Source organism: Thioalkalivibrio sp. ALE22 (assembly GCF_000381445.1).
GTDB lineage: Bacteria > Pseudomonadota > Gammaproteobacteria > Ectothiorhodospirales > Ectothiorhodospiraceae > Thioalkalivibrio.
Genome location: NZ_KB906501.1, coordinates 118,094 through 227,961, shown reverse-complemented (window position 1 = coordinate 227,961; position 109,868 = coordinate 118,094). Strand labels below are relative to the sequence as shown.

The 109,868-nt window shown below is 67.2% G+C and carries 114 protein-coding genes and 1 pseudogene (1 of these 115 cut by a window edge); 55 read left to right on the top strand and 60 right to left on the bottom strand.

Annotated features, from left to right (window positions below):
* Nucleotides 1-186: the beginning of a peptide-methionine (R)-S-oxide reductase MsrB gene (msrB, locus tag F793_RS0104425; protein ID WP_018865443.1), read on the bottom strand. 213 nt of this gene lie to the left of the window's left edge; the window shows 186 of its 399 coding nt (coding positions 1-186); it begins with the start codon at nucleotides 184-186; the stop codon falls past the left edge of the window.
* Between the two features lie 116 nt (nucleotides 187-302).
* Here msrB and F793_RS0104420 point away from each other — a divergent pair, with 116 nt between their 5' ends.
* From F793_RS0104420 to F793_RS0104410, 3 genes are all read left to right on the top strand, one after another.
* Nucleotides 303-1,385 carry an EAL domain-containing protein gene (locus F793_RS0104420; protein WP_018882540.1) on the top strand — a complete coding sequence of 361 codons (1,083 nt, stop codon included), beginning with the start codon at nucleotides 303-305 and terminating at the stop codon, nucleotides 1,383-1,385.
* Between the two features lie 63 nt (nucleotides 1,386-1,448).
* Nucleotides 1,449-2,846 carry a glycoside hydrolase 100 family protein gene (locus F793_RS0104415; protein WP_018876633.1) on the top strand — a complete coding sequence of 466 codons (1,398 nt, stop codon included), beginning with the start codon at nucleotides 1,449-1,451 and terminating at the stop codon, nucleotides 2,844-2,846.
* A complete protein-coding gene (locus F793_RS0104410) occupies nucleotides 2,843-5,026 on the top strand; it encodes an HAD-IIB family hydrolase (protein ID WP_018882541.1) in 2,184 nt (727 codons plus the stop codon). The genes F793_RS0104415 and F793_RS0104410 overlap by 4 nt, the downstream gene beginning before the upstream one ends.
* Nucleotides 5,027-5,269: 243 nt before the next feature.
* Here the strand turns inward: F793_RS0104410 and F793_RS0104405 are convergent, their stop codons facing one another.
* A complete protein-coding gene (locus tag F793_RS0104405; RefSeq protein WP_018865447.1) occupies nucleotides 5,270-6,031 on the bottom strand; it encodes a sulfite exporter TauE/SafE family protein in 762 nt (253 codons plus the stop codon).
* Between F793_RS0104405 and F793_RS0104400 the strand changes: the two genes are divergently transcribed.
* Nucleotides 6,024-6,686, top strand: a complete 663-nt coding sequence (locus F793_RS0104400) for a DUF4124 domain-containing protein (RefSeq protein ID WP_196799339.1) — start codon at nucleotides 6,024-6,026, stop codon at nucleotides 6,684-6,686. The genes F793_RS0104405 and F793_RS0104400 overlap by 8 nt on opposite strands.
* Nucleotides 6,687-6,710: 24 nt before the next feature.
* Here the strand turns inward: F793_RS0104400 and argB are convergent, their stop codons facing one another.
* Complete coding sequence (argB, locus tag F793_RS0104395) at nucleotides 6,711-7,589, bottom strand: acetylglutamate kinase (RefSeq protein WP_018865449.1); 879 nt, start codon at nucleotides 7,587-7,589, stop codon at nucleotides 6,711-6,713.
* Nucleotides 7,590-7,749: 160 nt separating this feature from the next.
* Between argB and hmpA the strand changes: the two genes are divergently transcribed.
* Nucleotides 7,750-8,928, top strand: coding sequence for an NO-inducible flavohemoprotein (gene hmpA, locus F793_RS0104390; protein WP_018882542.1), 1,179 nt, complete (start codon nucleotides 7,750-7,752; stop codon nucleotides 8,926-8,928).
* Nucleotides 8,929-8,935: 7 nt separating this feature from the next.
* On the opposite strand, the gene dut is transcribed toward hmpA, so the two are convergent.
* From dut to F793_RS0104375, 3 genes are read right to left on the bottom strand one after another with little or no spacing between them, the layout of a single operon-like run.
* A complete protein-coding gene (gene dut, locus F793_RS0104385; protein WP_018879687.1) occupies nucleotides 8,936-9,397 on the bottom strand; it encodes a dUTP diphosphatase in 462 nt (153 codons plus the stop codon).
* 28 nt (nucleotides 9,398-9,425) lie between these two features.
* Entirely contained in the window at nucleotides 9,426-10,634 is a 1,209-nt protein-coding gene (gene coaBC / locus F793_RS0104380; protein WP_018882543.1) for a bifunctional phosphopantothenoylcysteine decarboxylase/phosphopantothenate--cysteine ligase CoaBC, read from the bottom strand.
* Between the two features lie 18 nt (nucleotides 10,635-10,652).
* Nucleotides 10,653-11,249: a DUF502 domain-containing protein gene (locus tag F793_RS0104375; RefSeq protein WP_018865453.1), complete on the bottom strand. Its 597-nt coding sequence runs from the start codon at nucleotides 11,247-11,249 to the stop codon at nucleotides 10,653-10,655.
* A gap of 171 nt (nucleotides 11,250-11,420) precedes the next feature.
* Here F793_RS0104375 and F793_RS0104370 point away from each other — a divergent pair, with 171 nt between their 5' ends.
* On the top strand, nucleotides 11,421-12,374 hold the full coding sequence (locus tag F793_RS0104370) for an MBL fold metallo-hydrolase (RefSeq protein ID WP_018876629.1): 954 nt from the start codon (nucleotides 11,421-11,423) through the stop codon (nucleotides 12,372-12,374).
* A gap of 18 nt (nucleotides 12,375-12,392) precedes the next feature.
* On the opposite strand, the gene F793_RS0104365 is transcribed toward F793_RS0104370, so the two are convergent.
* On the bottom strand, nucleotides 12,393-13,385 hold the full coding sequence (locus tag F793_RS0104365; RefSeq protein WP_051074733.1) for a lipid A deacylase LpxR family protein: 993 nt from the start codon (nucleotides 13,383-13,385) through the stop codon (nucleotides 12,393-12,395).
* A gap of 55 nt (nucleotides 13,386-13,440) precedes the next feature.
* On the opposite strand from F793_RS0104365, the gene F793_RS0104360 reads away from it, so the two are divergent.
* The gene (locus tag F793_RS0104360; RefSeq protein ID WP_019592782.1) at nucleotides 13,441-15,162 is read left to right on the top strand and encodes a potassium/proton antiporter; all 1,722 of its coding nucleotides are present in this window, start codon (nucleotides 13,441-13,443) and stop codon (nucleotides 15,160-15,162) included.
* A 16-nt stretch (nucleotides 15,163-15,178) separates the two neighbouring features.
* On the opposite strand, the gene F793_RS0104355 is transcribed toward F793_RS0104360, so the two are convergent.
* On the bottom strand, nucleotides 15,179-17,230 hold the full coding sequence (locus tag F793_RS0104355; protein ID WP_018882546.1) for a UvrD-helicase domain-containing protein: 2,052 nt from the start codon (nucleotides 17,228-17,230) through the stop codon (nucleotides 15,179-15,181).
* Between the two features lie 143 nt (nucleotides 17,231-17,373).
* On the opposite strand from F793_RS0104355, the gene F793_RS0104350 reads away from it, so the two are divergent.
* Genes F793_RS0104350 through F793_RS0104340 form a run of 3 tightly spaced genes read left to right on the top strand, consistent with a single transcriptional unit; the run spans nucleotide 17,374 to nucleotide 18,856 of the window.
* The gene (locus F793_RS0104350) at nucleotides 17,374-17,700 is read left to right on the top strand and encodes a co-chaperone YbbN (protein ID WP_018882547.1); all 327 of its coding nucleotides are present in this window, start codon (nucleotides 17,374-17,376) and stop codon (nucleotides 17,698-17,700) included.
* Entirely contained in the window at nucleotides 17,697-18,275 is a 579-nt protein-coding gene (ampD, locus tag F793_RS0104345) for a 1,6-anhydro-N-acetylmuramyl-L-alanine amidase AmpD (protein WP_018882548.1), read from the top strand. The genes F793_RS0104350 and ampD overlap by 4 nt, the downstream gene beginning before the upstream one ends.
* Nucleotides 18,272-18,856, top strand: coding sequence for a histidine phosphatase family protein (locus F793_RS0104340; protein WP_018876623.1), 585 nt, complete (start codon nucleotides 18,272-18,274; stop codon nucleotides 18,854-18,856). The genes ampD and F793_RS0104340 overlap by 4 nt, the downstream gene beginning before the upstream one ends.
* A 9-nt stretch (nucleotides 18,857-18,865) precedes the next feature.
* Here the strand turns inward: F793_RS0104340 and F793_RS0104335 are convergent, their stop codons facing one another.
* A complete protein-coding gene (locus tag F793_RS0104335; protein ID WP_017942594.1) occupies nucleotides 18,866-19,183 on the bottom strand; it encodes a DUF2322 family protein in 318 nt (105 codons plus the stop codon).
* Between the two features lie 162 nt (nucleotides 19,184-19,345).
* On the opposite strand from F793_RS0104335, the gene F793_RS0104330 reads away from it, so the two are divergent.
* On the top strand, nucleotides 19,346-20,107 hold the full coding sequence (locus F793_RS0104330) for an inositol monophosphatase family protein (RefSeq protein ID WP_017942595.1): 762 nt from the start codon (nucleotides 19,346-19,348) through the stop codon (nucleotides 20,105-20,107).
* 254 nt (nucleotides 20,108-20,361) lie between these two features.
* Here the strand turns inward: F793_RS0104330 and F793_RS0104325 are convergent, their stop codons facing one another.
* The 17 genes from F793_RS0104325 to F793_RS0104245 form a co-directional block, all read right to left on the bottom strand.
* The gene (locus tag F793_RS0104325) at nucleotides 20,362-20,700 is read right to left on the bottom strand and encodes a helix-turn-helix domain-containing protein (protein ID WP_018158446.1); all 339 of its coding nucleotides are present in this window, start codon (nucleotides 20,698-20,700) and stop codon (nucleotides 20,362-20,364) included.
* Nucleotides 20,697-21,689 (bottom strand): tRNA dihydrouridine synthase DusB, encoded by a 993-nt coding sequence (gene dusB / locus F793_RS0104320; protein WP_018882549.1) that lies wholly within the window; start codon nucleotides 21,687-21,689, stop codon nucleotides 20,697-20,699. The genes F793_RS0104325 and dusB overlap by 4 nt, the downstream gene beginning before the upstream one ends.
* A 152-nt stretch (nucleotides 21,690-21,841) precedes the next feature.
* A complete protein-coding gene (locus tag F793_RS0104315) occupies nucleotides 21,842-22,651 on the bottom strand; it encodes a hypothetical protein (RefSeq protein WP_018882550.1) in 810 nt (269 codons plus the stop codon).
* 3 nt (nucleotides 22,652-22,654) lie between these two features.
* The gene (locus F793_RS0104310) at nucleotides 22,655-23,374 is read right to left on the bottom strand and encodes a DUF3426 domain-containing protein (RefSeq protein WP_018882551.1); all 720 of its coding nucleotides are present in this window, start codon (nucleotides 23,372-23,374) and stop codon (nucleotides 22,655-22,657) included.
* A 368-nt stretch (nucleotides 23,375-23,742) separates the two neighbouring features.
* Nucleotides 23,743-24,624: a 50S ribosomal protein L11 methyltransferase gene (gene prmA, locus F793_RS0104305; protein ID WP_018882552.1), complete on the bottom strand. Its 882-nt coding sequence runs from the start codon at nucleotides 24,622-24,624 to the stop codon at nucleotides 23,743-23,745.
* A gap of 31 nt (nucleotides 24,625-24,655) precedes the next feature.
* Nucleotides 24,656-26,002, bottom strand: a complete 1,347-nt coding sequence (accC, locus tag F793_RS0104300) for an acetyl-CoA carboxylase biotin carboxylase subunit (RefSeq protein ID WP_017942601.1) — start codon at nucleotides 26,000-26,002, stop codon at nucleotides 24,656-24,658.
* Nucleotides 26,003-26,033: 31 nt separating this feature from the next.
* Nucleotides 26,034-26,495, bottom strand: coding sequence for an acetyl-CoA carboxylase biotin carboxyl carrier protein (accB, locus tag F793_RS0104295; protein WP_018865465.1), 462 nt, complete (start codon nucleotides 26,493-26,495; stop codon nucleotides 26,034-26,036).
* A 9-nt stretch (nucleotides 26,496-26,504) separates the two neighbouring features.
* Nucleotides 26,505-26,945 carry a type II 3-dehydroquinate dehydratase gene (gene aroQ, locus F793_RS0104290; protein ID WP_018865466.1) on the bottom strand — a complete coding sequence of 147 codons (441 nt, stop codon included), beginning with the start codon at nucleotides 26,943-26,945 and terminating at the stop codon, nucleotides 26,505-26,507.
* 172 nt (nucleotides 26,946-27,117) lie between these two features.
* A complete protein-coding gene (locus F793_RS0104285) occupies nucleotides 27,118-27,780 on the bottom strand; it encodes an OmpA family protein (protein WP_018865467.1) in 663 nt (220 codons plus the stop codon).
* A gap of 104 nt (nucleotides 27,781-27,884) precedes the next feature.
* Nucleotides 27,885-28,733 (bottom strand): shikimate dehydrogenase, encoded by an 849-nt coding sequence (gene aroE / locus F793_RS0104280; protein ID WP_018882553.1) that lies wholly within the window; start codon nucleotides 28,731-28,733, stop codon nucleotides 27,885-27,887.
* Complete coding sequence (hemB, locus tag F793_RS0104275; RefSeq protein WP_018882554.1) at nucleotides 28,730-29,746, bottom strand: porphobilinogen synthase; 1,017 nt, start codon at nucleotides 29,744-29,746, stop codon at nucleotides 28,730-28,732. The genes aroE and hemB overlap by 4 nt, the downstream gene beginning before the upstream one ends.
* 22 nt (nucleotides 29,747-29,768) lie before the next feature.
* Nucleotides 29,769-30,698: an oxygen-dependent coproporphyrinogen oxidase gene (gene hemF / locus F793_RS0104270; protein ID WP_018882555.1), complete on the bottom strand. Its 930-nt coding sequence runs from the start codon at nucleotides 30,696-30,698 to the stop codon at nucleotides 29,769-29,771.
* A gap of 16 nt (nucleotides 30,699-30,714) precedes the next feature.
* Nucleotides 30,715-31,320 carry an L-threonylcarbamoyladenylate synthase gene (locus tag F793_RS0104265; RefSeq protein WP_018878615.1) on the bottom strand — a complete coding sequence of 202 codons (606 nt, stop codon included), beginning with the start codon at nucleotides 31,318-31,320 and terminating at the stop codon, nucleotides 30,715-30,717.
* A complete protein-coding gene (locus tag F793_RS0104260) occupies nucleotides 31,307-33,865 on the bottom strand; it encodes a DNA topoisomerase I (RefSeq protein WP_018882556.1) in 2,559 nt (852 codons plus the stop codon). The genes F793_RS0104265 and F793_RS0104260 overlap by 14 nt, the downstream gene beginning before the upstream one ends.
* A gap of 141 nt (nucleotides 33,866-34,006) precedes the next feature.
* Nucleotides 34,007-34,492 (bottom strand): DUF494 family protein, encoded by a 486-nt coding sequence (locus F793_RS0104255; protein ID WP_018882557.1) that lies wholly within the window; start codon nucleotides 34,490-34,492, stop codon nucleotides 34,007-34,009.
* A complete protein-coding gene (dprA, locus tag F793_RS0104250) occupies nucleotides 34,489-35,628 on the bottom strand; it encodes a DNA-processing protein DprA (protein ID WP_018882558.1) in 1,140 nt (379 codons plus the stop codon). The genes F793_RS0104255 and dprA overlap by 4 nt, the downstream gene beginning before the upstream one ends.
* Nucleotides 35,629-35,649: 21 nt before the next feature.
* Nucleotides 35,650-36,810: a LysM peptidoglycan-binding domain-containing protein gene (locus tag F793_RS0104245; protein ID WP_018882559.1), complete on the bottom strand. Its 1,161-nt coding sequence runs from the start codon at nucleotides 36,808-36,810 to the stop codon at nucleotides 35,650-35,652.
* A gap of 141 nt (nucleotides 36,811-36,951) precedes the next feature.
* Between F793_RS0104245 and def the strand changes: the two genes are divergently transcribed.
* The 13 genes from def to msrA all read left to right on the top strand — a co-directional run bounded on the left by def (nucleotide 36,952) and on the right by msrA (nucleotide 51,428).
* Nucleotides 36,952-37,485 (top strand): peptide deformylase, encoded by a 534-nt coding sequence (gene def, locus F793_RS0104240; RefSeq protein WP_018865476.1) that lies wholly within the window; start codon nucleotides 36,952-36,954, stop codon nucleotides 37,483-37,485.
* The gene (gene fmt, locus F793_RS0104235) at nucleotides 37,485-38,450 is read left to right on the top strand and encodes a methionyl-tRNA formyltransferase (protein ID WP_018882560.1); all 966 of its coding nucleotides are present in this window, start codon (nucleotides 37,485-37,487) and stop codon (nucleotides 38,448-38,450) included. Before def ends, fmt begins: the two co-directional genes overlap by 1 nt.
* Nucleotides 38,450-39,808, top strand: coding sequence for a 16S rRNA (cytosine(967)-C(5))-methyltransferase RsmB (rsmB, locus tag F793_RS0104230; protein WP_018882561.1), 1,359 nt, complete (start codon nucleotides 38,450-38,452; stop codon nucleotides 39,806-39,808). The genes fmt and rsmB overlap by 1 nt, the downstream gene beginning before the upstream one ends.
* Nucleotides 39,808-40,386, top strand: coding sequence for a DUF4390 domain-containing protein (locus tag F793_RS0104225; protein WP_018865479.1), 579 nt, complete (start codon nucleotides 39,808-39,810; stop codon nucleotides 40,384-40,386). Before rsmB ends, F793_RS0104225 begins: the two co-directional genes overlap by 1 nt.
* Nucleotides 40,387-40,573: 187 nt before the next feature.
* Nucleotides 40,574-42,778: an ATP-binding protein gene (locus F793_RS0104220; RefSeq protein WP_018879672.1), complete on the top strand. Its 2,205-nt coding sequence runs from the start codon at nucleotides 40,574-40,576 to the stop codon at nucleotides 42,776-42,778.
* Complete coding sequence (locus tag F793_RS0104215; RefSeq protein ID WP_018882562.1) at nucleotides 42,775-44,154, top strand: sigma-54 dependent transcriptional regulator; 1,380 nt, start codon at nucleotides 42,775-42,777, stop codon at nucleotides 44,152-44,154. Before F793_RS0104220 ends, F793_RS0104215 begins: the two co-directional genes overlap by 4 nt.
* 23 nt (nucleotides 44,155-44,177) lie before the next feature.
* A complete protein-coding gene (gene trkA, locus F793_RS0104210) occupies nucleotides 44,178-45,557 on the top strand; it encodes a Trk system potassium transporter TrkA (protein WP_018865482.1) in 1,380 nt (459 codons plus the stop codon).
* A 293-nt stretch (nucleotides 45,558-45,850) separates the two neighbouring features.
* Nucleotides 45,851-47,305, top strand: a complete 1,455-nt coding sequence (locus F793_RS0104205) for a TrkH family potassium uptake protein (RefSeq protein ID WP_018882563.1) — start codon at nucleotides 45,851-45,853, stop codon at nucleotides 47,303-47,305.
* A 40-nt stretch (nucleotides 47,306-47,345) separates the two neighbouring features.
* Nucleotides 47,346-47,705: a tetratricopeptide repeat protein gene (locus F793_RS0104200; RefSeq protein WP_018878606.1), complete on the top strand. Its 360-nt coding sequence runs from the start codon at nucleotides 47,346-47,348 to the stop codon at nucleotides 47,703-47,705.
* A complete protein-coding gene (locus F793_RS0104195) occupies nucleotides 47,702-48,679 on the top strand; it encodes a lysophospholipid acyltransferase family protein (RefSeq protein WP_018882564.1) in 978 nt (325 codons plus the stop codon). Before F793_RS0104200 ends, F793_RS0104195 begins: the two co-directional genes overlap by 4 nt.
* A 10-nt stretch (nucleotides 48,680-48,689) precedes the next feature.
* Nucleotides 48,690-49,511: a DNA-formamidopyrimidine glycosylase family protein gene (locus tag F793_RS0104190; protein WP_018882565.1), complete on the top strand. Its 822-nt coding sequence runs from the start codon at nucleotides 48,690-48,692 to the stop codon at nucleotides 49,509-49,511.
* A gap of 112 nt (nucleotides 49,512-49,623) precedes the next feature.
* A complete protein-coding gene (locus F793_RS0104185) occupies nucleotides 49,624-50,784 on the top strand; it encodes a PQQ-dependent sugar dehydrogenase (protein ID WP_018882566.1) in 1,161 nt (386 codons plus the stop codon).
* Nucleotides 50,785-50,795: 11 nt separating this feature from the next.
* Complete coding sequence (gene msrA, locus F793_RS0104180; RefSeq protein WP_018882567.1) at nucleotides 50,796-51,428, top strand: peptide-methionine (S)-S-oxide reductase MsrA; 633 nt, start codon at nucleotides 50,796-50,798, stop codon at nucleotides 51,426-51,428.
* A gap of 244 nt (nucleotides 51,429-51,672) precedes the next feature.
* Here msrA and F793_RS0104175 read toward each other — a convergent pair whose 3' ends face one another.
* Together F793_RS0104175 and F793_RS0104170 are read right to left on the bottom strand one after the other, a co-directional pair.
* Nucleotides 51,673-52,515, bottom strand: coding sequence for a gamma-glutamyl-gamma-aminobutyrate hydrolase family protein (locus tag F793_RS0104175; protein ID WP_018882568.1), 843 nt, complete (start codon nucleotides 52,513-52,515; stop codon nucleotides 51,673-51,675).
* Nucleotides 52,502-53,524 carry an amidoligase family protein gene (locus F793_RS0104170; RefSeq protein WP_018882569.1) on the bottom strand — a complete coding sequence of 341 codons (1,023 nt, stop codon included), beginning with the start codon at nucleotides 53,522-53,524 and terminating at the stop codon, nucleotides 52,502-52,504. Before F793_RS0104170 ends, F793_RS0104175 begins: the two co-directional genes overlap by 14 nt.
* A 73-nt stretch (nucleotides 53,525-53,597) precedes the next feature.
* Between F793_RS0104170 and folB the strand changes: the two genes are divergently transcribed.
* The 6 genes from folB to fetB all read left to right on the top strand — a co-directional run bounded on the left by folB (nucleotide 53,598) and on the right by fetB (nucleotide 58,531).
* The gene (folB, locus tag F793_RS0104165) at nucleotides 53,598-53,957 is read left to right on the top strand and encodes a dihydroneopterin aldolase (RefSeq protein WP_018865492.1); all 360 of its coding nucleotides are present in this window, start codon (nucleotides 53,598-53,600) and stop codon (nucleotides 53,955-53,957) included.
* 424 nt (nucleotides 53,958-54,381) lie between these two features.
* Nucleotides 54,382-55,095, top strand: coding sequence for a TorF family putative porin (locus F793_RS0104160; protein ID WP_026280805.1), 714 nt, complete (start codon nucleotides 54,382-54,384; stop codon nucleotides 55,093-55,095).
* Nucleotides 55,096-55,161: 66 nt separating this feature from the next.
* Entirely contained in the window at nucleotides 55,162-55,500 is a 339-nt protein-coding gene (locus F793_RS0104155; RefSeq protein ID WP_012981610.1) for a P-II family nitrogen regulator, read from the top strand.
* Nucleotides 55,501-55,535: 35 nt separating this feature from the next.
* A complete protein-coding gene (locus F793_RS0104150; RefSeq protein ID WP_019592781.1) occupies nucleotides 55,536-56,789 on the top strand; it encodes an ammonium transporter in 1,254 nt (417 codons plus the stop codon).
* Nucleotides 56,790-57,113: 324 nt separating this feature from the next.
* A complete protein-coding gene (locus tag F793_RS0104145; protein WP_018882571.1) occupies nucleotides 57,114-57,734 on the top strand; it encodes an ATP-binding cassette domain-containing protein in 621 nt (206 codons plus the stop codon).
* Nucleotides 57,725-58,531, top strand: coding sequence for an iron export ABC transporter permease subunit FetB (gene fetB / locus F793_RS0104140; RefSeq protein WP_018881471.1), 807 nt, complete (start codon nucleotides 57,725-57,727; stop codon nucleotides 58,529-58,531). The genes F793_RS0104145 and fetB overlap by 10 nt, the downstream gene beginning before the upstream one ends.
* 233 nt (nucleotides 58,532-58,764) lie before the next feature.
* Here fetB and speE read toward each other — a convergent pair whose 3' ends face one another.
* Nucleotides 58,765-59,616 (bottom strand): polyamine aminopropyltransferase, encoded by an 852-nt coding sequence (speE, locus tag F793_RS0104135; RefSeq protein ID WP_018882572.1) that lies wholly within the window; start codon nucleotides 59,614-59,616, stop codon nucleotides 58,765-58,767.
* Nucleotides 59,617-59,931: 315 nt separating this feature from the next.
* On the opposite strand from speE, the gene speA reads away from it, so the two are divergent.
* The 4 genes from speA (at nucleotide 59,932) to F793_RS0104115 (ending at nucleotide 62,938) form a co-directional block, all read left to right on the top strand.
* Entirely contained in the window at nucleotides 59,932-61,836 is a 1,905-nt protein-coding gene (speA, locus tag F793_RS0104130; RefSeq protein ID WP_018882573.1) for a biosynthetic arginine decarboxylase, read from the top strand.
* Nucleotides 61,837-61,840: 4 nt separating this feature from the next.
* Nucleotides 61,841-62,089, top strand: coding sequence for a YcgL domain-containing protein (locus tag F793_RS0104125; protein ID WP_018882574.1), 249 nt, complete (start codon nucleotides 61,841-61,843; stop codon nucleotides 62,087-62,089).
* Between the two features lie 301 nt (nucleotides 62,090-62,390).
* Entirely contained in the window at nucleotides 62,391-62,618 is a 228-nt protein-coding gene (locus F793_RS13325; RefSeq protein ID WP_231366537.1) for an AbrB/MazE/SpoVT family DNA-binding domain-containing protein, read from the top strand.
* On the top strand, nucleotides 62,612-62,938 hold the full coding sequence (locus F793_RS0104115) for a type II toxin-antitoxin system PemK/MazF family toxin (RefSeq protein ID WP_018865501.1): 327 nt from the start codon (nucleotides 62,612-62,614) through the stop codon (nucleotides 62,936-62,938). Before F793_RS13325 ends, F793_RS0104115 begins: the two co-directional genes overlap by 7 nt.
* Before the next feature lie 72 nt (nucleotides 62,939-63,010).
* On the opposite strand, the gene F793_RS0104110 is transcribed toward F793_RS0104115, so the two are convergent.
* A complete protein-coding gene (locus F793_RS0104110) occupies nucleotides 63,011-63,241 on the bottom strand; it encodes a hypothetical protein (protein WP_018865502.1) in 231 nt (76 codons plus the stop codon).
* A gap of 275 nt (nucleotides 63,242-63,516) precedes the next feature.
* On the opposite strand from F793_RS0104110, the gene typA reads away from it, so the two are divergent.
* From typA to F793_RS0104095, 3 genes are all read left to right on the top strand, one after another.
* Nucleotides 63,517-65,340 (top strand): translational GTPase TypA, encoded by a 1,824-nt coding sequence (typA, locus tag F793_RS0104105; protein WP_018876572.1) that lies wholly within the window; start codon nucleotides 63,517-63,519, stop codon nucleotides 65,338-65,340.
* 501 nt (nucleotides 65,341-65,841) lie between these two features.
* Entirely contained in the window at nucleotides 65,842-66,078 is a 237-nt protein-coding gene (locus F793_RS0104100) for a ribbon-helix-helix protein, CopG family (RefSeq protein WP_019592780.1), read from the top strand.
* Entirely contained in the window at nucleotides 66,075-66,506 is a 432-nt protein-coding gene (locus F793_RS0104095) for a putative toxin-antitoxin system toxin component, PIN family (RefSeq protein WP_018876570.1), read from the top strand. Before F793_RS0104100 ends, F793_RS0104095 begins: the two co-directional genes overlap by 4 nt.
* A 197-nt stretch (nucleotides 66,507-66,703) precedes the next feature.
* Here F793_RS0104095 and F793_RS0104090 read toward each other — a convergent pair whose 3' ends face one another.
* From F793_RS0104090 to F793_RS0104065, 7 genes and pseudogenes are all read right to left on the bottom strand, one after another.
* Nucleotides 66,704-67,015 carry a nucleotidyltransferase family protein gene (locus F793_RS0104090; protein WP_018882576.1) on the bottom strand — a complete coding sequence of 104 codons (312 nt, stop codon included), beginning with the start codon at nucleotides 67,013-67,015 and terminating at the stop codon, nucleotides 66,704-66,706.
* A gap of 204 nt (nucleotides 67,016-67,219) precedes the next feature.
* Nucleotides 67,220-67,606 (bottom strand): annotated as a pseudogene (locus tag F793_RS14130) (type II toxin-antitoxin system VapC family toxin).
* A 1-nt stretch (nucleotide 67,607) separates the two neighbouring features.
* On the bottom strand, nucleotides 67,608-67,838 hold the full coding sequence (locus tag F793_RS13575) for a type II toxin-antitoxin system Phd/YefM family antitoxin (RefSeq protein WP_081618698.1): 231 nt from the start codon (nucleotides 67,836-67,838) through the stop codon (nucleotides 67,608-67,610).
* A gap of 166 nt (nucleotides 67,839-68,004) precedes the next feature.
* On the bottom strand, nucleotides 68,005-69,663 hold the full coding sequence (locus F793_RS0104080; RefSeq protein WP_018882577.1) for a prepilin-type N-terminal cleavage/methylation domain-containing protein: 1,659 nt from the start codon (nucleotides 69,661-69,663) through the stop codon (nucleotides 68,005-68,007).
* 48 nt (nucleotides 69,664-69,711) lie between these two features.
* A complete protein-coding gene (locus F793_RS0104075; RefSeq protein ID WP_019592779.1) occupies nucleotides 69,712-70,965 on the bottom strand; it encodes a PilX N-terminal domain-containing pilus assembly protein in 1,254 nt (417 codons plus the stop codon).
* Between the two features lie 20 nt (nucleotides 70,966-70,985).
* Nucleotides 70,986-71,756, bottom strand: coding sequence for a PilW family protein (locus tag F793_RS0104070; RefSeq protein WP_018882579.1), 771 nt, complete (start codon nucleotides 71,754-71,756; stop codon nucleotides 70,986-70,988).
* Nucleotides 71,750-72,301 (bottom strand): GspH/FimT family pseudopilin, encoded by a 552-nt coding sequence (locus F793_RS0104065; RefSeq protein ID WP_018882580.1) that lies wholly within the window; start codon nucleotides 72,299-72,301, stop codon nucleotides 71,750-71,752. The genes F793_RS0104070 and F793_RS0104065 overlap by 7 nt, the downstream gene beginning before the upstream one ends.
* Before the next feature lie 190 nt (nucleotides 72,302-72,491).
* Here F793_RS0104065 and F793_RS0104060 point away from each other — a divergent pair, with 190 nt between their 5' ends.
* Nucleotides 72,492-72,905 carry a type IV pilin protein gene (locus F793_RS0104060; RefSeq protein ID WP_018882581.1) on the top strand — a complete coding sequence of 138 codons (414 nt, stop codon included), beginning with the start codon at nucleotides 72,492-72,494 and terminating at the stop codon, nucleotides 72,903-72,905.
* 45 nt (nucleotides 72,906-72,950) lie between these two features.
* On the opposite strand, the gene F793_RS0104055 is transcribed toward F793_RS0104060, so the two are convergent.
* Nucleotides 72,951-73,523: a GspH/FimT family pseudopilin gene (locus F793_RS0104055; protein WP_018882582.1), complete on the bottom strand. Its 573-nt coding sequence runs from the start codon at nucleotides 73,521-73,523 to the stop codon at nucleotides 72,951-72,953.
* A 253-nt stretch (nucleotides 73,524-73,776) separates the two neighbouring features.
* Between F793_RS0104055 and F793_RS0104050 the strand changes: the two genes are divergently transcribed.
* Nucleotides 73,777-74,643, top strand: a complete 867-nt coding sequence (locus F793_RS0104050) for an SUMF1/EgtB/PvdO family nonheme iron enzyme (protein ID WP_018882583.1) — start codon at nucleotides 73,777-73,779, stop codon at nucleotides 74,641-74,643.
* Nucleotides 74,644-74,797: 154 nt separating this feature from the next.
* On the opposite strand, the gene F793_RS0104045 is transcribed toward F793_RS0104050, so the two are convergent.
* The 6 genes from F793_RS0104045 to F793_RS0104020 form a co-directional block, all read right to left on the bottom strand.
* Nucleotides 74,798-75,190: a type II toxin-antitoxin system VapC family toxin gene (locus F793_RS0104045; protein WP_018882584.1), complete on the bottom strand. Its 393-nt coding sequence runs from the start codon at nucleotides 75,188-75,190 to the stop codon at nucleotides 74,798-74,800.
* Between the two features lie 274 nt (nucleotides 75,191-75,464).
* The gene (locus F793_RS0104040) at nucleotides 75,465-75,707 is read right to left on the bottom strand and encodes a type II toxin-antitoxin system Phd/YefM family antitoxin (protein ID WP_018882585.1); all 243 of its coding nucleotides are present in this window, start codon (nucleotides 75,705-75,707) and stop codon (nucleotides 75,465-75,467) included.
* A gap of 203 nt (nucleotides 75,708-75,910) precedes the next feature.
* Complete coding sequence (locus tag F793_RS0104035) at nucleotides 75,911-76,165, bottom strand: Txe/YoeB family addiction module toxin (RefSeq protein ID WP_018865520.1); 255 nt, start codon at nucleotides 76,163-76,165, stop codon at nucleotides 75,911-75,913.
* Entirely contained in the window at nucleotides 76,162-76,413 is a 252-nt protein-coding gene (locus F793_RS0104030; protein ID WP_018141477.1) for a type II toxin-antitoxin system Phd/YefM family antitoxin, read from the bottom strand. The genes F793_RS0104035 and F793_RS0104030 overlap by 4 nt, the downstream gene beginning before the upstream one ends.
* A gap of 233 nt (nucleotides 76,414-76,646) precedes the next feature.
* Entirely contained in the window at nucleotides 76,647-77,186 is a 540-nt protein-coding gene (locus F793_RS0104025) for a protein disulfide oxidoreductase (protein WP_018882587.1), read from the bottom strand.
* Nucleotides 77,183-77,614 (bottom strand): hypothetical protein, encoded by a 432-nt coding sequence (locus F793_RS0104020; protein WP_018865523.1) that lies wholly within the window; start codon nucleotides 77,612-77,614, stop codon nucleotides 77,183-77,185. Before F793_RS0104020 ends, F793_RS0104025 begins: the two co-directional genes overlap by 4 nt.
* Nucleotides 77,615-77,750: 136 nt before the next feature.
* On the opposite strand from F793_RS0104020, the gene nadA reads away from it, so the two are divergent.
* The 3 genes from nadA to F793_RS0104005 all read left to right on the top strand — a co-directional run bounded on the left by nadA (nucleotide 77,751) and on the right by F793_RS0104005 (nucleotide 79,545).
* A complete protein-coding gene (nadA, locus tag F793_RS0104015) occupies nucleotides 77,751-78,833 on the top strand; it encodes a quinolinate synthase NadA (protein ID WP_018876556.1) in 1,083 nt (360 codons plus the stop codon).
* A 154-nt stretch (nucleotides 78,834-78,987) separates the two neighbouring features.
* On the top strand, nucleotides 78,988-79,212 hold the full coding sequence (locus F793_RS0104010) for a DUF433 domain-containing protein (RefSeq protein WP_018876555.1): 225 nt from the start codon (nucleotides 78,988-78,990) through the stop codon (nucleotides 79,210-79,212).
* Nucleotides 79,213-79,545, top strand: a complete 333-nt coding sequence (locus tag F793_RS0104005) for a DUF5615 family PIN-like protein (RefSeq protein ID WP_018865526.1) — start codon at nucleotides 79,213-79,215, stop codon at nucleotides 79,543-79,545.
* Between the two features lie 58 nt (nucleotides 79,546-79,603).
* Here F793_RS0104005 and F793_RS0104000 read toward each other — a convergent pair whose 3' ends face one another.
* Complete coding sequence (locus F793_RS0104000) at nucleotides 79,604-79,810, bottom strand: hypothetical protein (RefSeq protein ID WP_018865527.1); 207 nt, start codon at nucleotides 79,808-79,810, stop codon at nucleotides 79,604-79,606.
* A gap of 356 nt (nucleotides 79,811-80,166) precedes the next feature.
* Here F793_RS0104000 and F793_RS0103995 point away from each other — a divergent pair, with 356 nt between their 5' ends.
* Nucleotides 80,167-80,520: a hypothetical protein gene (locus F793_RS0103995; protein WP_018876554.1), complete on the top strand. Its 354-nt coding sequence runs from the start codon at nucleotides 80,167-80,169 to the stop codon at nucleotides 80,518-80,520.
* A gap of 421 nt (nucleotides 80,521-80,941) precedes the next feature.
* Here the strand turns inward: F793_RS0103995 and F793_RS0103990 are convergent, their stop codons facing one another.
* Both F793_RS0103990 and F793_RS0103985 read right to left on the bottom strand, forming a co-directional pair.
* Complete coding sequence (locus tag F793_RS0103990) at nucleotides 80,942-81,472, bottom strand: hypothetical protein (RefSeq protein ID WP_018865529.1); 531 nt, start codon at nucleotides 81,470-81,472, stop codon at nucleotides 80,942-80,944.
* 167 nt (nucleotides 81,473-81,639) lie between these two features.
* A complete protein-coding gene (locus F793_RS0103985) occupies nucleotides 81,640-82,221 on the bottom strand; it encodes a thioredoxin family protein (RefSeq protein WP_018876553.1) in 582 nt (193 codons plus the stop codon).
* 114 nt (nucleotides 82,222-82,335) lie between these two features.
* Here F793_RS0103985 and F793_RS0103980 point away from each other — a divergent pair, with 114 nt between their 5' ends.
* Nucleotides 82,336-83,076, top strand: a complete 741-nt coding sequence (locus F793_RS0103980) for a ferredoxin--NADP reductase (RefSeq protein ID WP_018879644.1) — start codon at nucleotides 82,336-82,338, stop codon at nucleotides 83,074-83,076.
* A gap of 176 nt (nucleotides 83,077-83,252) precedes the next feature.
* On the opposite strand, the gene F793_RS0103975 is transcribed toward F793_RS0103980, so the two are convergent.
* Entirely contained in the window at nucleotides 83,253-84,023 is a 771-nt protein-coding gene (locus F793_RS0103975) for a S9 family peptidase (RefSeq protein ID WP_018882588.1), read from the bottom strand.
* Between the two features lie 133 nt (nucleotides 84,024-84,156).
* On the opposite strand from F793_RS0103975, the gene F793_RS0103970 reads away from it, so the two are divergent.
* Nucleotides 84,157-84,357 carry a YdcH family protein gene (locus F793_RS0103970; protein ID WP_017942660.1) on the top strand — a complete coding sequence of 67 codons (201 nt, stop codon included), beginning with the start codon at nucleotides 84,157-84,159 and terminating at the stop codon, nucleotides 84,355-84,357.
* A 311-nt stretch (nucleotides 84,358-84,668) separates the two neighbouring features.
* On the opposite strand, the gene F793_RS0103965 is transcribed toward F793_RS0103970, so the two are convergent.
* Nucleotides 84,669-85,964, bottom strand: a complete 1,296-nt coding sequence (locus F793_RS0103965) for an NAD(P)/FAD-dependent oxidoreductase (RefSeq protein WP_018876550.1) — start codon at nucleotides 85,962-85,964, stop codon at nucleotides 84,669-84,671.
* Between the two features lie 17 nt (nucleotides 85,965-85,981).
* The gene (locus F793_RS0103960) at nucleotides 85,982-86,293 is read right to left on the bottom strand and encodes a c-type cytochrome (RefSeq protein ID WP_018865534.1); all 312 of its coding nucleotides are present in this window, start codon (nucleotides 86,291-86,293) and stop codon (nucleotides 85,982-85,984) included.
* A gap of 225 nt (nucleotides 86,294-86,518) precedes the next feature.
* Between F793_RS0103960 and F793_RS0103955 the strand changes: the two genes are divergently transcribed.
* Complete coding sequence (locus F793_RS0103955; protein WP_081618700.1) at nucleotides 86,519-86,827, top strand: PilZ domain-containing protein; 309 nt, start codon at nucleotides 86,519-86,521, stop codon at nucleotides 86,825-86,827.
* 22 nt (nucleotides 86,828-86,849) lie between these two features.
* On the opposite strand, the gene F793_RS0103950 is transcribed toward F793_RS0103955, so the two are convergent.
* Nucleotides 86,850-87,242, bottom strand: coding sequence for a DUF3775 domain-containing protein (locus tag F793_RS0103950; RefSeq protein WP_018882590.1), 393 nt, complete (start codon nucleotides 87,240-87,242; stop codon nucleotides 86,850-86,852).
* 3 nt (nucleotides 87,243-87,245) lie between these two features.
* Nucleotides 87,246-87,557, bottom strand: coding sequence for a DUF2288 family protein (locus F793_RS0103945; RefSeq protein WP_018878102.1), 312 nt, complete (start codon nucleotides 87,555-87,557; stop codon nucleotides 87,246-87,248).
* A 95-nt stretch (nucleotides 87,558-87,652) separates the two neighbouring features.
* Here F793_RS0103945 and F793_RS0103940 point away from each other — a divergent pair, with 95 nt between their 5' ends.
* The 3 genes from F793_RS0103940 to F793_RS0103930 are packed head-to-tail and all read left to right on the top strand — an operon-like array spanning nucleotide 87,653 to nucleotide 90,055.
* Complete coding sequence (locus tag F793_RS0103940) at nucleotides 87,653-87,982, top strand: PepSY domain-containing protein (protein WP_026279137.1); 330 nt, start codon at nucleotides 87,653-87,655, stop codon at nucleotides 87,980-87,982.
* The gene (locus F793_RS0103935) at nucleotides 87,979-88,695 is read left to right on the top strand and encodes a response regulator transcription factor (RefSeq protein ID WP_018865539.1); all 717 of its coding nucleotides are present in this window, start codon (nucleotides 87,979-87,981) and stop codon (nucleotides 88,693-88,695) included. The genes F793_RS0103940 and F793_RS0103935 overlap by 4 nt, the downstream gene beginning before the upstream one ends.
* 25 nt (nucleotides 88,696-88,720) lie before the next feature.
* Complete coding sequence (locus F793_RS0103930) at nucleotides 88,721-90,055, top strand: HAMP domain-containing sensor histidine kinase (protein ID WP_018865540.1); 1,335 nt, start codon at nucleotides 88,721-88,723, stop codon at nucleotides 90,053-90,055.
* 45 nt (nucleotides 90,056-90,100) lie between these two features.
* Here F793_RS0103930 and F793_RS0103925 read toward each other — a convergent pair whose 3' ends face one another.
* From F793_RS0103925 to F793_RS0103890, 8 genes are all read right to left on the bottom strand, one after another.
* Nucleotides 90,101-91,357 (bottom strand): FAD-dependent oxidoreductase, encoded by a 1,257-nt coding sequence (locus F793_RS0103925; protein WP_018882591.1) that lies wholly within the window; start codon nucleotides 91,355-91,357, stop codon nucleotides 90,101-90,103.
* 25 nt (nucleotides 91,358-91,382) lie between these two features.
* Nucleotides 91,383-95,312: an ATP-dependent RNA helicase HrpA gene (gene hrpA, locus F793_RS0103920; protein WP_018882592.1), complete on the bottom strand. Its 3,930-nt coding sequence runs from the start codon at nucleotides 95,310-95,312 to the stop codon at nucleotides 91,383-91,385.
* Nucleotides 95,313-95,314: 2 nt separating this feature from the next.
* The gene (locus tag F793_RS0103915; RefSeq protein ID WP_018879639.1) at nucleotides 95,315-95,905 is read right to left on the bottom strand and encodes an SPOR domain-containing protein; all 591 of its coding nucleotides are present in this window, start codon (nucleotides 95,903-95,905) and stop codon (nucleotides 95,315-95,317) included.
* Nucleotides 95,906-95,908: 3 nt separating this feature from the next.
* Nucleotides 95,909-97,672 (bottom strand): arginine--tRNA ligase, encoded by a 1,764-nt coding sequence (gene argS, locus F793_RS0103910; protein WP_018882593.1) that lies wholly within the window; start codon nucleotides 97,670-97,672, stop codon nucleotides 95,909-95,911.
* Between the two features lie 87 nt (nucleotides 97,673-97,759).
* On the bottom strand, nucleotides 97,760-99,964 hold the full coding sequence (locus F793_RS0103905; protein WP_018882594.1) for a primosomal protein N': 2,205 nt from the start codon (nucleotides 99,962-99,964) through the stop codon (nucleotides 97,760-97,762).
* 480 nt (nucleotides 99,965-100,444) lie between these two features.
* Nucleotides 100,445-101,833, bottom strand: coding sequence for an NAD(P)(+) transhydrogenase (Re/Si-specific) subunit beta (locus F793_RS0103900; protein WP_018882595.1), 1,389 nt, complete (start codon nucleotides 101,831-101,833; stop codon nucleotides 100,445-100,447).
* A complete protein-coding gene (locus F793_RS0103895) occupies nucleotides 101,830-102,141 on the bottom strand; it encodes an NAD(P) transhydrogenase subunit alpha (RefSeq protein WP_017942675.1) in 312 nt (103 codons plus the stop codon). The genes F793_RS0103900 and F793_RS0103895 overlap by 4 nt, the downstream gene beginning before the upstream one ends.
* On the bottom strand, nucleotides 102,138-103,271 hold the full coding sequence (locus F793_RS0103890; RefSeq protein ID WP_038037147.1) for an NAD(P) transhydrogenase subunit alpha: 1,134 nt from the start codon (nucleotides 103,269-103,271) through the stop codon (nucleotides 102,138-102,140). Before F793_RS0103890 ends, F793_RS0103895 begins: the two co-directional genes overlap by 4 nt.
* A 378-nt stretch (nucleotides 103,272-103,649) precedes the next feature.
* On the opposite strand from F793_RS0103890, the gene F793_RS0103885 reads away from it, so the two are divergent.
* From F793_RS0103885 to F793_RS0103860, 6 genes are all read left to right on the top strand, one after another.
* Complete coding sequence (locus tag F793_RS0103885; RefSeq protein ID WP_018865548.1) at nucleotides 103,650-104,231, top strand: HNH endonuclease; 582 nt, start codon at nucleotides 103,650-103,652, stop codon at nucleotides 104,229-104,231.
* A 128-nt stretch (nucleotides 104,232-104,359) separates the two neighbouring features.
* Nucleotides 104,360-105,454, top strand: coding sequence for a ferrochelatase (gene hemH, locus F793_RS0103880; RefSeq protein ID WP_018882597.1), 1,095 nt, complete (start codon nucleotides 104,360-104,362; stop codon nucleotides 105,452-105,454).
* A 22-nt stretch (nucleotides 105,455-105,476) separates the two neighbouring features.
* Entirely contained in the window at nucleotides 105,477-106,244 is a 768-nt protein-coding gene (locus tag F793_RS0103875) for a molybdopterin-binding protein (protein ID WP_018882598.1), read from the top strand.
* 118 nt (nucleotides 106,245-106,362) lie between these two features.
* Nucleotides 106,363-107,082: a 2OG-Fe(II) oxygenase gene (locus F793_RS0103870; RefSeq protein ID WP_018882599.1), complete on the top strand. Its 720-nt coding sequence runs from the start codon at nucleotides 106,363-106,365 to the stop codon at nucleotides 107,080-107,082.
* Nucleotides 107,083-107,189: 107 nt separating this feature from the next.
* Nucleotides 107,190-109,325 (top strand): adenosylcobalamin-dependent ribonucleoside-diphosphate reductase, encoded by a 2,136-nt coding sequence (locus tag F793_RS0103865; protein ID WP_038037149.1) that lies wholly within the window; start codon nucleotides 107,190-107,192, stop codon nucleotides 109,323-109,325.
* A 19-nt stretch (nucleotides 109,326-109,344) separates the two neighbouring features.
* On the top strand, nucleotides 109,345-109,868 hold a 524-nt coding region (locus tag F793_RS0103860; protein WP_019592777.1), incomplete at its 3' end, for a hypothetical protein.

Here is a 109,868-nt window from a genome sequence, read left to right as displayed (position 1 = left end):
GAACTTGGCGTGCGAGTCGAACAAGGGAACACCGCAGGCGACGCAGTGGTAGGTGCCGTCGGCCTTGTGGTTGTTGTAGGCGCCGGTGAAGGGGCGCTCGGTACCGCCTTCGCGGGCGATGCGGTATTGTTCCGGCGTGAGGCGTTCGCGCAGTTCGGCGTCCGTCGGACGATCGGATTGACTCATGCAACCTCCGGGTCGATAGGATTGTCTGCCAACAGACGAGGGTCTGTGGTGATGGGACCCCGAGGAACACCCCGGGTTCTCGGCCCGGACCGAAGACAAGACCGCTGGAGGTGGTCGTGGGCTGTCCCGATTGCGAACGTATTGACCTGCTGCCGGCGGCCTCCGGCACCCTCTATCTGGCGCCGGTTCTGGCGCATACTCGCGCGGCCCTGCGTCAGCGCATGGTAGACGAACGGCTGCCCTGTGCCGAGCCGACCTCGGGGATTCTGGCCCTGCCGGTGAAGGGTGCCGGCGGGCTGGGCGAGATGCTGGTGCGCCTGGAGCGGGCCCTGAGCAGCTCGGAGCAGGCCGGTTGTCGCGCGACCTTCGTGCCCGAGGGCGAGGACTTCGGGCTCGGGCATCTGCAGGATACCCACCTGCTGTCCACGCTGATCGCCCGGCATAATGCCCGCGATCTCTCCGCGATCCTGGCCAACGATGCCCTGGACTTCCACTTCCAGCCCATCGTGCACGCGGCCGACCCAGCCGAGGTCTTCGCCTACGAGGCGCTGGTACGGGCCTCCACGCCGGGTGGCGACCCCATCCCGCCACCGGAGCTGTTCAAGACGGCGCGCAATGCCGAGTTGCTGTTCCATCTGGATCGCTCGGCGCGCATCAACGCGATTCGCCGGGCCAGCGAGCGCGGGATCGGCAGCCGGTTGTTCATCAACTTCAACCCGACCGCCATCTATGATCCGGCCTTCTGCCTGGAGACGACGGTGCGCGAGATCAACTCGCGCCCGGCCGGCCGTGCCGGGCCCAGTGGTTTCGTGTTCGAGGTGATCGAGAGCGATCAGGTCACGGACATCGAGCACCTGTCACGGATCGTGGAGCGCTACCGCCGGGCCGGATTCCAGGTGGCGCTCGATGATCTGGGGGCCGGCTACGCCTCGCTGAACATGCTTTCCCAGTTGCGCCCGGATTTCGTGAAGATCGACCGCGAACTGGTCAGCGGCATCGATGGCGATATCTACCAGCAGAAGATCCTCGACAAGATCGTGGAGCTGGCCCGCGACCTGGATATTCAGGTGGTGGCCGAGGGGATCGAGACCGCCGACGAATGGCGCTGGCTGAAGGATCGGGTCGACTATTGTCAGGGTTACCTGTTCGCCCGGCCGGCCGCCGAGCCGCCGATGCCGCGCCACCCCGAGTCCGCCTGAGCGCCGCGTGGAAGGGGTCCGTGACACGTGCACATCGGGCCCGCTTTCCATAGACTCGGGGTCATGAATCAGCTCCCCCCCGACGCCCGGAATCCGACGCTCGAATCCGCCTATCAGCTGCTGCGCGATGCCGAGGTGCGCTATCGCGGGCGCACGGTCGGCACCGTGGCGAGCCTGGACGAGCGGGCGCCGGCGGAGAACTATGCCGACTGCTTTATCCGCGACTTCGTGCCCTCGGGGCTGGTCTATCTGCTGAACGACGAGCCCGAGGTGGTGCGGGACTTCCTCGCGCTGATCCTGCAGATCCGCGATACGCAGGAGGAGATCGAGGGTCACCGCCGGCTGCCGCGAGTGATGCCGGCGAGTTTCCGGGTGTTCACCGACGAGAACGGCCGCGAGGCCCTGGCCGCGGACTTTGGCGACCGGGCGATCGGACGCGTCGCCCCGGTGGATTCCATGATGTGGTGGGTACTGCTGCTGCGCGCCTACCAGAACCGCACCGGCGACCACGAATTCATCAAGAGCGCGGATGTGCAGCGCGGCATCCGCCTGATCCTCAGCATCTGTCTGCAGGACCGTTTCGAGGTCTTCCCGACCCTGCTGGTGCCGGACGGCAGCTTCATGATCGACCGGCGCATGGGGGTGTTCGGCCACCCGCTGGAGATCCAGGCGCTGTTCTACGGGATGCTGAAGGCCTCACTGGCGATGCTGGAGCCCTGCGACCGGGATTCCGAACTCCTGTGCGAGCAGTCCGCGATCCGTACCCGGCAGCTGTCGGACTACATCCGCCACTACTACTGGCTGGATCTAGAGCGGTTGAACGATATCCACCGCTATCGCACCGAGCACTTCGGCCACGAGTCCGAGAACGCGTTGAATATCTACCCCGAGAGTATCCCCGACTGGCTGGTGGACTGGATCCCGTCGGAGAGCGGCTACCTGGTCGGTAACCTCGGGCCGGGAAGGATGGATTTCCGGTTCTTCAGCTTCGGAAACTTGCTGGCGGTGCTGTTCGGGCTGGCCGACGAGCACCAGTCGCGCTCGATTATGCAGACCTTCGAGCAGCGCTTCGAGGACCTGATCGGGACCATGCCGGTGAAGATCTGCTATCCGGCGATGGTTGGCGAGGAATGGCGTCTGCTGACCGGGTCCGACCCCAAGAATACTCCGTGGTCCTACCACAACGGCGGCAACTGGCCGGCGTTGCTGTGGGCGTTCACCGGGGCCGCCATGCGGGTCGGGCGGCCCGACCTGGCGCGCAGTGTGCACGCGGTCGCGGCCGAGCGCCTGCATCGCGACCACTGGCCGGAGTACTACGACGGGCGCCACGGCCGCCTGGTCGGGCGACGCGCCAACTATCGCCAGACCTGGTCGGCCACCGCCGTGCTGGTCTCCCAGGGCCTGATCGACAACCCCGAGACCCTGAGCCTGTTCGACAGCCCGGAACCCGAGGTGCCATGAAAAAGACCCAGAGCAAGTCTCGTGATGGCGAAGGCCTTTACCTCGTCCTGATCAGTGTCCACGGTCTGATCCGCGGGCAGGACCTGGAACTGGGGCGCGATGCCGACACCGGCGGGCAGACGCTCTACGTGGTCGAACTGGCGCGGGCCCTGGCGCGCCACCCGCAGGTGGGCCGGGTGGACCTGCTCACCCGCCGCGTGGTCGACAGCAAGGTAGCCGACGACTACGCCGAGCCCGAGGAGGATCTCGGCGACGGGGCCCGGATCGTGCGGCTGGACTGCGGCCCGCGGCGCTACCTGCGCAAGGAAAAGCTGTGGCCCTACCTCGACTGTTTCGCGGACAACGCCCTGGGGCATATCCGCGGCGTGGGCCTGCGCCCGGACGTGATCCACGGCCACTATGCCGATGCCGGACATGTCGCGGTGCAGCTGTCGAACCTGCTGGGCGCCCCCATGCTCCAGACCGGCCATTCGCTGGGGCGGGTCAAGCGCGAACGCCTGCGCGAGAGCGGGATGTCGGATGCCGACATCGAGGCCCGCTACAACATCTCCACCCGGATCCACGCCGAGGAAGAGGCCCTGGCGCATGCGCATCGGGTGATCGCCAGCACCCGCCAGGAGATCGGCGAACAGTACGCCGCCTACGACAACTACCAGCCGGAACGCATGGAAGTGATCCCGCCGGGTACCGACCTGGCGCGGTTTCATCCGCCGAAGCGCGGGGAGCGCAAGCCGGCTATCTGGCCGGAGATCCGCCGCTTCCTGCGCTACCCCGACCGGCCGCTGATCATGGCGCTGTCGCGCGCCGACGAGCGCAAGAACATCCGCGCCCTGGTCGAGGCATACGCCGGGAATGACTGGCTGCGCGAGAACGCCAACCTGCTGATCGTCGCCGGCAACCGTGACGACATCGCGGACCTGGACAAGGGCGCACGGGATGTCCTGACCGACCTGCTCCTGCGTATCGACCGCCATGACCTTTACGGCCAGGTGGCGTATCCCAAGCACCATGACTCCGAGGACGTGCCCGACCTCTACCGCCTGGTGGCCTCCAGCAAGGGGGTGTTCGTGAACCCGGCGCTGACCGAGCCCTTCGGCCTGACCCTGATCGAGGCGGCCGCCAGCGGCGCCCCGATCGTGGCCACCAACGACGGCGGGCCGGAGGAGATCATCTCGCGCTGCCACAACGGCCAGCTGATCGACCCGCTGGACCCGGAGGGGATCGCCGACGCCATCCAGGGCATCCTGGCCGACCGGCCGCGCTGGCAGCGCTATTCGCGCGCCGGGCTCAAGGGCGTGCGCCAGCACTATTCCTGGGACGGCCACGCCGAGAAATACGTGAAGCTGGTGAAATCGCTGACCCGCGAGGTGCGCCAGGCGCGCCATCACGAGCGCCGGGTCTCCAGTCACCTGGCGCAGATGGATCGCGCCGTGATCACCGACATCGACAACACCCTGCTGGGCGACGACAAGGCCACCCGCGCGTTTGTCGCCTGGCTCAAGCGTAACCGCAAGCGGGTCGCCTTCGGCGTGGCCACCGGGCGGCGCATCGACTCCGCCGCGGCGATCCTCGAGGAGCACGGCGTGCCGACGCCGGATGTCTGGATTACCTCGGTGGGGAGCGAGATCCATTACGGCGCCAAACAGACCGAGGATCGCGGCTGGGCGCGTCACATCAGCCATCGCTGGGAGCCGGACCGGCTGCGCGACTGCCTGCGCCAGGAGAAGAACCTGGTCCTGCAGCCGGATGCGGACCAGCGGGCATTCAAGGTCAGCTTCTTTGTCGAACCCCCCGGGAGTCTGGACGCGGAGACCGTGGAGACGCGGCTCTACCGCGAGGACCTGCACGCGCGGGTGATCTACTCCCACGATCGGTTCCTCGACCTGCTGCCGGTGCGGGCGTCGAAGGGACTGGCGGTGCGCTACCTGTCCGACAAGTGGGGCATTCCGCTGGAGCACGTGCTGGTCGCCGGCGATTCGGGAAACGACGAGGATATGCTGCGCGGCCGGCTGCTCGGCGTGGTGGTGGGCAATCACCAGCCCGAACTCGAGAGCCTGCGCGGCTTCCAGCGCATCTACTTCGCCGGGGCCACCCACGCCCGCGGCATCCTCGAGGGGATCGAACACTTCGATCTGCTCAACCGCTGCGAAATCCCCACCGCCACCGAGCCCGACGAATAGACCGGGTTTTTCACCACGAAGCACACGAAGGCAGGGGCTGCAGGTCAAAGGCCTTTCACAGGAAGACTGGAAGGTTGGAAGATAGAAACTGGTGAAAGCCATTTGGGTCGTCCTGGTGCTGCCCGTGGCCGCGTACTTGTCGTGGCTGTCGATCTGGGATCGAGGCACCCTCCTCAGCGCCCGCTTCCAGTCTTCCCTTCTTCCTGTCGGCTTTTTCTTGCGAGCCTTTGGCGCCGGACCCGGTCAGGGGACGGGGAGGAGCAGGGCGATGCCGGTGAGGACGGTGACGACTTCGAAGGCGCGCTTGACCAGGCGGTTGCCGTAGCGCTGGGCCGCCCAGGCGCCGAGGTAGCCGCCGACGAAGCTCCCCACCAGAAGGGCCGGCAGCCAGTCCCACTGCACGGTGCCCAGCGTCCCGAGCATCAACGCCCCGGCGCCGTTCCAGACGAGGCCCACCAGGACCATGGTGTAGGCCACCGCCTGGGTGTAGCTCATGCCGTACCAGCGCACCAGCCACAGGGTGACCATCAGTCCGGTGCCCGAGGCGAGGGAGCCGTTCAGCACGCCGATCAGGAACAGCCCGGCGGCCCCGATCAGGGCGTGGCCCCAGGAAAAGCCGATGGTGCGCACCGTCTGCCCCAGTTGCGGGCGGCGCCAGGAGTACCAGCCGAGGCCGATGGTCAGCAGGCCCAGGGCGATCTCGCCGGCCCGAGGCGGGATGCCGAGCACCAGCCAGGCACCGATTAGCACCCCAGGCAGACCGGCCAGCAGGATAATGCCTAGGCGCGCGGGCTCGAATGTGCTTTTCTTGAGGTGGCGCAGGCCGGCGCCGGCGCCCAGCGCCACCGAGGCGATCTTGTGGGTGGCCAGCGCCACGGGGTAGGGAAGCCCCAGAAAAATCAGGGCGGGCAGCTGCAGCAGGCCCGCCCCGCCACCCGCCAGGGCGGAGAAGCCGTTGGCGACGATGGCGATCAATGCGAGTCCGAGGTGTTCGAGAATGGTCATTTGGGGTGCGTGCAACCGGAAGCGGGAAGGCCTGTGGCAATCGTGGGTGGCCGCGGTGCTGCTGCTGGGGCTGGCGGTTCCGGTACAGGCCGACATCTACCGCTGGGTGGATGATGACGGGACCGTACACTACTCCAGCACTCCGCAGCCGGAGACCAGCCAGCGCGAGCGCCGGATTTACGACTCCGAGGGCCGCATGCGCGAGATCCTGCCGGCCCCGATGAGCGCCGAGGAACGAGCGCAGGCCGCCGCCGAGCGCGAGCAGGCGGAACGCGACCTGGAGGCGACCCAGCGCGCGCGCCAGGACCGTGCCGCGCGCGAGCAGCAGCTGCGCCGTGCCTATGCCTCGCTGGACGAGATCGAGGAGCTGCGCGAACGCCGCGAGCGCTCGATTGCCGGGAATATCCAGCGCAGCGAGGCGCAGGAAAAGACGCTGTTGCGCGAGCGCGAGCGTATCCGGCGGCAGCTGGACGGCGCGAACGAGGGTTCTCCGCTGGCCGACCGTTACCGCGCGGAACTGGAGGAGCTGGACGCCCGTATCGCCCGGGAGCGCCAGTACCGCCGAGGCCAGCGCGACCGGCTGTCCGCGATCCACGAACGCCTGGACCTGGATCGCCGCGACTTCCAGCAACTGGTCATGAACGGCCGCGAATAGCGGTCGCGGGCATTAATCGTTCTCCTAGCGGCTGATCAGCGTTCCCACACCCTGGTCGGTCAGCAGCTCCAGCAGGACCGCGTGTTCCACGCGGCCGTCGACGATATGCGTGGCGTTGACCCCGCTGCGCACGGCATCCAGCGCGCAGCGGATCTTCGGGATCATCCCGCCGTGGATGGTCCCGTCGCGGATCATCTCGTCCACCTGCGGGGCCGACAGCTTGGGCAGGAGTTCCCCGTTGCCGTCCAGCACGCCCGGGGTGTTGGTCAGCAGGAAGAGCTTTTCCGCATCCAGCACCACCGCGAGTTTTTCCGCCGCGGTGTCGGCATTGATGTTGTAGGCCTTGCCCTCGCGGTCGAAGCCAATCGGCGCGATCACCGGGATGAAATCGCTCTCGTCCAGGGTATGCACGATCGCCGGGTCCACGCCTTCGACCTCGCCCACATGGCCGAGGTCCACGGTCGGCTGGCCCTCGGCCGCGCCATAGTCGCGTAGCGGGGTGGCGCGGATCATCTGGCCGTCCTTGCCGGTGAGCCCCACCGCGCGCCCGCCGAAGCGGTTGATCAGCGAGACGATCTCCTGGTTCACGATCCCGCCGAGCACCATCTGCACCACGTCCATGGTCTCGCGGTCGGTCACCCGCAGGCCGTTGACGAACTCCGTCTCCTTGCCCAGACGCTTGAGCAGCTCGCCGATCTGCGGGCCCCCGCCGTGGACGACCACCGGGTTCACGCCGACCTGCTTGAGCAGCACGACGTCGCGCGCGAACGAGGCCTTCAGGTGGTCCTCGGTCATGGCGTTGCCGCCGTACTTGATCACGATGGTCTTGCCCGCGAAGCGCTGGATATAGGGCAGCGCCTCGATCAGGACATGGGCTACGGAATGGGCCGTTTGGGTATCCATGCTGGGTCCGGTTGTCGATCTTTGCAGCGCGGCAGTTTAGCACTGTGCCCAAGAACCGCGGAGGGCGCGCCTTAAAAGATCCGTACCATCAGTATGATTTGACCGGCCGCTAGTACGAGGGTATAAAGCTGCGCGTCATATATATCAACTGAGGCGACACATGCTATCCACCGAGCAAAAAGCGATCATTCAGCAGACCGTACCCATTCTGGAGGCCGGAGGTGAGGCCCTGACCGGGCACTTCTACCGGATCATGCTGCGCGACCACCCGGAGGTTCGGCCCCTGTTCAATCAGGCCCATCAGGCCAGTGGCGAACAGTCCCGTGCGCTGGCGAATGCCGTCTTGAACTATGCCCGCCACATCGATCAGCTGGAGTCGCTGGGCCCGCTGGTGGGGCAGATCGTCAACAAGCATGTATCGCTGCAGGTGCAGCCGGAGCACTATCCGATCGTTGGCGGCTGCCTGCTGCAGGCGATGCGCGAGGTGCTGGGCGAAGCGGTGGCGACCGATGCCGTGCTGGACGCCTGGGGGGCGGCGTACCAGCAGCTGGCGGATATCCTGATCGCCGCGGAGGAGCAGGCCAACGCCGCGAACGAACAGCAGCCCGGGGGCTGGCGTGGCGCGCGCCCGTTCCGGGTCCAGCGCAAGGTTCCGGAGAGCGAGGAGATCACCTCGTTCTATCTGCAGCCGGTCGACGGGCAACCGGTTCCGCCGCACCAGGCGGGACAGTATCTCGGCCTGCGTCTGATGATCGAGGGCGAGGAGCTCCGGCGGAACTACTCGCTGTCGGCCGCCGCGAATGGCGAGACCCTGCGCATCAGCGTCAAGCGCGAGCCGGGCGGTGTCGCCTCGACCTTCCTGCATGACCGGGTGGATGCGGGCGACCTCCTTGACGTGTTCCCGCCTGCCGGAGACTTCGTGCTGCGGCCCGCGGACCGGCCGGTGGCCTTCGTGACCGCGGGCGTGGGTATCACCCCGGCGGTCGCGATGACCGAGGCGGCGCTGGCACAGGGCCGCGAGGTCCACTTCGTGCACTGCGCGCGCCACGGCGGCGTGCACGCGTTTCGTGACTGGCTGAATGCTCAGGCCGAGCGCACCGCGAAGCTGACGCAGCGCTACTGCTACAGCGAGCCGCGCCCCAGCGATGCCCCGCACGCGGAGGGCTTTCTGAGCCGCGAGCAGCTCGCCGAGTGGCTGCCGGACAGCCGCGAGGTAGACGTGTATTTCCTTGGGCCCAGACCCTTCATGCAGCAGGTACGCGCCCATCTGCGCGGGATGGGTATTCCCGACGCGCAGGTGAACTACGAGTTCTTCGGCCCTGCCTCGGCCCTGGAGTAGCGCCTCCTCAGCCCCGGCCCGAGGAGCCGAAGCCGCCCGCGCCGCGGGCGGTCGCCTCGAAGTCCTCGACGACGCGGAACTTCGGTTGGGCGACCGGGACGATGACCAGCTGCGCCAGGCGTTCGCCGACCTCCAGGGTGTAGGCGTTCGCGCCCCGGTTCCAGCAGGAGACCATCAGCGGCCCCTGGTAGTCGGCGTCGATCAGGCCGACCAGGTTGCCCAGCACCAGGCCGTGCTTGTGGCCCAGCCCGGAGCGCGGGAGGATCATCCCGGCGTAGCCCGGGTCCTCGATATGGATCGCGAGGCCCGTCGGGATCAGTTCGGCGGCGCCCGGCTCCAGCGTCAGCGGGGCCTCGATCATCGCGCGCAGGTCAACGCCGGCCGAGCCGTCGGTGGCCGGGGCGGGCAGCGGGAAGTCCGCGCCCATGCGCGGGTCCAGGATCTTCAGGTCAATCTCGGGGGCGGGCATGCGGGGTCCTTGTCCGTTTCGCATTCGATCAGCGGTGTTCCAGGCGATCGACGATCAGGTCGATCAGCGCCCGGGCCAGCTGGGTCTTCGGCTGGCTGGGGAGTTGGCGCTCGCCGCCCTCCCAGAGACACAGCAGTTCGTTGTCGGGCGTGCCGAAGGCGCGGCCCTCGCCGACCCGGTTGGCGGCGATCAGGTCGAGCCCCTTGGCGCGGCGCTTGGCCTCCGCATGTTCGCGCAGGTGTTCGGTCTCGGCCGCGAAGCCGACCAGGAACGGGCGTCGGGGGAGCGAGGCCGCCTGTGTTGCCGCCTCGGCCAGGATGTCCCGGGTGCGCTCCAGCGCCAGGTGCATCACCGGATCGGATTTCTTGATCTTCTGTGCCTGCGGTTCGGCCGGGCGGTAGTCGGCCACGGCCGCAGCCGCGATCAGGATGTCGGCCTCGGGCAGGCGTTCCATCACCGCGGCGTGCATGGCGGCGGCCGTCTCCGTGGCGATGCCCGCGACGCCCGTGGGTACGGCCTCGGCTGTCGGGCCATGCACCAGAGTCACGTGTGCGCCCGCGTCGCGCGCCGCCGCGGCTAGGGCAAAGCCCATCCGCCCGGAGCTGCGGTTGCCGATAAAGCGCACGGGATCGATCGGCTCGAAGGTGGGACCGGCGGTGATCAGTACGTGGCGCCCGGCCAGCGGGGCGTGTGCCGGTTGCAGCAGCTCCCGCGCGATCGCGGCGGGCTCGCGCATGCGGCCCTCGCCCTGCTCGCCACAGGCCTGGTCGCCGCTGTCCGGCCCGATCAGGGCCACGCCACGCTCGATCAGGGTCGAGACGTTCGCCTGCGTGGCCGGGTGGGCCCACATCCGATGGTTCATCGCCGGTGCCAGCGCGACCGGCGCGGTGGTGGCCAGCAGCAGCGTACTCAGCAGCTCGTCCGCCAGGCCCTGGGCGTAGCGGGCGATCAGGCTGGCGCTGGCCGGGGCGACCACGATGCGGTCGGCCCAGCGCGCCAGGGCGATGTGGTCCATGCCGGATTCCGCCTCGGCGTCCAGCAGCTCGGTGCGTACCGGCGCGCCGGAGAGGGCCTGGAAGGTCAGCGGGGTTACGAAGGCGCGGGCGCCGGCCGTCATCACCACGCGCACCTCGCAGTCGGCGCGCTTCAGCTCGCGCACCAGCTCGCAGGCCTTGTAGGCGGCGATGCCGCCACTGACACCGACGAGGATCCTTGGCTTGGAATCGTGTTCCGTCATGCGGCGGATTCTACCCGTTCAGCTCTTTTCCTGGCGCGCGGAGACGCCGGCGGTCAGGGCATAGCGCATCGCGTCCTCCAGCGACAGCTCCAGCGGTTCGATGCGTTCGCGCGGGAGCATCAGGGTGTAGCCGCCGATCTGGTAACTCATGGGCATGTAGACCGCGACTGTGTCGGGGCCGCCGAGACTGTCCGGAAGACCCGCGAAATCCTCGCGGGTGACGAAGCCGACCAGCTTGAAGTCGGTGCCGGGCAGCTGCACCAGCACGGCCTGGCCGAATTGCTCGTGGATGTCGCCGGAGACCAGGCGCGTGACGTCGCGCACGGTCCCGTGGATGGTCTTGACCACCGGGATGCGCTGCATCAGCCCTTCCAGCCAGTCGAACAGCCAGCGGACCACGTAGGCCTGGAGCAGTACCCCCACGCCGAAGAGCAGGCCGATGCCGGCCAGGATCCCCATGCCCGGGAAGTACAGCAGATCGGGCAGGATGGCCTGCAACAGTCCTCCCAGCACCTCCTCGGCGGTGCTCCCCAGCCACCACAGCAAGGCCAGCGTGATGGCGGCCGGGAGGATGGCGGCCAGGCCGGTCAGGAAGGTTCGAGAGATTCGGCGCACAGCGGGCTCCGTGCAGGGGTATGCTCGGATGCTAACGCATTCGTGCTCGTGGCACGTCGACGACGGGAGCGGGGCGGGGGCGGCACTTTGGCACGTCCGCGCAGTCTATCGAGTGAGGCCGCCGGCACGTCGCCGGGTATGGGGAGTGACGAGATGCAGCGATGGAAGGGAATGAGCCTTTGGCCCCTGGTCCTGGCGATGATGGTGATGCCGCAGGTGGGGCTCGCCGGGTCCTCGGCCGCGGCTGCACCCGGGGACTACGCGATGACCCCGGAGGAGGTGGCGCCCGGGGTCTATGCGGTGATGACGCCGGCGCGGGATTTCCCCAGTCGCGAGAACCTGGGCTGGAACGCGAACATGGCGTTCGTGGTGACCGGTGACGGGGTGCTGGTGTTCGACACCGGCTCCTCCGAGACGATGGGTGTGGCCCTGCGCGAAGCGATCGCCGGGGTCACCGACGAGCCGGTGCGCTGGATCGTGAACAGCCACAGCCATGGCGACCACTGGCTGGGCAATGCGGCCTTTGCCGCGGAGGCGGAGATCATGGCCGGCTCGGCGGCGATTGCGCGCATGGAGGACGAAGGCGAGGGCTGGGTCGAGAACTTCCGCGAGATGACCGAAGGGGCGACTGGCGATACCACGCTGCGGTTGCCCGATACCGCAGTCGATGAGCGCATTACCCGCGACCTCGGCGGGACCGAGGTCGAGATCATCCCGTCCGGGGGCGCCCATTCGCCGGGTGATCTGAGTGTCTGGCTGCCACGGCAGCGCGTCCTGCTGGCCGGGGATGTGGTCTACAGTGATCGCGCGCCTTCTGTGTGGGATGGCGATGTCGCGCAGTGGATCGATCTTCTGGACGAGCTGATCGCACTGGAACCCGCCGTGGTCGTCCCCGGGCATGGCCGTCTCGAGGATGCCGCGACCCTGGAGCGGCTGCAGCGCTATCTGGTCACGCTGTGGGATGCCATTGAGGAAGGCGTGGAACAGGGACTGGCCGACTTCGAGACCGTGCCCCTGGTGCGCGAGCGGATGGGCGATCTGGTCGAGGCCTATCCGGGGTTCGAGGACAAGATCGACCGTTCGGTGGCGACCACCTACCCGGATGTCGAGGCGGCAGTGTTCTGAAACTGCCCGCGGGCGGCTTCAGAACTGCCAGGTGGCATGCAGCGAGCCGAATTCGGCCGCGCCCTTGGCCTGGCCGCTGAATTCGCGCGAACGCCACACGTGGGTGTAGCCGATCCGCACGCCGCCCACATGAAAGACCGCGCCGGCGGTGAGTTCGCCAACCAGCGGGTGCTTGTCCACCGAGGGGCCGTCGCGGAACAGCGGGCCGTCTAGGAACAGGTCGTAGGCCATCAGGCGGGTGTCGACCCCGGCGAAGAAATAGCCGCCAAGCCTGCCGGTCGGTTCGAAGGTATGCGACCCGGACAGGGCGGGGTTGATCCGTGTCGGGCCGTAGTCGCGCGGGAGGTTGCGCCCGGCCCGCATGATCGCCCCGGCGTTGGCGAAGGTGAACGGGCTGCCGACGGTTGCGCCCCAGTGCGGGGTCAAATCCCAGCCCCAGCCGCTCGCGGCATGCCGCGTGTAGCCCCTTAGCTGACGCTCGTAGCCCACCATCAGGGTTGGTTCGTTGCCAATCTGGTCGTCCCAGCCCCGGGGTTGCGGCGCGCTGGACCAGCTGTGGACCTCTTTCTGGGTGCGATCCGCCAGGGAGGCCGGCCCCACGGTGCCGAGGGTGACCTGCAGGCGGTCCAGGCGGTCGCCGTGCTCCTCGGCCAGGCTGAAGTTCAGGTACAGCCAGCCCGCGTAGGGGCGGTCGTCCGGGTCCGCGGGCGAGCGTTCGATGTCCTCCGGCGTGTACATGTTCTGGCCCAGGTGGATGGCGGATTTCAGCCTTCCACGCTCCTCGCGCTCCACAAAATAGGGCAGGAAGTCGGCCACGCTTCGCAGCCACGAGGGGACCTTTTCCCCGCTGCGGGTCCAGCCGATGCGCACGCCGTTAGTGTAGTAGCGGTCCTCGCCGGCAAACAGGTCGTTCTCGAACTCGAAGTGCAGGGCATCCACGCCGGTTTCCGCGCCGGCGGTCGGGCCTGCGGCCGCCAAGCCAAGGGCCGTCGCAGCCAGCAACGCCCGCATCCTGCGGTCGGGTGACCGTCCTCGAGGGGCAATGGCGTTCCGGTATGATTGGCGCATGGACCTCTCCAACCAGATCATCTTCCTGGCCGCGATCGTGTTGCTGGGGAGCATCCTGTCGAGCGTGATCACCTCGCGGCTGGGGGTGCCCCTGCTGCTGGTGTTCCTCGTGATCGGGATGCTGCTGGGCCCGGAAGGCCCGGGCGGTCTGGTCTTCGAGAATATCACCCTTGCGTATCTGGTCGGCTCGGCCGCCCTGGCGATCATCCTGTTCGACGGCGGGATGCGCACACCGGCCCGCAATTTCCGGATCGGGCTGAAGCCGGCGCTGGGGCTGGCCACCGTCGGAGTGCTCGTGACCTCCGGCCTGACCGGGCTGTTCGCCGTGTGGTGGCTGGGCCTGTCCTGGCTGGAGGGCCTGCTGCTGGGGGCGATCGTAGGCTCCACCGATGCCGCCGCCGTGTTCTCCCTGCTGCGCTCGCGCGGGCTGGAGCTGAAAAGCCGCGTCGGGGCCACGCTGGAGATCGAGTCCGGCTCCAACGATCCGATGGCGATCTTCCTGACCATCGTGCTGATCGAACTGCTGCTGATGCCCGATCAGCAGTTCGGTCTGGTGGTACTGGTCGAGTTCATCCAGCAGATGGGCCTGGGTGCGGTGCTGGGCGTCGGGGGCGGCCTGGCCCTGCTGGCCCTGATCAATCGGGTGCCCATGGCCGCCGGGCTTTATCCGCTGTTCGCGATGGCCGGGGCGCTGGCCATCTTCGGGCTTACCGGCCTGGTCGGCGGCTCCGGGTTCCTCGCGGTGTACCTCGCCGGCCTGCTGCTGGGTAACCGCCCGCTGGAGGCCTCGCAGAACATCAAGCGCTTCCACGACGGCATCGCCTCGCTGGCGCAGATCGGCATGTTCCTGATGCTGGGCATGCTGGTGACCCCCTCGGGCCTGCCGCCGGTGGCGCTGGACGCGGGGCTGGTGGCGGCCATGCTCATCTTGGTCGCGCGCCCGCTGGCGGTCTGGATCTGCCTGTATCCATTCCACTTTCCCTGGCGCGAGCAGGTCTTCATCGCCTGGGTCGGCCTGCGCGGGGCGGTGCCCATCATCCTCGCCCTGTTCCCGTTGCTGGCCGGGCTGGAACTGGCCGGCCACTTCTTCCATGTCGTCTTCTTCGTGGTGCTGATCTCGCTGCTGGTGCAGGGCTGGACCGTCGCGCCCTCGGCGCGCTGGCTGGGCCTGGAGCTGCCACCCACCACGGCGCGGGTGCAGCGTACCGAGCTGGATATCCCCGGCCAGCAGGAGATGGAACTGGTTGGTTATCGCCTGGCAGAGACCACGCCGGTGGTGCGCGAGGCGTGGTCGAACTTCCGCCTGCCGGGCACCGCGCGGGTGGTGGCTCACCTGCGTGACGGCAAGCTGCTGGAGACGCTCGAGTTGCTGGACCTGCACGCCGGCGACCACCTCTACATCATGGTCGCGCCGGCGGACCTGCCGGACCTCGACCGCCTGTTCGTGCCCAAGGACGAGGTGCCGGAGCGCCTCACCGAACGCAGCGTGTTCGGCGAGTTCGCGCTCAATGGCGATGCCCAGCTGGGCGCGGTGGGCATGGCCTACGGCGCACCGGTCCCGCCCGAGCGCCAGGGCGACACCCTCGAGGCCTATCTGCGCCGTGAACTCCAGGCCGAGCCGGTCGTCGGCGACGCCGTCGATCTCGGCCCGATGCGCCTGGTCATCCGCGAAATGGACGGCCCCCGCATCACCCGCGTTGGCCTGAAACTGCTGAAGTAAGCAGGGCCCGGGTGGGCTACTTCTCCAGCATGGCCTTGAGGCCGGCGAGGTGGGCGCGGGCGGTGAGTTGCTGGGTCTCGGGGTCCGGCGGCTTGGCGTCCGGCCAGTCGAGGTGTTCCTCGGGGAGTTCGTCGAGGAAGCGCGAGGGTTCGCAGTCGATGGTCTCGCCGTAACGGCTGCGTTGCTGGGCGTAGGTGATCAGCAGGGTCTGCTGGGCGCGGGTCAGGCCGACGTAGGCGAGCCGCCGTTCCTCCTCGATGGAGTCGTCCTCGACGCTGACCCGGTGCGGCAGCAGTTCTTCCTCGAAGCCGACCAGGCAGACATGCGGAAACTCCAGGCCCTTGGCGGTGTGCAGGGTCAGGAGCTGCACGGATTCGTTACTGTCCTGGGAATCGCGGTTGCGGTCGAGGATGTCCATCAGGCTGATGCGGTTGACGATGTCGGCCAGGTCCATGGTCCGCTCGTCGTCGGCCTCGTCGTCGCCGTATTCGGCGCTGGTGTTGCCGCCGCCCATGCGCCCGACCCAGTCGATGAACTCGCGCACGTTCTCCATGCGCCGGGTCGCGGCACGGGGGTTGGGGCTGTTCTCCAGTAGCCAGGACTCGTAGTCGATGTCCTCGATCAGGGCGCGCAGCAGGGTGTCCGGTGCCTCCTCGGCGCCACGGCGCTGGAAGCCGTCCACCCAGTCGGTGAAGCGCTCCAGCCGCGCCTGGGCGCGGGCATCCATGTACTCGGACAGACCGGCGCCGCGTGCGGCCTGCAGCAGCGAGGCCCCGCGCTGGTTGGCGTAGTGGCCGAGCTTTTCCAGGGTCGCCGGGCCGATCTCGCGGCGCGGCACGTTGACCACGCGCAGGAAGGCGGTGTTGTCGTCCGGGTTGGCGAGCAGGCGCAGGTAGGCGACCAGATCCTTGATCTCGGCCTTCTCGAAGAACGACTGCCCGCCGCTCAGGCGGTAGGGGATGCCCTGCTCGCGCAGGAGTTTCTCGAACAGCCTGGACTGGTGGTTGCTGCGGTAGAGGATGGCGAAGTCGCCCCAGGTCGCATTCAGGCGAAAGCGCCGGCGCATCAATTCGGAGACCACGCGCGCGGCCTCGGTGTCGGCATCGGAGCAGCCGATCACCTCGATCTTCTCGCCCTCGCCGAGCGCACTCCACAGGCGCTTCTCGAACACGTGCGGGTTGTTGCCGATCAGCGCGTTCGCGGTATGCAGGATGCGGTTGGTGGAGCGGTAGTTCTGCTCCAGCTTGATCACCTCCAGGCGCGGGAAGTCCTGCTGCAGGCGTGCGAGGTTCTCCGGGCGCGCGCCGCGCCAGGCGTAGATCGACTGATCGTCGTCGCCGACCACCGTCAGGCCGTCGCTGACGCCGATCAGCAGGCGCACCAGCTGGTACTGCGCGGAGTTGGTGTCCTGGTATTCGTCCACCAGCAGGTGGCGGATGCGGTCCTGCCAGCGGTTGCGCAGTTCCGGGTCGTCGCGCAGGCAGTCCACCGGGCGCTTGATCAGGTCGTCGAAGTCCACTGCGTTGTAGGCGCGCAGGGCGTCTTCGTAGCGCGGGTAGAGGTTGGCCGCGGCGATCGCCTCCGGGGCGTCGCTCATCTGGCTGGCCTCGTGCAGCGCCTCTTCCGGGGTCATCAGGTCGTTCTTCCAGCGGCTGATGTGGCCAATCAGGGCGTCGACCTCGGAGCCGGTATCGTCGCGGTAGGTAATCTCGCGCAGCAGTTGCCGGCAGTCACCGGGGTCGAGGATGGAGAAGCCGGGGCGCAGCCCCGCCGCCTGCAGCTCGCGACGCAGGAAGTTGAGCCCGAAGGTGTGGAAGGTGGAGACGTTCAGGCCCCGGGCCTGTTCGCGCGACAGCCGCCCCTGGACGCGTTCGCGCATCTCGCGCGCGGCCTTGTTGGTAAAGGTGATCGCCACGATCTGGCGTGCGGCGAGGCCGCGCCGCTCGATCAGGTGAGCGATCTTCTCGGTGATCACGCGGGTTTTGCCGGAACCCGCCCCGGCCAGGACCAGCAGGGGGCGGTCCGTGGTGGTCACGGCGGCCTGTTGTTGGGGATTCAGTTCGGACACCGGGGCGGTCGATTCCTTCGCAGCGGGGCGCGTAAACTAACCCACGATCCCCGATTCATAAAGACAGCAGCGGTGAGGGTAATCCATTGACCAACGGACCGCGTGCCGCGGCATCCGCCGCGGGCCGGGAGTCGCTCCCGATATTGACCCAGTTCGACTTTCATCAGCACCTGATGGATGTCCCGGGGCCGGCGGTCATCCTGTTCACGCGCCAGGGCTGCGGGGCCTGCAAGGTCATGGGGCGGGTCCTGGCGGAATGGCAGACGGCGGGGGATGCGCCGGCGCTGTTCGAGGTGGATGCCGAGACCGATACCGCCCTGGTACGGGAGTTCGAGGTCTTCCATCTGCCGGCACTGTTCGTGTTTCAGGCGGGGGCCTATCACGGTCGCCTGGAAGCCCCGCCGCGCCTGCCCCTGTTGCGCGAGGTGCTGGCGGCCGTACTGGCCCGACCGCCCGAGGAGGCGCCGTGAAATCCCTGCACGCCGAAACCGTCACGCCGGACCGGGACTGGTACCCGCCGGCGCAGCGCCTCGACAGCCCGAACCAGGATGAGCGTCCGCCCGGTCAGCAACCGGAACTGATCGTGGTGCATGCGATCAGCCTGCCGCCGGGCGAGTTCGGTGGAGGGCACGTCGCCGAGCTGTTCCAGAACCGGCTCGATCCGGATGCCCACCCCTACTTTGCCGAGGTCGGCGGCCTGCGCGTCTCCGCCCATGTGCTGATCGACCGCGAGGGCCAGGCGACCCAGTTCGTGCCGTTCTCCCGACGCGCCTGGCATGCCGGGGTGTCGCGGTGGCAGGGACGCGAGCGCTGCAACGACTTCTCCATCGGGATCGAACTGGAGGGGACCGACGAGGATCCCTTTACCCCGGCGCAGTACGCCGCGCTCGCGCGAATGATTGGCTGGGTCCGCACCCGCTGGCCGGGTATCGGGCCGGATGCGCTGGCCGGCCACAGCGATATCGCCCCGGGACGCAAGACGGATCCGGGCCCCCATTTCGACTGGGCGCGCCTGCGGCAGGAACTGCACGAGGTGAGCGCATGATTGTGGACCTGCTGCGTCACGGCGAGCCGGAGGGCGGCCAGCGTTACCGCGGCCATGGCTGCGACGACCCGCTGAGCGCGCGCGGCTGGAGCCAGATGGAGCGGGCGGTCCGGGGCGAGGAGGAGTGGCAGTATGTGGTCAGCTCGCCAATGCAGCGCTGCCGCGCGTTTGCCGAGCACTACGCCTCCACACAGGACCTTCCGTTGATCCTGGAGCCGCACCTGCGCGAGATCGGTTTTGGCGACTGGGAGGGGCGTACCCGGGTCGACCTGCAGCGGGATCGACCGGAGGAATACCGCGCGTTCTATGCCGACCCGGTGCACGCGCGCCCGGCCGGTGCGGAGCCGCTAACGGCCTTTCGCCGCCGGGTCGAGGCCGGTTTCGATGGGGCCTTGCGGCCGCTGCAGTCGGAACGGGTGCTGATGGTGGTGCATGCGGGGGTGATACGCGCGCTGGTCGGCTGGGTGCTGGGCGTGCCGGACGACCGCCTGTACCAGCTAGAGTGCGACTACGCCAGCCGCACCCGCCTGCATCGGCATCCGACCCGGGGCTGGCGACTGCTTTACGCCAACCGGGTCTAGGCCCGGTTGTTAGCCGGCCTGGCTCCCGCGCTTCGGGACGGCCTTCACCGACAGGTAGTAGTCGTTGTTGAGGACGTCGATCAGCCGGTCGATGTTCGGGTGCTTGCCCGGGTTGGCGCGGGCGTCATCGGCGTGGCTGCCGTACAGCAGCAGGCCGGAGTTGGCCGCCTTGGGGCCGATGCCGCCGTAATCCAGCGCCAGCTGGTAGTAGATCTGCAGCGACAGGCTCTGGCCGTCCACGTTCTCGATGGTCGCGGTGGGGTTGTAGTCCTCGCCAAACAACTCCAGGCGTTCGATATTGCTGACGTCGGGCAGCTTCTTGGACATGTTCCGGCTCCTCGAAAGAATCGCGGCATTATCGGGGCATGACCTGGCGGCGACAACCAACCCGCGAAGGCGGCAGGGTCGCCCCGGGTCAGCGGCGAATAGGGCGCATGTTAAGCTATGGCCTTTTTTCGAGGGGACACGAACATGTCGCGAAGCGCGTTCATGGAGGCCGCCCAGGCCGCCGCTGATGCCGCCGAGAAGGTGATCCGCCACTACTACGAGGCGGGTGTCGACGTCGAAACCAAACCCGACGACACCCCGGTGACCCGGGCCGACGTGGAGAGCGAACAGGCGATCCGCCAGGTGATCCGCGAGCACTTTCCGGACCACGGCTTCTATGGCGAGGAGACCGGGCAGTCGGACATGGACTCCGACTATGTCTGGCTGATCGACCCGATCGACGGGACCAAGAGCTTCGTGCGGCGCTACCCGTTCTTCTCCACCCAGATCGCGCTCATGTACAAGGGCGAGCTGATCCTGGGGCTGTCCAACGGCATCCAGTTCGGCGAACGGGCTTGGGCGGAGAAGGGCCAGGGCGCCTTCCTGAACGGCAACCCGATTGCGGTCGAGAAGACCGTCGATCTCGGGCGCGCCTCGCTGTCCACCGGCAACCTCAAGTCCCTGGCGCAGAGCCCCGAGGGGTGGACCGCGCTGGGCGGCATTATGGCCGAGGTCAACCGCACCCGCGGCTACGGGGATTTCTACCACTACCACCTGCTGGCACGTGGCAGCATCGACCTGATCATCGAGTCCGACGTCAACATCCTGGACATCGCCGCACTGGCGGTGATCGTGCGCGAGGCGGGCGGCGTGTTCACCAACCTCTCCGGTGGCGAGCTCGACCTGAAGACCGCGAACGTCCTGGCCGCGGCCACTCCGGAATTGCACCGGACGGCCCTGAACCGTCTCGCCTGGAAGGACTAGCGGCGGGCTGATTGAACCACTGAGGACACAGGGGACACCGAGAAGGGCGGTCTACAGGAAGACGGGAAGATTGGAAGGGGAAAGCAGCGATTGGCTGCAGGCTGGCTGGTGATGCCGCGCATTTCGGGGCGATCATTGGCCAGGCCCTGCATCAGTAACCTGTTGGTTTTTCCAGTTGGCCGTAAATGGTGTCCGTATCGGAAACCGAAGTCATTCTTCCGGCCTTCCTGGCTTCCTGTGACCAGAACCGAACGTCAGGTCGCGGCGCCGTTCCCGTTGCCGTTCCCGTTGGCCTCCACCAGCCCGTGGGCGCGCAGCTTCTTGCGCAGGGTGGCGCGGTTGAGCCCGAGCAGGGCGGCGGCGCGGCTCTGGTTGCCCCCGCAGCGCTCCAGCACACTGGCCAGCAGGGGGCGCTCCACCTCGTTCATGACCAGTGCGTAAAGGTCGTGGCTGCTTTGCCCGTCCAGGGTCTCGAAATACTGATCCAGCGCTCGCCGGACCGAGTCCGCCAGCACACAGTCGGACGGGAGTGTGGCCGCAACCGATGCTTCCTGGACGTCCGGGTCCTGTTCGAGTGGCATGTTCACGCTCATGCAGCCTCGCTTGCGATTCCCGTCAGGTGGGCGCGCAGGCGCCGCAGTTGTTCGCTGGCCGTGGGGGCGGCGAGAAGGTCAGCCCGGGCCGCCCGGGTGCGGGCCTCGTCGAGACCCAGACCAAGAAGATACCAGCCCAGGTGCTTGCGCGCGATACGCACACCCTGCGGTTCGCCGTACTGGGTGTGCAGGCCGGTGACGTGTTCCTCGATCAGAGCCAGGCGCGCGGCCAGGGCCGGTGCCGGCGGGATCGCTTCGCCGGCCAGCGCGGCGCGGATCTGACCCGGAAGCCAGGGCCGGCCCTGGGCGGCGCGTCCGATCATCACCCCGGCCGCGCCGGTGGTATCCAGTACCCGCATCGCCGTGTCCGGGTCCGTGATGTCGCCATTGGCGAGCACCGGGATGGAGACCGACCGGACGATGCGCGCGATCGCGGTATGGTCCGCCTGCCCGCGGTAGGCATCGGCCCGGGTGCGTCCGTGCACGGTCAGCATCGCGATGCCGCAGGCCTCGGCAATGGATGCGATCTCTTCGCCGTTCATTCGCTCGCGGTCCAGGCCCAGGCGCATCTTCAGCGTGACCGGCACGGTGACGGCCTCCGTGAGCGCCTGGAGCAGTTCGCGCACCCGCTCCGGCTCGCCCAGCAGGGCCGACCCCGCGGCCTTGCTGCAGACCTTCTTCGCGGGGCAGCCCAGGTTCAGGTCGATCACGTCGGCGCCCCGGCGCACGTTCTCGCGCGCCGCCTCGGCCAGCGGCTCGGGTTCGTTGCCCAGCAGCTGGACGATGCACGGGCGCGGCTCCTGACGGTGGTCCAGCCGGTGGCGGCTCTTGTCGCTGGCCCACAGCCGGGTGTTGGAGGTGACCATCTCGGATACCGCCGCGCTGGCGCCCAGGCGGCGGGCCAGCAGCCGGAACGGGCGATCGCTCACCCCGGCCATGGGGGCCAGGAACACGACGGGGTCCGCGAAGTGATGGGTTCCGAGCTGCATCTGGGCTGGCGATTGAATCTGGGGAATCGAGGAGTCTAGCACCTCGAGGCGCCCGCCGCCGGTGGTCAGCGTGCTCGCATTTCCCGTTCCAGGGAAACACGGATTGATATCCGCACTCCCTGCCTCAAGGCTATTGCGAGCGTGTAGATGGATCAGTGTTTCCTTGGCCCTCGGCGTATGCCCTCTCGGGTCACGCGGGCCATCGCCACGCTGCGTCGGACGTCGCGGCTACGGGCGTTGTCCAGCCACGGCCCCAGCCAGCGGAACGGGGCCAGAAGCCGGGCCACGCCGCGCAGGGCCCGGGTGTGCCGCGGGCTCCAGTGTTCGGCCTGGTACAGGACCAGCAGGTCGCGCCCCAGAGACTCGGCGGTGTCGTCTCCCGCGGCCCAGGTGGTGGCATCCGCCAGGTGCTGGAACAGGTCGTAGACCTGGGCCAATTCCAGTGACAGGACCCGGTCAAGGTCCTCCTCGAAGTCCACGCGATAGAAGTGCTGGCCATCGAACAGTACGTTGCGCAACTGGGCGCCGCCGTGCCAGCAGCCGGCGCGATGAAAAGTAGCGAGATTGCGTGTCACTGCCTCGAGTGTGGCGCGGCGGGCCGCCGGGTCCTGTTCCCGAAGCGTGTGCTCGACATTCTCGCCGCAATGGCTGTACATCACCGCGTCCGGCAATTGCGCGACCACCTGTGGAACCGGTTGCCCCAGCGTCTGGAGTGCCCGAACGCGCTCCATCTCGTACCAGCCATCGCGTGGCGGGGCGTTGCCCGGCGCCGTCAGGAATGGGAAGAAGGTACGGCAAAGTACCCGGATGGCCCATTGCTGGTGACGGCTGCGCGCCTTCTCGCGTACCCGCTTGATGACGTAGCGTGCTCCGCAGAAATCCAGGCTGACAATGCGCCCCGGATCTCGCGCTAGGCGATCCTGCGCCGCTTGAACGAGTTGCGGGTCGGGGGTGTCGGGCATAGGTCAGCGGGGCTGGATCTGGATGCCCGTGATGCGGGCATGGGGGCTGGCGAGGCTCAGGCGCAGGGTGGCGGGTTTGTGGGGGGGCATCGGGGCGTCCGCGTCGGTGTAGTCGTTCGGGGTTAGGCGCAGAGCGCCATGGCGCGTGTCCAGCTGGTCGCTCAGATGGATGTCGAGGACGGGCCAGGCCTGCCGCACCGGGCTTTCCAGCTGGAACTGGACGTGCAATGTGCCATCGATACTGGCGAAGAAGTCCGGTGTCGATACCCGGATGCGCTCGGGCGCGCGCAGCGGGTTCCAGACCGGGCAGGGGAGGGTGGCGCACAGCTGGGCGCGAGTCTGGTCCAGGTAATGGTTATGACCCGGTGCCACGGGCGGGAAGGCCAGCAGTTGTGCGCCCAGCAGAACGCTCAGGCCGGCGGCCACGAACACCCCTGGCCAGACACGGCGTCGGGCGGGGGCGGCCAGGTCCAGAGGGCCCGGGTGGCGTTCGATGTCGATGGCGGTGGCGATGACCGGCGCACTCTCGATCGCGGGGGTGCGAGCGGGCTGCGCGGGAAGGAGCCCCTCCCCCAGGACGCGTTCGCCGGCGCCGCCGATCTCGAGGGCCGGGAACAGATCGAACTCGGCGCCGCAGTGGGTGCAGTGCACCCGCCGCTGGCGGATCTTGGACCCGCGGGCGAGGGCGTGGGTGACGCCGCATTGCGGGCAGCGGGCGAGCATGTCAGCGTCCGGATGGCCGTAGCTGCGTCCGGTCGAGCGAGAAGGACGGTACCGGCGCGACGATGCCCATGGGTTGGCGTGTTCCTAGGGAAACACTGATCAATGTACACATTCGCGCTCGAGTCGCTTTTGCGTGCGAACAAGGCGCGGTGACTGCCGTGCAGTCATTCTGCACAAGGGAGCCGCAACGCTGTGCGCGCGCAAAAGCGGCCGAGCCCCTGCTTTCAATGGCTTGTGGGGTTGGCACCCCCTGTTCCCCGATCCTGCGTTGCGCCGCTTGCGGGTAGAACCACTACCCGCTGCACGACGCGCCTTGTCTCGGAAAACCTGGGGTGCCAACGCGAGTGTGTACATTGATCAGTGTTTCCCTAGCGCCGGCGCCCGCCGAGCAGGGCCCAGCCTTCGCGGCAGTCCTCGACGCCAATGTCAAAGGCATCGTAATAGGCCGCGATGACCTCGTCCGCCTGGCGTTCCAGCAGACCGGCCAGCAGGATACGCGCGCCGGGTTTCGCGGCCCGCGCGAGCTCCGGGGCCAGGTCGATCAGCGGCTTGGCCAGGATGTTGGCCAGCACCAGATCGTATTCCGCCGCGGGGACCGGGTGGTCGGTCAGGCCGGTTTCCAGTCGTTCGGGCGGGATGGCGTTGGCATCGGCATTGCTGCGCGTGGCCTGCACCGCCTGCTCGTCGATGTCGATGCCCAGCGCATGACGGGCGCCCAGCTTCAGGGCCGCGATGGCGAGGATGCCGGAGCCACAGCCGTAGTCCAGCACCTCCTGATCTCGCGGCGGCTGTTGGGCCAGCGCGGCCAGGCACATCGCGGTCGTCGGGTGGTTGCCGGTGCCGAAGGCGAGGCCGGGGTCCAGGCGCACGAAGGTGCCCTCCTCGATGGCCGGCTCGTCCTCCCAGGACGGCACGATCCACAGCGAACTGCCGCAGTGAATGGCGCCGAGGCCGTCGAGGCCGGCGCGCACCCAGTCCTGGTCCTCGATGGGCTGCACCTGGATCGCCTCGGGGGCCTGCGCCTGGCGCTCCAGCGCGGCGGCCGCGAGATCCGCCTGGGTGGTGTCCGGGAATACGGCCTTCAGGCGCACAGTGGACCACAGCGGATGGGTGCCGAGAGGAGGCTCGAACAGCGGCTCGTCGGCGGCATCGAACAACTCGACGCTGACCGCGCCGAGTTCAAACAGCGTGTCCTCCAGCGGCTCGGCCTGTTCCGGGCTGATCTGGCATTCGAGTTCGGCAAGGCTCATGGCGTCAGGCTCTGGTGGTTGCGGAAAGGGCTCAGGCCTGTGCCTTCAGCTTCTTCTCGAGGTAGTGGATGTCGGTCTCGCCGCGCTGGAAATTGGCGTCGATCATCAGGTCGTGATGCAGGGCGACGTTGGTCTGGATGCCGTCTACCACGATCTCGCCCAGGGCCCCGCGCATGCGGGCCAGCGCGATCTCGCGGCTGTTCCCGTGGGCGATCAGCTTGCCGATCATCGAGTCGTAGTAGGGCGGCACGGCGTACCCGTTGTAGATGTGGGTATCCATGCGGATGCCCGGCCCGCCCGGGGCGTGGTACTGCTGGATAGTCCCGGGGCTGGGCATGAAGGTGCCGGGGTCTTCGGCATTGATGCGGCACTCGATCGCATGGCCGCTGATGTGCACATCGTCCTGGGTGTAGCCCAGCGGTTCGCCGGCGGCGATGCGGATCTGCTCGCGCACCAGGTCGATGCCGGTGACCTGCTCGGTGACCGTGTGTTCGACCTGCAGGCGGGTATTCATCTCGATGAAGTAGAACGCCCCGTTCTCGTACAGGAACTCGAAGGTGCCGGCGCCGCGGTAGCCGATGTCCTGGCAGGCGCGGATCAGGCGTTCCGCCATGGTCTGGCGCTGTTCGTCGCTGATGCCGGGGGCCGGGGCCTCCTCGATTACCTTCTGGTGGCGGCGCTGCATGGAGCAGTCGCGCTCGCCCAGGCATACGGCGTTGCCGTGGGTGTCGGCCAGGATCTGGAACTCCACGTGGCGCGGGTGTTCCAGGTATTTCTCCATATACAGGGTGTCGTTGCCGAAGCCCTGCTGGGCCTCGTTGCGGGTCAGCGAGATCGCGTTCAGCAGCGCGCCCTCGGTATGCACCACGCGCATGCCGCGACCGCCGCCACCGGCGGCGGCCTTGATGATGACCGGGTAGCCGATCTCGCGCGCCAGGGCCAGGTTGGTGTCCGGGTCGTCGCCCAGGGCGCCGCCGGAGCCGGGTACGCAGGGCACGTTGGCCTCCAGCATTGCCTGCTTGGCGGAGACCTTGTCGCCCATCAGGCGGATGGTCTCGGCGCGCGGACCGATGAAGGAGAAGCCGGAGGACTCCACCCGCTCGGCGAAGTCCGCGTTCTCCGACAGGAAGCCGTAGCCGGGGTGGATCGCGCCGGCATCGGTGACTTCGGCCGCGGCGATCAACGCGGGGATGTTCAGGTAGCTCTCGCCGGAGGCCGCGGGCCCGATGCAGACGGATTCGTCCGCCAGGCGGACATGCTTCAGGTCGCGATCGGCGCTGGAGTGTGCGGCGACGGTGGCGATACCCATCTCGCGGCAGGCGCGCAGGACCCGCAGGGCGATCTCGCCGCGGTTGGCGATCAGAATCTTTTCAAACATGCTCGGACCTGTTGGCAGGGAATCGGAGGGTTCAGCCGATGATGAACAGCGGCTGGCCGTATTCCACCGGGTTGCCGTTCTCGACCAGGATGTCGCGGACCGTCCCCGCCTGGTCGGCCTCGATCGGGTTGAGCATCTTCATCGCCTCGATGATGCACAGGGTCTCGCCGACCTCCACGGTCTGCCCGACCTCGACGAACGGCTTCGAGCCCGGGCTGGGTGCGCGGTAGAAGGTGCCGACCATGGGGGCGGTGACCCGGTGACCGTCCATCTCCGGGGTCGCGTCCGCCGCGTCGGCCGGGGCGGCTGCGGGCGGTGCGCCGGCTGGTGCCGGTGCCGCGGCGGGCAGAGGGGCCGGGGCCGGTGCGGCGACGGCGGTGCCGCTGGCCGAGCGGGTGATGCGGACCGACTCCTCGCCTTCGTGGATCTCGATCTCGTGGATGCCGCTCTCGTCGAGCAGGTCGATCAGTTTCTTGACCTTGCGAATGTCCATGGAAGCCTCTTATTCCTTGATAGCCGCGAGCGCCGCATCGAGCGCCAGCCGGTAGCCAATGACGCCGAAGCCACTGACCAGACCGGCGGCGACATCGCTCAGACGCGAGGTCTGGCGAAAGGGCTCGCGGGCGTGGATGTTGCTGATATGGATCTCGTAGAACGGGATGGCAACACCCAGCAGGGCATCGCGCAGGCTGACACTGGTGTGGGTCAGGCCACCCGGATTGATCAGGATGCGTTGCACGCCCTCGCCGGGGGCGGCATGGATGCGGTCGATCAGGTCGCCTTCATGGTTGCTCTGGAAGCAGTCGAAGGAGGTGTCGGCCTGTTCCGCCCGAGCCCTCAGGTCGGTCTCGATATCCGCCAGGGTCTGCGCGCCGTAGCGCTCCGGCTCCCGCTGTCCCAGCAGGTTCAGATTGGGGCCGTTGAGCAGCAGTATGGACGCCATGGCAGGGGGAATCGGTAGCGATCCTGTCGAGAATGGACGCGATTGCACCGAAAAATGACGGTGCGGCGAATGTTCGGGATTTTGCCGCAGGAGGGGTGGGGGTGTCCAGCGCGGAGGGTGCCTTGGGCGCGCCGGTACCGCGCCCGGCGCGGTGCCGGCGTGCGGGTTTCGATCAGTCGGCGGTCAGCGGGAACAGGGTCAGTTCCACCCGGCGGTTCTGCTGGCGGCCCGCCTCGGTGTCGTTGGTGGCGACCGGCTGGTGCGGTCCGAAGCCGATGGTGTGCACGCGCACCGGCTGCACACCGCGGCGGATCAGGGCCTGCCCCACGCTCTGGGCGCGGCGCTCGGATAGGTCCATGTTGTATTCGACGCGACCGGTGCTGTCGGTGTGGCCGGCGACTTCGATGCCGGTCTGGTCGAACTCCTCCAGGACCAGGGCCACCGAGTCCAGTACATCCTGGAATTCCGGCTTGATGTCGCTGCGGTCGAAATCGAAGGTGATGTTGCTCGGCATGTTGAGGATGATGTTGTCGCCGTCGCGGGTCACGCTGACGCCGGTCCCGCGCAGCTGCTCGCGCAGGGCATCCTCCTGACGATCCATGTAGTTGCCGATGGCGCCGCCGGCCAGGGCGCCGATGCCGGCCCCGATCATCGCGCGCTGGGTGCGGTTGCGGCTGCTGGTGACGCTGCCGAGCACGGCACCGGTGGCCGCGCCGATGCCGGCCCCGATGGTGGCGCGCGAGACGCGTTCTTCCCCGGTGTATGGATCGGTGGTGGTGCAGCCCATCACCAGGACCAGGGCACTGGTGGCGGCCAGGGCGAGGATGCGTTGCATGGTTCGTCTCCCGTAATCCGGTGGTCCGCCACGGCGGCGGGTCTGTCACCGGGCAGCTTGCGGCCAGCCGGGTGAACCGTCCATGAATCCGGAGAATGGGTGGGCTATTGGCCGTCGATTTCGTGACGCAGTTCGCGCAGCACCGGGGCGGTTTCGGGGTGCACCCCGCGCCAGATCGCGAAGGCCTCGGCGGCCTGTTCCACCAGCATGCCGAGCCCGTCGCTGCCGTTGCTGCACCCCGCCGCCTCGGCCCAGCCAAGGAAGCGCTGGGCGCCGGCCCCGTAGACCAGGTCATAGGCCAGGCTGTCCGCTTGAACCAGATGGGCGGGGAGGTCCAGCGCGTCCTCGCCGAGGCCGGTGGCCGTGGCGTTGACCACCAGGTCGAAGGGGCCCTGCGGCAGCGTGTCCAGGCCGCAGGCGGCCAGCCGGGTGGCCGGGGCGATATCGCGAAAGGCCTCGACCAGCCCCTCCGCGCGGGCGACGGTGCGGTTGGCGATGAGCAGGGCCTCGGGTCCCCCCTCCAGCAGTGGCTGCAGCAGGCCACGGGTGGCGCCCCCGGCACCCAGGATCAGGATGCGGCGGCTGCGCACGTCGAAGTTCAGGCGGTCGAGGTCGCGGCAGAAGCCGACGCCGTCCGTGTTGTCGCCATGGATGCGGCGCTCGTCGTCGCGCCACAGGGTGTTCACGGCACCGGCGTGTCGGGCGCGATCCGTGAGGACACGGGCCAGGGCAAACGCCTCTTCCTTGAACGGGACGGTCACATTCAGGCCCCGGAACCCGGAGGAGAACCACGCCCAGACCTCCTCGGCGAACTGCCCCGGGGTGCCCTGCAGGGTCTCGTAGGTCAGGTGCTGCCCGGTCTGCTCGGCGAACAGGGCATGGATGCGCGGCGACAGCGAATGGCGGATCGGGTTGCCGACCACCGCGTAGCGATCTGGGCGCGGCTCGCTCATCGGGCCGCGTCCTCCGCCAGCCATTCGGCCACGGTGCGGGCGTAGTAGGTGAGAATGCCGTCGGCCCCGGCGCGCTTCATGCCGGTCAGGGCCTCCAGCACGCAGGCGCGCTCGTCCAGCCAGCCGCGTTCGGCGGCGGCCTTGAGCATCGCGTACTCGCCGGAGACGTGATAGACGAAGGTCGGGCGCTGGAACGCGTCGCGGATGCGGCGGACCACGTCCAGATACGGCATCCCCGGTTTGACCATCACCATGTCGGCGCCTTCGGCCAGGTCGAGCGCGACCTCGTGCAGGGCCTCGTCGCCGTTGGCCGGGTCCATCTGGTAGGTCTCCTTGCCACCCTTGCCCAGATTGCCGGCCGAGCCCACCGCATCGCGGAACGGCCCGTAGAAGGCCGAGGCGTACTTGGCGGAGTAGGCGAGGATGCGCGTGTGCACGTGCCCGCCGTCCTCCAGCGCGGTGCGGATCGCGCCGATGCGCCCGTCCATCATGTCGGAGGGGGCGACCACATCGGCGCCGGCCGCGGCATGCGACAGCGCCTGCTTCACCAGGGCCTCGACGGTGATGTCGTTCACAACAAAGCCGTCGTCGTCGATGATGCCGTCCTGGCCGTGGGTGGTGAACGGGTCCAGGGCGACGTCGGTGATCACGCCGAGCTCGGGGTGGGCCTGCTTCAGTGCGCGTACCGCGCGCTGGGCCAGGCCCTCGGGGTTCCAGGCCTCGGCGGCATCCAGGCTTTTCTTCTCGCCCGGGACCACCGGGAACAGGGCCAGTGCCGGGATGCCGAGGCGCACGGCCGCGGCCGCCTCCTCCAGCAGCAGGTCGATGGTGACGCGATCCACGCCGGGCATCGACGGCACCGCCTCGCGTACCCCCTCGCCCTCGGTGACGAACACCGGCAGGATCAGGTCGTCCGCGCGCAGGTGATGCTCGCGCATCAGGCGGCGGGAGAAGGCGTCGCGGCGCATGCGGCGCGGACGGCCGGCGGGATAGGGGGCGATCGGTGCGGTCATGCGGGTCGTCCTTGTTGGTGGGTCAGCCGGCGGACTCGGTCAGCCAGTCGCGCGGCTTCAGATAGCGCTCGTAGAGTTCGGCCTCGGGCGTGCCGGCTTCCGGCTGGTAGTTGTATTCCCAGCGCACCAGCGGCGGCAGCGACATCAGGATCGACTCGGTGCGCCCGCCCGACTGCAGGCCGAACAGGGTACCGCGGTCGTAGACCAGGTTGAACTCGACATAGCGCCCGCGCCGGTAGAGCTGGAACTGGCGCTCGCGCTCGCCGTATTCGGTCGTATGGCGACGCTCGACGATCGGGCCATAGGCATCCAGGTAGGCATTGCCGACGCTCTGCATGTAACCGAAGGCGTGCTCGAAGCCGCCCTCGCTGAAGTCGTCGAAGAACAGCCCGCCGACGCCGCGCGGCTCGTCGCGGTGCTTGAGGTGGAAGTACTCGTCGCACCACTTCTTGTGCGCCGGGTAGAGGTGCTCGCCGAACGGGCGACAGGCGGCCTCGGCCGTGCGGTGCCAGTGGATGCAGTCCTCGTCGAAACCGTAGTAGGGGGTCAGGTCGAAGCCGCCGCCGAACCACCAGATCGGCGCCTCGCCGGGCTTCTCCGCGATGAAGAAGCGCACGTTCGCGTGCGAGGTTGGCACATACGGGTTGTGCGGGTGGATCACCAGCGACACGCCGGTGGCCTGGAACGAGCGCCCGGCCATCTCCGGGCGGTGTGCGGTGGCCGAGGCCGGGAGGTTGTCGCCCATCACATGGGAGAAGTTGACCCCGGCCTGCTCGAAGACCTGCCCCTCGCGCAGCACGCGGGTGCGGCCGCCGCCCCCGGCCGGGCGTTCCCAGGCGTCCTCCTCGAAGCGGGCCTGGCCGTCCAGGCCCTCGAGGCCCTGGCAGATGCGGTCCTGCAGGCCCTGCAGGTAGTCGATCACGCGGTCGATGGAGACGTTGTCCTGGCTCATGCTGCGTCCCGGTTGATCAGTTGTCGGTATGGGTGTCGGGTTCCGGCGCGCCCCGGAGCCAGGCCCCGGTGCGGGCGTCGCGGATCGCGCTGGGTGCGGTGCGCCCGCCACATTCTGCCTGCAGGATCGCATCGATGCCGGCCCCGAGTTGTGAGGCAACGCAATCCCAGCTGCGGCAGGGCTCCGCGCCCGCACGGTTGGCGCTGGTGGAGACCAGCGCGCTTTCGGCGGCCGCGCACAGCGCGCGCGTCCCCGGATGGGCGGTGACGCGTACCGCGAGGCTGTCGTGTTCACCGCGCAGTAGCGGCGGGCAGGCATCGGTGACGGGCAGCAGCCAGGTGGTCGGCCCCGGCCAGCTGGCGTCGATCTCGGCCCGACGTTCGGCCGGTAGCGGCGCCAGCCAGGGCGCGAGGCGCTCCAGCCGGTCGGTGATCACGATCAGCCCCTTGGCGGCCGGGCGGCCCTTGATCTCGAGGATGCGATCGATCGCCCGGGGGTCATCCGGGCGGCAACCGAGGCCGAAGACCGCCTCGGTGGGGTAGGCGATCACGCCGCCGTCGCGCACGCACTGCGCGACGGGTTCGATCTCGGTGCTGAGCAGTGGGGCCTTATTCGGATCCACGGTCGCCGGAGGGCTGGGCACTCAGGCGGCTGTCGCCATCGCCGGATTTCGCGGTCGAAGCCTTCTTCGATGTGCTCGTCTTCGACGTGCTCTTCTTCGGGGCGGTCTTTTTCGTGCCGGTCTTGCTGGCGGCCTTCTTGGTGGTGGCCGCCTTTTTCGTGGTTGTCTTCTTCGCGGTCGATGACTTGGAGGCCGATTTGGAGGCGGTCTTGGCCGAGGATTTGGCAGTCGACTTGGCCGCCCCCTTGCGCCCACGGCCCTTGCGTTCCGGGGCGGCGGCGATCAGTTCCTGGCACTGGTCCAGCGTCAGGGACTTGGGATCGGTCTCTTTCGGGATCTTGGCGTTCTTGTTGCCGTCGGTCACATACGGTCCGTAGCGGCCGTTGAGGACCTGGATGCCCTCTTCGTCGAAGCTCTTGATGAAGCGTTCGGCGTCCTTTTTCTTCTTCTCGGCGACGATCTCCAGCGCGCGCGGCAGCTCGATGGTCCAGACGTCGTCATCCGGGCCGAGGGAGGCGTACTTGGAGCCGTACTTCACGTACGGTCCGAAGCGGCCGATGTTCACCATCACCGGCTCGCCCTCGGGCGTCTCGCCGAGGTCGCGCGGCAGCTTGAACAGCTCCAGCGCCTCGTCGAGGGTGATCTTGTCCATCTTCTGCCCGGGCAGCAGGCCGGCGAAGCGCGGCTTCTCCTCGTCGTCCTTGGTACCGATCTGCACGATCGGGCCGAAACGACCCAGGCGCACGCTGACCGGGCGCCCGCTCTGCGGATCGGGGCCCAGCTCGCGTGACTGCACGGCCTCGGCGCGGGTGACGTTCTCTTCCTTTTCCTTCACCCGGTCGCGGAAGTCGCCCCAGAAATCCTCCAGCACCGGGACCCAGTCCTTCTCGCCGCGCGAGATGGCGTCCAGCTCGTCCTCGAGCTTCGCGGTGAAGTCGTAGTCCACGTAGCGGTCGAAGTGCTGGGTCAGGAAGCTGTTCACGATCCGGCCGGTGTCGGTCGGGATGAAGCGCTTGCCGTCCATCTCCACGTACTCGCGTGACTGCAGCGTGGAGATGATGCTGGCGTAGGTCGACGGACGGCCGATGCCGTATTCCTCCAGCGTCTTCACCAGGCTGGCCTCGGTATAGCGCGGCGGCGGCTCGGTGAAGTGCTGGTCGGCGGTGACCTCTTCGAGTTGGACCGTGTCGCCCTCGGCCATTTCCGGCAGGCGCTTGTCCTCGTCGTCATCCTGCGCGTCGTCGCGGCCCTCCTGGTAGACCGCGATGAAGCCGGGGTCGACCAGGGTGGAGCCGGTGGCGCGGAACTGGTGCTGGCTGTCGCCCGGGACCAGGTCGGCGGCCACGGTGTCGAAGGTCGCGTGGATCATCTGGCAGGCGACGGTGCGCTTCCAGATCAGGTCGTACAGCCGGGCCTGGTCGCTGCTCAGGCGCTCGCGGACCTCGTTCGGCAGACGGCGCACAGAGGTTGGGCGGATGGCCTCGTGGGCCTCCTGCGCGTTCTTCGACTTGGTCTTGTACTGGCGCGGGCTGTCGGGGACGTTGTTGGCCCCGTAGCGCTCCTCGATCAGGCCGCGGATCTCGCCGATCGCCTCGCCGGCCAGGGCCACCGAGTCGGTACGCATGTAGGTGATCAGGCCGATCGCGCCGGATCCCAGATCGATGCCTTCATATAGTTGCTGCGCGGTGCGCATGGTGCGCGATGCGGTGAAGCCCAGCTTGCGCGAGGCCTCCTGCTGCAGGGTCGAGGTGGTGAACGGCGCCGCCGGGTTGCGGCGGCGCTGCTTCTTTTCGACCTTGGCGACGCGCAGCTCGCCATTCGCGGCGTCGGTCAGACGCTTCTGGGCATCGTGCGCGAGCTCGGCGCTGTTCAGGTCGAACTGGTCCAGCTTGTTGCCGTCCAGGTGGGTCAGGCGCGCGGTGAACGGCTGGCTCTGGCGCTCGACCTTCGCATCCAGGGTCCAGTATTCGCGAGGGACGAAGGCCTCGATCTCGTTCTCGCGCTCGCAGATCATGCGCAGCGCCGGGCTCTGCACGCGCCCGGCGGACAGGCCGCGCTTGATCTTGCGCCACAGCAGCGGGGAGAGGTTGAAGCCGACCAGGTAGTCCAGCGCGCGGCGCGCCTGCTGGGCATCGATCAGTGGCTTGGCCAGGTCGCGCGGTTCCTCGATCGCCTGCTGGATCGCCTTCTTGGTGATCTCGTGAAACACGACGCGATGCACGCCGCGATCGTCCAGCAGGCCGCGGTCACGCAACACCTCGTAGAGATGCCAGGAGATCGCCTCGCCTTCACGGTCAGGGTCAGTCGCAAGGATCAGGTCGTCGGATTTCTTCAGCGCCTTGGCGATCGCCTCGATCTGTTTCTCGCTGCGCTCGATCACGTCGTACTTCATGCGGAACCCGTTCTCCGGGTCCACCGCGCCCTCCTTGGGCACCAGGTCGCGCACATGGCCATAGGAGGCCATGACCTGGTAGTCCGGGCCGAGATACTTCTCGATGGTCTTGCCCTTGGCGGGCGACTCTACGATGACGAGGTGCTTGCTCATGTCGCTCGGGACCGTCTCCGTGGCAGCGGGTTCCGTATCGGGGCGATCGCGGTCGCATGGCAGCGACCGGGTTCACGGGCGCTAAAGACTAGATGAGGAAATGCCCGTTGGCTACCGCGCGCCTTTCGCAAGACGGAGAAATCAGTGCAGATAATCCACGGCCGCGGGGCCCGAATCGTCGCGCATGACCTCCTCCAGGCGGGAGTAGGCGATCGCGTCGTCGGGCTGGTTGAACAGCACCATCAGCACCACCCAGCGCAGCTGGTCGAGGTCGATCTCCTCGGCGTCCAGCTCCATCACCCGATCCAGCACCAGCTCGCGGGTGCCGGCGGTCAGCAGGCCGTTCTGTTCCAGGTGCAGCAGGAAGCCATGGGCCTCGGTATCCAGGCGTTTTTGCTCTTCCGGGGCATAGATCCGCTGGGCGGCGCCGTCGCCGCCGCGCCCGGCCAGGGGGGCCTCGCTCATCAGGCGGTCCAGCCAGCCCAGAGCGCGGTCGATTTCGCGGCGGGCAAAGCCGGCCTCCACCAGGTGGCGTTCCAGCTCCGAGCGGTCCGGCTCCTCGTCGGATTCCTCGTCGATGGTGTGCTCGAAGAGATACATGAGCACATCCAGCACATTCTCGTTCATGATTCGGGGGATCCTGCGTCGAGGCGCTGGTAACGCCCGTGGTCGAGGGCGGCCACACGGCCATGGAGTTCAAGCAAAACCAGCATGGATGAAAGCTGTTCGATGGTCAATTTGGTGCGTTCGCGCAGGGTTTCCAGCGGGACCGGGTCGAATCCCATCGCGTTCAGTACGCGTTCCTGCTCCGGATCCAGCGGGTCGGAGGCGGGTTCGGCCGCGGCCGCAGGCGCATCGGGCGCGACGCCCAGCCAGTCCGCGAGGTCATCCAGGATCTCCTCGGCCGACTCCACCAGCTGGGCGCCATCGCGGATCAGCCGGTGGCAGCCGCGGCTGGCCGGGCTCAGCACCGAACCGGGGACGGCATAGACCTGGCGTCCCTGTTCGGCGGCCAGCCGTGCGGTGATCAGGGATCCGCTCTTCAGCGCCGCCTCGACGACCAGGGTCGCCAGTGACAGGCCGCTGATCACGCGGTTGCGCTGCGGGAAGTTCCGCGCCAGCGGGCGGGTATCGGTGGGCCACAGCGAGACCACCAGGCCATGGTCCGCGATGCGGTGCGCCAGGCGCCGGTGCTGGGCGGGGTAGATGCGGTCGGGCCCAGTGGCCACGACCGCGATGGTGCGCCCGCCGGGCGCGGCCAGGGCACCTTCGTGGGCCGCGCCGTCGATGCCCCGGGCCAGGCCGCTGGTGATCGTCAGCCCGGCACCGGCCAGTTCGCGCGCGAATTCGGTGGCGAGGCGCTCCCCCTGCGGGGTGGCCTCGCGGCTGCCGACGATCCCCACCTGCGGGCTGCGCAGCAGCTCGCGCGCGCCGTTCAGGTACAGCACCGGGGGCGGGTCGGGGAGTTCCGCCAGCAGGGGCGGGTAGTCGGGGTCGTCCAGACACAGCAATGTGTGCCGGGGGTCGGCATCCAGCCAGGCCTGGTCGGCCTGCGCCCCGGCCTCGCGGGCTTTATGGGCGGCGCTGTCCAGCTTGAGGTCGACGCCCGCGCGCTGCCATTCGGCCGCAGGGGCGGCCAGGGCATTGCCCGGAGAGCCGAAGGCCTCGACCAGTTGCAGCAGGCGCCGCGGGCCGAGGCCGGGGGTGTTGATCAGTTGCAGCCAGTCCTCGTGCGGGGCGGCTGTCGCGCCGGCATCACGCATGCAGCCCCGCCGCAGGCCCGGTCAGGGGGTGCGAACCTTGTCGCCCTCGCGCAGGGTGCGCTCGGCCTCGGTCACCAGCACGTAGGACACCTTCTCGAAGGTCTGGAAGACCATGACGGTGCCGACTTCCTCTTCCGGCAGGGTGACCACCTCGTTGGCGCGATCGCTGATCGGGTCGCGGACCTCGCGCCCGGCGGTAAAGGCGGTCAAGACATGGCCGTTTTCGATGCCGTCGCGTTCGCCACGGTTGATGATGGCGGCCTGCAGCTGGCCGATCTGGCTGATGGCGTCGAACAGCGAGATGATTGTGCCCTCGGTACCGGCCGGCGGGCGCCCGATGTCGAACAGCATGTCCTGCTCTTCGGCGTAGGGCACCAGGCGGTCGCCGCGGATGGCCTCGCGCTCGCCCTTGCGGATGTCGGCGCGGGCGACGTTGCCCGGCTCGATGATCTCGGCCTCGCCCACCGGCAGGGTGGCGACGCCCAGGTCCTCGCCGGTGTCCGGATCGGTCAGTGCGCCGTCGTGGCGAACGATGTGATAGAGCTCGTAGCGTTCGGTGTCCTCGGCGTTGCGCACGTACACCCGGTCGCCCGGGCCGAAGATCACGCGCTCGTCCTGCGAGGCGAGGATGTAGGGGGCGTTTTCCAGGGTTTCCTCGTCCAGCACCTGCGGACGGAACATGAACGACTGCAGGGTGGAGATCGGAGAGACGTCCTCGTCGCGCTCCACCACCCGTGCTTCCGGCGACAGGCGATGCGTCGGGCGCACCCGCGGCCCGCCGTCGACCGTGATGCGCGGCCGGCCGTCCACGTAGTGGATGCTCAGCACGTCACCCGGATAGATCAGGTGGGGGTTCTCGATCTCGGGGTTGACCAGCCAGATCTCCGGCCAGTACCACGGGTCCTGCAGGAACATCGCGGAGATGTCCCAGAGGGTGTCGCCCTTCTTCACGACGTAGCGTTCGGGCGCGGATTCGCGGATCTCCGGCTCGGCCTCGGGGGTCGAGCGTTCATCCTGGGCTTCGCGCGCCGGGCGGGCTTCGGCCTGCGCCGTGCCGGAATCGGAGGCGGTTGATTCGCCGCCGCCGTTCTCGGGTGTGGCCGCGCAGGCGCCCAGCAACAGCGTTACACTGAACAGAATGCCCGGCAGAACGAAGGTCGTGGTGGCCCTGGTCTTGTACATTTGGTGTCCCCTGTCAGGTCCGCGCGCTCCCCGAGCCTTCCTGTGGCCCGGCCCCAATCGGATGACGCAATTCCGCGGATATTGCGGTCCAACGTTAGCAGAATTGCGACATCTGTACAGTACAAAGTTTGAGGTTTTTTCATGGCCAAGCGTGAAATCCTGCACTTCCCCGACCCCCGGCTGCGGCTGAAGGCCGAGCCGGTCGCCGAGGTGGACGACGAAATCCGCACCCTGGTGGACGACATGTTCGAGACCATGTACGCCGCGCCCGGTATTGGTCTGGCCGCCACCCAGATCAACGTGCAAAAGCGTGTGCTGGTCGCGGATGTCTCCGAGGACCAGAGCGAGCCGCATGCCCTGATCAACCCGGAGATCCTCGAGACCTCCGGTGAGGAGGAAATGGACGAGGGCTGCCTGTCCGTCCCCGGCTTCTACGAGAAGGTGCAGCGCGCCGACCGGATTCGCGTGCGTGCCCTGGGGCGTGACGGCCAGCCCTTCGAGCTGGACATCGATGGCCTGCTGGCGGTGTGCATCCAGCACGAGATTGACCACCTCGACGGCAAGCTGTTTGTCGATTACCTGTCCAGCCTCAAGCGCAGCCGCATCCGCAAGAAGCTGGAGAAGCAGGGCGGGCGCTCCGGAGCCGGTGACAAGACCGCGGTCCCCGCGGTCTGATGGGAGTGGCGGACACGGACGTCGAGTCCCTGCGCATTGTCTATGCCGGGACGCCGGATTTCGCGGTTCCCGCGCTGCAGTCCCTGATCGACGCCGGGCATGCCCCGGTCGCGGTCTATACCCAGCCGGACCGACCGGCGGGGCGCGGGCGCAAGCTGCGTCCGGGCCCGGTCAAGCAGGTCGCCGAGGCCGCCGGCCTGCCGGTGGTGCAGCCGGAGAGCCTGAAGTCCGCCGAGGCCCAGGCCGAACTTGCCGCCTGGCGCCCGGACATCCTGATCGTGGCGGCCTACGGGCTGATCCTGCCCCGCGCCGTACTCGCGATCCCGCCGCTGGGCGGGCTCAATATCCATGCCTCGCTGCTGCCGCGCTGGCGCGGCGCGGCGCCGATCCATCGCGCGATCCTCGCGGGGGACGAAGAGACGGGGGTCTGCCTGATGCAGATGGCCCCGGGGCTGGATACCGGGCCGGTGCACGCCTGCCGTCGCGTCCCGATCACGCCGGAGACCACCACCGGGGGCCTGCACGATGTCCTCGCCCGCGAAGGGGCGGAGCTGCTGGTGGAGCAGCTCCCGACGATTGCCGCGGGTGCCTCCGCGCCCTGGCCGCAGGATGACGCGCAGGCCAGCTACGCCCGCAAGCTGGAGAAACAGGAGGCCTGGATGGACTGGTCGCAGCCGGCCGCGGCCCTGGATCGACAGGTGCGGGCCTTCAACCCCTGGCCGGTGGCGCAGGCCGGCTGGCAGGGGCAGGCGCTGCGGGTCTACGCGGCGACCCCGCTGGAGGTCGCGGCGAATGCGACGCCCGGAACGATCATGGATGCCGGGCCGGAGGGCGTGGATGTGGCCACCGGCGACGGCGTCCTGCGCCTGCGGACCGTGCAGCTGCCCGGCCGCCGCCCGGTCGCGGCGGCGGACTGGGCCCGCAATGCGGACCTGCCCGGCCAAACCCTGACCGGGGCGGCCTGATGGCGGGCAAGTCGAAACGCGTGGTGCCCTCGCGGGTGGATTCGCGCTCGCCGCGCCAGCGCGCGCTGGAGGCGGTGGAGCGCGTGGTGCTGCAGGGCCAGTCGCTGACCCGGGCGGTGGAGCTGGTGACCGAGGGGCTGGCGGCGCGCGATGCCGCCTGGGTGCAGGCGCTCGCCTACACCACCTTGCGCTGGTACCCGCAGCTGGCGGGGCTGGTCGATGGCTTTCTGGATCGGCCGCTGCGCAAGAAGGATGCCGTGATTGGTGTGCTGCTGGCGCAGGGACTGGCCGAGGTGCTGCATTTCGGGACGCGCGATCACGCGGCGGTGCGGGAGACCGCCGAACTGGCGCGCGAGATCCATCGCCCCGGCGCGGTGGGCCTGATCAACGCGGTGCTGCGCCGTGCCCTGCGCGAGCAGGACGAACTGGCGAGCCAGATCGAGGCCGACCCGGTGCTGCGCTATGCGGTCCCGGAATGGCTGCTGGAGGCGATTCGCGATGCCTGGCCGGAGGACTGGGAGACGCTGCTGGAGGCCTCGACCCGACCCGCGCCGATGACCCTGCGGGTCAACCTGCACCGCGGCAGTCGCGAGGCGGCGCTGGAGGCCCTGTCCGCCGCCGGCATCCCGGCGCGCGCGCACCCGGCGCTGGCCAGCGCGCTGACGCTGAATGACCCGGTCGATGTGGCCGCCCTGCCGGGGTTCACTGACGGGGCGCTTTCGGTCCAGGACGCCTCGGCGCAATGGGCCGGGCCGCTGCTGGGGCCGCGGGCCGGCGAACGGGTGCTGGACGCCTGTGCGGCACCCGGCGGCAAGACCGGGCATTTGCTGGAACACGCGGGTGGCGATCTGGATCTGACCGCGCTGGACAACGACCCCGAACGCCTGGAACAGGTACGCGAGAACCTCGACCGGCTGGGCTATGACGCACGCCTGGTCGCGGCGGATCTGGACGCCACCGATGACTGGTGGGACGGCGAGCCCTTCGACGCGATCCTGCTGGATGTTCCCTGTTCCGCCACCGGCGTGATCCGGCGTCATCCGGACATCAAGACCCTGCGCCGGGCCGATGACATCCCGCGCCTGGCGGCGGAGCAGGCCCGCCTGCTGGCCGGCGCCTGGAAGCTGCTCCGCCCGGGCGGCCGGTTGCTGTATGCCACCTGTTCGCTGCTGTCGCCGGAAAACGAGGCGGTGGTCGCCCCGTTCGTCGCGGCGACCGCGGATGCCCGCGCTCGGCCGCTGGAGGGCGAGTACGCCATCCCCGGCAGCAAGCCCCGCGCGGCAGGTGTATCGCTGCCGCTGGGGCTCGAGGACGGGGACGGCTTCTATTACGCACTACTGGAGAAGCAGGCCCCCTGATGCCGGGGCGTTCATCGTGGCGGGGCGGGCCCCTGACGGCGCTGTGCGGGCTGCTGGCCCTGCTGGCGCTGCCGGTGACGGCGAGCGCGGTGGAGATCCGCGCCGCGAATCACATGTGGCTGGATGATGCCACCGTGCTGGTGCGCCTCGATATCGACATGCGCCTGCCCGCGGTGCTGGAGGACGCCCTGGCCAACGGTGTGACGCTGGAGTTCGAGGCGCAGACGCGGCTGGAACGCGGCCGGCGGGTCGGGCGCGATACCCTTGCCAGCGAGACGCGTCGCGTCCAGCTGCAATACTTCGCCCTGAACCGGCACTATCTGGTAACCGCGGTGACCGACGAGCGCATGGACCTGAAACCGACCCTGGGGGATGCCCTGGACCTGGTCGCCCGGCGGCTGGGGCGGCTGCGTCTGGACGAGGTTCCGGACGCGGTGCGCGAGAATCCCGGCGAGTTCGATCTCGCGGCGCGGCTGACGCTGGTGTATTCCGCGCTGCCGCTGCCTTTGCAACTGGATGCCGGTTTGCGCGGTGATCTGACGACCCGACAGGAGTGGCGGCGATGGTCGCTGGATTAGGGAAACGCTGGTCAACGTACACGCTCGCGCTCGAGTCGCTTTTGCGCGCGCAAAAGCGGCCGAGCCCCTTGGGGTTGGTACCCCGGGTTCCCCGATCCGGCGTTGCGGCCCTTGCCGGTAGAATGGCTACCGGCTGCGGACCGCGCCTTGTTTCGGAAAACCTGGGATACCAACGCGAGGGTGTACGTTGACCAGCGTTTCCCTAAGAGGCTTCCCGTGGGGGCTCCTCGGCATCGGGCTCCTGTTCGCGCTGCTGCTGACCTCGCTGGTGGTGATGGGCGATGCGGCCCAGAATCAGGCGCGCTTCGAACAGGTGTTCCTGTGGCTGCTGGTGTTCCATGTGGCCGTGCTGGTGGTGCTGGGCGGGCTGATTATCTATCAGCTCGTGCGCATGGCGATCCAGTATCGCCGCGGGGTGCCCGGCAGCCGCCTGACGCTGCGCCTGGTGGCGGTGTTCATGCTGGTGGCCGTGCTGCCGGTGTCGGTCGTCTACTACTTCTCCTTCAAGTTCCTGAACGAGGGGGTGGATTCCTGGTTCGACGTGCGCGTGGAGTCGGCGCTGGAGGATGCGCTGGAGCTGTCGCGCTCGTCGCTGGATCTGCGGGTGCGCCAGCTGGCGACCGAGACCCAGGAACTGATGAGCGACCTCGAGGGGGTCTCGGAAGGCCTGGTTCCGCTGGCGCTGAACGACTATCGCCGCCAGGTCGGGGCGCAGGAGCTGACGCTGGTCGGTTCCAACAACCGCATCATCGCCTCCAGTACCGACAGCCCGATCCGCCGTCTGCCAACCCCGCCGGGCTCCGACATCCTGATGCGGGTGCGCCCGGAGCAGCCGTATTCGCGCCTGGAGCCGCAGTCCGACGGCTCGCTGATCATCCGCGTGGTGGCCACCACCAGCAGTCGCCGCCCGGGCTCGGAGAATCGCATCCTGCAGGGCATTTACCCGGTGGATCCGCGCATGAGTGCGCTGTCGCTGCGGGTCCAGGATGCCTTCGCCGATTACCGCGAGTTCGCCTACCTGCGCGGGCCGATGATCCAGGGCTTTGTGTTTACCCTGTCGCTGGCGCTGGCGATCTCGCTGATGGCCGCGCTGTGGGCCGGACTGCTGGTGGCGCGGCGCATGGTGCGCCCGATCTCCGATCTGGTGCAGGGCACGCGCATGGTGGCGCAGGGCGACTACAGCACGCGCCTCGCGGTGCAGCGCGCCGACGAGCTGGGCTTCCTGGTGCAATCGTTCAACACCATGACCCGTACCCTGAACGAGGCGCGCGACGAGGCCGAGCGCAATCGCCGCCTGCTGGACGCCGAGCGCGCCTACCTGGAGAGCGTGCTGCAGCATCTGCGCTCCGGCGTGCTGGCGCTGGATGGCAGTCTGCGCCTGCGCACGGCGAACGCCGCGGCCAGCGAGATCCTGGAATGCGACCTGCAGGGCGCGCGCACCCGGGTGATGTCCGAGCTGGGTGACGAGTGCCCGTTGGTCGCACAGTTCTTCGAGGCGATCAGTGACGCCCTGGTGCGCCAGGAGGCCGAATGGTCGCGTCAGGTGGTCGTCTTTACCCGCAGCGGGCGCAAGGTCCTGATGACCCGCGCGGTGTGGTTGCCGACCTCGGGCTCCAGCCGCGGCCTGCACGCCATCGTATTTGACGACATGACCGAGTTCCTGAAGGCCCAGCGCGACGCGGCCTGGGGCGAGGTGGCGCGGCGCCTGGCACACGAGATCAAGAACCCGCTGACGCCGATCCAGCTCTCCGCCGAGCGCCTCTCGAGGCGCCTGGGCAAGGTGCTGGAAGGGGCCGACCGCGAGGTGCTGGACCGTGCCACCGGCACCATCGTGCAGCAGGTGGAGGCGATGAAGACCCTGGTCAACGCCTTCCGCGACTATGCCCAGGCGCCGCAGCTGGAGCGCGCCTCGGTGGACCTGAACCAGCTGATCCGCGATGTCTGCGAGCTGTACCTCGACCAGGACGGCCGCTCGCGCGTGGATGTCACGCTGGATGCGGAACTGCCGCGGATCCACGGCGACGCCGGGCGCCTGCGCCAGCTGCTGCACAACCTGATCAAGAACGCGCTGGAGGCGGGCGAGGGCCACGAGGACATGGAGGTGCATGTGGCCACTGCCTACCTTGACGACCCGGCGGGTCCGCATATCGAGCTGCGGGTGACCGACACCGGTCCCGGCATCAAGCCGGAGTTCCTCGAACGCATCTTCGAGCCCTACACCACCGACAAACCGCGTGGAACCGGTCTCGGTCTGGCGGTCGCACAGAAGATCGTGGAGGAGCATGGCGGCATGATTGAGTGCCATAATGCGGAATCCGGGCGGCATGGGGCGGTCTTCCGCATCCGCATTCCGGTGGAGCATGGTCCGGTGGTTCACGAGGAGCCCGAATGAGCGAAGCCTACATACTCGTGGTCGACGACGAGCCGGACATCCGCATGCTGCTGCAGGATGTGCTGGAGGACGAGGGCTACCAGGTGGCGCTCGCCGGCTCCGTGGCCGAGGCCAAGGCCCAGCGCCGCAGCCGCCGTCCCGATCTGATCCTGCTGGATGTCTGGATGCCGGACGGTGACGGCATCTCGCTCTTGAAGGAGTGGAGCGACGACGAGGGCCTGCCCTGCCCGGTGGTGATGATCTCCGGCCATGGCAATGTCGAGACCGCCGTGGACGCCACGCGACTCGGGGCCTACGACTTCATCGAGAAGCCGCTGTCCATCGACAAGCTGCTGATCACCCTGAACAACGCCCTGGAGGCCGCGCGCCTGCAGCGCGAGAACGTGGGCCTGAAGCGCCATGCCGGTACGGTGCACGACCCGGTCGGCAGCAGCGCCACCATGGTGAACCTGCGCGACCAGGTGCAGCGCATGGCGCAGCACGATACCTGGGTGCTGATCACCGGCGAGCCGGGGGTGGGCAAGCAGACCTTCGCGCGCCTGCTGCATGCGCGCAGCGCGCGGCGCGAGAGCCCGTTCATCGTGGTCTCGGTGGGTTCGCTGTCCGGCGATGAGGCGATTGCCGAGCTGTTCGGCAGCGAGCAGGGCGAGCATGTGCGCTACGGCCTGCTGGAGCAGGCGGCGGGCGGCGTGCTGTTCCTCGACGAGGTCGCGGAGATGGACCTGCAGACCCAGGGCCGGCTGCTGCACGCGCTGGATACCCAGCGCATCACGCGCATCGGCGGCAACCAGCCGATCAGCGTGAATGTGCGCGTGATCGCGGCCAGCCAGTACGACCTGGCCGAGGCGGTGGAGCAGGGCCACTTCCGCGAGGACCTCTACTACCGGCTCAATGTCCTGCCGCTGGCGATCCCGCCGCTGCGCGAGCACCCGGAGGATATCCCGGAACTGCTGGAATGCCACATGCGCCACCTGCACCAGCAGGAGGGCCTGCCGGTGCGCGCCTTCCAGCGCCCGGCACTCGAGCGGCTGCAGCAGTACCACTGGCCCGGCAATGTGCGCGAACTGCGCAATCTGGTGCAGCGGCTGATGATCCTGGGCTCCGGCGACGAGATTACCCGCGACGAGGTGGAACGCACCCTCAGCGGGCAGCCGCAGCGCGCGGAGGAGGCGGGCGAGGGCGCAGTGGCCATCCCCGACCTGCCGTTGCGCGAGGCGCGCGAGCAGTTCGAGCGCGAGTATCTGCAGCAGCAGCTGGAGCGCTCCGAGGGCAACATGACGCGCCTGGCGGAACGGGTGGGGCTGGAACGCACCCATCTGTACCGCAAGTTCAAGGCGCTGGGGATCGACCCCAAGCGCGTGAAATCCGATAGCTGAATCCGCTCCGGGACGGGAGGCGCATGAAGCACATCATCATCCTCGGGGCCGGTCAGGTCGGCCAGTCGCTGGCCGAGGCGCTGAGCGCCGACGGGATCGACATCACCGTGGTCGACTATCGCTCCGAGATGCTGGCGGATCTGGAAGACCGCTACGACATAAAAACGGTACACGGCTTCGCTGCGCACCCGTCGGTGCTGGAGGCGGCCGGGGCGCGGGACGCGTCCATGCTGATCGCGGTGACCAATTCCGACGAGACCAACATGGTCGCCTGCCAGGTGGCGTCCACGCTGTTCAATATCGAGACCAAGATCGCCCGGGTACGGGCGCGCGACTACCACGAGACCCCGGCGCTGTTCGCCCAGGACGCGATGCCGGTGGACATGCTGATCTCGCCCGAGGCGATCGTGACCAGCCACATCCAGCGGCTGATCGAGCACCCCGGCTCGCTGCAGGTGCTGGAATTCGCCGAGGGCCGCGTCTCGCTGGTCGGCGTGCGGGCCTACTACGGCGGGCCGCTGGTCGGCCACGAACTGAAGAACCTGCAAAGCGACATGCCCGGGATCCATACCCGGGTGGCCGCGATCTTCCGCAAGGACCGGCCGATTCAGCCGGATGGTTCCACGGTGATCGAGGCGGACGACGAGGTCTTCTTTGTCGCCGCCAAGAAGAACATCCGCGCGGTGACCTCGGAGCTGCGCAAGCTGGAGAAGCCCTACAAGCGCATCCTGATCGCGGGCGGCGGCAACATCGGCGAGCGGCTCGCCGAGACGCTCAGCAAGCGCTACCGGGTCAAGGTGATCGAGCGTGACTCCGAGCGCGCCGACCACCTGGCGCGGACGCTGCCCAGCAATGTGCTGGTGCTGCACGGGGACAGCTCGGATGACCGCTTCCTCGAGTCCATCAACGTTGAGCACAGCGATGTGTTCTGCGCGGTCACCAACGACGACCAGGCGAATATCTTTGCCGGGATGCTGGCCAAGCGCTGGGGCGTGCGCAAGGTGATGTCGCTGATCAATCGCCCCAGCTACGTGGACCTGCTGCAGAGCGGGACCATCGATGTCGCGATCTCGCCGCAGCAGGCGACCATCGGGGCCCTGCTGGCGCGGGTGCGCGAGGGTGGTACTGCCACCGTGCATACCCTGCGGCGCGGGGCGGCGGAGGCGATCGAGACGGTGGTCAACGGCGATGCGCGCACCTCGCAGGTGGTCGGGCGGCGGGTCGACGAGATCGACTTCCCCGAGGGTACGAGCCTGGGCGCGGTGGTCCGCGAGGAGGAGGTCATCATCCCGCACCGGGACACGGTCATCGAGGCCGGCGACCATGTGATCCTGTTCGTGACCGACCGGCGCAAGGTGAAGCAGGTCCAGCGCCTGTTCCAGCCCACGGCACTGTTCTTCTAGGGAAACACTGATAAATGTACACACTCGCGTTGAGACCCCAGGTTTTCCGAGACAAGGCACGGTGCGCAGCCGGTAGTGGTTCTACAGGCAAGGGCCGTAATGCAGGATCGGGGAACCTGGGGTCCCAACCCCGCGGGGCTCGGCCGCCCGTTGTTATCAGAAACGGGCGCGCGCACGGCGTTGCGGCTCCCTTGTGCAGAATGACTGCACGGCAGTCACCGCGCCTTGTTTGCACGCACAAGCGACTCGAGCGCGAGTGCGTACATTCATCAGTGTTTCCCTAGGCGGCGCCGATGCTGCATCTCGCCTCCACCGCCCGGTTGCTGGGCGTCCTGCTGACGCTGTTCAGTCTGGCGATGCTGCCGCCGGCGGCCATCGGCTTCCTGTACGGGGAGGCCACCGCGCTGGTGTTCCTGCAGGCCTTTGCCCTGCTCCTGCTGATCGGCGGGCTGCTGTGGGCCCCGCTGTACCGGATGCGTCAGGAACTGCAGGCGCGCGACGGCTTCATCCTGGTGGTGCTGTTCTGGCTGGGGCTGGGCATCGCGGGCGCGACCCCCCTGTTCCTCGATCCGAGCCTGCAGATATCCTTTACCGACGCGGCCTTCGAATCGATGTCCGGGCTGACCACGACCGGGGCCACGGTGCTGACCGGGCTGGACGACCTGCCGCGGGCGCTCCTGTGGTATCGCCAGCAACTCCAGTGGATGGGGGGCATGGGCATCATCGTGCTGGCGGTGGCCATCCTCCCGCTGCTGGGCGTCGGCGGGATGCAGCTGTTCAAGGCCGAGACCCCGGGGCCGATCCGCGACAATAAACTCACCCCGCGCATCGCCGAGACCGCGCGCAACCTCTGGTACATCTACCTGGGCCTGACCGTGGCCTGCGCGCTGGCCTACTGGGCTGCCGGCATGGATGCCTTCGATGCCGTCGCGCATGCCTTCTCCACCGTGGCAATCGGCGGGTTTTCACCCTATGACGCGAGCATCGGTCATTTCGATAGCGCCCTGATCGAAAGCGTTGCCATCGTGTTCATGATCATCGCGGGCATGAACTTTGCGCTGCACTTCCTGGTGATCCACCGGGCGACCGTCGCCCCCTATCGCCGCGACGAGGAACTGCGGACCTACCTGCTGCTGCTGGCCGGAGCCAGCGTTGTGGTGGTGATCTTCATGCTCGCGACCGGCTTCGCCAGCGACACCACGGAGGCCCTGCGCAAGGGCCTGTTCCATGTGGTGTCGATCGCGACTACGACGGGTTACGCCACCGACAGCTTCTACCTGTGGCCGGGCTTCCTGCCGGTGCTGTTGATCTTCCTGTCATTTATCGGCGCCTGTACCGGATCGACGGGGGGCGGTATGAAGGTGGTCCGTGTGCTGCTGCTGATGAAGCAGGGGCTGCGCGAGATCAAGCGGCTGATCCACCCGCATGCGCGGATCACCGTGAAGGTGAATGGCAAGGAGGCGCCGGATCGCGTGGTCCAGGCCGTGTGGGGCTTTCTCGCCGCCTACGTGATGGTGTTTGTCGTGATGATGCTGTTGTTGATGGTGACCGGGCTGGATCAGGTCACCTCGTTCTCGGCGGTCGCGGCGACGCTGAACAACCTCGGGCCGGGTCTGGGCGAGGTCGGGGCGAACTATGCCGGAATCAACGACTTCAGCAAGTGGGTGCTGGTGTTCGCCATGCTGATGGGGCGCCTGGAAATCTTTACCGTGCTGGTGCTTCTGTCGCCCGCCTTCTGGCGGCGTTAGCCTGAACGCATCGTTTGACCGGCGGCGCGGGAGGTGCCCCATGAGCGACATGATCGAACGTTTCCAGAACATGCTCGATGGCGGACAGGACTCTGCCATGCTGCGTTTCTCGCTGGGCAACGCCCTGGCGACCGACGGTCAGCTCGAGGCCGCCGTCCCGCATCTCGAACGGGCGCTGGAGCTGGACGGCGGCTATTCCGCGGCGTGGAAGCTGCTGGCGAAGACGCTGGTCCAGCTCGAGCGCCCGGAGGCGGCGCTGTCCACCTGCGAGCGCGGCATTCGCGTGGCCACCGAGAAGGGCGACCTGCAGGCGGTGAAGGAGATGGAGGTCTTCGCCAAGCGAGCGCGCAAGCAGCAGGCCGCCACGGACGGGTCGGGCGACGGCTCCGGGGGCGCATGAGCGCAGCCGACGACGATCGAAGCCGGAGCGAGGACGCCGGCGCCTACCAGGCCCCGCTGACCGCGGCCCACTTCGCCCCGCGCTACTGGGGCAGCTGGCTGCTGCTGGGCCTGGCCTGGGTGTTGCAGGAATTGCCGCGCCCGGCCGTGCGTGGCCTGGCCCGTGGCCTGGGCCGGCTGATCCGGCGCTTTGCCGGGCGCAGTCGCGCGGTGGCCGAACGCAACCTGGAGCTGTGCTTCCCGCAGCTGAGCCCCGCCGAACGCATGCAACGCCTGGAGGCCTATTACCGCTACCAGGCACAGACCGTGCTGGACTATGGCCTGCTGTGGTTCGGCAAGCCGGGGCAGCATGCCGCGCGTATCCGCATCGAGGGCCTGGAACATTACGAGCGCCTGCGCTCGGCCGGTACCCCGGTGATCATCCTCGCGCCGCATTCACTGGCGCTGGACTACGGTGGCGTGCGCATGAGCCAGATGTTCGATGGCGTGTCCTTCGCCAAGCCGATGAAGAACCCGGTGCTGGAATGGATCAACCACCGCAGCCGCACCCGCTACTCCGGCGACATCTTCGCCCGTGACCAGGGCCTGCGCCCGGCCATCCGCCAGCTCAAGCGCGGGCGCTTCTTCTACTACCTCCCGGACGAGGACCTGGGCGCCGAGGGCGCCGTATTCGTCGACTTCTTCGGTGTGAAGAAGGCCACGCTGACCGCGCTGGCGCGCCTGACGCGCATGTCGAAGGCCGCGGTGCTCCCCAGCTTCGCCTGGTACGACCCCGCGGCGGATCAGTACGTGATGCGCCTGTGGCCGCCGCTGGAGGACTATCCCGCCGGCGACGACGAGGCGGATGCCCGACATATGAACGCAGCCGTGGAACGCGGCATCGAACAGGCCCCGGCGCAGTATCTGTGGTCCATGCGCCTGTTCCGCACCCGCCCCGCCGGCGAGCCGCGCCTGTACCCCGACCGCAAGCGCTGATCACGCGGCGATGCCCGAGGGCGATACGATCCACAAGCTGGCGGCGGCGCTGCGGCCCATGCTCGAGGGGGTGGCGCTTGGCCGGGTCGCCACCCGAGCGCGCCGGGGGGATCCGTTACTGGAACATGGCGTGATGACCGCGGAGGCCGTGCAGGCCCGGGGCAAGCACCTGCTGCTGGACCTGGAGGCGACGGACGGGCGGCGCTGGCAGTTGCGCAGCCATCTCGGGATGTACGGGACCTGGCACCAGTATGCGCCGGGCGCGGCGTGGCACAAGCCGGCGGCCGGGGCGTGGGCGGTGCTGGGCCTGCCGGATCGCGTGCTGGTCTGTTTCCACCCGCGTGAGCTGCAGTGGCGTCCGCGCGCGGACGGCGCACGGGACGTTCCCCGGCTGGATGCGCGGGTGGGCCCCGACCTGCTGGACCCGGCGATTGACCTGGATGCGGTTGTTGCCCGGGTACGCGATCGTGCCGATTCAGCCCGCCCGATCGTGGATGTGCTGCTGGATCAGTCCCTGGCGGCGGGGATCGGCAACATCTACAAGTCCGAGGTGCTGTTCCTGCAGGGGTGCCATCCACTGCGTCCTCTGGCACAGGTGCCGGAGGCCATGCTGCGCGGGTTGTACCGCGACGCCGAACGCCTGCTGCGGCGCAATGTGAAGCCGGGGCCGCGGATTACCCGTGAGCGTGCGGAGGCGGGGGCGTTTCTGAACGTCTACGGTCGTCGGGGTGAGCCCTGTCACCAGTGCGGGGCACCGGTCGAATATGCCCGACTGGGCGAGCACCTGCGTGCGACCTACTGGTGTCCGGTCTGCCAGCCGGGGAACCCGTAGGCCCCCGCGGCATCCCAAAAGGATATGAATGATGCACGGCTCCTGGCCGTGCCGCCCAAGTCTCCAGCGGTATCCCGCCCCGCAGGCATCGCATTTTCCAAGGAGGTGAACCATGCAGACGCGCACGATGAAGACGAGCCGCCTCACCCTGGCGCCCGTGCTGGCCGGTCTGGTGATGGCCTGTACCGGATCCTCCGGGGTCTCGGCCGAGGGGCTGGGGGCCGGGGAGCATGGCCTGCAAGCCAGTGTGCTGCACGAGGGACTTAATCACCCCTGGGCCATTGCGTTTTTGCCGGAGGGCGGGGCGCTGATCAGCGAGCGCCCGGGCACCCTGCGCTGGTTCGAGGACGCCGGGTCCTTCGACGGCCGGGGCGAGTTGGTATCCGGTGTTCCGGGCGACCTGCAGGCGCGCAACCAGGGCGGCCTGCTGGACCTCGCGCTGCATCCCGACTTCGCCGAGAACCGCTGGCTGTACTTCACCTATTCCGCAGCCGTGGATGGCGGGCTCACCACACGCCTGGCGCGCGCACGTTTCCAGGACGGTGAGCTTCAGGATGTGGAGACGCTGTTCACCGCCGAGCCGGGCGTCTCCGGGGGGCGCCACTTCGGCAGCCGCATCGTGTTCGATGACGCGGGCTACGTGTATATCAGCGTGGGGGATCGCGGCCAGCGCGATCATGCCCAGGACACCTCGACCCATATCGGCAGCATCATCCGGCTGCATGACGACGGGCGCGTCCCGGACGACAATCCGCTGGTGGATGATGCCGATGCCCGCCCCGAGATCTGGGCCTGGGGGGTGCGCAACCCGCAGGGCATGGTGATGGACCCCGAGACCGGCACCTTCTGGCAGAACGAGCACGGCCCGCGCGGGGGCGACGAGGTGAACATCATCGAGCCCGGCCTGAACTACGGCTGGCCGGTCATTACCCACGGCCGGGAGTATGCCGGCGGGCAGGTCGGCGAAGGCCTGACCGAGAAGGAGGGGATGGAATCGCCCCTGCATCACTGGACGCCCTCCATCGCCCCTTCGGGTATGGCGATCCTCCGCGATCCCGCCTTTGCCGACTGGGACGGCGATCTGCTCGTGGGCGGCCTGGCGCATCAGACCCTTCGCCGGCTGACCTTCGAGGGGCGCGAGCTGGTCAACGAGAGCGAGGTGCTGCCGGATCTCGACCGCCGCGTGCGGGACGTGCGCGTCCATGACGGGGCCATCTATATCCTGACCGACCACAATCCGGGGGAGCTGATCCGGCTCGTCCCGGCCGACTGACGGAGCCGCCGATGTTCGCCTTTTCCGAGCCGCGCATGCCGACCCCCGAACAGGCCCTGCCCGGGCGCGAAGAGCCGATGCCGGTCCCCGAGCGCCACATGGTCCTGGGGACGCCGCTGGCCCCGCCGTACCCCGAGGGCATGCAGGTGATCCATTTCGGCATGGGCTGTTTCTGGGGTGCCGAGCGGTTGTTCTGGCAGCAGGAGGGCGTGTACTCCACCAGCGTGGGCTACGGCGGGGGCTATACCCCGAACCCGACCTATCGCGAGGTCTGCAGCGGCCAGACCGGGCACACCGAACTGGTGCGGGTGGTGTTCGACCCGCGGAAGGTTTCGCTGGACGCCCTGTTCCGTACCTTCTGGGAGGGGCACGACCCGACCCAGGGTATGCGCCAGGGCAACGATGTCGGCACCCAGTACCGCTCGGCAATCTACACCACCGACCCTGAGCAAACCGCGGCTGCCGAAGCCAGCCGCGAGCGTTTCCACGCCGCGCTGGACGCCGCCGGGCGCGGGGCGATCACCACCGAGATCGCCGAGGGCCCGGCGTACTACTTCGCCGAGGACTACCACCAGCAATACCTCGCCAAGGTCCCGAACGGCTACTGCGGCCTCGGCGGCCTGGCCGTGCCCTATCCCACCTAGGTCGAAAGGCGTTTTTTACCACGAAGCCCACGAAGGCACGAAGAAAGGCCAGGTCAAAAGCGATTCACAGGAAGGTTTTAAGACCGGAAGAAGGCTGATGCGACGGCCTCCAGCAGCACGTTGATATGGTGCCTTGAGCGACCGTCACGCACTCGACCCTTCACCTGCAAACCTTCTCTTCTTCCAGACTTCCTGTGAATCGCCTTTCTTCGTGCCTTCGTGTGCTTCGTGGTGAAATCAGGTCTTAGTGTCTGCGGGTGGCGGCTTGGACGAGGGCGCGGAACAGGCGCTGGTGGCGGCGTTTCTGTGGGAGGTATTCGGGGTGCCACTGCACGCCGATGCACCAGTCGTGTTCGGCCTCGATGGCCTGGACCACGCCGGTCGATTCGCGTCCGGCGATCTTGAGGTCCCGCCCCAGGTCATTGACGGCGTGGTTGTGGAGCGCGTTCACGTGGAGCGTCGTGTCGCCCAGGATGTTGGCCAGAAGGCTGCGCGGGTCCAGCTCCACCGGCTTGACCGGCAGCAGGCTGCGGGCCTGCGGGGTTTCCACGTAGAACTCGGCCAGGTCGCGATGCAGGGTGCCGCCACGTACCACGTTGACCAGTTGCATCCCGCGGCAGATGCCGAGGATCGGGCGGTGCTCGTCCAGTGCGCGATGGATCAGGGCCTTCTCCAGCCGGTCGCGGTCGGTGTCCAGTACACCGCCATGGGACTGGAACAGCCGGCGCAGTAACCACAGGGCCGGGTAGAATAGATAGCCGATCAGGCGCTGCGACAGGCGGCGCTCCGCCTGCCGGATGGCAGCCGCATCCGGTCCCTCGGGGAGGGTCTCGCCGTAGAGCTCGGGATCCACATCCGCCCCGCCGCCCACCACCAGACCATCGAAGCGCCGGTGACCGCGCGGCTTGCCCGGGCGCAGCCGCAGCGGACGGCCGCCGGCGCGCCACACCGCGAGCGCTGTAAACAGCCAGGCGGGCCCGCCACCCTGGTCGGGTCCGGTAATGGCGATCACCGGGCGGCGTGGACGCGGCGCTGCGGTATCGGCCACGGTATCGGTGGTCGTGCGGTCGGGCTCAGAACCAGTCACGGAGGCGCTGGCTCCAGTCGTCGGCCCATCGGCCCAGGGCCTGGCCGGGGCGTTCCAGATATTCCCGCGACAGGCGCTCCAGGCGTTCCGGATCCGCCGCCAGGCGCTCGACCTCGACCCAGCCGTTGAACGGCCGCGCGAGGCTCCAGTCCGGGTCGTCGATCTCGCAGTTGGGCAGGCGGTAGTGGAAGGCCGGCCGCGGCTTGATCAGCTCGTGTTCCACCGGGGCCGCGTCGATCCTGCCGGAGTCCAGGTGGGCGAACAGCGGCAACAGATCCAGCGGGCGGTTGCGGGTCGGGTTGTGCGCCAGGTAGGTATCGATCAGGCCGGCTTGGTCGGGACGAAAGTCCGGGTCCAGCACGTAGCGTACAAACGGGCCGGGGAAAGATCGAATGTAGGGCGACAGGCGCCGCGCCAGGTCGATGGCGCCCGCCGCAGTGAGCACTTCCACCATCAGCAGGAAACTGCGCAGGATTGCCAGCAGCCACTCGGCATCGGTGCGGTGCACCTCGATATTGATCTGCAGCCCGAAGGCATAGAGAAACGAGCGTTCGGTACCCAGTGCGCCGGCCTGCTGCAGGGCGGCGCGCACCCGGTCCAGGCGGGGGAGGTCAGCCGCCGCGATCGGCGGCGCCACGATCTCGTGCGGTACCAGGCGGCCCGCGGCGTCCGCGAGCCAGCGCTCCAGCGTGGCCTCGTCCGAGTCGTCCAGCTCGATGCCCAGGCGCGCGAGGTGTTCGCGGTAGCCGCGGTCCTTCAGTACCCGGGCGTCCAGCTCCAGTTGGAAGTCGCCGACGTCCGTGTCGCGTACGTGGAAGACGAAGGCGTTGTCCGATTCGACGTGGCCCCCGAACTCGCCTTTCACGGTCTCGGCCATCGTCTCCAGCGACACCCCGGCCATCTCGATCTCCACGCCGATGCGTCGGGGTGCGCCCTCCGGATTGGCGGGCCAGGGGAGTTCGTGAAAGGGCTCGCTCATGCGCGTCTCGGAGTAATCGGGAGGCACCATGATAGCGGCTCGGTGTACCTCGTGCGGCCCGGGCAGTAGGATAGGCGCCGACTGACAGGAGCCCGCCGACCCCATGGATCGAATCTATCTGCGCGACCTCGAGATTGATGCCGTTGTTGGCGTCTATGACTGGGAACAGCGCATCCAGCGCCGCCTGCGATTCGATATCGAACTGGCGGCCGATACCCGCATCGCCGCCTACTCCGGCGAGATCGGCGACACCGTCGACTACGAGGCGGTAGCCAACGCCGTGCGTGCCATCGTCACGCGCGAACCGCATGCCTTGCTGGAATCCCTGGCCGAGGAGATCGCCGAGGCCCTGATGGCCCAGTTCGGCACGCCCTGGCTGCGCATCAAGCTCGGCAAGCCCGGCGCCGTGCCCGGCGTGCGCGAGGTCGGCATCGAGATCGAACGCGGTAGCCTTTCCTCGTAAACCCGCGCCGGCGACGGGGCGCTGCCCCGGTCGGCGCCACCCCCCCCTGCCGTGCTGTGTCATCGCGGGTCGCGAGGCGACGTGGCGATCTGCAGGGCAGGGAGGTGTTCGCCGTACGTCCCGCATGGCCGCGTGTGCGTTGGTCGCGCCTGTCCCCGCCTCGATTTGCCTCTCCAACCCCGCCACTCGCCGAAGGACTGAACCTTCCGGAATCCCGTACATGGTTCACAGTCCTCGGTCTCCGCACGTTTTTGGTGCGTGTGCACTTTTAGTGCGCACCAAATCAAGGCAAAAGCCCGTGGTTGGGCCGCAACAGGTGTTGCGAAAAGCCGATTTTGCTCCCTTTTGGTACTTGGCACAGCCCGTGCAAGGACCGGGTGTCGACTACGCGACACTCGATTGACCAATCTGGGAGATGACCAACATGAAGAAGTTCACCCGTTCCGCGCTGGCCGCCGCTGTCCTCACCGTAGGCTCCACCGGTGGCGTCGCCTTTACCTCCACCGCCGCCGCGGAGCTGTCCGTGAACATCGGCGCGGTGTCCAATTACTACTTCCGTGGTTTTTCCGAAACCGACGACGGTGCTGCCATTCAGGGTGGTATCGATTTTGAGCACGACTCCGGCTTCTATGTCGGCACCTGGATGTCCAATGTCGATTTTGGTGATGACACCAGCTACGAGCTCGATCTTTACGCCGGCTTTGCCGATGAGTTCGCCAATGGGTTCGGCTACGACGTCGGTTACATCTATTACGCCTATCCGGATGCCCGAGACGATACCGGTTCCCTGAGTGCCGACTTCGGCGAGATCTATGGTGAGGTCAGCTTCGATACCGGCGTTGTGGGACTGTACGGCGGTATGGCCTACGTCGTTCACGACAGCGATGACTCGGCCCTGGAAGACGACGACATGTACTTCTACGCCGGCCTGGACGTCCCGTTCATGGACGTCTACAGCGCCGGCTTCCTGGTAGGTCGCACCCGCTTCGACGACTCCAGCCTGGACAACTACACCCACTACACCGCCAGCCTGACCCGTGATGCGGGCGACTGGGGCGAGTTCAGCTTCAATCTCGAGTATGTCGACGAGACCGACGAAGATCTGGGCGCCTGGGTGGGCTGGTCCAAGACCTTCTGATTCCGCATTACCGCCTAAAGCAACAGCGGGTCCGTCAGGTGGAGGGCCCGCCTACAGGAGTCTGACATGAAGATGATTACCGCCGTAATCAAGCCGTTCAAGCTTGATGATGTTCGCGAGGCGATCTCGGAGATCGGCGTACAAGGGATGACCATGACCGAAGTAAAGGGTTTTGGTCGCCAGCGCGGTCATACCGAGCTCTATCGCGGTGCCGAGTACGTGGTCGATTTTCTGCCAAAGGTGAAACTGGAAGTGGCTGTCGACGAGAACCTGGTCGATCAGGTGGTCGAGGCCATTTCCAAGTCTGCCAGCACGGGCAAGATCGGCGACGGCAAGATCTTTATCACACCGGTGGAGCAGGTCGTGCGTATTCGCACGGGCGAGACCGGCCCGGAAGCCCTTTAAGGCCTCCGTCTTCCATCGAATGAGGAATTTCAATCATGGAAATTGAACAGCAAGTTGTCGAACTCGCCTACGCAATGGACACCTTTTACTTTCTGGTGGCCGGCGCGCTGGTGATGTGGATGGCCGCGGGCTTTACCATGCTCGAGGCCGGGATGGTGCGCACCAAGAGTGTGGCCGAAATTGCAACCAAGAATATCGCCCTGTATTCGATCGCCAGCATCATGTACATGCTGATCGGCTACAACATCATGTACAGCGACGGCCTGAGCTCCATCATTCCGGGCCTGGGCTTCCTGATCTCGGGCGACAATGCGGTCGCGGACGTACTGGGTAGTGGTGGTGACATCTACTACTCCGATCGTGCCGACTTCTTCTTCCAGGTCGTGTTCGTGGCCACCGCGATGTCCATCGTCTCGGGTGCCGTGGCCGAGCGTATGAAGCTGTGGGCCTTCCTGGCCTTCGCGGTCGTCCTGACCGGCTTCATCTACCCGATCCAGGGCTTCTGGAGCTGGGGTGGCGGGATCCTCGACCAGATCGGCTATCTGGACTACGCCGGTTCCGGCATCGTCCACTTCACGGGTGCCGCTGCCGCGCTGGCCGGTGTGCTGCTCCTCGGGGCGCGCAAGGGCAAGTACGGCAAGGATGGCCAGATCAACGCGATCCCGGGCTCCAGCATGCCGCTGGCCACCCTGGGTGTGCTGATCCTGTGGCTGGGCTGGTTCGGCTTCAACGGTGGTTCCGAGCTGAAGGTCTCGGACATCGAGTCGGCCAATGCCGTGGCCGCCGTGTTCGCCAACACCAACCTGGCCGCGGCCGGGGGTGTGGTCGCCGCGCTGATCACCACCCGTCTGGTGTTCGGCAAGGCTGATCTGACCATGGCGCTGAACGGCGCGGTCGCGGGCCTGGTGTCCATCACCGCCGAGCCGCTGATGCCCAGCCCGTTCCTGGCGATGATCATCGGTGCCATCGGTGGCGTGATCGTGGTGTTCTCGATCGTCGCGCTGGACAAGCTGAAGATCGACGACCCGGTCGGCGCGATCTCCGCGCACGGTACCGCCGGTATCTGGGGTGTGTTCGCGGTGCTGCTGTCCAACCCGGATGCGACCTTCGTCGCTCAGCTGGTGGGCCTCCTCGTCATCTTCGTCTTCGTCTTCGTGGCCAGCCTGATCGTCTGGGCCATCCTCAAGGCGGTAATGGGCATCCGCCTGAGCGAAGAGGACGAGGATGTGGGCGCCGACATCGCCGAGTGCGGTCTCGAGGCCTACCCGGAGTTCACCGGGAAGCAATAAACCCTCGTTAACCTGAACCGGGGTCGGGCCACAGGCCCGGCCCCGACATCGTCTCCTCCGACGCCGACAAGACAGTCTCCCAGGACTTGGATGTTGGCCTTTGGGCGCCCCTCACCGGGCGCCCTTTTTTGTTTCCCGAGCTGTGGGAGCGGGCTCGCCCGCGAAGCCCCTGCCTGCGCCCGATAGTGCGATCGACATCCGCAGAGGCACCCCTCACGGCGGACCGTTCGTCTCGCAGCAAGCAGCGCCTGCCCGTCCGGCCATTCATCCCGCCGCCCCGGCTTCGGTTACGATCGCCATTTCGCCGCACCGGGACCCTGTCGCATGGATCGCCTGCTGGATGTTCGCCAACTGAAAACCGCCCATCTGGGCCCGCTGGATCTGGCGCTTCAGCCCGGGGAGCTGGTGCAGGTCACGGGCGCCTCCGGTTCCGGAAAATCCCTGCTGCTGCGGGCCCTGGCCGATCTTGACCCCAATACGGGGCAGGTCATGCTGAACGGGAAGCCGCGGGACGCCATGGCGCCGGTCGACTGGCGCCGGCGCGTGGCGTACGTACCGGCGGAGACCGCCTGGTGGGGCGAGCGCGTGGACGAGCACCTGCCAGTGGACTTCGCGCGCGCGGCGGCCCTGCACCTGCTGGAGCAGGTCGCGTTGCCGGAGGCCTCTCTAGGCTGGGAGGTTGAGCGCCTCTCCAGCGGCGAGAAGCAGCGCCTGGGGCTGGTGCGCGCGCTGCTGAACCAGCCGCGTGTTCTCTTGCTGGACGAGCCCACCGCCAATCTGGATCTGGAAAACACCAAGCGCATCGAACGCGCGGTACGGGGGTATCTCGCCGAGGAAGACGCGGCAGCGCTTTGGGTCAGTCACGACACCCTGCAGCGTCAGCGCCTGGGCGGCCGCATCCTGACCATCGCCAACGGCAAGCTGGAGGTGAACGCGTGGAACTGATCTCGCTTTCCGCGCTGGACCTGTCGCTGGCGGCCTTGCTGGTCGTCGCGCTGGCAGGGCTGACCGTCTGGGCACGTATGGGGCTGGGGCGCAGCCTGTTGATCGCCGGGGCGCGCACCGTGATCCAGCTGCTGCTGGTCGGGCTGATCCTGCAGACGCTGTTCGATCACGCCCAGCTCGGCTGGGTGGCGCTGATGGCCGTGGTTATGCTGGCGGTGGCCGGCTACGAGGTGATGGCGCGCCAGCAGCGCCGTTTCGCCGGGCTGTGGGGCTACGGCATTGGTGCCGTGACCATGTTCATCTCGGCGTTCGCGGTCACCGTGCTGGCGCTGACCACCATGGTCGGCCCGACCCCCTGGTGGGAGCCGCAGTACGCGATCCCGCTGCTGGGCATGCTGCTCGGCAACACCATGACCGGCATTGCGTTGGGGCTGGACCGCCTGACGCAGACCGTCTGGCGCGAGCGCCGCACCATCGAGGGCCGGCTGGCGATGGGGGCCTCCTGGAGCGAGGCGGTCACGACCATGCGCCGCGAGGCCGCGCGCTCCGGCCTGATGCCGACCATCAACGCCATGGCCGCCGCCGGCATCGTCAGCCTGCCGGGCATGATGACCGGCCAGATCCTGGCCGGCGCCCCGCCGGTGGAGGCCGTGAAGTACCAGATCCTGATCATGTTCCTGATCACCGCCGGTACCGGCTTCGGCACCCTGGGTGCGGTCTGGTTCGCCTCCCGCCGCCTGTTCGACACCCGCGAACGCCTGCGCCTCGACCGCCTCAAGGCCGGCCGCCACACCTAGTCACGAGCTCAATGCACTCTCCGGCGTGTGTGGCGCCCGTCATCGCGTGGCGTGCAGCGCCGTGACGATCTCCGTGGGCGGCCCCGGCGTTGGCCCGGGCGAGCGTCGGAGGTTTTGTTACGAGATGGCCACGGCCCCTGACGGGGCCTCGCCATGACGTTGAAAAGTACTGTCATCGCGAGGCGCGCAGCGCCGTGGCGATCTCCGTGGGTGGCCCCGTCGCTGGCGCGCGATCAGGCGAACAGCTTGCGACGGAAGAACTCCGGGGTGGCACCAGCGGCGCGGTGGATCGCGGCGTTGTAGTAGTGCGTGACAAATGGCAGCTCTTCGGCGGCCTCTTCGCGCAGGAAGGACACCGGGCAGTCCTTCGCGGCGATGGTGCAGGTCCACCAGCCGGAGGGGTAGGTGGCCTGCGGGAAGTGCAGGGTCAGGGCGTCGATGAAGTTCGCCGCGCGCAGGCTGTCGTGCATCGGGCGGATGATGCTGTCGGTGTGCAGTAGCGGCGATTCGCTTTGCTGCACCAGCAGGCCATCCGCGCCCAGGGCCTTCACGCAGTCCTTGTAGAATGGGGTGGAGAACAGGCCTTCGGCCGGGCCGACCGGGTCGGTGGAGTCGACGATGATCACGTCGATGGAGCCGGGGGCGGCGTCCTTCAGGTACTGCACGCCGTCGTCGAACAGCAGTTCGGCGCGCGGGTCGTTGTTGGCGTCGCACAGCTCCGGGAAGTACTGCTCGGACAGGCGGGTGACGCGCTCGTCGATATCCACCTGCACGGCGCGCTCGACCTCGTCGTGCTTGAGGACCTCGCGCAGGGTGCCGCAGTCGCCGCCGCCGATGATCACCACGTTCTTCGGGGCGCTGTGCGAGTACAGCACCGGGTGCGACATCATCTCGTGGTAGATGAAGTTGTCGCGGCCGGTCAGCATCACGCAGTCGTCGATGACCATCAGGTTGCCGAAGGCCTCGGTCTCGTAGATCTCGATCTTCTGGTACGGGGTCTGTTCCTCGTGCAGCTTCTGCTTGATGCGCAGGGACAGCGCCATGTCTTCGTGCGGTTCGCTGAACCAGTTGTTGTCGAGTGCCATTAGGCGGCTCCCCTTGCCGGTGCGGTGGACGGTATGATGCGCCGCTATGATAGTGCCCTGTATCCTGCGGGCAACTCTGTTCTTCTCGTCATTGCGAGGAGCCGTAGGCGACGACGTACAAAAGCAGCGAAGCTGCGTTGAACGGCCGCCGGCCGGCCCGAAGGGCGAGCGTAGCGAGTAATCTCCTGAATGAGGGCAATGCGCCTGGTTGCCCTGATCGCCCCTGGTGTTCGGGGGGATGATGAAGGCGATTGCCACGTCGCTTCGCTCCTCGCAATGACGGGACTTTTCTGGCTTTTGAAATCCGGGAACACCATGACCGTCACGCCCTGGAATCTGGACGAGGCCCGCGCCACCTACGGGATCGATCACTGGAACGGTGGCTTCTTCGAGGTGAACGCCGCGGGCAATGTGGCGATGCGCCGCGCGGACTGGCCGGATCACCCCGGCGTGGACCTGTACGAGCTGGCGGGCCGCCTGCGCGAGGAGCATGTGGGCCCGCCGGTGCTGGTGCGGTTCCAGGACGTGCTGGACGGCCGGGTGCGCCGCCTGGCGCGGGCCTTCGACACCGCCGCGCGCGAGCTGGAGTACGAAGGCGCGTTCACCGCCATCTACCCGATCAAGGTCAACCAGCAGCGCAGCGTGGTGGACCAGATCCTGGCGGCCGGCGATCAGCCGGATGCCGAGGGGCTGACCCCGCGGGTGGGGCTGGAGGCCGGCTCCAAGCCCGAACTGATGGCCGTACTGGCGCAGTCGCGGCCGGGTGCGGCGATCATCTGCAATGGCTACAAGGACCGCGAATACGTGCGCCTGGCGCTGATCGGGCGCCAGCTCGGGCAACGCGTGTACATCGTGATCGAGAAGCCTTCCGAGCTGGAGGAGGTGATCCGCCAGGCCGAGGCCATGCAGGTCGAGCCGCTGCTGGGCCTGCGCGTGCGCCTGGCCTCGATCGGCAAGGGCAAGTGGCAGAACACCGGCGGCGAGAAGGCCAAGTTCGGCCTGTCCGCGGCGGACGTGCTGGGCATCCTCGAGCGCCTGCGCGGCCTTGGCTGGCTGGACCGGCTGCAACTGCTGCACTTCCACATGGGTTCGCAGATCGCGAACATCCGCGACATCCAGAACGGCATGGGCGAGGCAGCCAGCTATTTCGCCGCGCTGACCGAGGCCGGTGCGGCCCTGCGGGTGGTGGATGTCGGCGGCGGGCTGGGGATCGACTACGAGGGCTCGCGTTCGCGCAACGAGTGCTCCATCAACTATTCGGTGGAGGAGTACGCGCTGAACATCCTGCGCCCGCTCAAGCGCATCTGCGAGGAGCAGGGTCTGGTCATGCCGGAGGTGTTCAGCGAGTCGGGCCGCGCCCTGACCGCACACCACGCAGTGCTGATCACCAACGTGATCGATTGCGAGCCGGCTCCGGGGGATGGCGATGTCCCGCCCGCGGAGGATGGCGAGCTGCCCGAGATCGCCGCCATGCGCGCCTTGCTGGAGGACGGCGAGCGCCCGGCCTCCGAGATCTATCACGATGCCGCCTATGGCCTGGCCGAGGTGCAGGCGCGCTTTGCCCGCGGGATGCTGTCGCTGGCCGACCGTGCCCGCGCCGAGGCAATCTACTTCGCCCTGTGCCAGCGCCTGCTGGCGCGACCGGAGGCCCTGCCGGCAGAGATCCACGCGGAACTGACCGACAAGCTGGCGGACAAGGTGTTCTGCAACTTCTCCGTGTTCCAGTCGATCCCGGACACCTGGGCGATCAACCAGATCTTCCCGATCATGCCGCTGCACCGGCTGGACGAGCGGCCGACCCGGCGCGCGGTATTGCAGGACCTGACCTGCGACTCCGATGGCCACATCGAGCACTACGTGGAGCGCGAGGGCACGCACACCACGCTTGCCCTGCACCCGTGGAACGACCGCGAGCCGTACTATCTCGGCATCTTCCTGGTCGGCGCTTACCAGGAGATCCTGGGCGATCTGCACAACCTGTTCGGGGACACCGACACCGTGAACGTGGAACTGCTGCCCGAGGGTGGCTACCGTCTGGTGGACCCGGAGCGGGGCGACACCGTCGACGAACTGCTCTCCTATGTGCACTTTGCCCCGGATGACCTGCGCCGCGCCTTCCGCGCCAAGATCGACGCCGCCGGCCTGCGTGGCGAGGCCGCGGGACGGCTGCTGGCCGAGCTGGAACAGGGCCTGACCGGCTACACCTATCTCGAGGACTGAACCCATGCAGTGCTACGTCTACCGCGCAACCCGTCGCGCCGATACCTATGTCTACTTCCCGGAGAAGGACGATTTCTCCGACCTGCCCGAAGGCGTGATGCGCGCCCTCGGCACCCTGGAGTTCGCACTGGAGTTCGATCTGACACCCGAGCGCACCCTGGCCCAGGAAGATCCACAAAAGGTCCTCGCTAACCTCAAGGAGCAGGGCTTCCACCTCCAGTTCCCGCCCCCGGAAGACAAACCCGAGTCCTGACTCTCCGCGCAGCCATGCGCCGCCGAGGTGCTTTGATTACCCCCTGACGGTCATCCCGGAAACCGCGAAGCGGTTATCCGGGATCTCATGCGGTGGGGGCTGCCCGGGCTTCGGGGGCTGTCCAGCCTCGGTCATCCCGGCTCTTCGCTGCGCTGCGGCCGGGATGACCGGGGCGGGGTGGCTGCAGGCGGGGTGCGTTGAGCCAGCAGCGGATGGTGGGCTTCAATCTGGCCTCCACGGCGCCCATGGTGATACATTGTTATAACTTCGGCCGGTTTGTGGGGAGGCCATGAAAACAACTTTGCGACAGATCGGAAACTCCCGCGGCGTTCTGTTACCTGCGACACTGTTGCGCCAATGCGGGATCCGCGACGAGATCGACCTGCGGCTCGAGGGTCACCGGATCGTGATCGAACCGATTACCGAGCCGCGCGCCGGCTGGTTCGACCACTACGACATCGATCAGGACGATGCACCCGAATGGTCCGACGCGCCCTGGGCCGAGGATGCCGAGGAGTGGGAATGGTAGGGCGTCGCGCACCGGTTCGCCGCGGCGACGTCTACTGGGTCAACCTGGACCCTACCGTTGGAACGGAGATCCGCAAGACCCGTCCTGCATTGATTGTCTCCCCCGACGACATGAACGCAGCCTTGCCACGGGTTCTGGTGGCCCCGATCACCAGCAAGGGGCAGCCCCTTGGATGCCGGCCGGAGGTCGAGCTCGCGGGCCGCCCGGCCCGTATTCTTCTGGACCAGATCCGCAGTGTGGACAAGCGGCGTCTGGGGTCCACGCTTGGCTCGATCGAACTCGCAAGCTGGCATCCGCAACTCCTGGAAATGTTCGTCTGACGTTTGTGAGCTGCCATCTGACCAGGCCCTGGGTCGTGCGCGTAGAACAGGACGTTGGTATAGACGAAGACCTTATCGCTCATGCAGCGCGTCCCGATCCGGGCGTTCGCCGCCGAAGTGGCAGCCCTTGTCCAGGGCGGCCAGGGCCGCGCGCTTGGAACGCTCATACCGTTCGGATCGTTCCACGATGTGCTCCAGTTCCTCCGTCAGCAGCCGGCAGACCGAAGTCGAACGACGGGCTGCGATGACCTTCAGTTCGGTCAGTACCTGCTTGTCGAGGGACAGGGTAATGTTCTGTTTCATGTTGAATCCTCATGGCTCACGTAAAAATGCGGAGCACGAAAACTACGTGCATTCAACGGAGGCCAGTGTGCTGTCAGCGATCAGGTCGGGGGGTGCCGTACTGGCTTGGCCACAGGGCTCAGGTGGCCGGTAGTTCCGGGGCGGAATCGCTTTGGCTGGGGGCCGCGGGGAGGCGCGAGGGCGGAGCCTGCGCATAAAACGCGGGAGTCGCAGCGCGGTCACGCATAAGTCTGTATAGTGTCGGCCCTTTTGCCAGTATCCAGAGTTTGTATTCCATGACCGAGAAGCTTCGCAACATCGCCATCATCGCCCACGTTGATCATGGCAAGACCACGCTGGTCGACCAGCTCCTGCGCCAGTCCGGCACCCTCGACAAGCGTGGCGATCACGGCGAGCGGATCATGGACTCCAACGCCATCGAGAAGGAACGCGGGATCACCATCCTGGCCAAGAACACGGCCATCGAATGGCAGGACTACCGCATCAACATCGTGGACACCCCCGGACACGCCGACTTCGGTGGCGAGGTCGAGCGCGTGCTGTCGATGGTCGACTCGGTGCTGCTGCTGGTGGACGCGGTGGATGGCCCGATGCCGCAGACCCGCTTCGTGACGCAGAAGGCCTTCGCGATGGGCTTCAAGCCGATCGTCGTGGTCAACAAGGTCGACCGCCCCGGCGCGCGCCCCGACTGGGCCGTGGATCAGGTGTTCGATCTGTTCGACCGCCTTGGTGCCACCGACGAGCAGCTCGACTTCCCCATTGTGTTCGCCTCCGCGCTGAACGGCTTTGCCGGGCTGGACTCCAGTGTCACCGAGGGCGACATGACCTGCCTGCTGGAGACCATCGTCAAGCATGTCGCGCCGCCGAACGTGGACGCGGATGGCCCGTTCCAGATGCAGGTCTCCTCGCTGGACTACAACTCCTATCAGGGTCTGATCGGCATCGGCCGCGTGAAGCGTGGGCGCATCAAGCCGAACACCCCGGTCAAGGTGGTGGATCGTGAGGGTGGGGTGCGCAATGGGCGCATGCTGCAGATCATGGGCTTCCACGGCCTGGAGCGGGTGGAGGTTCAGGAGGCCCGGGCGGGCGACATCATCACCTTCACCGGGATGGACAAGCTGTTTATCTCCGACACCCTGTGCGATCCGAACCACGTGGAGGCGATGGAGCCGCTGACCGTCGACGAGCCGACCGTCAGCATGACCTTCCAGGTGAATACCTCGCCGTTCGCCGGGCGCGAGGGTAAGTACGTCACCTCGCGCGTGCTGCGTGACCGCCTGCAGGAAGAACTCAAGCACAACGTCGCCCTGCGCGTGGAAGAGGGCGAGGACCCGGACAAGTTCAAGGTCTCCGGCCGTGGCGAACTGCACCTGGGCATCCTGATCGAGAACATGCGTCGCGAGGGCTACGAGCTGGCCGTCGCGCGCCCCGAGGTGGTCATCAAGGAAGTCGACGGCGTGAAGCAGGAGCCGTACGAGTCGGTCACCGTGGACGTCGAGGAGCAGCACCAGGGCACGGTCATGGAGAAGCTCGGCGAGCGCCGAGGCGAGATGACCAACATGGTTCCGGACGGCAAGGGCCGCGTGCGCCTGGACTTCATCGTCCCGTCGCGCGGCCTGATCGGCTTCCAGACCGAGTTCATGACCGCCACTTCCGGTACCGGCATCCTGCACCACATCTTCGACCACTACGGCCCGTATCAGTCCGGGGCGGTGGCCTCGCGCCAGAATGGCGTGCTGATCGCCAACGCCGCCGGCAAGGCCCTGGGCTTTGCCCTGTTCAACCTGCAGGACCGTGGCAAGCTGTTCATCGGCCCCGGCGAGGAGGTCTACGAAGGCATGGTGATCGGCCTGCACTCGCGCGAGAACGACCTGGTCGTCAACGCGCTCAAGGCCAAGCAGCTCACCAACATCCGTGCTGCCGGGACCGACGAGAACATCCAGCTGACCCCGCCGATCCGCATGACGCTGGAGCAGGCCATCGAGTTCATCGACGACGACGAACTCGTCGAGGTGACCCCGGAAAACCTGCGCATCCGCAAGAAGTTCCTGCTCGAGCACGAACGCAAGAAGGCCTCCCGCGCCGCCGCAACCGCCTGAAGCTAGACCCAAGGCGGAACCAAAAAGCGCCCGGCCGGATCGCATCCGCCGGGCGCTTTTTTTACGTCCTGCCCTCTGCCGCCATCCCGGAGCCCGCGCAACGGTTATCCGGGATCCCCTGCGCCGGGGATTGCGCGGATCCCGGGGTATGTCCAGCGCCGGAGATCCCGGCTCATCGCTGCGCTGCAGCCGGGAGGACGGTGCGGCGTCTGGAAGCAGATGGGCGTCCCTTCCGTTGCCCGCCAGCTGTAGGAGGCGAGCCCTCTCGCCGATCAGGTGCGTCCAGCGCCCCATCGCCCAGAGGGCCGGGCTCCTGCGGGAGACGAGGGCTGCAGCGGCATGTGTTCAGGAGAGCTGTTCGAGGAGACGGGTGTCCTCTTTCTTCCAGTTATCCGGGGTCTCCTCCGGCTGGATCGTGCTGCACGAGGTGATCTGGCCTCCGCTCTCATCCGGTGCTATGGTGTTTTGGTGTGCACGATTCAGCCCGTCTGGAGGGCTTCGATGAGCCGATTAACCATCACCCTGGACGACCAGCTGCATCAGGCCCTGAAAGAGGCGGCGGCGCGGCAGCACCGTTCCATCGCTTCGATTATCGAGGAGAGCCTGGTCTATCGCGGGATTCGTACCCGTAGCGAAGCGCGGCAATTAGTGGCCTCGGCTCGGAAGCGCGCAGCGCTAAGCGAAGAAGATGCCATGGCTCTAGCGCTGGAGGAGACTCGTTCCGAGCGCGGCCGATGAAGCCGTGGACGCTGGTGGTTGACACCAACGTCGTGGTGGCGGGGCTTCTGTCCAGTGCGCCACGCTCACCCGTATGCCGTGTCCTGGACGGGATGCTGGCGGGACATTTCCCTTTCCTGACTTCGCCTGCCCTGATATCCGAATATCGCAGGGTTCTCTTGCGGCCGTCGCTGGTTCGGCTGCATGGCCTTTCGGACTCGCATATCGATGACTTGGTGACCGAACTGGTCGCCAATGCGATCTGGCGTGAGCCGAGCCCCTCATCAATTTCGGCTCCGGATGCCGGAGATTCTCACCTGTGGGATCTGCTGGCTTGTCACCCGCGCAGCATCCTGGTGACGGGCGACAAGCTGCTGGTCCAACAGCCATTTGCGCCGGGGCGTGTCGTCACGCCCGAGGCGGGCCTTCAGCTGTTTGAAACGAGCTGATTAGGTGCGCGGGCGCGGTTGTCTGGGGCGCGAGCGGAGTTTGTTATTTTGGGTTCGTGATCTCGGATCCCCGGGCCACGCGATTCTAAACGGCGTCATCCTGGAAACAGTGGCGGGCCAGCCTCTCACTGAGTTTCAGGCAAAAGGCAAGGTTTGACCCCGAGGCTCCGCTTGCGTCCCAAAGGTACGCCCGCGGATCACGCCGCATGGACCGCTTCCCGGGTTCGCTCGATATCCGCGAGGACATACGGATTGGTCACGCTTTGCGGTGTCACCAAGTCCACGGGCCGTCCAAGAATGTCGCTCAACTCTCTGCGCAGACCGAGGAATTGCTCGAGGGACAATCCGGTCTGCTCCGGCCCGAATTCCACGAGGAAATCCACGTCCGAACGTTCAGGGTCGAAATCTTCCTCGCGAGCCGCAGACCCGAAAACGTCCAGCCGCGACACACCGAAGTCACGGCATGCCGATTCGAGCGCGTCGAGATGTTGTCGAATCAATGGATGCATGATGCCCAAGCCTCCTACCGCTATTACGATACGACAGTCACGCTTGGAGCGCAGCCAGAAGGCTATGCCTCGATTGAGGCCCCGGCTGGCCCGCTGAGAGGGGTACACCCTCCGGAGCAGGCTACGGGCAGGGGTGCGCCGTTCGAGGGTCCAGAACACCAGCAGGAATGTAGACGGAAAACAAACCTTTCCCCGGTTCCTGTATTACCAGATGCAGCGTATCGGGAAGTCGCGCAAGGCCGGATCGGTGGTCAGCAATGGGATCTGCTCGAGCTCTGCCTGGGCAGCTAGGATGCGATCGAACGGGTCGCGATGGTCGACAGAATAGGTCCCGGCGTGGATCGCTTGCGAGTAGTTCACTGCCAGATGCGTAAAGCCATCTGCGGTGACGAGTTCATCAAAGCGCTGGATGACTACACCGCCAATCTGCAGTTTGCCCAGTCGATGCTTCGTCGCAATCTCCTATGCGCTGGCGGCGCTTACCATGACAGCGTTATCCAAGTCCCCAATAATTTCCCGAGCGCGTGACGATAGCCGCGAATCGTTCGTTAACCACCAGAGCAGGGCGTGGGTATCGAGCAGGACTCGCACACTATTTCTCCCAAGCGGCGAGTTCATCCTCCGGCAAGGGTTCGAAGAATGCGTCTTCGACCTGGCCCGTTATGCGCCCGGGTTGGCGCTGTAATGGAGGGGATGCCAGCGGCACCAGCCGCGCATACGGCCGGCCTGACTTGGCCAGGATGATCTCCTCGCCATCATGCGCGCGCTTCAGCAGTCGCGACAGGTGCGTCTTTGCTTCGTGTACGTTGACTGTTGTGCTCATGAGCTCGCCTAATCCGACTAAGTCGTATGACTAAGCCTATGTGCCGGAAACGATTTAATCAAATCGTTCCTGTAGACCATTTCGTCGAGTGGGTCTCACCCAGGCCCGGGGCAAAAGGCAAGGTTTGACCCCGAAGGCTACGCTTAAGGAGGGCCAGAACATGCACTCAGTTGCTTAATTCGAACGCGCAGAGCTCCTCGGAAGCGGTGACCTGGAAGTCAATGCCGTCGGGCAATTGCTCTGCAGAGGCCACGTTCTCGAAGGTGTAACCCAGTCTGTCGCCGAGGAGGTCAATTGTCGCGCCTTCTTCGAGGCTTACGGATTCTGGTGTGCAGATTACAGCCTCGTCCGTCGAAAAGCTTGCCCGTAGTTCGTCGGGAAATGCGTCGCCCAAGCCTTCTACGTTGACGGCGCATTCGTACGTTGCCGTGCGGATGTTGTCGCTCTGTCCGAGAAATTCGACTTCCACCGAACACTCCATCGTTTCTGTGCCGAAAATAGCATTTATGCTTTCAAGCGCTACGTCGTCCGGTATGTCATATGCGCCAGAGAATACCCAGTAGCTTGTGGGATCCGCGTCTTCCGGGTCTGCACATTGGTCGCTATTTGTCAGCAGGCAAACATAACGGCCCGGATTTCCCTGGAAGTCGTTGCTGGTTCCGTTGCTGGACAGGGCGTCCACGCAGTCCTCATGGTCCGCATTACCCCTCATTCCGGTAATTAGAAAATCGTGTTCCTCGAATCCGGAATGCGCTCCTGGTGTCCCGATCCCAACAGTACGGAAGCTGTCCCCCGTGCTGACGAAGCCACGATATCTGCGGACCGTTGTAAGAGCTGGGCGCGGCTCAAACCCGATGGACTCCGGTTCTGGCGCAAATGCAGGGTCGCCAACGCAGACGCGGTTAGTAATGTCGGCGTCGACCAAGCGCACTAGGCCAATATTGCCAAACCAGGAACGGCCAACGTAGCACTGGTAGGCGAAATAAGGCCGGTCAAACTCCGGGTCCTCGATAAGTTGGGCGTCAGTCACACGGTCGTTACGAGTCGCATACTGATCGCTGTAGATTCGTGTGCAGACGCCTGCATCCGATGACACGACGCCGACATCGCCGTGGTCAACGGTGATGTTATCGTCCACAAACACTCGGCCCCGGATGATGCTGAAACCGAGATCCAGATTGTCTGGATCGGGCGACTCCATCGTGATCAGGGCCTCGCTGGTCGTTGTATCAACCAGTTGGATGGTGCTTCCGCTGCGGCGGATCTCTGTTCCGTCGTCAAGCACGTTGGGGGGTTGGTCCAACGTGTAGTCGGAATCCAGAAGCTCTCCCCCCATCTCTCCGGATCCAGCTGGTGGGTCCACCAGGTCTCCGTGCGGCAGGCGGCCGCGCGCGAGGTTGACGGAGAACAAGGGGTCATTCCAAGCGGCGTTACTGCGTACCTGAACTTGCTGGATTTCGCCTCTGGGGTCTGTCCATGAAACCGTTACCTGCAGTTCCAGGAGATCCCCGCTGGGGGGTAAGAGGTCCCCGGGTGATGGGGATGTGCTGACATCGAAGGTTGCGTTGATACCCTCGATCCCTGCTTGTTCAATATTCTGCAGTGCCGTTTCGAGCTCAGTCGTGGTGAGGGCGTTACGCAGTGAATCCATTTGCGTCTCGGCCAACTGCATTGCCTCCGCTCGGGCCTTGGACGTGGTGGTGCTCGATGTAAGCTCTCCATGCAGCTTGGCAATTGCCAGCAGTCCGAGCGAAACGATGGCAATGGCGATCAGCGCTTCGATCAGGCTGATGCCGCTGTGAATGCGGCGAGTTTCTAGGTGCATGGTGAGCCCTCAATCAATATGTTGAATCGCGCGCGGGGGCGTCAGCAATTAGTTATTGGTCGCTGTCCAGTCGCGCCATGACCCTGAGACTGTGCCGCGTGCGCCGATGTTGGACGCGCCACGGGCCGAAACTGGGTCGAAAATGAAGTACGGGGTACCACCGGCACTGACGGTGTCGCCTTGAATAACCGTGGCCCCGTGGAAGCGGGGGGATCCGCCCGTATTTAGATCGCCGGTCACATAGAGAATGCCGTAGAACCTGGCGTTTCCGGTAACATCCAAGTTGCCATCCACCACCAGCACGGCGGGTTCTTCACGGGTTCCGACAGGATCGTTCAGCGAATAGTCGCCGTCGACCCAAAGCACTTTGTTGTTCGCCTTGCCAGCCGAAATCATTTGCTCCGTGCTTTCGTGGTCGCCTAATGGAGTCACCTGGTTTTCCCGGTAGCTCTCTAGCGTATCGCCCATAAATCCCCGGAAAAAATCGGCGTCGTTCAGGGATCCCAAGGCGAGGTCGCCGTCGATGACGTCTGGGCCTACGCCCGCTTGTTGTCCAGTGCGGCAGACATAGTTGTTTGATTGCTGGCAGCTGTTTGGCAGGCTCTCCAGTGGCCAAAGGTCACTATCCGTTGGAGGGGCCACCCCCTCCTCGCGAACAAACGTGTTTCCCGGGTTGCCGGTCACGGAAAGGTCGGAGCCCGACCAGATCGTCAACGTGTTGAATGCGTTGAATACCCGCGCTCGCCCATTGGTGTTGACGCCCCCGCGGGTGATCAGCGGGTTCGTGGGAGGATTGGCGACCGAAGGGCCGGCCCGCAATGCGGTCATGATGCCCTTGCGTGCTGAACGGTCGTCGCTCCAGCCGCAGGACAGGAGAACGACATCCAGTGTGTCGGCCGCGGTGGAGGTGACGCCGCTGTAGTCACCAATACTATTGCTTGGCGTGTCTGGGCAATCGATATCCCAGTTGATCGCTTCAGGTGGCAAGAAAAGTGCGCGATAGGTGCTCTGGCCTGCCTGGTCTTCGCTAGGTCCAAGCACAGCTGGCTGCCCATTCTGATCAACGATATCGAACCCCCCTTGAACGTAGTGAGTCGCGTGTTCGATTCCCCCCTGAGCGGCGTTGGCAGTTTGCTTCATGCGCATTTCGTTGGCCGACATGCGCTGTTCCAGGATCGCCGTTTGGGCCGTGAAGATCACGGTGATGGTCACTGCCACCATGATGATCAGTGCGATCAGGAGTGTCGCCAAACCTTTCTGTCGCTTTCCCAAGTGTTGGGGCTGGAAAATCGGAACCCTCATGGCCTGTCTCCGGGGCTTCATCATTCTTCGGGGAAGATGCGGTGGTTGCGAACGCTTATGGTCTCGTTGTGCCGGATCCGCGTTTCGGGGGCGCGCGAGTGGGTCGCATCCAGTTCGATGCGGATTCGTCGGCTTTCGACGAATATGTCGCCTGCAGCCCCTGTCATTGCGGAACATGCGGGGTTCGCTTCGATAGTGCCGTCTTCGGAAACCTTGATGCAGCTGGACGGGCTTGAGTCGAATTCCAAGCGGTTGACTGACGTCGTGTTGGGATCGGTGAGGGCTTCCCAAGTCCCATCTGCGCAATTGTCCGTGCTTGAGATTTCACTTGTCAGCATCTCGAGCACGTTGTTCGCGAGGCGATATCCGAATACATACTGATCATCAGGTGGCCAGCCTGTCGACGCGGCCGGGTCATAGCCGAAGGTCGGATCGTAGCTGACCAATATGCACTGACCGCTATCGTGGATCGCGATATCCAGGTCGGATTCCATAAAGCGGTTGATAGGGGGGGCGTCGACCTGCTCTTGGAGCAGGTTGGGGTTTGAGTAACCAGCCCGCCGGATGTCGGCAGCCATGAAGTCCATGGCGATTCGCGTCTCTTGCGTTAGCCGTGCTTCCTGAGTGACATATGCGCTGCCTCGAATGACGGTGATGTAGAGTGCGATCACGCCGGCTATGACGATCGTACCCACAAGGATTCCGATCATGAGCTCGATCAAGGTGAAGCCGCGAGCCCGCTTGTTCTGCCACGCGGTGTGTGTAGCCGTATTCTTTGCTCTGTTCAGCATTCGGTATACGCCCCCATGGCACGGTTCGTTCCACAGGCACGAGGGCGTCCGATTGGATTGATCTGTACTTGCATTTCGAAGTTGCTGGGAGCTGATGTGAACACGATATCGGAGCGGTCGCCCTGAACAGTGCCGCGTACGTGGTTGAAGGTGATGGTCTGTTCGCCCGTCATCGAGACGTTGCGGAAATCATCCGAACTGGTCGTGCGCAGTACTGCATCTTCATCCCCTGCCATCACGAGGGTGCATGCGTTCGCGGCGGCCGCGTCCTCGACCGTGCAATCGCAGGCGGGTGTGCTTGTTATGCCGTGACACCACGCGTCGCCGTCCACTTGGCTCACGAAGCGGATATCGCGCCCTTGCTTGATAGCCTCGCTGCGGGCCGTCTGAATCTGGTCGAGGGCGCTCTCGGCGGCGCCAATCACGCGCCGCTGCTCGGCCAGGTTGAAGGCGGGAGCGGCCAGCGTGACCAGGATTACCAGTACGGCAATGGTGATCATGAGCTCGATCAGGGTGAAGCCGAAGGGTTTTTGCGGTGCGGCCATGCGCGGTCCCCGGGCAGGAGAATGAAGGGTCTCGGTTCCCATTATACGGTTTGGGGTATCTTGGGCATGCCGCCTGGCTACCGCTCGGAGTGCGAAAGCGTCCACTCGAAGAATTGACAGGACTTGTCGGAGAACGATTGTGGTGGAATCGAGTTTGGCGAAAATGGAAGTCTTCTAGGGAGATCGAGCGATGAAGGCAACAACTACTAAGGCGCTGGGGTTCACCCTGATCGAGCTGATGATCGTGGTCGCGGTGGTGGCCATTCTGGCGGCCATCGCCTATCCGTCGTACCAGAACTACATCCTCAAGTCGCAACGTGCCGACGCCCATGACTCCCTGCTGCGCATCCAGATGGAGCAGGAGCGTTGGCGGGCCAACAACCCCACGTACACGGGGTCGCTCTCAGACTTGGGTCTGACGGCCGAATCCGACGATGGGCACTATACGCTAGCGATTTCTGACGAGTCGGGCTCGAGCTTTACTGCGACCGCAACTGCTCAGGGGCGCCAAGCGGATGACTCCAGGTGCCAAAGCATTTCACTGACCGTCTCAGGGGGAAGTGCGGAGCGTGATGGAGATCCGGGTGGCGACGATTGCTGGTGATCGGTTCGTTCGTTTCCTAGCGTTTTCGACCGGCCGTCGGCTGAACTAATCAGGACAGTTCTTCACTGGCTCGCTGCGCGGACGACCGATACTGCTAACAATGACGCGTCGGCCTTCCTCGACGTTGCCGCACACGGTAAAGCTGCCCATCTGAAGCGCGCCGTTCGTGCGCCGGGTCGTTCCCCGAGCTACGTAGGACACGTAGTCCCCGACCGGAGTGTTCCCCGTGATCGAAAGTGCGTCCTGCAACCCGGCAGCTTCGTAACCAATGAGCAGGTCTTCGTCGGAGCGCTCGCCGGAGTGTGTCGGGTCGGCGAACCAGATCCAGCCATAAGCCCAGTCGCCGTCTTCGCGGCAGGTCTCGCCGTCGCTGGACGGACACAGGGTGACGCGTTGGTTGCGCTTGAGTGCCTCGCTGCGCGCTAGGTGCATGGCGTTGAGCAGACTGTTGGTGGCGCCGATGATTCGCTGACGCTCGAGCATCTCGCTGAACGCGGGGGCCGCGAGCATGGCTAGAATGGCGAGCACACTCAGTGCGACCATCAGCTCGATGGCCGTAACTCCTTTGCAATTCCGCATCGTCGTCTCCTCCCTGAGATCGCGTGCAGGCGTGAGCATAGACGAGCACGGCGGGTGGGGCTATCCGCCAACCTGGGTAATGCTGGAACGTTACCGGTGGCAGGTTGCCTATAAGTCAGAGGTCCCGACAGGCATGGTGGCTATGGTTCTGTTTGGACGCCGTGCATTCGACGGGAGATTGCTTCGCTTCGCTCGCAATGACGGGGTGGAGAGGGCAATGACGGGGTAGGGCTGGCAGTGACGGGATGTTGCGTCTGCTGCGAAATTGAAGGTGTTGGAGGTGAGTGGGCCCATGGTGAAGGACGTGCAGCGGATGGATCAGGCGGATCTGCTGGATCTGCAGCAGCAGGCGGCGCGTGCGGCAAGGCTGGACGTCACGTTTCGCGACGAGGCCCGCTCCGGGGCGCCGACGCCGGAGTTGCAGGTGATCCCGGCCGGGGAGTTCGAGATGGGTTCGGATGCCTCGGAGTACGGTCATCAGCCGCATGAGGCCCCGCGGCGCTTCGTGGCGCTGGAGCGGTCCTTTGCCCTGGGGCGCTACGCGATCACGCGTGAGGAGTGGGAGGCGTTCCAGGCGGCGACGGGCTGGGAACCCTGGGAGTGGCTGGTGTGGCCGAGCACGCTGCGCATGCCGATCTTCAACATCAAGCCCGACAGCATCCAGCAGTATCTGGACTGGCTGAGCGAGGAGACGGGCAAGCGCTATCGCCTGCCCACCGAGGCGGAGTGGGAATACGCCTGCCGGGCGGGCACGCGCACGCCGTTCGCGTTCGGCGAGGTCGTGGGGTGTCGCGACGTGCACTTCAATTCGCTGTTCCCATACGAGGAGCGACGCCAGCGGCGCAAGTGGTACATCCCGGCGTGTTTCCCGCTGTCGCGGCCGCTGGATGTGGGCAGTTTCCAGCCCAACCTCTGGGGGCTGTACGACATGCACGGCAATGTGCAGGAGTTTACCTCCACGCCTTGGCACGACAGCCACGCGAACTGCCCCCGCGACGGTGTCTATCGCGCCGACCCGGACAACGAGTGGGTGGTCACCAAGGGCGGTTCCTGGTTCGATGCCGCCGTGAATACCCGCAGCGCCGCCCGGCGCCGCCGCAACATCGACGAGATGGATACCAACCTGGGCTTCCGCGTCCTGCGCGAGCTGGAGGCGTAGGCCCCGGGCCGGCGGTGGCAGGGGCTTCGCGCGTAAGGCGCGCCCCCCGCGGGGAACGGTTCGGCGCTGCGGCGAGGCTTGGGTCTTGTGTAGGAGCCCAGCCCTCTGGGCGATGGGGCCTAGGCCGGGCCCGCTCGGCCAGAGGGCTGGCCTCCTACAGTGGGGCGCTGCCCTGTTCCGGTCGGAACAGGTGGATCTCCAGGCCCTCGATGTGCCGATAGTGCCGATCGTTGGCCGTGACGAGTGGCAAGCCCAGCTGTGTGGCGGTCGCCGCAATCAGCGCATCGGCCATCTGCATGTTGTGGCTGAGGGCGTAGGTCTCGACAAGGAAGGTTGCGCGGTTCGAGATGGCTTCGCTTACCGGTTGGATGCGGGCATCCCAGTACTGGACGGCTTGGCGCAGCGCGCGGAATTCGGACTGGTCGCGCAGCCCCTGGACGAGTTCCATGTAGGTTACTGCGGACACTGTGAATCCCGGCGAGCTGTCGAGCCATTCGCTGGCTCGCTGATTCCCGCGCAGATTCCAGATCAGGACATCCGTGTCCACTAGGGAAACACTGATCAATGTACACGCTCGCGTTGGCACCCCAGGTTTTCCGAGACAAGGCGCGTCGCGCAGTGGGTAGTGGTTCTACCCGCAAGCGGCGCAACGCAGGATCGGGGAACCTGGGGTGCCAACCCCGAAGGGCTCGGCCGCTTTTGCGTGGGAACGGCGTTGCGGCTTCCTTGTGCAGAATAACTGCGCGGCTGTCGCCGCGCCTTGTTCACACGCAAAAGCGACTCGAGCGCGAGCGTGTACATTGATCAGTGTTTCCCTAGCATTACTTGAAGTTCCTGGGTTGCCGGATTCGTCGGACGTGTTCGTCAACCGAGCCTTGCTGGTCCCGCCAAAGCCCAAACAGAGGATTATGGTCGGCGCGCGTTTGCGGGGCCGAGGTGCTTCGGTATGGGACCAATTTGGCGCGCAGGCGACCTCGATACGTGATTTCGATCTCCTCGCCCCGGTCCACGGCGGCGAGCAGTTCGCGGCTGTGCAGGCGCATGTCCTTGGTGGTGGCTTCCATGACGGCCTCCGCTAGTTACACTTTGAAGTGTAACTAAAGTGCGTTGGTGGTCAAGAAGCTGGGTTGCCGGCCACGATCATTTTGATGTGTTTCGCTGCGCTCAGCCGCATCCTACGAGGGGTTTCTTGAGCGTAGGGTGCACTGAGCGGAGCGAACTGCACCGTTCGCTTGGTCGCGAACGTTGGCGCATCCGATGCTTCCGGTCAGTAGTGGTAGCGGAGCTGCGCGATCAGCAGGGTTCCGTCGTCCACCTTGTATACGATGCGGTGTTCGCTATCGATCCGGCGGGACCAGTAGCCGGCAAGGTTGTGCTTGAGGGGTTCGGGCTTCCCGATGCCCGTAAACGGGTCGCGCTGGATGGCCTTGATGAGCTCGTTCACGCGGCGAAGGGTTTTCTTGTCGTGTCGTTGCCAGTAGAGATAGTCCTCCCAGGCAAGTTCAGCAAAGAGTAGCCTCACTCCTCCAGGCTCCGTTCCTTGCCTCCCCCTTGCTCCAGTTCGGCGACCGAGGCAAGCAGGCGCCGAGCATTCTCTGGTGCCCGAAGCAGGTAGGCCGTTTCCTGTAGCGCCTCAAAGTCTTCCAGTGACATCATGACCACGGAGGGGGCTTTGTTGCGGGTGATGATAATCGTGGAATGGTCTTCGCAGACCTGTTCCATCGTCTTGGCCAGATTGCTCCGCGCTGCGGTGTAGCTAATGGCGTCCATGGAGTACCCCTTGGGTCCGGATCTGTACATGTACGGGATAATGTACGATTCGGCGTGAGCCATAGCAAGCGAACGGACCATCGTTGATGGACGCTTATGGGAGCTGCTCGGTACCAGCCGGGGGCGCACGTTGGGGGGTAATGCGTGTCGCTCCGTTCAACCGCATCCTACGGTTGGATTGCGGCGCGTAGGATGCACTGAGCGCAGCGAACTGCACCGTTTACTGGAGGCTGTTACAGCCAGCGGGCGAGCCACAGGCGCAGGCGCAGCTCCAGAGGCGGGGCGTAGCCCTGCTTGCGGAAGACGATCTCGCCGTCGGGGTTGATGATGAAGGTGGCCGGGACGCCGCGAACGTTGTAGCGCGCGGCCAGGGCGCCGTCCGGGTCGTTGATCACGGCCAGTTCCCGCTCGCGTTCGTTCAGGTGGTCCAGCACCTCTTCTTCCACGCCCGATTGCATAGCGACCGTCAGCACCGGGTGGCTTTGCGACAGGCGCACGATCTCGCCTTCTTCCAGGCGGCAGATCGGGCACCAGGTGGCCCAGAAGTGGAGCAGCATGGGCTCGGCTGCGTAGTCCGCGAGCGTTACCGGCGTGCCGTCCAGTAGCTGGGCCTGGAACTCGGGGGCCGGGCCCTCGACCATGTCGCGCGCCATCCAGGCGCGCACGGCCAGGAAGATCACCAGCGCGAGGCCAATCTGGATGCCCCAGGACAGCGCGCGGCGGCGGCCGGAGGGCTTCGGGCGTTTCGGTTTCTCGGGCGTGGTTTCGGTCAACGGATCATCTCGGCTTGTCCGGGGCGGGCGCGGGTGCCGCGTTTTTTCGGGCCCTTGCGCACTGCGATGCGTACCAGTTCGTCCTCGTCGTCCATCAGTCGTTCCCGCTGGGCCTCGGTGAGCAGCGGGTTACGCGCGACGAAGTAGCGCAGGTTGGGGTCGCGGTCGTTCACGCAGGCCTCGACCTGGTCCGGGGTCAGGTCCGGGCGTTTGGCGCAGTTCAGGCGTACGGTCTGGTTGGGGTCGGCCAGTAGCAGCGCGACTTCCTCCGGTGTCAGGTCCATACGCCGGGAGAAGTAGGCCTTCACCTGGGCGTGCTGGTCGCGGACCAGCAACGGTCGCCAGCGCTCCTCCAGCGCTCCGGAGAGGGCCAGGTCCATGCGCTCTTCGAATGACAGCGCCTTGTATTGGCGGGTGAGCTCGTCCATCGGGCGGGCATTATAGGCGCGCTGCTTGGGTTGCGCGGGCACGCCCCCACAATTTGCAGGAACGACAGCACGCCGGGGCCTGTCGTACCATAAGCAGACGATAATCTTCTCCGACTGCTTCGGAGAGCGAGGGATCATGAACGCACCCGTAGCCGACAAGCCGCTTTACCACGTGCCGAGCACGGCCCACGTGACGGCTTCGCTGCACGCGTTGACCGATGCCCAACGCGACGAGCTGGTGCGCCGCATCAAGCGCCTGCTGATCGAACGCAACGCGGTGCTGGTGGCCCATTACTACGTGGACGAGTCGCTGCAGCGTCTGGCGGACGAGACCGGCGGCTGCGTGGCCGACTCCCTGGAGATGGCACGCTTCGGCAAGGAGCACCCGGCCGAGACGCTGGTGGTGGCCGGGGTGCGCTTCATGGGCGAGACGGCCAAGATCCTGAGCCCGGAGAAGCGCGTGCTGATGCCGACACTGGAGGCCGAGTGCTCGCTGGATCTCGGCTGTCCGGCGGACGAGTTCGCGAAGTTCCGCGCCCAGTATCCGGACCACACGGTGGTGGTGTACTCCAACACCTCGGTGGACGTGAAGGCGCAGGCCGACTACGTCGTCACCTCCAGCATTGCCGTGCCGCTGGTCGAGCACCTGCGCGATCAGGGCAAGAAGGTGCTGTGGGCCCCGGACAAGCACCTGGGCGACTACATCCGCCGCACCACCGGTGCCGACATGGTGCTGTGGGACGGCTCCTGCGTGGTCCACGACGAGTTCCGCTCCTGGGCCTTGGAGGACCTGCGCGGCCGCCACCCCGGTGCCGCGGTGCTGGTGCATCCGGAATCCCCGCGCGAGGTGATCCATCAGGCCGATGTGGTCGGCTCCACCAGCCAGCTGATCGCGGCGGTGAAGAACCGCCCGGAACAGGAGTTCATCGTCGCCACCGACAAGGGCATCTTCTACAAGATGCAGCAGGCGGCCCCGGGCAAGACCCTGATCGAGGCCCCCACCGGCGGCCATAGCGCCACCTGCACCAGTTGCGCCCACTGCCCGTGGATGGCCATGAACGACCTGGTCTCGCTGGCCGAGACGCTGGAAGACACCGCCGAACCCGCGAAGAATGAGATCTTCGTCGACGAGACCGCGCGCCAGAAGGCCCTGGTGGCCACGCAGCGCATGCTCGACTTCGCCGCCGAACACCGCAAGGCTACCGAAGGCGACGCCTGACGAGGTGTCTTGTAGGAGCCTGCTTGCAGGCGAAGCCCCTGCCCGCGCCCGACTCTGGCGAACATGACATGCGCGGACCCGTTTGCTCCAGCATTGGTCCGATAACGATACACTTCGTCGATACATTCTCTGGTCGTCTGCGCAGGAGGCCATCATGAGCGAGTTGCAACGCATCACCTTTGATCCGGAAATCTGCGGTGGACGCCCTTGCATCCGCGGCACCCGGATGCGAGTGCGGGATGTCCTTGACCTTCTGGCGGCAGGGGCCTCGCGGGAGGAAATTCTGGAGGACTACCCCTACCTGACGGGCGAAGACATTACCGAGGCGTTGCGGTTTGCCGCGCGTCAAACGGATCACCCTGTTCTTCACCTCGCCTGAATGCGCTTCCTGGTCGACGCTCAGCTGCCGCCGGCCCTTGCGCGTTGGCTCGTTGACCAGGGTGTTGCGGCCGAGCATGTTGCGGATGTCGGACTTCTTGAGGCTTCCGATAAAGAAATCTGGGCGGAAGCTCTCCGAACGGGGGCCGTCATCGTGACCAAGGATGAGGATTTCGCCGTGTGGCGCTCCGCGGACTCGGGGGCCTATCCAGCCGTCGTCTGGCTTCGAATCGGAAATACCCGGAAAGCGGCCTTGCTCGAATGGTTCAAGCCGCTTCTACCTCGCGTGCTCCGGGCGCTGGAGAACGGCGAATCGCTGATTGAAGTCGACTGAGCGAGCGGCCCCTCGCTGAGCGAGTCCTGACACCACGTCTACTCAGGTGGAGTTGAAGTTAGCGGTCGTTCAGCCAGGCGGCCCACTGGGAGTGGGTGGAGACGTCCACGCCGTCGGCCTTCGCCGCCTGTTGCAGGTGGGTCTGCAGGTCGGCCATCAGTTCGGAATCCATCAGATCGGGCTCCAGGGTGAGCTGCGCATGCAGCGTGCTGTAGACGAGCTTGAGTTCATTTACCGGGTACTGCGACCAGTCGAGGTGGGCCATGGCGTCCGTTCTCCGTTTCGATCATTTGGGTTATAGCCTGAGGGTGGCCTGCGGTGCCATTCAAAAGCACTTGCCAGGGAAACGTTGATTAATGTACACGCTCGCGTTGGCACCCCAGGTTTTCCGAGACAAGGCGCGGTGTGCAGCCGGTAGTGGTTCTACCGGCAAGGGCCGCAACGCAGGATCGGGGAACCTGGGGTGCCAACCCCGAAGGGGCTCGGCCTCTTTTGCGTGGGAACGGCGTTGCGGTTCCCTTGTGCAGAATGACTGCACGGCAGTCACCGCGCCTTGTTCGCACGCAAAAGCGACTCGAGCGCGAGCGTGTACATTGATCAATGTTTCCCCGGGGTGCGGAGATGTTTAAGCGCCGTGCACGTCTGCTGGTGGCGTCGGAACGCCCGGACGGGCGTGCCGCGCGCGTGGCGGAGCTGGCCGCGGCGGCCGAGTTCGAGGACTGGATCGAGGTGCGTCCGGCGCGCGCGATGGGCGCGCTGACGGATGATCACCTGGCCTGGGCCGATTTGCTGGTGGCGGTCGACACCGCCGCCGCCCGCGCCATGCCCGAACATCGGCCCGCGACCTGCCGCCCGAAATACTGGCGCTTGCCCGCCGAGACCGGCGCGGAGCTGGATCTACAGGCCCTGGAGGCCTTGCGTTGCATGGTTGGCGGGATGCGTATGCTGGCGCGGGTGGATGCCGAAGACGCCTGAGGGGCATGTCGGCGCGTCCCGTCCAGTGTTCTTCAAGACGCGAGGCATTGCCTTGCGAATCCCGAGTCATCCCGGCCGCAGCAAAGCGGAGAGCCGGGATCTGCGGTGGTTACTTTGACCGGGCGTGTCAGATCCCGGATAACCGCTGCGCGGTTTCCGGGATGACGTCGAGAGGGGTGATCGGGGATACCCGGGCGTGATCGCGAGGGGCGCGCCCGGGTTGGTTCCGACCGATCGCCACGGCGCTGCGCGTCTCGCGATGACGATGCTTCTCGCAGTTCGCGTCATGGCGAGGCTCCGTCAGGGGCCGTGGCCATCTGCGGACGCAACCGCTGAGGGTTGCCTGGCTCGGCGTCGGGGCTGTCCACGCGGCTCGCTGCTGCACGTCACGCGATGACGGGTCAGTTTTCCCTGTGGCCTCCTAGTCGGGGGTGTAGGGCGTCGGTGCGCGAGCGTGCAGCTGGGCCAGGTGGTCTTCGTAGAGGGTCCAGATGCGCGGCGCGATGGCGCCGCGTGTACCGGGGTAGGTGAGGCGGTCGGGGTTGAAGCTGATCAGGCGTTCGATCTCGGTGCAGCGCAGTTCGTCGTTGATCACGTTGAAGATCAGGATCTGCGTGCCCTGGTCGGCGATGGGCAACAGGGCGCCGATGATGCCGGTGTCGTTCAATCCGGGCTCGCCGCGGGCGTCGCCGAGCTCGGCTGGGGGGCGCACCAGCGTCCCCAGCAGTTCCTGGTAGGCCTGATCACAGGCGTAGCAGATCTCGGGCGCGCGCAGCCCCTGCACCCGGGCGCAGGCCTGTTGCACGGTAGTGTCGGGCAGGGCCATGCGCTCCGGTGGAATCGGGATGCGGTTCGATTCGCCATTCGGCAGCAGGCGCGGTACCGCCTCCTGACAGGACGGGCATCGCCAGGTGGCGATGCGGGGGCCGTCGATTACGTTGCTGGGAGGCATCTGGCGACCCTCATCCGGGGGTTCGGGGCGGCATGCGGCGCGCGGTAGCGAACGCCTGGGTTGCTGGCTGATGAGGGCGGGGCCATTCGCGGGCAGGCTCGCTACCACAGGGGCGGGCCCACCGGTCCTGCCCCCTGGGTCGTCCTCGTTTCAAGCGAGCCTCCTGTTCAGCCGAAGTAGTCCGGTTCGTTACCGGGGCGCCACTTGATATTGCAACCGAGGCTGGGATGCTGCGGCTCCGGTGCCGGCTGGCCGGCGAGCAGGGCATCGCTGGCGGCGCGCAGGTCGCGGCCGGTGACCGGGGTGTCGGAACCGGGGCGGGTCTCGTCGAACTGGCCCCGGTAGTACAGCTTGCGATCGGCATCGAACAGGTACAGGTCCGGGGTGCAGGCGGCGTGGTAGGCCTTGGCGACGGACTGGTCCTCGTCGAGGCAGTACGGGAAGTTGTAGCCGAAGCGGCGGGCGTCGTCCTTCATCTTGTCCGGGGCGTCGTCCGGCACCGCCTGGATGTCGTTCGAGTTGATCGCGATTACCGCGATGCCCTTGTTCGAGTATTCGCGGCCATAGCGCGCGAATTCGTGGCGGATCAGCTGCACGAACGGGCAGTGATTGCAGATGAAGGCGATCATGTAGCCTTTCGCGTCGGGGAAGCTGTCGAGGCTGACGTTTTCGCCGGAGACGACGTCCGGCAGGGAGAAGTTGGGTGCCTCGGTACCGAGTTCGATCATCTGCGAGGGGGTGCGGGCCATGACTGCTCCAGTGGTCGGATTTGCGACAATTATACGGCGTTGGCCGGGGATGCTTGAAACCTTCCGACTGCGACCGCAATCTTTGAACAATACCTGAGTAATGGAGTAGGGAATATGGGCTGGGTGACCGGTGTCGTACGGGAGCGCAAGCAGTGGACGGACCGCCTGTTCTCGCTGCGCGTGGATGCCGAGGTCGAGCCGTTCAAGGCCGGCCAGTTCAACCGCCTGCGCCTGGAGATCGACGGGGAGATGGTGGGACGGCCGTATTCGTACGTGAACGCCCCGGGCGAGACCCCGCTGGATTTTTATCTGATCACCGTGCCGGACGGCCCATTGTCCAACCGCCTGGTGCAGCTGGAGCCGGGTGATCAGGTGGAGCTGATGCCGCGCGCGACCGGCTTCTTTACCCTGGACGAGCTCCCCGACAGTCGCGACCTGTGGCTGTTGTCCACCGGTACCGCGCTGGGACCCTTCCTGTCCATCCTGAAGACGGACACCCCGTGGGAGCGCTTCGAGAATATCCGCCTGGTCCACGCGGTGCGCCAGGCGGAGGAACTTACCTACCAGGACACCATTCGGGAGTTTCAGGAGCGCGACGCGAAGCGGTTTCAGTACATCCCGTTCGTCAGTCGCGAGCCGTTCCCCGGGGGGCTCGAAGGGCGGGTGCCGGCCGCGATCGCCGAGGGCCGGCTGGAACACCACGCGGGCCTGAAGATTACCCCGGAGCATTCGCAGGTGATGCTGTGCGGCAACCCGGCCATGGTGCAGGACACGACCGCGATCCTGAAGGAGCGCGGCCTGGCGAAGAATCGCCGGCGCAAGCCGGGGCATATCACCACCGAGAACTATTGGTAGGCCCGGGGCTTTTTGGATTCGGGCCGGCCCTCTCGCCCTTCGCTCGCGAAGATCGCCCAAACTCGACAGGCTCCCGGGGCCATGTTGTAGGAGGCCAGCCCTCTGGCCGATGGGGTTTTGCCGGCGCCTGATCGGCCAGGGGGCTGGCCTCCTACGGGCTGTGGCTTGCGCTGGGACTAGTCCAGCAGGTTCGCCGACCAGGCGCGGATCAGGCCCGCCACGTAGCGGGTGTGTTCCGGGCGCGAGAGCAGATGGTCGGTCTGGTGCAGGGCGACAAAGCTCTTGGGGTGGCGGGCCTGCTGGAAGATCTGGCGGGCGTGATCGACGCTGACCACCGTGTCGCCCGGTGCGTGCAGCAGCAACAGCGGCCGCTGCAGGCTGTCGAGTGCGTGGTCCAGGGTCGGCTCCTCGATCGACTCGATGAAGGCGCGCCCGATCTCCACCGGGCGTCCGCCGATGCTGATCCGGGCGGAGCCCTCACGCCGGATCTCGTCGGCCGTGTCCCCGAACAGGTGGGCGACGTGGCCGGGCCGGCTGGGGGCGGCAATGGTGACGACGCCGTCCAGCGTCTCGCGCTGCGCGCCGACATGGATCGCCATGGCCCCGCCGAAGCTGTGACCGACCAGCAGGTTGGTGTGCCGCCCGGTGAAGGTCTCCAGCGCCTCGAGCGCCGAGTGGAGGTCCTCGCAGTAGGTCTCCAGCGTGCTGTCGCGGAACTCGCCCTCCGAGTCACCCAGGCCCATGAAATCGAAACGCAGGGTGGCGATGCCTTCCTCGGCGAGGGCGCGCGCCAGCCGTACCGTCGCCGGGAAGTCCTTGGAACAGGCGAAGCAGTGCGCGATGCAGGCCTGACCGCGAATGGCATCGGCCTCGGGTGCGACCAGTACGCCGCCCAGACGGGGGCCGCGCGGGGTCTGGATGGTGAGCGGGGTGTTGTGGATCGCCATCGAGCAGGCTCCTGAAGGGCGGCTATGGTCCCGCCGGGGACGGTCTGCGATCATACGGGTTTGATGATCCGAATGGCCACGCGGGATTCTCCTGCCACGCGGCCACCACTTCACGGGACCACTGGGGGCCGGCTTGGAAACCGAGAGTCAGATTCGCGCACGCCTGGCCGAGCTGGAGGCCGAGCACCGGGCTCTGGATTCCGCTATCGGCGTGATGCACGAGCAGGCCGCACCCGACATCTTCGCCATCCAGCGCCTGAAGAAGCGCAAGCTGCAACTGAAGGACGCGATCCAGCGCCTGCGCAGCCGGCTGATCCCCGACCTCAACGCCTGACCCGGGATATTCACCACGAAGCGGACGGGGGCGCGCATGAGAGCAAAGCGCGTGACAGGAAGATTAGAAGACAGGAAGAAAGGCAAGGCTATAGGCCTTGGGCCCAGATCGTTCTGTTAAGCGTTTACCCGTCGGTCAGATCAGGGGCTCACGACACATAAAGTAATCTGTTTTTCTTCCCGCTCTTCCAGCCTTCCTGTGAATCGCCCTTGACCTTGACCTTCTTCGTGCCTTCGTGGGCTTCGTGGTGAGCAAAAAAAACGGCGCCCGGAGGCGCCGTTCGAGTGCGTTCCGTGACGGAACGGCTGGGGTCAGCCCCAGATGTCGCGGGTGATCCCGGCGTACCAGGCCCGGGTGTACTGCGCCTCGCGGCTTCGGAAGCTGGAGCTGGCGCCCGACGGGCTGACGCCTCCGGCGCCGGAGACCCCGGCCATCGCGCCGTCCTGGTACTGGTAGACCGCGGCCACGCTGATCGCGTAGTCCGGGGTGACCAGGCTGTAGCAGGTGTTGGCGGAGGAGGGGTTGATTGGCTCCTGGCCGGACAGTTCGCGCACGACCGCGGCCGCGACGATCTTGCCCTGGTTGTTGGCCGAGTGGCCGGATTTGGGCATGGCGCCCGCCACGCTGGCATCCCCCAGGACGTAGATGTTGTCGTCCATCTCCGACTTGAAGGTGAGCTGATCCACCGGGACCCAGCCCTCGTCATTGGTCAGGCCCACGTCGTGGGCGATCTGGCCGGCGCGCTGGGCGGGGATGAAGTTCAGCACGTCGGCACGGACGCGTTCGAAGCCGCTGTCGGCCAGCACGGTCATGTTGTCGACATCGATTTCCTCGGCGCGACCGCCCTCCGAGCCGGCGCGCCATTCGATCATGTCGCCGTAGTGCTCGGCCCAGCCTTCCTCGAACAGGCCCTGCTTGGAGAAGCCATCCTTCGGATCCAGGATGATGATCTTGGAGCGCGGCTTCTCCTGCTTGAAGTAGTTCGCGACCAGTGACACCCGCTCGTACGGCCCCGGCGGGCAGCGGAACGGGTTCGGCGGGGCGACCATGACGAACACGCCGCCGTTCGGCATGTTTTGCAGCTGGGAACGCAGCAGCTCGGTCTGCGAACCGGCCTTCCAGGCGTGCGGGACACGGTCGGCGTCGGCCTCGGAGATGCCGGGCATGTCGTCGTAGCGGAAATCGATCCCCGGAGACATCACCAGCTTGTCGTAGCTCATGCTGTCGCCGCCGGCCAGGCGCACGCTGCGCGCGGAGGCGTCCACCGCGGTCACCCGGTCCTGGACGATCTCGATGCCGTAGTCATCCCGCAGGGTGTCGTAGCCGTGGGCGATGAAGTCCATGTCCGCGAAGCCGCCGATCACCCAGTTGCTGCCATAGCAGGTGTGGTAGGTGGCGTTCGGCTCGATCAGCGTCACGCGCATGTCGGGCGAGAACTGCTTGATGTATTTCGCGGCGGTCGCGCCGCCGGAGCCGCCGCCCACGACCACGACGTGAGCCTTGTCGGCCCCGCGCATGCCGTTGGCTGCACAGCCAATGCCAGCGAAGGCCGCGGCACTGCTGATGCCGGCGACCTTCAGGAAATTGCGTCGAGTAAAGTCATGCATGATGTGATTCCCCCTGATCAGAAGCGGCTGAAGTAGCCGGCCATCGCTTCGATTTCCTCGTCGGTGTAGCCCTTGGCGTGACGATCCATGATCGTCGCGTCACGGTCACCGTCGCGGAATGCCCTCATCTGGCTCTCGATGACATCAGCGGGAATCCGGCCCAGATCCGGTACACCCTCCTGAGCGCCGGCCGCGTTGTGGCAGGCCTTGCAGGAGGCGGCCATCAGCTGGCCCCGGGTAATTTCGTCGTCGGCAAGGGCCTGGGTAGCAGTGCCCGCCATCGCCAGCGAGGCGGCAAGCCCCACCAGGTACAAATGCGATTTCTTCATTGGAACGGACTCCTCCGTTAGAAGTGGCTTTTTGCGAGCGACAGCTGTGGAGTACTGCCTTCATCCTCGGGCCCGGTGTGGTGATCCGGGTTGTGATTTGCGCCACCGGGTTCGAGCCCGGTAGTTGCGCCTGATCGCGAAAACCAACGATCATGGAGATCGTATAGCACACAGAAAGCGCCTTTTCGATACATTGCAAAGGCATCTGCCACCAGGAGGAGTGCCATGACAGGGGAGCGGCGTCGTCATCCACGGATCCCGATGACGGTCGAGGTCGTGGCCGAGTGCGAAAGCGGGGACACGGTGACCCTGACCACCAACGACATCTCCGGCGGCGGAGCCTTCCTGCAGTGGGACGATCCGGAAAACGCCTGTGTGGGGCACCTGATGAAGCTCGCCTCGGATGACGAGTTGATGCTCCAGGTCTTCGGCATGCTCGGGGATGGCGGCGAGGCGCCGCGGGTGAAGGCCCAGGTGGTGCGGGTGATGGACGACGGCATCGCCGTGCGCTTCGATCCCGAGGAACTCGGGTAGCCCCTAGGGGGAAATTGCTGCCCTAAACCTCGCGCTCGATCTGTTCCAGGCCCGCGGCCCACTCGTCGGCGATCATCGGGTTCGTCAGCAGCCAGTGCACGGTGTCCGCGCTCCAGTCGTCGCGGGCCTCCTGCAGTGCGGTATCCCAGTCCGTGACTGCGTAATCCCCGCGCCCGACGCCGCTGAGCGCCTGCAGTTCCGCCTGTTGCTCCGGGCCCAGGTCGCGCAGCGTGCCCTCCAGCTCCTGCAGAGTCAGGTCGCTGGCGTGGTCGGCCAGCACCTGCAGGGCCCAGTCGTCGTCACTGCCCTCGGCGCCGGTATCCGGGAAGACCACGTCCTCCTTGGCGTGGAACTCGCGGGCGGCCTGGATCAGCCGTTCCAGGGTCTCGCCGGGGATGCCAAGGGAGACGGCCATCGTCTAGTGGGACGGGGTCCGCTCCTGGGCGAGGACCCAGGGCGCAGCCACGATGGCGGTGAAGATCGGATCGTTCGCGGCCCAGCGCCGGGCATCGTCATCCGAGGCGCGGGCGACCTGGTCATTGGCTAGCCATTCGCTGACCTGATGCGTGGCGTCATCGCGGAAGGCGCGGGCCACCTCGATCAGGTCCAGTTCCGGTGCCACGCGGATCACCACGCCGCGGGCGAAATGCGGCATGAGCTCCTTCCACGGCAGCGGACCGGCCTCTTCTTCCAGGGGGATCTCGGGTTGTTCGGCAGGGGCGTCTTGCATGACGGTTCCGGTCGGTTTCAGATAGGGTTCAGGCTAGGCCGATACCCTTGCATCTTCAAGACCTTTCCACGCAAATCCCCGGAGGATGCGCCACCATGCGACCCACGCCGGATCTCCAGCCCGGACACCGCGAGCGGCACCCGATGCGGCGTCGCTCGGGCCCGGTGCGGGCGCTGGCCATGCTGTTCCTGGTCGCGCTTCCGGCACAGGCGCAGTTCAATACCGACGACCCCGAGGCCGCGGTCTGGGACCTGGACGAGGCTGTTGCCCAGATCGAGGCACATTACCCGGGGCGGGTCCTGCATGCCCGCGAGGATGTCAGCCGCTACGGGGCGCGCCTGTTCGTGATCCGGATCCTGACCAACGACCAGCAAGTGCGTACCCTGCGCATCGAGGAAGGTACGGAAGTGGAGCTCCCGGAATGAATCTGCGCGTGGTACTGATCGAGGATGACGTTGCCCTGCGCAACCAGATCGGCGAGGAACTGGACCGCAGCGGCTGCCGCGTGGATACCGCCTCGGATGGCGAGACCGGATTGTACCTGCTGACCGAGTACCACTGCGATATCGCCGTGGTCGATCTTGGCCTGCCCGGCATGGATGGCCTCGACGTGATCCGCAAGGCGCGCGAGTCGAAGCCGCGCCTGCCGATCCTGATCCTGACCGCGCGCGACCGCTGGCAGGACAAGGTCGAGGGTCTGGAGGCCGGCGCCGACGACTACCTGGCCAAGCCCTTCCATATCCAGGAACTGCTGGCGCGCCTGCGCGCCCTGGCGCGCCGCAGCCTGCAGTCAGGCCAGGAGCGGCTGCACTTCGGCCCGCTGGTGATCGATACCGCCGGCGACGAGGTCTGGTTGAATGGCGAATCGGTGACCCTGACCACATTCGAGTACCGCCTGCTGATGACCCTGGTGCGCCAGCCCGGCCGGGTGCTGAGCAAGGACGCGCTGGCGGACTACCTGTACGACCACGACGAGGACCGCGAGAGCAACGTGATCGAGGTCCTGATCGGTCGCCTGCGGCGCAAGCTGGATGCCGATGGCAGCCTGGGGCTGATCGAGACCCTGCGCGGGCGCGGCTACCGCTTTGCCCGCGAACCCGACCCCGCCCCGGAAAACGAGTCGGACAGCGCCCGATGATCCACCCCGAGGCCGCCCGGTCCGCATGAAGGCGGCCCTGCGCAAGCTGCGCGGCAGCCTGGTGCTGCGCCTGGCGGGGGTCACGGCCGTCACCGTGCTGATCTTCTCGCTGCTGACGGCCTGGGTGCTGGAGGCGGCCTTTCGCGACAATGCGGCGGACGCGGTGGAGACCCGGCTGGAGGCGCAGGTGCTGCTGCTGATGGGGCTGGCCGAGGTGATCGGCCCCGCGGATGTACGGGTCCCCGAGATGCTCCCCGAAAGCCGGCTGCAACTGCCGGTCAGTGGCCTCTATGCGCGCATCCTCGGCGAGGAGGGCCAGACCCTCTGGCGGTCGCCCTCGACGGTGGGCGTCTCGCTGCGTGGCTGGTCGGAGGACGAGTACTTCAGCTTCAGCCTGCCCGTGCAGTGGGAGCTGGAGGGCGACCAGGTGGGACTGACCTTCCAGATGCTGGAGGACCGCGAGGCCTTCAATGAACAGGTCGAACAGTACCGCGTCAGTCTGTGGCAGGGGCTGGGCGCGATGACCCTGTCCATGATCCTGGTGCTGTCGCTGGCGCTGTGGTTCTGGGGGCTGCGCCCGTTGCGTCAGGTGCGGCGCGACCTGGACGCCCTGCGCCATGGCGACCATGCCCGTCTGGGCGGGTACTATCCCACCGAGGTCCGCGCCCTGACCGGCAGCATCAACGACCTAGTCGAGTTCGAGCGGGCCCGCCTGGCGCGCCAGCAGAATGCCCTGGCGGACCTGGCCCACAGCCTGAAGACCCCGATCTCCGCGCTGCGCCTGAACCTCGAGAGCGCGCGACCGGACCCGGACGACATGCAGCACCAGGTCGACCGGTTGCAGGGGATCGTCCAGCACCAGCTGAATCAGGCGCAGCGGCTGGGGCCGGCCCCGTTCCAGGCTGCCGAGCCGCTGGCGCCGATCATCGAGCGAACCGGCCAGGCGCTGGGACGGCTCGCCGCGCAGGAGGGGGTGACGCTGGAGACCGACCTGGCCCCGGGCTGTGCCCTGCGCATGGACGGTGGCGCCATCTTCGAGTTGCTGGGCAATACCCTGGACAACGCCATTCGCCATGCCACCAGCCGGGTGCGGGTCACGACGCGCTGCCAGCCCGGCGAGGTGATGCTGATCATCGACGATGACGGTCCGGGTATCCCGCCGGCCGACCGGGCCCGGGTGCTGGAGCGCGGCCAGCGCGCGGACACACGCGGCGGGCAGGATGCCGACCGGGATACCGGTCAGGGGCTCGGGCTCAGCATCATCCATACCCTGGTCACCGACCACCGCGGGACGCTGTTCATCGAACAGGCCCCGGATCTGCACGGGGCCCGCATCCGCATGGTGTTCCCGGGGGGCTGAATCGACTTACCGGGGTGCTATCCCGCAACAGCCGGTTCGCGCGGATCAGAGCCCCAGGCCTTCCATCGGCAGGCTCGGTGCCTCGCCCAGCACCCCTGCCCGCACGAGTGCCGCCGCCCCGCAGGCAAACGTCCATCCCAGATGCCCGGATCCGGTGTTCAGGTGCAGGCCCGTGATGGCGGTGGGGCCGAGGATCGGTGTGCCGCGGGCGCTCATCGGGCGCAGGCCGGTCCAGGGGGCCATCGTCTGCGGGTCGAAGGTTGCGGGGAGGCCGGTCAGGGTGCGCCGGCACTGATCGAGGACATTCGCCGCGCGCTCGATGTTCAGGTGACGGTCGCGGCCGGCAAATTCGGCGGTACCGGCCAGACGCAGGCGCGCCCCCAGCGGGGTCATCACCACCTTGTTGGCGTCATCGATCAGCGGCAGGTTCAGCCGGCAGTCGGCGTCCATCGGCAGGGTCAGCGAATAGCCCTTTACCGGGGCGACGGGCAGATGCAGCCCCAGCGGGCGCAGGAGGTCCGGGGCGTGGTAGCCGTTGGCGACCACGCAGGCCTCCGCCGCGATCGGCCCTTCGGAGGTCTCCACCGCGTCGATCCGGCCACGGTGGGTGCGCAGGCGCCGTACGGTGACGTTCGGGTAATAGCGGATGCCCCGGCGCTGGCCGATCGCGAGCAGCTGCTCGGTGAACCGTGCCGCGTCGCCGATGGCATCCCCGGGGAAGAACAGCCCGCCGCACAGGCGGTCGCGCACCGGCGCCAGTGCCGGCTCCTCCGCGATGATCCGCTCCACGTCCCAGTCCTCGAAGCGCACATCCTCATCACGCATCGCCTCGCTGGCGGCGCGATTGTGGGCCTGGCTGGCCGGGTCCTGGAACAGCTTCAGGATGCCGCAGCGGCGAAAGTCGAAATCCAGCCCCTCGGTCGCCAGTTCCCGCTGCAGGCGGTCGATCTCCCGGAGCGAGAACGCCGCGAGGCGGGCATTCAGGCGGGTGTGCTGCTCGAATAATTCCCGCCGACTGTGCCACAGAAAGCGCAGGCCCCAGCCGGCCAGCCCCGGCAGGGCGCGCGGGCGCAGCAGCAGCGGTGATTCGGTGCGGCCGAGAAAGCGCAGCAGGTCCAGGCCGACGCCGGGGGTGTTCCAGGGTTCGGCGTGGCTCGCATGCAGCATGCCGCCGTTGGCCTGGCTGGAGCCGGTGGCGGGGGCGGGGGCGGCATCCACCAGCACGACCTCGGCCCCGGCCTCCTGCAGGTACCAGGCGGTGGTCATGCCGATCACACCGGCCCCGATCACGACTACGCGCATCCGTTGCTTCCTCTGTCCAGATTGCTTATTGGCCGCTTGCCAGTCGTTGGATCACGTCGGTGTATTCGCGTTCCAGCCGTTTCGGCGACACCTTCTCGCGCGTGCCCAGTTCCTGGGCGAACTGCGAGACGCGAAACTCCTCGATGCGGTAGCGAAACGCGAGCACGTCGGGGTGGTCCGGCGCTCGCGCGATCAGCTCCTGTGCCTGCTGCCACAGCGGCTCGACCGCCACACGCCGGGCGCGGTCCTTGTCCGGCGCCTGGGTCAGGCGTTCCAGGCGCTTGTCGATCGCCTGCAGGTAGCGCGGCAGCTCGGGCAGCGTGTCGTGCGGGGTGCGCAGCAGGAAATCGGCCGGGACCAGCGCCTCGAGCTGGCTGCGGATGTCGCGCGCGGCCTCGATCCAGGACAGCGGCAGATCGCCCTGCAGCCGGGTGCGCAGGTCGTGCCAGTGGCGCAGGATCTCGGCGGCCAGGCGGGAGAGCTCCATCACCGTGGGCGAGAACTCGGGCAGGCTGGCCTCCAGGCGCTCTCCAAAGGCCTCGGCATCGCGCGGCCACGGCTCGGCCAGGAACACGCGGTCGGCCGCCGCCTCCAGGATCTGGTCGCGCAGGGCCTCGCAGCTGCCGAGTGTCGAGTAGTTCAGGCAGGCGCGTTCGATCTCCGGGAGCTGGCGGCGCAGGTCGCGGGCGGTCTTGCGCACGCCCAGCAGGAACAGCCGGCGCAGCCCCGCTCGGTGGGCGCGTGCGGCCCGCGCCGGGTCCGGTTCCAGCTCCAGCGAGACCGCATCGCCGCGGTCGACCAGGATCGGGAAGGCGCGCAGCTGCGCCCCCTGGTGGTCGAATTCGACGCTCTCCGGCAATGCGCCGAAGTCCCACTCGGTGATCCCCTCGCGGGTGATCTCGTCCGGGCGGCTGGCGTCGAAGTGGGCCTCGGCGCTGTCGCCCAGCCGGCGCTTCAGCGCGGCCAGGTCGCGGCCGCTGGCCTGCTCGTGGCCTTCCGGGTCGAGGATGCGAAAGCGCATCACCAGGTGTGGCTCGAGGTTCTCCGGGCGCCAGGCATCCAGCGGGATCTCGGTGCCGGTCATCGCGCGCAGGGCCTCGGCCAGCGCCGGGATCAGCGGGCCCTGGCGGTGCTCGATGCGCGCGAGCGCGGCCTGCGCGAAGTCCGGCGCGGGCACGAACTGGCGGCGCAGGCCCTTGGGCAGGCTCTTCAACAGGGCGGTCACGCGCTCCTCCAAAAGCCCCGGCACCAGCCAGTCGCCCAGCCAGTCGGGTACCGCGTTCAGCGCGGCGATCGGGATGGTCACGGTCACGCCGTCGTCTGGCAGACCGGGCTCGAAGCGGTAGGCCAGCGGCAGGCGCAGGCCCTCGACCTCCAGATGGTCGGGGTAGGCCCCTTGCGGGAGCGCGGTGTCCGGCTCGTTCAGCAGTTCCGCACGGTCGATTCGCAGGGCGTCGGGGTCCCGCTTCTCGGCCTTGCGCGCCCAGGTCTCGAAGCTTGTGCCGTCGGTGATGTCTTCCGGCAGGCGGGCGTCATAGAAGTCGAACAGGCGATCCTCCTCCACCAGCAGGTCGCGCCGGCGCCCGCGCGCCTCCTGCTCGGCGATCTCGGCCACGGCCTCGCGGTTGGCCTGTACCCCCTTCGAGCGGGTGCGCAGCTCGCCGCCGACCAGGCCCTCGCGGATCATGATACGCCGCGCCTCGGCCGGGTCGTGTCTTGCGAAGTCCACCGGCTTTTTCGGGGCGACGACCAGGCCGTACAGGGTGATGCGGTCGAAGGCCCCGACGCGTCCGCTGCGACGCTGGAAGTGCGGCTCGAAGATATGGTGCTTGAGCAGATGCGCCGCCGCGGCCAGGATCCAGTCGGGCTCGATACGGGCATTGTCGCGGGCGTAGACACGGGTGGTCTCGGCGATCTCCGCACTCATCACCCAGGCGGGTTTCTTCTTTGCCAGGACCGAGCCGGGGTGGATCTGGAAGCGGCGGTTGCGCGCGCCGAGGTAGTCGCCGCGCTCGGTCTTCTGCCCGATCTGGCTGACCAGCCCGGTCAGCAGTGCGCGGTGCACGGGCTCGGCGTCGGCCGGTTCGTGGTTCGGCTTCAGGTCCATCTCGCGGGCTTGGCGCAGCAGCTGCACGCGCAGTTCCTGCCACTCGCGCATGCGCAGGAAATTCAGGAAGTGCTCGCGGCACCAGCGTTTGAGCGCATTCGAGCCGAGATCCTCGCGCGCGGTGTGCCAGGCCTCCCACAGCCGCAGCATGCCCATGAAGTCGGAGCCCTCGACCTGAAACTCCCGATGGGCCTGGTCCGCCGCCTGGGTGGCCTCGGCCGGGCGTTCGCGCGGGTCCTGCAGCGACAGGAACGCGGCGATAGTCGCGGTCTCGGTCACGCAGCCGTGGTCGGCCCCGGCCAGCAGCATTGCACCGTGGCGCGGGTCGATGGGCATGCGTGCCAGCTGGCGGCCGCGCGGGGTGATGCGCCCGCGCGCGTCCACCGCACCCAGCTCCTCCAGCAGGCGGTAGCCGTCCTTGACCAGGCGTGGATCGGGTGGATCCACGAACGGGAACTGGCGCGGCTGACCGAGCTTCAGCGCGGCCATCTGCAGGATCACCGAGGCGAGGTTGGAGCGCTGGATCTCCGGGTCGGTGAAGGGCGGGCGCAGGTGGTAGTCGTCCTCCGCGAACAGCCGGATGCAGATGCCGGGGCCCAGCCGTCCGCAGCGCCCGGCGCGCTGGTCGCAGGCGGCCTGCGAGATCGGCTCCAGGCTCAGGCGCTGCACCCGCGAACGCCAGGAGTAGCGCGAGACGCGGGCCAGACCCGAGTCGATCACGAAGCGGATGCCGGGGACGGTCAGCGCGGTCTCGGCGACGTTGGTGGCCAGCACGATGCGCCGGCCGGCGTGCGACTGGAATACCCGCGACTGCTCGCGCGCGGACAGGCGCGCGTACAGTGCCAGGACCTCGGTGTCGGCGCGCACCTGGCCGCGCAGGGCCTTGTGGGCGTCGCGGATCTCGCGCTCGCCGGGCAGGAATACCAGGATGTCGCCGGGGCCGGCGCGCTCGCATTCGGCCACCGCCTCGCGGATGCCGTCGAACAGGTCGCGCTCGCCGCGACCGGCGTCTTCGTCCTCGTCGGCCGCGTCTTCCGGCTCGATCGGGCGGTAGCGCAGCTCCACCGGGTAGGTGCGTCCGGCCACGGTCAGGATCGGGGCGTCGTCGAAGAACGCCGACAGCCGCTCCGGGTCCAGCGTCGCGGAGGTGATGATGATGCGCAGCTCCGGGCGTTTCTTCGATAGGCGCTTGAGCACGCCCATCAGGAAGTCGATGTTCAGGCTGCGCTCGTGCGCCTCGTCGACGATCAGGGTGTCGTAGGCGCGCAGCTCCGGGTCATGCGCCAGCTCGGCAAGCAGCATGCCGTCGGTCATCAGCTTGACCCAGTTGTTCGGCCCGGTCTGGTCGGAAAAGCGCACCTTGAAGCCGACGGTGGAGGTCTTCTCACCCCCCAGCGTGGTGCCCAGTTCCTCGGCGATGCGGCTGGCGACCGAGCGCGCGGCGATGCGGCGCGGCTGGGTGTGGCCGATCAGCCCGGTCTCGCCGCGCCCGGCCTCCAGGCACAGCTTGGGCAGCTGGGTGGTCTTGCCGGAGCCGGTCTCGCCGCACAGCACCAGTACCGGGTGTTCGCGGATCGCGGCGACAATGCGCTCGCGCTCGGCGTGGATCGGCAGGTCGCCGGCATAAACGGGCTGGGGGCGCAGGCGGCCGCGTTCGGCGCGGCCCCCTTCGGCGTGGTCCAGGCGCTCGGCGAGGGTGCGGGCCATGCGGTCGCAGGGCTGCCCGCGCTTCTGGCGCTGGCGGGCCCGGCGCAGCAGGTCCGTGAGGTCCTTGCGTTCGGGGCCGGCGGGCAGCGCCTCGATACGGGCAGCGAGGGCGTCGAGATCCGGTGCGGGGGCCGGTTCCACGGTCAGCCCTGGTAGCGCAGACGCAGGGCCTCGATGTTCTCGGTGCGCAGGCGCTCCAGCGCCTGGCGCACGCGGTCCTCGTCACTGAACGGGCCGAGGTACACGCGGTACCAGGTATCACCCTGGATCTCGACCTCGTGCACCTGCGGGTCGAGGCCCAGCAGGGTCAGGCGGGCCTTCATCTCGTCGGCCTGGGCGAAGCGGCGGAACGACCCGGTTTGCAAGACCACCGGCTCCCCCTCGCTGGGGGATGCGGCGGGCGGCAGGGTCGGGGCAGGGGTGTCGCGCTCGGACTCTGGTACGCGGATCTCGTCCTCGGGCAGCAGCTCGTAGTAGCGAAACCGCGGTTCGTCGTCCGACGGTACGGTGTCGCGCTCCACGGGGGCCGGGGTCGGGGCCGGAGCGGCGGTCTCGGCTCCCGGGTCGCCGAACAGCGCGCCCAGGTCCGGTGAGCGGTCGGCCCCCTGCAGGTACAGCACGGCGGCAATGCCCAGCCCGATCAGCAGGCCGATCAGCATCCACACCCAGCCGGGGATCGGGCGCGCGGCCTTGCGCGGGGTGGACTTGCGACGGGTCTTGCGGGCCTGGGCCATGGTCTACATCCGTTCCGGGGCGGTCACGCCCAGCAGGCGCAGGCCATTGTGCAGCACCTGCTTGGCCCCGGTCAGCAGGGCCAGGCGTGCGCCGATCACGGCGGCATCCTCCGCGTTCAGGAATGGCACCGCGTTGTAGTAGGCGTGAAAGCCGGCAGCCAGCTCGCGCAGGTACTGGGCGATCTGGTGCGGCTCGCAGGCCTCGGCGGCCGCCGCGATCACCTCGGGGAAGCGGTCGAGCCGGTCCAGCAGGTCGTCTTCCTGCGGCTCGGTCAGGCGCTCGGACAGCCCGGCGTCGTCCAGCGCGCTGGCGGCATGGCCGCGCTCGGCCGCAGTGCGCAGCACGCTGGCGATGCGCGCGTGGGCGTACTGGATGTAGTACATCGGGTTGTCGTTGGACTGCGACTTGGCCAGGTCCAGGTCGAAGTCCAGGTGCTGGTCGCAGCGGCGCTGCACATAGAAGAAGCGCGCGGCATCCGAGCCGACCTCGTCGCGCAGCTCGCGCAGGGTCACGAACTGCCCGGCGCGGGTGGACATCGGCAGGCGTTTGCCCCCGCGGTAGAGGATCGCGAACTGCACCAGCAGCACGTCCAGGCGGTCGGCCTCCAGGCCCAGGGCCTGCAGGGCGGCGCGCACGCGCGGGACGTAGCCGTGGTGGTCGGCGCCCCAGATGTTGATCACGCGCTCGAAGCCGCGCTGGAACTTCTCGCGGTGGTAGGCGATGTCGGAGGCGAAGTAGGTGTAGTCGCCGTTCTCGCGGCGCACCACGCGGTCCTTGTCGTCGCCGTAGTCGGTGGAGCGGAACCACAGGGCTCCGTCCTTCTCGTACAGCGCGCCGTGCGCCTCGAGATCCTGCACCGCGGCATCGATCGCGCCGGAGTCGGCCAGGCTGCGCTCGGAGAACCAGCACTGGTACTCGACCCCGAACTCGCGCAGGTCGTCGCGGATGTCTTCGAGGATGGCGTTCAGGCCGCAGTCGAACACCGTGCGGTACAGCTCCGGGCCCAGCAGCTCGCGGGCGCGGGCGATCACCGCGTCGATGTAGATCTCCTTGTCGCCACCGGCCGGCTCGTCCGGCGGGAGGTCGCGGGTGACGGCCTCGGTCGCGTGCACGGCCTGTTCGCCGATCTGTGCGGTCAGGGCCTCGGCGACCGGGTAGATGTAGTCACCCTGATAGCCGTTGGCCGGGAACGGGACCTGCACCCCGTGCTGTTCCAGATAGCGCAGCCAGACGCTGGCGGCGAGGATGTTCATCTGCCGCCCGGCGTCGTTTACGTAGTACTCGCGGGTGACATCGAAGCCGCAGAAATCCAGCAGGTCGGCGACGGTGGCGCCGAACGCCGCGCCGCGGCCGTGGCCGACATGCAGCGGGCCGGTGGGGTTGGCGGAGACGAACTCCACCTGCACCGGGCGACCGCCGCCCACGCTGGAGCGGCCAAAGTCGGCGCCCTGGGTGGCGATGCGGCCGAGCACCAGCGTGCGGGCATCCGCGGCCAGGCGGAAGTTGATGAAGCCGGGGCCGGCGATCTCGGTGGCGGCGAGACCGGGTACCTCGGGCATTGCGGCGCTGAGGGCCTCGGCGAGGTCACGCGGTTTGCTCTTGGCCGGGCGCGCGAGCTGCATCGCGAGGTTGCTGGCAAAGTCGCCGTGCTCGCGGTCGCGGGCGCGCGTGACCTGCACCTCGACACCGTGATCGGCGGGTACACGGCCATCGGCCACCAGGGTCTCCAGGGCGGCCGCGAGGGCCTCGGTGAGGGTGTCTTTCAAGAGGGGCTCGATCCGTCGTGTAAAAAGGGCCGCATTCTAACCCGGAAGCGGCGCACGTGCCGCCCCGGCACCTGCCGCGGGAACGGGTCAGGCGAGCGAGACGGGGTCGATGTCGATGGCGATGCGGGTGCCGCGCGGCAGGTCGTCGGCCTGCCAGGCGTGGCGCGCCTGTGCGAGGCCCTCGTGCAGGGGGTTGCGGCGCGTGGACTGCAGCAGGATCTGTTCGCGGAAGCGGCGGTTGACGCGGTGACGCGGCGCGGGGGCCGGGCCCAGTACCCGCAGGCCCTCGGTCGCGGCGCTGCGCAGGTGGGTGGCGACGCGCTCGGCGTGGCGGCGGGTGGTCTCGGCATCGCCGGCCTCGACCCGGACCAGGGCCAGGTGGCCATGGGGCGGCAGCTCGGCAGCAGCGCGTTCCTCCAGCAGGGGCGCGACCATTGCCGGGTAGTCGGCGGCATCCAGGCCGCGAATCAGGGGGTGGTCGGGATGCCCGGTCTGGAGCAGCACGCGACCGCCGCCGGAACCACGCCCGGCGCGGCCGGCGGCCTGCACGATGAGCTGGAGGGTGTTTTCCGTGGCGCGCAGGTCGACGCTGAACAGGCCCTGGTCCACGTCGATCACACCGACCAGTCCGACCTGGGGGAAGTCGTGACCCTTCGCCAGCATCTGGGTGCCGACCACGATCGCGGCATCCAGCTGGCGGATACGGTCCAGTGCCGCCTCCAGCGCGCCCTTGTGACGGATGCTGTCGCGGTCCAGGCGGATCAGGGGGGTGGTCGGGAAGTGCCGCGCCAGGGCCTGTTCCAGCCGCTGGGTGCCGAGGCCGCGCTGCGCCAGCGGCTCGCCGCATTCCGGGCAGCGCTGGGGGCGGGGTTCCTGGTGGCCGCAGAGGTGACAGACAGCGCGCGGGTTGTGCGCGTGAATGGTCAGTCGGGCATCGCAATCCGGGCACTCGGCCACCCAGCCGCAGGCGTCGCAGGCCAGTACGCGGGCGAAGCCGCGGCGGTTGAGCAGGAGAAAACACTGGTGGCCGGCCGCCAGGGTCTGCTGCATGGCGTCGAGCAGCGGGGCGGTCAGGCCCTCGTCCGGGAGGTGTACGCGCGTGTCCACGGTCTCGACGGTGGGTGGTCGGGTCCCGTCCGGGCGTGTGGTCAGCCGGGCGTGGGCGTAGCGGCCCGTGGTGGCCGCGTGCAGGCTCTCCAGGGTCGGGGTGGCGGAACCCAGAACCACCGCGGCCTGCTCCAGCTGGCCGCGCTTGATCGCCAGGTCGCGGGCGTTGTAGCGGAACCCGTCCTGCTGCTTGAAGGCGCTGTCGTGTTCCTCGTCGACGATGATCAGGCCGAGGTCGGGCAGCGGGGTGAAGAGGGCCGAGCGGGTGCCGACGACGATGCGGCGCTGACCCTGGCGGGCGGCCTCCCAGGCGCGCAGGCGTTCGCCCTCGGCCAGGCCGGAGTGGAGCAGGGCGACCTGCCCGGGAAACCGTTGCTGGATGCGCGTGCTCAATTGCGGGGTCAGGGCGATCTCGGGGATGAGGAACAGCACGGCGCGCCCGCCTGCCAGCACGCGGTCGGCCATCTGCAGGTAGACCTCGGTCTTGCCGCTCCCGGTCACGCCCTCCAGCAGCAGCGGTGCGCCGGTCCCGGGTGTCAGGGCCTCCACGGCCGCGCGCTGGTCGGGGGTCAGATCGTGGTCGCTGGTGGTCGGCGGTGGCGGCTGTTTCGGGTCGGGTGTGATCGCCTCCAGCCAGCCACGCCCCTCGTAGTCGCGCAGTTCGCGCGGGGCCAGCTGCAGGCCGGTCGCGGCGGCCAGGGTGGCGCGATCCAGGGCCGTGGCCGCGTGTCCCGGCTCCAGGGCGCGGAGGACCGCCTGCTGGCGCCGACCGCGCGCGAGGCCGTCGGCCAGGGCGCGGGTGCCCTCGGGGGTGATCCGCCACAGGGTTTCGGGGGTGAGGGCCGGCAACGGGTCGCCGTGGCGCAGGGCCGGTGGAAGTGCCCCCAGCAGGGCCTCGCCCAGCGGGTGATGGTAGTAGCGGGCCCCGAATCGCAGGAGCTCCAGCAGGCGGGGCGAGAGGAGCGGTTCGCTCTCCGGGGCCTCGTTCACCGCCCGCAGGCGTGCGGGCGGCACGTCACTGGTGGTCGCCAGATCGACCACCAGCCCGACCGTGGAGCCGCGGCCGAAGGGCACGCGAACCCGCTGTCCGGGCGTGAGCGACAGGCCTTCGGGGATGCGGTAGTCAAACAGCCGATCCAGGGGGCGATCCAGCGCGATGCGGGCGATTCGGGGCGCGACGGGCATGGGTCCAGTTTACTGCGTCGGGGCCCGGGAAGGGGGAGTCGGTTGTCTCAGGGTGGGTCGGGTTGTTATCCACAAAAGCTGTGGATAACTCTGTGGGTGAAACGGGGGGAAGGGCCCTAAATGCTTGTTACTGCTGGGGGCGTCTTGGATTGGCCAAAAATCGACCAGAAGCCAAAAGAATCGAATAAACAGATAGTTACGGGGTTTATGTGAAACGGAGTGCGCGCTCTGTGTGCTAAGCGGCCGTTGGTTTCATCGCTTGTGGGTAGTCTGTACAGGGTGTGTACAATTGTGACGCCGTCCCGGGTGTTCATCGGGCCTTGAGGAAACAGTGATTCATGCGCACGCAAAAGCGACTCGAGCGCCAGTGTGTACATTGAGCAGTGTTTCCCGAGCCAACAAAAAACCCGGCACCGCGAGGCGGTTGGCCGGGTTTCGGTGGCGGGACCCGTATCCGGATCTCGCATTTGGGGCGGGCTACTAGCCGAGGGCCTTGACCGATGCCACGAGCTCGGCGGCCACCTTCTGGCCGTCGCCGTAGAGCATCTGGTTGTTGTCGGCGTAGAACAGGTGGTTCTCGATGCCCGAGAAACCGGAACCCTTGCCGCGCTTCACGCAGATGACGTTGTGGGCCTGGTCGGCGTTCAGGATCGGCATGCCGTAGATCGGCGATTCCGGGTTGGTCCGGGCCACCGGGTTCACGACGTCGTTCGCGCCAATCACCATCGCGACATCCGCGGTCTTGAACTCCTCGTTGATCTCGTCGAGGTCGAAGATGATGTCGTAGGGCACGCCGGCCTCGGCCAGCAGCACGTTCATGTGCCCGGGCATGCGGCCCGCGACCGGGTGGATCGCGAACTTCACGTCCACGCCGCGCTTCTGCAGCAGCTGGGTGAATTCCCAGATCTTGTGCTGCGCCTGCGCGACGGCCATGCCGTAGCCCGGCACGATGATGACCTTCTCGGCGTAGGCCATCATGATCCCGGCATCGTTGGCCTGGATCTCCTTCATCGTGCCTTCGATCTCTTCCTCGGCGCCGCCGGCGGAGCCGCCGAACTGGCTGAAGAGGATGTTCTTGATTGGGCGGTTCATCGCCTTGGCCATCAGCTGCGTGAGCAGCGTACCGGCCGCGCCGACCACGATACCGGCGATCATCAGCGCCGGATTGTCCAGCACGATCCCCTTCAGGCCGACCGCCAGGCCGGTCAGGGCGTTGTACAGCGAGATGACCACGGGCATGTCGGCGCCGCCGATCGGCAGCGTCATCAGGATGCCGAAGGCCAGCGCCAGGACGAAGAACAGCAGCAGCGTCACCGAACCGATCTCGCCGCCGCCGGTGGCCATCATGAAGCCGAGGATTACGGTGATGGCAAAGATCGCGATGTTCACGACCTGCTGGCCCGCGAAGGTGAAGGTCTTCTTCATCAGACCCTGCAGCTTGGCGTAGGCCACCAGCGAGCCGGAGAAGGCCACCGAGCCGATCAGCGAGCCGGTCACGGCGATCGCCAGGCCGGTGTTGCTGACCGTTTCCGGGGTCGCCTGCAGCAGGTAGATCGCACCGATACCGGCCGCGGCGCCGCCGCCCATGCCGTTGTACAGCGCGATCATCTGCGGCATGTCGGTCATCGCGACCTTCTTGCCGCTCCACCAGGCCAGCGCACCACCAATGGCGATACCCAGGATGATCAGGGTGTAGTTCACGCCACCGGAGATCTCCGGATGCACGAAGGTCACGAGCGTGGCGATCACCATGCCCACGCCGGCCCAGATGATGCCCGGCCGCGCGGTGGTCGGCGAGGACATCTGCTTGAGGCCGACGATGAACAGTACCGCCGCCGCAAAATAGGCGAGGTTGATGATCATGCTCATGCGTTATCTCCCTTCTTGTCGTCCTTCTTGCTGGTCTTGAACATCTCCAGCATGCGTTCGGTGACGACGTAGCCACCCACGGCGTTGCCCGCGGCCAGGATCACGGCGACAAAGCCGATGGCCTGTTCCAGCGGGGTCGTGGCATGGCCCAGCGCGACCATGGTCCCGACCAGCACGATGCCGTGGACGAAGTTGGAACCGGACATCAGCGGGGTGTGCAGGATGACCGGCACCTTGGAGATGATCTCGTAGCCGGTGAAGGCCGCGAGCATGAAGATGTACAGCGCGATAAAGCCTTCGATGATCATGAGTTCGCTCCCTTCAGGGCCTCGCGGGTGGCCTCGTGCACGATCTCGCCGTCGCGGGTCAGCACGCTCTTGGCGATGACCTCGTCATCCCAGTCCGGCTGGAACTCGCCGCCCTCGGCGATCATCGGCGTGAGGAAATTGAGCAGGTTCTTTGCATACATCTCGGAGGCATGCAGCGGCACCTGCGAGGGCACGTTCAGCGGCGCGTGGATCACCACGCCCTTGTGCTTGCTGGTCTTGCCCGGCTTGGACAGTTCGCAGTTGCCACCACCCTCGGCCGCCAGGTCGATGATGACCGCGCCGGGCTTCATGCCCTCGACCATGTCCTTCGGGACCAGTTTCGGCGCGTCGCGGCCCGGGATCGCGGCGGTGGTGATCAGCACGTCGGCCTTGGAGATGAACTCGCCCAGGGCATCCTGCTGTTGTTTCTTCTCTTCCGCGGTCAGTTCGCGGGCGTAGCCGCCTTCACCCTCGGCGGAGACGCCCAGATCGAGGAACTTCGCACCCAGCGACTCGACCTGCTCCTTGGTGGCGGAGCGCACGTCATAGGCCTCGACCATCGCGCCCAGGCGCTTGGCCGTGGCGATCGCCTGCAGCCCGGCCACGCCGGCGCCGATCACGATGACTTTGGCCGGGCGGATGGTGCCGGCCGCGGTGGTCAGCATCGGGAAGAAGCGGCAGGACAGATCCGAGCCCATGATCGCGCCCTTGTAGCCGACCACGGCCGCCTGCGACGACAGCACGTCCATGCTCTGGGCGCGCGAGATGCGCGGGATCAGCTCCATCGCGAAGCTCAGGATCTTGCGCTCCTGCATCGCCTTGACCACGTCCGGATTGCGGTGGGCATGGAACAGGCTGACGACGGTGGAGCCCTCCGGCAGCTGGTTGACCTCTTCCACCGTCGGTGGGGCCACGCGGACCATCAGGTCCGACTGGCCGTAGGCCGTCTCGGTATCGACCACGGTGGCCTTCTCGTAGGCCGTGTCCGGGAAATGGGCATTGGAGCCGGCACCCTTCTCCAGCTGCACGGTGACGCCCAGATCGCTGAACTTGGCCGCCACCGTCGGATCCAGGGCCACGCGACGTTCGCCGCTGGCGGACTCCTTGGGAACGGATAATTTGATTGCCATGCGCTCTCTCCCCGGGCCAAACGTCCCGGTACTCCCCTGGGACGATCAGCCGCGCTCGCGGGTGGTGAAATCGGATGCGGCACGCCTGAAGCGGGCATGCCGCACAAAAAACGACCCGCGAGTGTAGCGGAATCGCCCCCGTGCTTAAACCGTGTCCTGCGCTTGCAGGGTCTTGTTCCGGGCCGCGGAGCGTACGATACCTCGGGTCATGGCGTTGTAATTGCTTTGTTCTCGAAGGCTGTTTATTGTTTTTCCGGTCAGTGTTGCGCTGAGGGAGACGCGGGCGTGCGATTCAATCAGCGTCTCCCAAAGGGGGCATGGATTTGTTCACTCGACCCCGCGTGAGCAAATCCGTGTTTCCTTGAGACGGGACGGGTCATGTTGCCGAACGAGCATCAGGTCCTGCGCACGGACGCCGCGGGCATGCCGCTGGAGTGGATCGGCCTGGAGCAGGCCGTGCGCCTCTACTACACCGAGCAGGTGGCCTACACCTGTGGCAGCCCGCTTTATCGCATGCGCGGCGGCATCAACGCCCGCACCGGGCTGCAGTCGCGGGTCGAAGTCAACTCGATCATCGCCACCTTTGGGACCCGCCAGTCCCGCTTCAACGACTACATCCCCCCGCTCAACAACACCACGCTGTTCCGCCGCGATGCCCACCTGTGCCTCTACTGCGGTAATGCCTACCCCGAGCGCGACCTGTCGCGCGACCATGTGACCCCGATCAGCCAGAACGGCGAAGACACCTGGACCAACGTGGTCACCGCCTGCAAGCGCTGCAACAACCACAAGGCCGGGTTTACGCCGGAAGAGGCGGGGATGCAGCTGCTGGCCATCCCGTTCACGCCCACGCACGCGGAATACATCTTCCTCAAGGGCAAGCGCGTGCTCGCGGACCAGATGGAGTTCCTGCAGGCACACTTCCCGCGCACCAGCCCGTTGCGGGGCCGCCTCGGCTGATCCCGGCCCGGCGCGCGGGCCGCCCCCGCCGCGGTATCCTTGCCACACACCCGATCGGGTCCTGAACCAAAATGCCCCTCGGGCACTCCGACAGGGAGTCCCCGTACCCCATGCCTGCAAGGAGCCCCATGAAGTACTTCGGAGAAGCGGATTATCGTCACGGCCAGGCGCGCGACGTCGGCGTATTGCTGACCAACCTCGGCACGCCGGACGAACCCACCGCGCCCGCTCTGCGCCGCTACCTGAAGGAGTTTCTCTGGGATCCGCGCGTGGTCGAGGTCCCGCGCCCGATCTGGTGGCTGATCCTCAACGGCGTCATCCTGAACATCCGTCCGAAGCGCTCGGCGGCCAAGTACGCCACCGTCTGGACGGACGAGGGCTCGCCGCTGCTGGCGATCTCGAAGCGCCAGGCCGAGGGCGTGCGCCGCCGCCTCGCCGAACAGACAGGGGAGGCGATCCCGGTTGCGCTGGGCATGCGCTATGGCAACCCGTCGATCGCCGCCGGGCTGGACGAGCTGCGCCGCCAGGGCGTGCGCCGCGTGGTCGTCCTGCCGCTGTACCCGCAGTACTCGGCCAGCACCAACGGCTCCACCTTCGACGCCGTGGCCGAGGTACTCAAGGGCTGGCGCTGGGTGCCGGACCTGCAGTTCATCGCCGCCTATGACGCCCAGCCCGGCTATATCGAGGCCCTGGCCAACAGTGTGCGCGAGCACTGGAAGGCACACGGCCAGGCCGACCGCCTGGTGATGTCCTTCCACGGCATCCCCAAGCGCTACCTGCTGCAGGGCGACCCCTACCACTGCCTGTGCCATGCCACCGGGCACAAGCTGGCGCAGGCGCTGGGGCTGAACGACGACCAGTGGCAGGTGACCTTCCAGTCGCGCTTCGGTCGCGAGGAGTGGCTGCAGCCCTATACCGACAAGACGATGGAGGCCCTGCCGGGGCAGGGCGTGCGCTCGGTGGATGTGATCTGCCCCGGTTTCTCCGCGGACTGCCTCGAGACCATCGAGGAGATCGGCGACGAGAACCGCGAGATCTTCCAGGAAGCCGGTGGCGAACGCTTCCACTACATCCCGGCCCTGAACGACCGCGCGGATCACCTCGACTTCCTGGCCGGGCTGCTGCACCAGCATCTGGCGCCGTGGCTCAACGATCCGGACAACGCCCCCGAGGCGCGTGCCGCGGCCCGCGAGCGCGCGCTCGCGCTGGGCACCAAACAGTAACGCTGCGATGGAACGACCCGTGATGGCCGAACGGGAGCAAGCGCCCACCGAGACGGGCGAGATCGGCGCCGTGATCATTGGCGACGAACTCCTCAGCGGCAAGCGCCGCGACCGGCATCAGGCACACCTGACCGAGGCGCTGGGGGAGAAGGGCCTTGAGCTCGCCTGGTTGCGTATCGTTGGCGACAACGCGCGTGTGCTGGCGCAGACCTTCCGCGAAACCCTGGCAAGCGGCGCCGAGGTGTTCAGCTTTGGCGGCATCGGCGCGACCCCGGATGACCGGACCCGCGCTTGCCTGGCCGAGGCCCTGGACCGGCCGCTGGTGCCGCACCCGGAGTTCATGGCCATCCTCGAGGAGCGCTTCGGCGCCGAGGCCTGGCCCCACCGCGTGCGCATGGCCGAGCTCCCCGAAGGCGCCAGCCTGATTCCCAACCCGGTCAACGGGATCCCCGGCTTCAGCTGCGAACGCCACCACTGCGTGCCCGGCTTCCCGGCCATGGCCGAGCCGATGGCCCGCTGGGTCCTGGAGCAGCGCTTTCCTGACCGCGACGCCGCCGCCGGCGCCATCGAGGAAACCCTGCGCCTGGAGAACGTTACCGAAAGCCGCCTCGTCCCGATCCTCGAGGCGATGGAGGCGGCCTTCCCCGACCTGCGCATCTCCTGCCTGCCGCGTATGGACCGCCAGGCCCCGCAGGTCGAACTGGGCCTGCGCGGCCCGCGCGCCCGCGTCACCGAGGGCCAGGCGGCCCTGCGCCAGCACCTGATCGCCGGCGGTTTTCTGAGCCACTGACGCCGTTCGAGCATACCCCGTCGAAAGTGCTTGCGCGCCGGGCCGGGCGCGGTATATTGCGGCTTTGCAGGCACTCGCCTGCGCGCCGCTTTGGCGGCCCGAATGGAAGACCCCGCCCGTGAATCTGCCCGTTCCCGGCCCCGAGTGGTCGGACCTTGCCGACACGCTCCCGTCCCGCGCGCCAGCGGTCATCGAATCCCCGGTTCCCGAGGGCCGTGAGCCGGCAGGCTGGCTGGATGCGCTGATGCGCGATCAGCGGTGTGTCTGGCCCGACTTCCTGCCTGAGGAGACGGTCGATGCGCTGCATGACGAGATCTACGCCCTGCGTGATGCCGCGCAGCTGGCGCAGGCGCGGATCGGTCGGGGTGGCGAGCGCCATCGCGACCGGGCCACCCGCGGTGACTGGATCCACTGGCTGGATGGTGCCAGCCCGGCCCAGCAGGCGTTCATGGAGCGCCTGGATGCGATACGGCTGGAGGTGGGCCGGTCGCTGATCCCGGGCCTGTTCGAGACGGAATCGCACTTTGCCCTGTACCCGCCCGGCACCCATTACGCCCGGCATGTGGATGCCTTCCAGGCCGGCAACTGCCGCCGGCTGTCGCTGGTGTTCTATCTGAACCGCGACTGGCACGAGCAGGACGGCGGCCAGCTCGCGATCTATGACGATGCCGGCCGCGAATGCCAGCGCATCCAGCCGACGGCTGGCACGCTGGTGATGTTCCTGAGCCAGACCGTGCCGCACGCGGTCCTGCCCACCCACCGCTGGCGCGCCAGCATCGCCTCCTGGATGCGCGTACGCGAGCTTGCCAACCCGCTCGCCGGGCTCGACCGCTTCTGACGCTTCTGAAACCGGTCGCGGCGCGTTCTTGCAGCCTGCGGCGCCGGCGCCCATGATCGGGAGAGGGCCTCAGCGCCCTTCGGTCGAGCGCAACGCGGCGGGCCAATATGGGCAAGAGCCGGCAAAGGCAGGGCAACAATCGCCTCCCCCGAGACACGTCGCCTGACGTGCCCCTGCAGCCCTCTTCGGCTTCGATCTGGGCCGAGCGCTATCAGTTGCGTGACGCCCGGGGCGAGCCGGTGGATGCCTCGGTCGAGGCGATGTTCGACCGTGTCGCCCTGGCCCTCGCGGCGGTCGAGGCGCCGGAGAAGCGCGCGCCGATCGAGCGCGAGTTCCGCTGGGCGCTGGACAATGGCGCCATCCCGGCCGGGCGGATACTGGCCAATGCCGGGGCCGAGGTGTACAAGCCGCAGACCACACTGATCAACTGCACCGTATCGCGCACGATCCGGGACTCGCTGCAGGCCATCCTCGATGCCAATACCGCCGCCGGCCTGACGCTCAAGGCCGGGGCCGGGATCGGCTACGACTTCAGCACCCTGCGCCCGAAGGGTGCGCTGGTCGCGGGTGCGGGCGCGCCGACCAACGGCCCGGTCGCGTTCATGCAGATCTTCGACCAGACCTGCCGCACCATCGGCGCGGCCGGTGGTCGCCGCGGGGCGCAGATGGCAACGCTGGACATCGGTCATCCGGATATCGAGCGTTTCATCCTCGCCAAGCGCTGCAAGGGGCGGCTGACCCAGTTCAACCTGTCCGTGCTGGTGCGCGATGCCTTTCTGGAGGCCGTGGAGCGCGACGACGAATGGGCGCTCGCCTTCCCGCTGCTGCCCGTCGAGCAGGACCGGGTGGCGACATCCGAGCTTGTCTATCGCGACTGGCCGGTGGTCGAGGACGGCTACCGCGTCGACGACCAGGGCCGGGTGGCCTGCCGTGTCTACCGCTGTGTGCGCGCCCGCGAGCTGTGGGACACGCTGATGCGCAGCACCTATGACGTCGGCGAACCCGGCGTCATCCTGATCGATCAGGTCAACCGCCAGAACAACGCCTGGTTCGACGAGGTGATCCGCGCCACCAACCCCTGCGGCGAGGAGCCGCTGCCGCCGGACGGGGCCTGTCTGCTGGGGTCGGTGAACCTGACCCGGTTCGTGTCCGCGCCGGTCAGCGCCGACGCCGCCTTCGACTGGGAACGCTTCGAGCGGGTGGTGCGCGTGTTCACACGCATGCTGGACAACGTCGCGGACATCTCCGGGCTTCCGCTGCCGGAGCAGCGCGCCGAGATGCTGCGCAAGCGCCGCCACGGCATGGGCATCCTCGGGCTCGGTTCGGCGCTGGCGATGCTGGGGGAGGCCTACGGATCCGAGTCGGCCGCCGACTTCACCGCAGAGGTCTGTCGTCGCATGGCGCTGGAGAGCTGGCGCGCCGGACTGGAGCTCGCGCGCGAGAAGGGCCCGGCGCCGATCATGGACGAGGACTTCACGCTGACCGCGGACATGCTCCGGCGTCAGCCGGCGCTGGCCGAGGCCGGCTATCAGGTCGGCGACGTGCTGAAGGGTCGGGAGCTGCATGCCCGCTTCAGCCCCTACATGCAGCGCATCACCGAGGAGGACCCGGCGCTGGTCGCGGCGCTGGCCGAGGAGGGCGCGCGCTTTACCCACGCGACCTCCATCGCGCCCACCGGGACCATCAGCTTCTCGGTCGCCAACAACGCGAGCAACGGCATCGAGCCAACCTTTCTCCACCACACCACGCGCAACATCCGTCGCCCCGGGCGGCGCACCCGCGAGGCCGTGGACTGCTACTCGTTTGAGCTGCTGGCCTACCGCGCCCGCGTCGATGCCGAGGCGGGGCCGGGGGATCTTCCCGCCAACGCGATCACCGCGGATCGGGTCAGTGTGGATGCCCACATCCGCATGCAGGCCGCCGCGCAGCCGTGGGTGGACTCGGCCATCTCCAAGACGCTCAACGTCCCGAGCGATATCCCGTTCGAGGACTTCCAGCAGGTCTACCTGCAGGCCTGGCGCGTCGGGCTCAAGGGCTGCACCACCTACCGGCCCAACCCGCAGGCGCAGATGGGCGTGCTGATGGACCCCGAGCGCCTGCGCAGCACCTGGTACACCTTCACCCTGGCGGACGGCCGGGAACTGACCCTGCGTGGCGACGAAGAGGTCGAGTACGAAGGCCAGATCCACACCGCTGCCAATCTCTTCGCCGCGCTGGACGAGGGCTATTACGACGACGTCTGACGCCGTCGGGGAGGACACGATGCACCGGATCGACCAGCCCATCATCGCCTTTCGCCGCTCGGACACCCCGCAGGGCGAGGGCGCGTCCGGCAGCGACGATCACCCGCTGGGCAAACGCATTCCGTCGCGCCCCGAGGGCGAACTCGAGTCGGTCACCGAGAAGGTGCGCTACTGGACCCAGGACGGGCCGCAGACGGTTTATCTGGTGGTCAGCTTCGTCGCCGTCTCCGGCACGGTCAGCGGCGAGCGCGTGACCATCGAACGCCCGATCGAATTCTTCCTGCCCACCGGACAGCACTCCGAGTCCTACCAGTGGATCTCCGCCACTATGCGCAGCCTGTCGCTGGCGGCCCGTGGCGGCTACGCCGCCCGCGCCCTGCGCGACCTGCGCAAGGTCACCTGGGACCGCGGCCCGGTCCGCTGCGGCGAAAACGAGTACGGCAAGCCGCTGTATCACCCCTCCGAGGTCGCCGCGATCGCCCACGCCCTGCAACGCATCCTCCAGCGCCGCGGCTTCCTCGACCCCGACGGCCACCCCCGCCC

Excerpts from the sequence above, each read along its gene's own strand:
- F793_RS0104415 (WP_018876633.1), top strand. The coding sequence starts at position 1,449 with ATGAATCAGCTCCCCCCCGACGCCCGGAATCCGACGCTCGAATCCGCC.
- F793_RS0104410 (WP_018882541.1), top strand. The coding sequence starts at position 2,843 with ATGAAAAAGACCCAGAGCAAGTCTCGTGATGGCGAAGGCCTTTACCTC.
- F793_RS0104400 (WP_196799339.1), top strand. The coding sequence starts at position 6,024 with ATGGTCATTTGGGGTGCGTGCAACCGGAAGCGGGAAGGCCTGTGGCAA.
- F793_RS0104405 (WP_018865447.1), bottom strand. The coding sequence starts at position 6,031 with ATGACCATTCTCGAACACCTCGGACTCGCATTGATCGCCATCGTCGCC.
- argB (WP_018865449.1), bottom strand. The coding sequence starts at position 7,589 with ATGGATACCCAAACGGCCCATTCCGTAGCCCATGTCCTGATCGAGGCG.
- hmpA (WP_018882542.1), top strand. The coding sequence starts at position 7,750 with ATGCTATCCACCGAGCAAAAAGCGATCATTCAGCAGACCGTACCCATT.
- dut (WP_018879687.1), bottom strand. The coding sequence starts at position 9,397 with ATGCCCGCCCCCGAGATTGACCTGAAGATCCTGGACCCGCGCATGGGC.
- coaBC (WP_018882543.1), bottom strand. The coding sequence starts at position 10,634 with ATGACGGAACACGATTCCAAGCCAAGGATCCTCGTCGGTGTCAGTGGC.
- F793_RS0104370 (WP_018876629.1), top strand. The coding sequence starts at position 11,421 with ATGAGCCTTTGGCCCCTGGTCCTGGCGATGATGGTGATGCCGCAGGTG.
- F793_RS0104365 (WP_051074733.1), bottom strand. The coding sequence starts at position 13,385 with ATGCGGGCGTTGCTGGCTGCGACGGCCCTTGGCTTGGCGGCCGCAGGC.
- F793_RS0104360 (WP_019592782.1), top strand. The coding sequence starts at position 13,441 with ATGGACCTCTCCAACCAGATCATCTTCCTGGCCGCGATCGTGTTGCTG.
- F793_RS0104340 (WP_018876623.1), top strand. The coding sequence starts at position 18,272 with ATGATTGTGGACCTGCTGCGTCACGGCGAGCCGGAGGGCGGCCAGCGT.
- F793_RS0104335 (WP_017942594.1), bottom strand. The coding sequence starts at position 19,183 with ATGTCCAAGAAGCTGCCCGACGTCAGCAATATCGAACGCCTGGAGTTG.
- F793_RS0104330 (WP_017942595.1), top strand. The coding sequence starts at position 19,346 with ATGGAGGCCGCCCAGGCCGCCGCTGATGCCGCCGAGAAGGTGATCCGC.
- F793_RS0104325 (WP_018158446.1), bottom strand. The coding sequence starts at position 20,700 with ATGAGCGTGAACATGCCACTCGAACAGGACCCGGACGTCCAGGAAGCA.
- dusB (WP_018882549.1), bottom strand. The coding sequence starts at position 21,689 with ATGCAGCTCGGAACCCATCACTTCGCGGACCCCGTCGTGTTCCTGGCC.
- F793_RS0104315 (WP_018882550.1), bottom strand. The coding sequence starts at position 22,651 with ATGCCCGACACCCCCGACCCGCAACTCGTTCAAGCGGCGCAGGATCGC.
- F793_RS0104310 (WP_018882551.1), bottom strand. The coding sequence starts at position 23,374 with ATGCTCGCCCGCTGCCCGCAATGCGGCGTCACCCACGCCCTCGCCCGC.
- prmA (WP_018882552.1), bottom strand. The coding sequence starts at position 24,624 with ATGAGCCTTGCCGAACTCGAATGCCAGATCAGCCCGGAACAGGCCGAG.
- accC (WP_017942601.1), bottom strand. The coding sequence starts at position 26,002 with ATGTTTGAAAAGATTCTGATCGCCAACCGCGGCGAGATCGCCCTGCGG.
- accB (WP_018865465.1), bottom strand. The coding sequence starts at position 26,495 with ATGGACATTCGCAAGGTCAAGAAACTGATCGACCTGCTCGACGAGAGC.
- aroQ (WP_018865466.1), bottom strand. The coding sequence starts at position 26,945 with ATGGCGTCCATACTGCTGCTCAACGGCCCCAATCTGAACCTGCTGGGA.
- F793_RS0104285 (WP_018865467.1), bottom strand. The coding sequence starts at position 27,780 with ATGCAACGCATCCTCGCCCTGGCCGCCACCAGTGCCCTGGTCCTGGTG.
- aroE (WP_018882553.1), bottom strand. The coding sequence starts at position 28,733 with ATGAGCGAGCCGCGCCCAGATCGCTACGCGGTGGTCGGCAACCCGATC.
- hemB (WP_018882554.1), bottom strand. The coding sequence starts at position 29,746 with ATGACCGCACCGATCGCCCCCTATCCCGCCGGCCGTCCGCGCCGCATG.
- hemF (WP_018882555.1), bottom strand. The coding sequence starts at position 30,698 with ATGAGCCAGGACAACGTCTCCATCGACCGCGTGATCGACTACCTGCAG.
- F793_RS0104260 (WP_018882556.1), bottom strand. The coding sequence starts at position 33,865 with ATGAGCAAGCACCTCGTCATCGTAGAGTCGCCCGCCAAGGGCAAGACC.
- F793_RS0104255 (WP_018882557.1), bottom strand. The coding sequence starts at position 34,492 with ATGAACGAGAATGTGCTGGATGTGCTCATGTATCTCTTCGAGCACACC.
- dprA (WP_018882558.1), bottom strand. The coding sequence starts at position 35,628 with ATGCGTGATGCCGGCGCGACAGCCGCCCCGCACGAGGACTGGCTGCAA.
- F793_RS0104245 (WP_018882559.1), bottom strand. The coding sequence starts at position 36,810 with ATGTACAAGACCAGGGCCACCACGACCTTCGTTCTGCCGGGCATTCTG.
- def (WP_018865476.1), top strand. The coding sequence starts at position 36,952 with ATGGCCAAGCGTGAAATCCTGCACTTCCCCGACCCCCGGCTGCGGCTG.
- fmt (WP_018882560.1), top strand. The coding sequence starts at position 37,485 with ATGGGAGTGGCGGACACGGACGTCGAGTCCCTGCGCATTGTCTATGCC.
- rsmB (WP_018882561.1), top strand. The coding sequence starts at position 38,450 with ATGGCGGGCAAGTCGAAACGCGTGGTGCCCTCGCGGGTGGATTCGCGC.
- F793_RS0104225 (WP_018865479.1), top strand. The coding sequence starts at position 39,808 with ATGCCGGGGCGTTCATCGTGGCGGGGCGGGCCCCTGACGGCGCTGTGC.
- F793_RS0104215 (WP_018882562.1), top strand. The coding sequence starts at position 42,775 with ATGAGCGAAGCCTACATACTCGTGGTCGACGACGAGCCGGACATCCGC.
- trkA (WP_018865482.1), top strand. The coding sequence starts at position 44,178 with ATGAAGCACATCATCATCCTCGGGGCCGGTCAGGTCGGCCAGTCGCTG.
- F793_RS0104205 (WP_018882563.1), top strand. The coding sequence starts at position 45,851 with ATGCTGCATCTCGCCTCCACCGCCCGGTTGCTGGGCGTCCTGCTGACG.
- F793_RS0104200 (WP_018878606.1), top strand. The coding sequence starts at position 47,346 with ATGAGCGACATGATCGAACGTTTCCAGAACATGCTCGATGGCGGACAG.
- F793_RS0104195 (WP_018882564.1), top strand. The coding sequence starts at position 47,702 with ATGAGCGCAGCCGACGACGATCGAAGCCGGAGCGAGGACGCCGGCGCC.
- F793_RS0104190 (WP_018882565.1), top strand. The coding sequence starts at position 48,690 with ATGCCCGAGGGCGATACGATCCACAAGCTGGCGGCGGCGCTGCGGCCC.
- F793_RS0104185 (WP_018882566.1), top strand. The coding sequence starts at position 49,624 with ATGCAGACGCGCACGATGAAGACGAGCCGCCTCACCCTGGCGCCCGTG.
- msrA (WP_018882567.1), top strand. The coding sequence starts at position 50,796 with ATGTTCGCCTTTTCCGAGCCGCGCATGCCGACCCCCGAACAGGCCCTG.
- F793_RS0104170 (WP_018882569.1), bottom strand. The coding sequence starts at position 53,524 with ATGGTGCCTCCCGATTACTCCGAGACGCGCATGAGCGAGCCCTTTCAC.
- folB (WP_018865492.1), top strand. The coding sequence starts at position 53,598 with ATGGATCGAATCTATCTGCGCGACCTCGAGATTGATGCCGTTGTTGGC.
- F793_RS0104160 (WP_026280805.1), top strand. The coding sequence starts at position 54,382 with ATGAAGAAGTTCACCCGTTCCGCGCTGGCCGCCGCTGTCCTCACCGTA.
- F793_RS0104155 (WP_012981610.1), top strand. The coding sequence starts at position 55,162 with ATGAAGATGATTACCGCCGTAATCAAGCCGTTCAAGCTTGATGATGTT.
- F793_RS0104150 (WP_019592781.1), top strand. The coding sequence starts at position 55,536 with ATGGAAATTGAACAGCAAGTTGTCGAACTCGCCTACGCAATGGACACC.
- F793_RS0104145 (WP_018882571.1), top strand. The coding sequence starts at position 57,114 with ATGGATCGCCTGCTGGATGTTCGCCAACTGAAAACCGCCCATCTGGGC.
- speE (WP_018882572.1), bottom strand. The coding sequence starts at position 59,616 with ATGGCACTCGACAACAACTGGTTCAGCGAACCGCACGAAGACATGGCG.
- speA (WP_018882573.1), top strand. The coding sequence starts at position 59,932 with ATGACCGTCACGCCCTGGAATCTGGACGAGGCCCGCGCCACCTACGGG.
- F793_RS0104125 (WP_018882574.1), top strand. The coding sequence starts at position 61,841 with ATGCAGTGCTACGTCTACCGCGCAACCCGTCGCGCCGATACCTATGTC.
- F793_RS0104115 (WP_018865501.1), top strand. The coding sequence starts at position 62,612 with ATGGTAGGGCGTCGCGCACCGGTTCGCCGCGGCGACGTCTACTGGGTC.
- F793_RS0104110 (WP_018865502.1), bottom strand. The coding sequence starts at position 63,241 with ATGAAACAGAACATTACCCTGTCCCTCGACAAGCAGGTACTGACCGAA.
- typA (WP_018876572.1), top strand. The coding sequence starts at position 63,517 with ATGACCGAGAAGCTTCGCAACATCGCCATCATCGCCCACGTTGATCAT.
- F793_RS0104100 (WP_019592780.1), top strand. The coding sequence starts at position 65,842 with ATGAGCCGATTAACCATCACCCTGGACGACCAGCTGCATCAGGCCCTG.
- F793_RS0104095 (WP_018876570.1), top strand. The coding sequence starts at position 66,075 with ATGAAGCCGTGGACGCTGGTGGTTGACACCAACGTCGTGGTGGCGGGG.
- F793_RS0104090 (WP_018882576.1), bottom strand. The coding sequence starts at position 67,015 with ATGCATCCATTGATTCGACAACATCTCGACGCGCTCGAATCGGCATGC.
- F793_RS13575 (WP_081618698.1), bottom strand. The coding sequence starts at position 67,838 with ATGAGCACAACAGTCAACGTACACGAAGCAAAGACGCACCTGTCGCGA.
- F793_RS0104080 (WP_018882577.1), bottom strand. The coding sequence starts at position 69,663 with ATGCACCTAGAAACTCGCCGCATTCACAGCGGCATCAGCCTGATCGAA.
- F793_RS0104075 (WP_019592779.1), bottom strand. The coding sequence starts at position 70,965 with ATGAGGGTTCCGATTTTCCAGCCCCAACACTTGGGAAAGCGACAGAAA.
- F793_RS0104070 (WP_018882579.1), bottom strand. The coding sequence starts at position 71,756 with ATGCTGAACAGAGCAAAGAATACGGCTACACACACCGCGTGGCAGAAC.
- F793_RS0104065 (WP_018882580.1), bottom strand. The coding sequence starts at position 72,301 with ATGGCCGCACCGCAAAAACCCTTCGGCTTCACCCTGATCGAGCTCATG.
- F793_RS0104060 (WP_018882581.1), top strand. The coding sequence starts at position 72,492 with ATGAAGGCAACAACTACTAAGGCGCTGGGGTTCACCCTGATCGAGCTG.
- F793_RS0104055 (WP_018882582.1), bottom strand. The coding sequence starts at position 73,523 with ATGCTCACGCCTGCACGCGATCTCAGGGAGGAGACGACGATGCGGAAT.
- F793_RS0104050 (WP_018882583.1), top strand. The coding sequence starts at position 73,777 with ATGGTGAAGGACGTGCAGCGGATGGATCAGGCGGATCTGCTGGATCTG.
- F793_RS0104040 (WP_018882585.1), bottom strand. The coding sequence starts at position 75,707 with ATGGAAGCCACCACCAAGGACATGCGCCTGCACAGCCGCGAACTGCTC.
- F793_RS0104030 (WP_018141477.1), bottom strand. The coding sequence starts at position 76,413 with ATGGACGCCATTAGCTACACCGCAGCGCGGAGCAATCTGGCCAAGACG.
- F793_RS0104020 (WP_018865523.1), bottom strand. The coding sequence starts at position 77,614 with ATGGACGAGCTCACCCGCCAATACAAGGCGCTGTCATTCGAAGAGCGC.
- nadA (WP_018876556.1), top strand. The coding sequence starts at position 77,751 with ATGAACGCACCCGTAGCCGACAAGCCGCTTTACCACGTGCCGAGCACG.
- F793_RS0104010 (WP_018876555.1), top strand. The coding sequence starts at position 78,988 with ATGAGCGAGTTGCAACGCATCACCTTTGATCCGGAAATCTGCGGTGGA.
- F793_RS0104005 (WP_018865526.1), top strand. The coding sequence starts at position 79,213 with ATGCGCTTCCTGGTCGACGCTCAGCTGCCGCCGGCCCTTGCGCGTTGG.
- F793_RS0104000 (WP_018865527.1), bottom strand. The coding sequence starts at position 79,810 with ATGGCCCACCTCGACTGGTCGCAGTACCCGGTAAATGAACTCAAGCTC.
- F793_RS0103995 (WP_018876554.1), top strand. The coding sequence starts at position 80,167 with ATGTTTAAGCGCCGTGCACGTCTGCTGGTGGCGTCGGAACGCCCGGAC.
- F793_RS0103990 (WP_018865529.1), bottom strand. The coding sequence starts at position 81,472 with ATGCCTCCCAGCAACGTAATCGACGGCCCCCGCATCGCCACCTGGCGA.
- F793_RS0103985 (WP_018876553.1), bottom strand. The coding sequence starts at position 82,221 with ATGGCCCGCACCCCCTCGCAGATGATCGAACTCGGTACCGAGGCACCC.
- F793_RS0103980 (WP_018879644.1), top strand. The coding sequence starts at position 82,336 with ATGGGCTGGGTGACCGGTGTCGTACGGGAGCGCAAGCAGTGGACGGAC.
- F793_RS0103975 (WP_018882588.1), bottom strand. The coding sequence starts at position 84,023 with ATGGCGATCCACAACACCCCGCTCACCATCCAGACCCCGCGCGGCCCC.
- F793_RS0103965 (WP_018876550.1), bottom strand. The coding sequence starts at position 85,964 with ATGCATGACTTTACTCGACGCAATTTCCTGAAGGTCGCCGGCATCAGC.
- F793_RS0103960 (WP_018865534.1), bottom strand. The coding sequence starts at position 86,293 with ATGAAGAAATCGCATTTGTACCTGGTGGGGCTTGCCGCCTCGCTGGCG.
- F793_RS0103955 (WP_081618700.1), top strand. The coding sequence starts at position 86,519 with ATGACAGGGGAGCGGCGTCGTCATCCACGGATCCCGATGACGGTCGAG.
- F793_RS0103950 (WP_018882590.1), bottom strand. The coding sequence starts at position 87,242 with ATGGCCGTCTCCCTTGGCATCCCCGGCGAGACCCTGGAACGGCTGATC.
- F793_RS0103945 (WP_018878102.1), bottom strand. The coding sequence starts at position 87,557 with ATGCAAGACGCCCCTGCCGAACAACCCGAGATCCCCCTGGAAGAAGAG.
- F793_RS0103940 (WP_026279137.1), top strand. The coding sequence starts at position 87,653 with ATGCGACCCACGCCGGATCTCCAGCCCGGACACCGCGAGCGGCACCCG.
- F793_RS0103935 (WP_018865539.1), top strand. The coding sequence starts at position 87,979 with ATGAATCTGCGCGTGGTACTGATCGAGGATGACGTTGCCCTGCGCAAC.
- F793_RS0103930 (WP_018865540.1), top strand. The coding sequence starts at position 88,721 with ATGAAGGCGGCCCTGCGCAAGCTGCGCGGCAGCCTGGTGCTGCGCCTG.
- F793_RS0103925 (WP_018882591.1), bottom strand. The coding sequence starts at position 91,357 with ATGCGCGTAGTCGTGATCGGGGCCGGTGTGATCGGCATGACCACCGCC.
- F793_RS0103915 (WP_018879639.1), bottom strand. The coding sequence starts at position 95,905 with ATGGCCCAGGCCCGCAAGACCCGTCGCAAGTCCACCCCGCGCAAGGCC.
- F793_RS0103905 (WP_018882594.1), bottom strand. The coding sequence starts at position 99,964 with ATGCCCGTCGCGCCCCGAATCGCCCGCATCGCGCTGGATCGCCCCCTG.
- F793_RS0103900 (WP_018882595.1), bottom strand. The coding sequence starts at position 101,833 with ATGAGCATGATCATCAACCTCGCCTATTTTGCGGCGGCGGTACTGTTC.
- F793_RS0103895 (WP_017942675.1), bottom strand. The coding sequence starts at position 102,141 with ATGATCATCGAAGGCTTTATCGCGCTGTACATCTTCATGCTCGCGGCC.
- F793_RS0103890 (WP_038037147.1), bottom strand. The coding sequence starts at position 103,271 with ATGGCAATCAAATTATCCGTTCCCAAGGAGTCCGCCAGCGGCGAACGT.
- F793_RS0103885 (WP_018865548.1), top strand. The coding sequence starts at position 103,650 with ATGTTGCCGAACGAGCATCAGGTCCTGCGCACGGACGCCGCGGGCATG.
- hemH (WP_018882597.1), top strand. The coding sequence starts at position 104,360 with ATGAAGTACTTCGGAGAAGCGGATTATCGTCACGGCCAGGCGCGCGAC.
- F793_RS0103875 (WP_018882598.1), top strand. The coding sequence starts at position 105,477 with ATGGCCGAACGGGAGCAAGCGCCCACCGAGACGGGCGAGATCGGCGCC.
- F793_RS0103865 (WP_038037149.1), top strand. The coding sequence starts at position 107,190 with ATGGGCAAGAGCCGGCAAAGGCAGGGCAACAATCGCCTCCCCCGAGAC.